The 109,382-nt window shown below is 65.0% G+C and carries 113 protein-coding genes and 1 pseudogene (2 of these 114 running past the window's edge); 53 read left to right on the forward strand and 61 right to left on the reverse strand.

Features of this window, described 5'->3' with window-relative positions; all coding sequences use genetic code 11:
- The 4 genes from ACETPF_RS05660 to ACETPF_RS05675 all read right to left on the reverse strand — a co-directional run.
- Window positions 1-317: the beginning of a YebC/PmpR family DNA-binding transcriptional regulator gene (locus ACETPF_RS05660; protein WP_373933348.1), read on the reverse strand. Its footprint begins 427 nt before the window's first position; 317 of the gene's 744 nt are visible here — the first part of the coding sequence; its start codon is at window positions 315-317; the stop codon falls past the left edge of the window.
- A gap of 70 nt (window positions 318-387) precedes the next feature.
- Complete coding sequence (locus ACETPF_RS05665) at window positions 388-714, reverse strand: heavy metal-binding domain-containing protein (RefSeq protein WP_373933349.1); 327 nt, start codon at window positions 712-714, stop codon at window positions 388-390.
- Between the two features lie 30 nt (window positions 715-744).
- Complete coding sequence (locus tag ACETPF_RS05670; RefSeq protein WP_328277403.1) at window positions 745-987, reverse strand: DUF2312 domain-containing protein; 243 nt, start codon at window positions 985-987, stop codon at window positions 745-747.
- 39 nt (window positions 988-1,026) lie between these two features.
- Window positions 1,027-1,326: a DUF1244 domain-containing protein gene (locus tag ACETPF_RS05675; RefSeq protein WP_373933350.1), complete on the reverse strand. Its 300-nt coding sequence runs from the start codon at window positions 1,324-1,326 to the stop codon at window positions 1,027-1,029.
- A gap of 104 nt (window positions 1,327-1,430) precedes the next feature.
- Here ACETPF_RS05675 and pyk point away from each other — a divergent pair, with 104 nt between their 5' ends.
- Window positions 1,431-2,897: a pyruvate kinase gene (pyk, locus tag ACETPF_RS05680; protein WP_373933351.1), complete on the forward strand. Its 1,467-nt coding sequence runs from the start codon at window positions 1,431-1,433 to the stop codon at window positions 2,895-2,897.
- 265 nt (window positions 2,898-3,162) lie between these two features.
- Here the strand turns inward: pyk and ykgO are convergent, their stop codons facing one another.
- Window positions 3,163-3,288, reverse strand: coding sequence for a type B 50S ribosomal protein L36 (gene ykgO, locus ACETPF_RS05685; protein ID WP_004210176.1), 126 nt, complete (start codon window positions 3,286-3,288; stop codon window positions 3,163-3,165).
- A 198-nt stretch (window positions 3,289-3,486) separates the two neighbouring features.
- On the opposite strand from ykgO, the gene ACETPF_RS05690 reads away from it, so the two are divergent.
- Together ACETPF_RS05690 and ACETPF_RS05695 are read left to right on the forward strand one after the other, a co-directional pair.
- Window positions 3,487-4,095 carry a hypothetical protein gene (locus ACETPF_RS05690; RefSeq protein WP_373933352.1) on the forward strand — a complete coding sequence of 203 codons (609 nt, stop codon included), beginning with the start codon at window positions 3,487-3,489 and terminating at the stop codon, window positions 4,093-4,095.
- Entirely contained in the window at window positions 4,092-5,225 is a 1,134-nt protein-coding gene (locus ACETPF_RS05695) for a M14 family metallopeptidase (RefSeq protein WP_373933353.1), read from the forward strand. The genes ACETPF_RS05690 and ACETPF_RS05695 overlap by 4 nt, the downstream gene beginning before the upstream one ends.
- A gap of 96 nt (window positions 5,226-5,321) precedes the next feature.
- Here the strand turns inward: ACETPF_RS05695 and ACETPF_RS05700 are convergent, their stop codons facing one another.
- From ACETPF_RS05700 to ACETPF_RS05735, 8 genes are all read right to left on the reverse strand, one after another.
- On the reverse strand, window positions 5,322-5,600 hold the full coding sequence (locus tag ACETPF_RS05700; protein WP_373933354.1) for a DUF2218 domain-containing protein: 279 nt from the start codon (window positions 5,598-5,600) through the stop codon (window positions 5,322-5,324).
- A 3-nt stretch (window positions 5,601-5,603) separates the two neighbouring features.
- The gene (locus ACETPF_RS05705; RefSeq protein WP_373933522.1) at window positions 5,604-6,203 is read right to left on the reverse strand and encodes a PadR family transcriptional regulator; all 600 of its coding nucleotides are present in this window, start codon (window positions 6,201-6,203) and stop codon (window positions 5,604-5,606) included.
- 100 nt (window positions 6,204-6,303) lie between these two features.
- On the reverse strand, window positions 6,304-8,298 hold the full coding sequence (locus tag ACETPF_RS05710; protein WP_373933356.1) for a glycoside hydrolase family 97 protein: 1,995 nt from the start codon (window positions 8,296-8,298) through the stop codon (window positions 6,304-6,306).
- 181 nt (window positions 8,299-8,479) lie between these two features.
- Window positions 8,480-11,476: a TonB-dependent receptor plug domain-containing protein gene (locus ACETPF_RS05715; RefSeq protein ID WP_373933357.1), complete on the reverse strand. Its 2,997-nt coding sequence runs from the start codon at window positions 11,474-11,476 to the stop codon at window positions 8,480-8,482.
- A gap of 339 nt (window positions 11,477-11,815) precedes the next feature.
- Window positions 11,816-12,307, reverse strand: a complete 492-nt coding sequence (locus tag ACETPF_RS05720; protein WP_373933358.1) for a hypothetical protein — start codon at window positions 12,305-12,307, stop codon at window positions 11,816-11,818.
- A gap of 94 nt (window positions 12,308-12,401) precedes the next feature.
- Complete coding sequence (locus ACETPF_RS05725) at window positions 12,402-12,953, reverse strand: DUF4142 domain-containing protein (protein ID WP_373933359.1); 552 nt, start codon at window positions 12,951-12,953, stop codon at window positions 12,402-12,404.
- Between the two features lie 138 nt (window positions 12,954-13,091).
- Complete coding sequence (locus ACETPF_RS05730) at window positions 13,092-14,057, reverse strand: cupin domain-containing protein (RefSeq protein ID WP_373933360.1); 966 nt, start codon at window positions 14,055-14,057, stop codon at window positions 13,092-13,094.
- A 45-nt stretch (window positions 14,058-14,102) separates the two neighbouring features.
- A complete protein-coding gene (locus ACETPF_RS05735) occupies window positions 14,103-15,422 on the reverse strand; it encodes an MFS transporter (RefSeq protein WP_373933361.1) in 1,320 nt (439 codons plus the stop codon).
- 105 nt (window positions 15,423-15,527) lie between these two features.
- On the opposite strand from ACETPF_RS05735, the gene ACETPF_RS05740 reads away from it, so the two are divergent.
- Window positions 15,528-16,439: a cupin domain-containing protein gene (locus tag ACETPF_RS05740; protein ID WP_373933362.1), complete on the forward strand. Its 912-nt coding sequence runs from the start codon at window positions 15,528-15,530 to the stop codon at window positions 16,437-16,439.
- Between the two features lie 35 nt (window positions 16,440-16,474).
- Entirely contained in the window at window positions 16,475-17,479 is a 1,005-nt protein-coding gene (locus ACETPF_RS05745; protein ID WP_373933364.1) for an SMP-30/gluconolactonase/LRE family protein, read from the forward strand.
- 36 nt (window positions 17,480-17,515) lie between these two features.
- On the opposite strand, the gene ACETPF_RS05750 is transcribed toward ACETPF_RS05745, so the two are convergent.
- Window positions 17,516-17,857 (reverse strand): hypothetical protein, encoded by a 342-nt coding sequence (locus tag ACETPF_RS05750; RefSeq protein WP_373933365.1) that lies wholly within the window; start codon window positions 17,855-17,857, stop codon window positions 17,516-17,518.
- Window positions 17,858-17,860: 3 nt separating this feature from the next.
- Window positions 17,861-19,777 carry a pyrroloquinoline quinone-dependent dehydrogenase gene (locus tag ACETPF_RS05755; protein ID WP_373933366.1) on the reverse strand — a complete coding sequence of 639 codons (1,917 nt, stop codon included), beginning with the start codon at window positions 19,775-19,777 and terminating at the stop codon, window positions 17,861-17,863.
- Between the two features lie 148 nt (window positions 19,778-19,925).
- Between ACETPF_RS05755 and ACETPF_RS05760 the strand changes: the two genes are divergently transcribed.
- Both ACETPF_RS05760 and ACETPF_RS05765 read left to right on the forward strand, forming a co-directional pair.
- The gene (locus tag ACETPF_RS05760; protein ID WP_373933367.1) at window positions 19,926-21,113 is read left to right on the forward strand and encodes a CaiB/BaiF CoA transferase family protein; all 1,188 of its coding nucleotides are present in this window, start codon (window positions 19,926-19,928) and stop codon (window positions 21,111-21,113) included.
- Window positions 21,110-21,892: an enoyl-CoA hydratase gene (locus ACETPF_RS05765; protein ID WP_373933368.1), complete on the forward strand. Its 783-nt coding sequence runs from the start codon at window positions 21,110-21,112 to the stop codon at window positions 21,890-21,892. Before ACETPF_RS05760 ends, ACETPF_RS05765 begins: the two co-directional genes overlap by 4 nt.
- 21 nt (window positions 21,893-21,913) lie before the next feature.
- Here ACETPF_RS05765 and ACETPF_RS05770 read toward each other — a convergent pair whose 3' ends face one another.
- From ACETPF_RS05770 to ACETPF_RS05820, 11 genes are all read right to left on the reverse strand, one after another.
- A complete protein-coding gene (locus ACETPF_RS05770; RefSeq protein WP_373933369.1) occupies window positions 21,914-22,384 on the reverse strand; it encodes a c-type cytochrome in 471 nt (156 codons plus the stop codon).
- Window positions 22,384-24,429 (reverse strand): outer membrane protein assembly factor BamB family protein, encoded by a 2,046-nt coding sequence (locus tag ACETPF_RS05775; RefSeq protein WP_373933370.1) that lies wholly within the window; start codon window positions 24,427-24,429, stop codon window positions 22,384-22,386. Before ACETPF_RS05775 ends, ACETPF_RS05770 begins: the two co-directional genes overlap by 1 nt.
- A gap of 76 nt (window positions 24,430-24,505) precedes the next feature.
- The gene (locus ACETPF_RS05780) at window positions 24,506-25,987 is read right to left on the reverse strand and encodes an NAD-dependent succinate-semialdehyde dehydrogenase (RefSeq protein WP_373933371.1); all 1,482 of its coding nucleotides are present in this window, start codon (window positions 25,985-25,987) and stop codon (window positions 24,506-24,508) included.
- Between the two features lie 20 nt (window positions 25,988-26,007).
- Window positions 26,008-27,243, reverse strand: coding sequence for an iron-containing alcohol dehydrogenase (locus tag ACETPF_RS05785; protein ID WP_373933372.1), 1,236 nt, complete (start codon window positions 27,241-27,243; stop codon window positions 26,008-26,010).
- On the reverse strand, window positions 27,240-27,638 hold the full coding sequence (locus tag ACETPF_RS05790; RefSeq protein ID WP_374909443.1) for a c-type cytochrome: 399 nt from the start codon (window positions 27,636-27,638) through the stop codon (window positions 27,240-27,242). The genes ACETPF_RS05785 and ACETPF_RS05790 overlap by 4 nt, the downstream gene beginning before the upstream one ends.
- A 59-nt stretch (window positions 27,639-27,697) precedes the next feature.
- Window positions 27,698-29,014, reverse strand: coding sequence for an MFS transporter (locus tag ACETPF_RS05795; RefSeq protein ID WP_373933374.1), 1,317 nt, complete (start codon window positions 29,012-29,014; stop codon window positions 27,698-27,700).
- Window positions 29,011-30,387, reverse strand: a complete 1,377-nt coding sequence (locus ACETPF_RS05800) for an amidohydrolase family protein (RefSeq protein WP_373933375.1) — start codon at window positions 30,385-30,387, stop codon at window positions 29,011-29,013. The genes ACETPF_RS05795 and ACETPF_RS05800 overlap by 4 nt, the downstream gene beginning before the upstream one ends.
- 122 nt (window positions 30,388-30,509) lie before the next feature.
- Window positions 30,510-31,232, reverse strand: coding sequence for a GntR family transcriptional regulator (locus ACETPF_RS05805; RefSeq protein WP_373933376.1), 723 nt, complete (start codon window positions 31,230-31,232; stop codon window positions 30,510-30,512).
- Window positions 31,233-31,300: 68 nt separating this feature from the next.
- Window positions 31,301-32,665 (reverse strand): sensor histidine kinase, encoded by a 1,365-nt coding sequence (locus ACETPF_RS05810; RefSeq protein WP_373933377.1) that lies wholly within the window; start codon window positions 32,663-32,665, stop codon window positions 31,301-31,303.
- Window positions 32,665-33,339, reverse strand: coding sequence for a response regulator transcription factor (locus tag ACETPF_RS05815; protein ID WP_373933378.1), 675 nt, complete (start codon window positions 33,337-33,339; stop codon window positions 32,665-32,667). Before ACETPF_RS05815 ends, ACETPF_RS05810 begins: the two co-directional genes overlap by 1 nt.
- 44 nt (window positions 33,340-33,383) lie before the next feature.
- Window positions 33,384-34,601, reverse strand: coding sequence for a CDP-glycerol glycerophosphotransferase family protein (locus tag ACETPF_RS05820; protein WP_373933380.1), 1,218 nt, complete (start codon window positions 34,599-34,601; stop codon window positions 33,384-33,386).
- A gap of 187 nt (window positions 34,602-34,788) precedes the next feature.
- On the opposite strand from ACETPF_RS05820, the gene ACETPF_RS05825 reads away from it, so the two are divergent.
- From ACETPF_RS05825 to ACETPF_RS05840, 4 genes are all read left to right on the forward strand, one after another.
- A complete protein-coding gene (locus ACETPF_RS05825) occupies window positions 34,789-35,511 on the forward strand; it encodes a DUF2490 domain-containing protein (protein ID WP_373933382.1) in 723 nt (240 codons plus the stop codon).
- A 76-nt stretch (window positions 35,512-35,587) separates the two neighbouring features.
- Complete coding sequence (locus ACETPF_RS05830) at window positions 35,588-36,652, forward strand: DUF47 family protein (RefSeq protein ID WP_373933383.1); 1,065 nt, start codon at window positions 35,588-35,590, stop codon at window positions 36,650-36,652.
- Entirely contained in the window at window positions 36,652-37,665 is a 1,014-nt protein-coding gene (locus ACETPF_RS05835) for an inorganic phosphate transporter (protein ID WP_373933384.1), read from the forward strand. The genes ACETPF_RS05830 and ACETPF_RS05835 overlap by 1 nt, the downstream gene beginning before the upstream one ends.
- A gap of 54 nt (window positions 37,666-37,719) precedes the next feature.
- Window positions 37,720-38,187: a vgr related protein gene (locus tag ACETPF_RS05840; RefSeq protein ID WP_373933386.1), complete on the forward strand. Its 468-nt coding sequence runs from the start codon at window positions 37,720-37,722 to the stop codon at window positions 38,185-38,187.
- Window positions 38,188-38,203: 16 nt separating this feature from the next.
- Here ACETPF_RS05840 and ACETPF_RS05845 read toward each other — a convergent pair whose 3' ends face one another.
- From ACETPF_RS05845 to ACETPF_RS05880, 8 genes are all read right to left on the reverse strand, one after another.
- Complete coding sequence (locus ACETPF_RS05845) at window positions 38,204-38,935, reverse strand: sigma-70 family RNA polymerase sigma factor (RefSeq protein WP_373933387.1); 732 nt, start codon at window positions 38,933-38,935, stop codon at window positions 38,204-38,206.
- A 14-nt stretch (window positions 38,936-38,949) separates the two neighbouring features.
- The gene (gene flhA / locus ACETPF_RS05850) at window positions 38,950-41,070 is read right to left on the reverse strand and encodes a flagellar biosynthesis protein FlhA (protein WP_373933388.1); all 2,121 of its coding nucleotides are present in this window, start codon (window positions 41,068-41,070) and stop codon (window positions 38,950-38,952) included.
- A 9-nt stretch (window positions 41,071-41,079) separates the two neighbouring features.
- Window positions 41,080-41,895, reverse strand: coding sequence for a lysozyme family protein (locus ACETPF_RS05855; RefSeq protein ID WP_373933389.1), 816 nt, complete (start codon window positions 41,893-41,895; stop codon window positions 41,080-41,082).
- Between the two features lie 275 nt (window positions 41,896-42,170).
- Complete coding sequence (locus ACETPF_RS05860) at window positions 42,171-42,479, reverse strand: hypothetical protein (RefSeq protein WP_373933391.1); 309 nt, start codon at window positions 42,477-42,479, stop codon at window positions 42,171-42,173.
- 22 nt (window positions 42,480-42,501) lie between these two features.
- Window positions 42,502-42,783: a flagellar biosynthesis anti-sigma factor FlgM gene (flgM, locus tag ACETPF_RS05865; protein WP_373933392.1), complete on the reverse strand. Its 282-nt coding sequence runs from the start codon at window positions 42,781-42,783 to the stop codon at window positions 42,502-42,504.
- 45 nt (window positions 42,784-42,828) lie between these two features.
- Window positions 42,829-43,350, reverse strand: coding sequence for a flagella basal body P-ring formation protein FlgA (locus tag ACETPF_RS05870; protein WP_373933523.1), 522 nt, complete (start codon window positions 43,348-43,350; stop codon window positions 42,829-42,831).
- Between the two features lie 108 nt (window positions 43,351-43,458).
- On the reverse strand, window positions 43,459-43,956 hold the full coding sequence (locus tag ACETPF_RS05875; RefSeq protein WP_373933393.1) for a flagellar motor protein MotB: 498 nt from the start codon (window positions 43,954-43,956) through the stop codon (window positions 43,459-43,461).
- Entirely contained in the window at window positions 43,953-44,621 is a 669-nt protein-coding gene (locus ACETPF_RS05880; protein ID WP_373933394.1) for a MotA/TolQ/ExbB proton channel family protein, read from the reverse strand. Before ACETPF_RS05880 ends, ACETPF_RS05875 begins: the two co-directional genes overlap by 4 nt.
- A 244-nt stretch (window positions 44,622-44,865) precedes the next feature.
- Between ACETPF_RS05880 and flgB the strand changes: the two genes are divergently transcribed.
- The 13 genes from flgB (at window position 44,866) to ACETPF_RS05945 (ending at window position 55,404) form a co-directional block, all read left to right on the forward strand.
- The gene (gene flgB / locus ACETPF_RS05885) at window positions 44,866-45,225 is read left to right on the forward strand and encodes a flagellar basal body rod protein FlgB (RefSeq protein WP_373933396.1); all 360 of its coding nucleotides are present in this window, start codon (window positions 44,866-44,868) and stop codon (window positions 45,223-45,225) included.
- A 17-nt stretch (window positions 45,226-45,242) separates the two neighbouring features.
- Window positions 45,243-45,635, forward strand: coding sequence for a flagellar basal body rod protein FlgC (gene flgC / locus ACETPF_RS05890; RefSeq protein ID WP_373933525.1), 393 nt, complete (start codon window positions 45,243-45,245; stop codon window positions 45,633-45,635).
- Window positions 45,632-46,288, forward strand: coding sequence for a flagellar hook assembly protein FlgD (locus ACETPF_RS05895; protein WP_373933397.1), 657 nt, complete (start codon window positions 45,632-45,634; stop codon window positions 46,286-46,288). The genes flgC and ACETPF_RS05895 overlap by 4 nt, the downstream gene beginning before the upstream one ends.
- Before the next feature lie 37 nt (window positions 46,289-46,325).
- On the forward strand, window positions 46,326-47,165 hold the full coding sequence (locus tag ACETPF_RS05900; RefSeq protein WP_373933398.1) for a flagellar hook-basal body complex protein: 840 nt from the start codon (window positions 46,326-46,328) through the stop codon (window positions 47,163-47,165).
- Window positions 47,166-47,326: 161 nt separating this feature from the next.
- Window positions 47,327-48,070: a flagellar basal body rod protein FlgF gene (locus ACETPF_RS05905; RefSeq protein WP_373933400.1), complete on the forward strand. Its 744-nt coding sequence runs from the start codon at window positions 47,327-47,329 to the stop codon at window positions 48,068-48,070.
- 64 nt (window positions 48,071-48,134) lie between these two features.
- Window positions 48,135-48,923, forward strand: coding sequence for a flagellar basal-body rod protein FlgG (gene flgG, locus ACETPF_RS05910; RefSeq protein WP_373933401.1), 789 nt, complete (start codon window positions 48,135-48,137; stop codon window positions 48,921-48,923).
- 5 nt (window positions 48,924-48,928) lie between these two features.
- The gene (locus ACETPF_RS05915) at window positions 48,929-49,609 is read left to right on the forward strand and encodes a flagellar basal body L-ring protein FlgH (protein WP_373933526.1); all 681 of its coding nucleotides are present in this window, start codon (window positions 48,929-48,931) and stop codon (window positions 49,607-49,609) included.
- Window positions 49,610-49,620: 11 nt separating this feature from the next.
- Complete coding sequence (locus ACETPF_RS05920; RefSeq protein WP_373933402.1) at window positions 49,621-50,856, forward strand: flagellar basal body P-ring protein FlgI; 1,236 nt, start codon at window positions 49,621-49,623, stop codon at window positions 50,854-50,856.
- A complete protein-coding gene (locus ACETPF_RS05925) occupies window positions 50,856-51,176 on the forward strand; it encodes a rod-binding protein (RefSeq protein WP_373933403.1) in 321 nt (106 codons plus the stop codon). The genes ACETPF_RS05920 and ACETPF_RS05925 overlap by 1 nt, the downstream gene beginning before the upstream one ends.
- Window positions 51,173-52,507, forward strand: coding sequence for a flagellar hook-associated protein FlgK (flgK, locus tag ACETPF_RS05930; RefSeq protein WP_373933404.1), 1,335 nt, complete (start codon window positions 51,173-51,175; stop codon window positions 52,505-52,507). The genes ACETPF_RS05925 and flgK overlap by 4 nt, the downstream gene beginning before the upstream one ends.
- 18 nt (window positions 52,508-52,525) lie before the next feature.
- Window positions 52,526-53,371 (forward strand): flagellin, encoded by an 846-nt coding sequence (locus ACETPF_RS05935; protein WP_373933405.1) that lies wholly within the window; start codon window positions 52,526-52,528, stop codon window positions 53,369-53,371.
- A gap of 122 nt (window positions 53,372-53,493) precedes the next feature.
- Window positions 53,494-54,357 carry a flagellar motor stator protein MotA gene (motA, locus tag ACETPF_RS05940; protein WP_373933406.1) on the forward strand — a complete coding sequence of 288 codons (864 nt, stop codon included), beginning with the start codon at window positions 53,494-53,496 and terminating at the stop codon, window positions 54,355-54,357.
- A 3-nt stretch (window positions 54,358-54,360) separates the two neighbouring features.
- The gene (locus ACETPF_RS05945) at window positions 54,361-55,404 is read left to right on the forward strand and encodes a flagellar motor protein MotB (protein WP_373933408.1); all 1,044 of its coding nucleotides are present in this window, start codon (window positions 54,361-54,363) and stop codon (window positions 55,402-55,404) included.
- A 252-nt stretch (window positions 55,405-55,656) separates the two neighbouring features.
- Here the strand turns inward: ACETPF_RS05945 and ACETPF_RS05950 are convergent, their stop codons facing one another.
- Both ACETPF_RS05950 and ACETPF_RS05955 read right to left on the reverse strand, forming a co-directional pair.
- Window positions 55,657-56,400, reverse strand: coding sequence for a metallophosphoesterase family protein (locus ACETPF_RS05950; protein ID WP_373933409.1), 744 nt, complete (start codon window positions 56,398-56,400; stop codon window positions 55,657-55,659).
- Window positions 56,384-57,172 carry a nucleotidyltransferase family protein gene (locus tag ACETPF_RS05955; protein WP_373933410.1) on the reverse strand — a complete coding sequence of 263 codons (789 nt, stop codon included), beginning with the start codon at window positions 57,170-57,172 and terminating at the stop codon, window positions 56,384-56,386. The genes ACETPF_RS05950 and ACETPF_RS05955 overlap by 17 nt, the downstream gene beginning before the upstream one ends.
- A 129-nt stretch (window positions 57,173-57,301) precedes the next feature.
- On the opposite strand from ACETPF_RS05955, the gene ACETPF_RS05960 reads away from it, so the two are divergent.
- Together ACETPF_RS05960 and ACETPF_RS05965 are read left to right on the forward strand one after the other, a co-directional pair.
- A complete protein-coding gene (locus tag ACETPF_RS05960) occupies window positions 57,302-59,350 on the forward strand; it encodes a carbon starvation CstA family protein (protein WP_373933411.1) in 2,049 nt (682 codons plus the stop codon).
- Window positions 59,347-59,532, forward strand: coding sequence for a YbdD/YjiX family protein (locus ACETPF_RS05965; RefSeq protein ID WP_373933413.1), 186 nt, complete (start codon window positions 59,347-59,349; stop codon window positions 59,530-59,532). Before ACETPF_RS05960 ends, ACETPF_RS05965 begins: the two co-directional genes overlap by 4 nt.
- Window positions 59,533-59,706: 174 nt before the next feature.
- Here the strand turns inward: ACETPF_RS05965 and ACETPF_RS05970 are convergent, their stop codons facing one another.
- Together ACETPF_RS05970 and ACETPF_RS05975 are read right to left on the reverse strand one after the other, a co-directional pair.
- Window positions 59,707-60,627 (reverse strand): XdhC family protein, encoded by a 921-nt coding sequence (locus ACETPF_RS05970; protein ID WP_373933414.1) that lies wholly within the window; start codon window positions 60,625-60,627, stop codon window positions 59,707-59,709.
- A gap of 46 nt (window positions 60,628-60,673) precedes the next feature.
- On the reverse strand, window positions 60,674-61,339 hold the full coding sequence (locus tag ACETPF_RS05975) for a LexA family transcriptional regulator (protein WP_373933415.1): 666 nt from the start codon (window positions 61,337-61,339) through the stop codon (window positions 60,674-60,676).
- A gap of 115 nt (window positions 61,340-61,454) precedes the next feature.
- Here ACETPF_RS05975 and ACETPF_RS05980 point away from each other — a divergent pair, with 115 nt between their 5' ends.
- Both ACETPF_RS05980 and ACETPF_RS05985 read left to right on the forward strand, forming a co-directional pair.
- On the forward strand, window positions 61,455-61,637 hold the full coding sequence (locus ACETPF_RS05980) for a hypothetical protein (RefSeq protein ID WP_373933416.1): 183 nt from the start codon (window positions 61,455-61,457) through the stop codon (window positions 61,635-61,637).
- Window positions 61,634-62,005 (forward strand): hypothetical protein, encoded by a 372-nt coding sequence (locus ACETPF_RS05985; protein ID WP_373933417.1) that lies wholly within the window; start codon window positions 61,634-61,636, stop codon window positions 62,003-62,005. The genes ACETPF_RS05980 and ACETPF_RS05985 overlap by 4 nt, the downstream gene beginning before the upstream one ends.
- Before the next feature lie 4 nt (window positions 62,006-62,009).
- Here the strand turns inward: ACETPF_RS05985 and ACETPF_RS05990 are convergent, their stop codons facing one another.
- A complete protein-coding gene (locus ACETPF_RS05990; protein ID WP_373933418.1) occupies window positions 62,010-62,948 on the reverse strand; it encodes a hypothetical protein in 939 nt (312 codons plus the stop codon).
- Window positions 62,949-62,968: 20 nt separating this feature from the next.
- Window positions 62,969-64,195, reverse strand: coding sequence for a TIGR04063 family PEP-CTERM/XrtA system glycosyltransferase (locus tag ACETPF_RS05995; RefSeq protein ID WP_373933420.1), 1,227 nt, complete (start codon window positions 64,193-64,195; stop codon window positions 62,969-62,971).
- A gap of 69 nt (window positions 64,196-64,264) precedes the next feature.
- Between ACETPF_RS05995 and ACETPF_RS06000 the strand changes: the two genes are divergently transcribed.
- Genes ACETPF_RS06000 through ACETPF_RS06010 form a run of 3 tightly spaced genes read left to right on the forward strand, consistent with a single transcriptional unit; the run spans window position 64,265 to window position 66,460 of the window.
- Window positions 64,265-64,387, forward strand: coding sequence for a hypothetical protein (locus tag ACETPF_RS06000; protein ID WP_373933421.1), 123 nt, complete (start codon window positions 64,265-64,267; stop codon window positions 64,385-64,387).
- Window positions 64,380-65,747: a putative O-glycosylation ligase, exosortase A system-associated gene (locus ACETPF_RS06005; protein ID WP_373933423.1), complete on the forward strand. Its 1,368-nt coding sequence runs from the start codon at window positions 64,380-64,382 to the stop codon at window positions 65,745-65,747. The genes ACETPF_RS06000 and ACETPF_RS06005 overlap by 8 nt, the downstream gene beginning before the upstream one ends.
- The gene (locus ACETPF_RS06010) at window positions 65,744-66,460 is read left to right on the forward strand and encodes a hypothetical protein (RefSeq protein ID WP_373933424.1); all 717 of its coding nucleotides are present in this window, start codon (window positions 65,744-65,746) and stop codon (window positions 66,458-66,460) included. Before ACETPF_RS06005 ends, ACETPF_RS06010 begins: the two co-directional genes overlap by 4 nt.
- Here ACETPF_RS06010 and ACETPF_RS06015 read toward each other — a convergent pair.
- Window positions 66,420-66,974: a type 1 glutamine amidotransferase domain-containing protein gene (locus tag ACETPF_RS06015; protein ID WP_373933425.1), complete on the reverse strand. Its 555-nt coding sequence runs from the start codon at window positions 66,972-66,974 to the stop codon at window positions 66,420-66,422. The genes ACETPF_RS06010 and ACETPF_RS06015 overlap by 41 nt on opposite strands.
- Window positions 66,975-67,079: 105 nt before the next feature.
- Here ACETPF_RS06015 and ACETPF_RS06020 point away from each other — a divergent pair, with 105 nt between their 5' ends.
- Together ACETPF_RS06020 and ACETPF_RS06025 are read left to right on the forward strand one after the other, a co-directional pair.
- The gene (locus ACETPF_RS06020) at window positions 67,080-68,087 is read left to right on the forward strand and encodes a DNA topoisomerase IB (protein WP_373933426.1); all 1,008 of its coding nucleotides are present in this window, start codon (window positions 67,080-67,082) and stop codon (window positions 68,085-68,087) included.
- A 19-nt stretch (window positions 68,088-68,106) separates the two neighbouring features.
- A complete protein-coding gene (locus ACETPF_RS06025) occupies window positions 68,107-69,273 on the forward strand; it encodes a mechanosensitive ion channel family protein (protein ID WP_373933427.1) in 1,167 nt (388 codons plus the stop codon).
- On the opposite strand, the gene rnhB is transcribed toward ACETPF_RS06025, so the two are convergent.
- The 11 genes from rnhB to ACETPF_RS06080 all read right to left on the reverse strand — a co-directional run bounded on the left by rnhB (window position 69,270) and on the right by ACETPF_RS06080 (window position 78,857).
- A complete protein-coding gene (gene rnhB, locus ACETPF_RS06030) occupies window positions 69,270-69,869 on the reverse strand; it encodes a ribonuclease HII (RefSeq protein ID WP_373933428.1) in 600 nt (199 codons plus the stop codon). The genes ACETPF_RS06025 and rnhB overlap by 4 nt on opposite strands.
- A complete protein-coding gene (gene thiD, locus ACETPF_RS06035; RefSeq protein ID WP_373933429.1) occupies window positions 69,862-70,620 on the reverse strand; it encodes a bifunctional hydroxymethylpyrimidine kinase/phosphomethylpyrimidine kinase in 759 nt (252 codons plus the stop codon). The genes rnhB and thiD overlap by 8 nt, the downstream gene beginning before the upstream one ends.
- Entirely contained in the window at window positions 70,617-70,841 is a 225-nt protein-coding gene (locus ACETPF_RS06040) for a DUF1272 domain-containing protein (RefSeq protein WP_373933430.1), read from the reverse strand. Before ACETPF_RS06040 ends, thiD begins: the two co-directional genes overlap by 4 nt.
- Window positions 70,842-70,934: 93 nt before the next feature.
- Entirely contained in the window at window positions 70,935-72,275 is a 1,341-nt protein-coding gene (gene glmM, locus ACETPF_RS06045; RefSeq protein ID WP_373933431.1) for a phosphoglucosamine mutase, read from the reverse strand.
- A 59-nt stretch (window positions 72,276-72,334) separates the two neighbouring features.
- A complete protein-coding gene (locus tag ACETPF_RS06050; protein WP_373933527.1) occupies window positions 72,335-73,696 on the reverse strand; it encodes a methyl-accepting chemotaxis protein in 1,362 nt (453 codons plus the stop codon).
- A gap of 100 nt (window positions 73,697-73,796) precedes the next feature.
- Window positions 73,797-74,852: a DUF3667 domain-containing protein gene (locus tag ACETPF_RS06055; protein WP_373933433.1), complete on the reverse strand. Its 1,056-nt coding sequence runs from the start codon at window positions 74,850-74,852 to the stop codon at window positions 73,797-73,799.
- A 51-nt stretch (window positions 74,853-74,903) separates the two neighbouring features.
- On the reverse strand, window positions 74,904-75,146 hold the full coding sequence (locus ACETPF_RS06060; protein ID WP_373933434.1) for a hypothetical protein: 243 nt from the start codon (window positions 75,144-75,146) through the stop codon (window positions 74,904-74,906).
- A 77-nt stretch (window positions 75,147-75,223) separates the two neighbouring features.
- Window positions 75,224-75,724, reverse strand: coding sequence for a DUF3617 domain-containing protein (locus tag ACETPF_RS06065; protein WP_373933435.1), 501 nt, complete (start codon window positions 75,722-75,724; stop codon window positions 75,224-75,226).
- A gap of 80 nt (window positions 75,725-75,804) precedes the next feature.
- A complete protein-coding gene (locus tag ACETPF_RS06070) occupies window positions 75,805-76,083 on the reverse strand; it encodes an HNH endonuclease (protein WP_373933436.1) in 279 nt (92 codons plus the stop codon).
- On the reverse strand, window positions 76,084-76,620 hold the full coding sequence (locus tag ACETPF_RS06075) for a DUF3617 domain-containing protein (protein WP_373933438.1): 537 nt from the start codon (window positions 76,618-76,620) through the stop codon (window positions 76,084-76,086).
- Window positions 76,621-76,736: 116 nt separating this feature from the next.
- Window positions 76,737-78,857, reverse strand: a complete 2,121-nt coding sequence (locus ACETPF_RS06080; RefSeq protein WP_373933439.1) for a calcium-binding protein — start codon at window positions 78,855-78,857, stop codon at window positions 76,737-76,739.
- Between the two features lie 190 nt (window positions 78,858-79,047).
- Here ACETPF_RS06080 and uvrB point away from each other — a divergent pair, with 190 nt between their 5' ends.
- From uvrB to ACETPF_RS06095, 3 genes are all read left to right on the forward strand, one after another.
- Window positions 79,048-81,231, forward strand: a complete 2,184-nt coding sequence (uvrB, locus tag ACETPF_RS06085) for an excinuclease ABC subunit UvrB (protein WP_373933440.1) — start codon at window positions 79,048-79,050, stop codon at window positions 81,229-81,231.
- 124 nt (window positions 81,232-81,355) lie between these two features.
- Window positions 81,356-81,640: a type II toxin-antitoxin system RelE/ParE family toxin gene (locus tag ACETPF_RS06090; RefSeq protein WP_373933441.1), complete on the forward strand. Its 285-nt coding sequence runs from the start codon at window positions 81,356-81,358 to the stop codon at window positions 81,638-81,640.
- Window positions 81,612-81,932, forward strand: a complete 321-nt coding sequence (locus tag ACETPF_RS06095; protein ID WP_373933442.1) for a HigA family addiction module antitoxin — start codon at window positions 81,612-81,614, stop codon at window positions 81,930-81,932. The genes ACETPF_RS06090 and ACETPF_RS06095 overlap by 29 nt, the downstream gene beginning before the upstream one ends.
- A gap of 4 nt (window positions 81,933-81,936) precedes the next feature.
- On the opposite strand, the gene ACETPF_RS06100 is transcribed toward ACETPF_RS06095, so the two are convergent.
- Entirely contained in the window at window positions 81,937-83,679 is a 1,743-nt protein-coding gene (locus ACETPF_RS06100; protein ID WP_373933528.1) for an AMP-dependent synthetase/ligase, read from the reverse strand.
- Between the two features lie 89 nt (window positions 83,680-83,768).
- Here ACETPF_RS06100 and ACETPF_RS06105 point away from each other — a divergent pair, with 89 nt between their 5' ends.
- The gene (locus ACETPF_RS06105) at window positions 83,769-83,894 is read left to right on the forward strand and encodes a hypothetical protein (RefSeq protein WP_373933443.1); all 126 of its coding nucleotides are present in this window, start codon (window positions 83,769-83,771) and stop codon (window positions 83,892-83,894) included.
- Here ACETPF_RS06105 and ACETPF_RS06110 read toward each other — a convergent pair.
- Window positions 83,847-84,050 (reverse strand): annotated as a pseudogene (locus ACETPF_RS06110) (helix-turn-helix domain-containing protein); the annotation flags it as partial. The gene ACETPF_RS06105 and the pseudogene ACETPF_RS06110 overlap by 48 nt on opposite strands.
- 155 nt (window positions 84,051-84,205) lie before the next feature.
- On the opposite strand from ACETPF_RS06110, the gene ACETPF_RS06115 reads away from it, so the two are divergent.
- The 8 genes from ACETPF_RS06115 (at window position 84,206) to ACETPF_RS06150 (ending at window position 92,033) form a co-directional block, all read left to right on the forward strand.
- Entirely contained in the window at window positions 84,206-84,904 is a 699-nt protein-coding gene (locus tag ACETPF_RS06115; protein WP_373933444.1) for a pirin family protein, read from the forward strand.
- Window positions 84,905-85,069: 165 nt separating this feature from the next.
- Window positions 85,070-85,720, forward strand: a complete 651-nt coding sequence (locus tag ACETPF_RS06120; RefSeq protein WP_373933445.1) for a Ros/MucR family transcriptional regulator — start codon at window positions 85,070-85,072, stop codon at window positions 85,718-85,720.
- Between the two features lie 119 nt (window positions 85,721-85,839).
- Window positions 85,840-86,244 carry a Zn-ribbon domain-containing OB-fold protein gene (locus ACETPF_RS06125; RefSeq protein ID WP_373933446.1) on the forward strand — a complete coding sequence of 135 codons (405 nt, stop codon included), beginning with the start codon at window positions 85,840-85,842 and terminating at the stop codon, window positions 86,242-86,244.
- Between the two features lie 6 nt (window positions 86,245-86,250).
- Window positions 86,251-87,396, forward strand: coding sequence for a thiolase family protein (locus ACETPF_RS06130; RefSeq protein ID WP_373933447.1), 1,146 nt, complete (start codon window positions 86,251-86,253; stop codon window positions 87,394-87,396).
- Window positions 87,397-88,605: an acyl-CoA dehydrogenase family protein gene (locus tag ACETPF_RS06135; protein ID WP_373933448.1), complete on the forward strand. Its 1,209-nt coding sequence runs from the start codon at window positions 87,397-87,399 to the stop codon at window positions 88,603-88,605.
- A 25-nt stretch (window positions 88,606-88,630) separates the two neighbouring features.
- Complete coding sequence (locus ACETPF_RS06140; RefSeq protein WP_373933449.1) at window positions 88,631-89,593, forward strand: thiamine pyrophosphate-dependent dehydrogenase E1 component subunit alpha; 963 nt, start codon at window positions 88,631-88,633, stop codon at window positions 89,591-89,593.
- A gap of 17 nt (window positions 89,594-89,610) precedes the next feature.
- Complete coding sequence (locus ACETPF_RS06145) at window positions 89,611-90,627, forward strand: alpha-ketoacid dehydrogenase subunit beta (RefSeq protein ID WP_373933450.1); 1,017 nt, start codon at window positions 89,611-89,613, stop codon at window positions 90,625-90,627.
- A 5-nt stretch (window positions 90,628-90,632) separates the two neighbouring features.
- On the forward strand, window positions 90,633-92,033 hold the full coding sequence (locus ACETPF_RS06150; RefSeq protein ID WP_373933451.1) for a dihydrolipoamide acetyltransferase family protein: 1,401 nt from the start codon (window positions 90,633-90,635) through the stop codon (window positions 92,031-92,033).
- A 6-nt stretch (window positions 92,034-92,039) separates the two neighbouring features.
- Here the strand turns inward: ACETPF_RS06150 and ACETPF_RS06155 are convergent, their stop codons facing one another.
- The 3 genes from ACETPF_RS06155 to ACETPF_RS06165 form a co-directional block, all read right to left on the reverse strand.
- On the reverse strand, window positions 92,040-92,840 hold the full coding sequence (locus ACETPF_RS06155) for an SDR family NAD(P)-dependent oxidoreductase (RefSeq protein WP_373933452.1): 801 nt from the start codon (window positions 92,838-92,840) through the stop codon (window positions 92,040-92,042).
- Window positions 92,840-93,604, reverse strand: coding sequence for an SDR family NAD(P)-dependent oxidoreductase (locus ACETPF_RS06160; RefSeq protein WP_373933454.1), 765 nt, complete (start codon window positions 93,602-93,604; stop codon window positions 92,840-92,842). Before ACETPF_RS06160 ends, ACETPF_RS06155 begins: the two co-directional genes overlap by 1 nt.
- 74 nt (window positions 93,605-93,678) lie before the next feature.
- Complete coding sequence (locus ACETPF_RS06165; RefSeq protein WP_373933455.1) at window positions 93,679-94,383, reverse strand: TetR/AcrR family transcriptional regulator; 705 nt, start codon at window positions 94,381-94,383, stop codon at window positions 93,679-93,681.
- A 92-nt stretch (window positions 94,384-94,475) separates the two neighbouring features.
- Between ACETPF_RS06165 and ACETPF_RS06170 the strand changes: the two genes are divergently transcribed.
- The gene (locus ACETPF_RS06170) at window positions 94,476-95,795 is read left to right on the forward strand and encodes an aromatic ring-hydroxylating oxygenase subunit alpha (RefSeq protein WP_373933457.1); all 1,320 of its coding nucleotides are present in this window, start codon (window positions 94,476-94,478) and stop codon (window positions 95,793-95,795) included.
- Here ACETPF_RS06170 and ACETPF_RS06175 read toward each other — a convergent pair.
- Window positions 95,786-96,589, reverse strand: a complete 804-nt coding sequence (locus ACETPF_RS06175) for a ThuA domain-containing protein (RefSeq protein WP_373933458.1) — start codon at window positions 96,587-96,589, stop codon at window positions 95,786-95,788. The two genes, ACETPF_RS06170 and ACETPF_RS06175, sit on opposite strands and share 10 nt — an antisense overlap.
- A gap of 74 nt (window positions 96,590-96,663) precedes the next feature.
- On the opposite strand from ACETPF_RS06175, the gene ACETPF_RS06180 reads away from it, so the two are divergent.
- From ACETPF_RS06180 to ACETPF_RS06190, 3 genes are all read left to right on the forward strand, one after another.
- A complete protein-coding gene (locus ACETPF_RS06180; protein WP_373933460.1) occupies window positions 96,664-97,674 on the forward strand; it encodes an NADP-dependent oxidoreductase in 1,011 nt (336 codons plus the stop codon).
- Window positions 97,675-97,901: 227 nt separating this feature from the next.
- Entirely contained in the window at window positions 97,902-100,172 is a 2,271-nt protein-coding gene (locus tag ACETPF_RS06185) for a TonB-dependent receptor (protein ID WP_373933461.1), read from the forward strand.
- 88 nt (window positions 100,173-100,260) lie between these two features.
- Complete coding sequence (locus ACETPF_RS06190; protein ID WP_373933462.1) at window positions 100,261-100,773, forward strand: nuclear transport factor 2 family protein; 513 nt, start codon at window positions 100,261-100,263, stop codon at window positions 100,771-100,773.
- 67 nt (window positions 100,774-100,840) lie between these two features.
- On the opposite strand, the gene ACETPF_RS06195 is transcribed toward ACETPF_RS06190, so the two are convergent.
- Window positions 100,841-103,303 carry a TonB-dependent receptor gene (locus ACETPF_RS06195; RefSeq protein ID WP_373933463.1) on the reverse strand — a complete coding sequence of 821 codons (2,463 nt, stop codon included), beginning with the start codon at window positions 103,301-103,303 and terminating at the stop codon, window positions 100,841-100,843.
- A 224-nt stretch (window positions 103,304-103,527) separates the two neighbouring features.
- Between ACETPF_RS06195 and ACETPF_RS06200 the strand changes: the two genes are divergently transcribed.
- Window positions 103,528-104,070 carry a nuclear transport factor 2 family protein gene (locus ACETPF_RS06200; protein WP_373933465.1) on the forward strand — a complete coding sequence of 181 codons (543 nt, stop codon included), beginning with the start codon at window positions 103,528-103,530 and terminating at the stop codon, window positions 104,068-104,070.
- Window positions 104,071-104,089: 19 nt separating this feature from the next.
- Here ACETPF_RS06200 and ACETPF_RS06205 read toward each other — a convergent pair whose 3' ends face one another.
- Complete coding sequence (locus ACETPF_RS06205; protein WP_373933466.1) at window positions 104,090-105,508, reverse strand: aromatic ring-hydroxylating oxygenase subunit alpha; 1,419 nt, start codon at window positions 105,506-105,508, stop codon at window positions 104,090-104,092.
- 86 nt (window positions 105,509-105,594) lie between these two features.
- Window positions 105,595-106,359 (reverse strand): SDR family NAD(P)-dependent oxidoreductase, encoded by a 765-nt coding sequence (locus ACETPF_RS06210; protein ID WP_373933467.1) that lies wholly within the window; start codon window positions 106,357-106,359, stop codon window positions 105,595-105,597.
- Between the two features lie 92 nt (window positions 106,360-106,451).
- Here ACETPF_RS06210 and ACETPF_RS06215 point away from each other — a divergent pair, with 92 nt between their 5' ends.
- The 3 genes in view from ACETPF_RS06215 to ACETPF_RS06225 are tightly spaced (at most 24 nt apart) and all read left to right on the forward strand, a layout consistent with a single transcriptional unit that may run on beyond the window.
- Window positions 106,452-107,705: an aromatic ring-hydroxylating oxygenase subunit alpha gene (locus ACETPF_RS06215; RefSeq protein ID WP_373933468.1), complete on the forward strand. Its 1,254-nt coding sequence runs from the start codon at window positions 106,452-106,454 to the stop codon at window positions 107,703-107,705.
- Between the two features lie 24 nt (window positions 107,706-107,729).
- Window positions 107,730-108,779 carry an NADP-dependent oxidoreductase gene (locus ACETPF_RS06220; protein ID WP_373933469.1) on the forward strand — a complete coding sequence of 350 codons (1,050 nt, stop codon included), beginning with the start codon at window positions 107,730-107,732 and terminating at the stop codon, window positions 108,777-108,779.
- Window positions 108,776-109,382, forward strand: partial view of an acyl-CoA dehydrogenase family protein gene (locus ACETPF_RS06225; RefSeq protein ID WP_373933470.1) — the 5' portion only. Its footprint extends 572 nt past the window's final position; 607 of the gene's 1,179 nt are visible here — the first part of the coding sequence; the start codon lies at window positions 108,776-108,778; its stop codon lies beyond the right edge, outside the window. Before ACETPF_RS06220 ends, ACETPF_RS06225 begins: the two co-directional genes overlap by 4 nt.

Genomic DNA, 109,382 nt, shown 5'->3' on the forward strand with positions numbered 1-109,382 from the left:
TTGCGGTTGTCGGTCAGCGCTTCCACGATGATGGCGACGCCGCCGGGGCCATAGCCCTCGTAGCGCACCTCTTCGTAATTCTCCATGTCGCCGCCCGACGCCTTGTCGATCGCGCGCTGGATATTGTCCTTGGGCATGGACTGCGCCTTGGCCGCGTTGACCGCCAGGCGCAGGCGCGGGTTCATGTCCGGGTCGGGCATCCCCATCTTCGCCGCGACGGTGATTTCGCGGCTCAGCTTGGAGAACATCGAGGAACGCTTCTTGTCCTGCGCGCCCTTGCGATGCATGATGTTCTTGAATTTGGAATGGCCGGCCACGGCCTTCTCCTGACATATCTGTGGGAACCGAAGCGCGCTCTCTAGCGAGCGCTTGCCGGTCCCGCAACGGTCAGTAGATAATAGCCGTCCCCGACGCCGAGACCATCAGCATCGAACCATTGGACCCGATCACCTCATAGTCCAGATCGACGCCCACGACGGCATTCGCGCCTAGCGTCGCGGCGCGCATCCGCATTTCGCCCAGCGCCTGATCGCGCGCCCTCTGCAGCACATCCTCATAGGCGCCCGACCGGCCGCCCACGATGTCGCGGACGCTGGCGAAGAGGTCGCGGAACAGGTTCGCGCCCACGATCACCTCGCCGGTGACGACGCCGAGATATTCCTTCGCCGGCCGCCCTTCCAGCCGGCTGGTGGTGCTGACGATCATCTCGGACATGGGCGCTCTCCTGCTGCTGCTCAGTGCCTCTTATTCCATACCCAGCGCGGCGAGGTAAGTCTGAAGGATCGCCTCCATCTCCTGCCGGTCGTGCGGCTGCATCTTCCGCAGGCGGATGATCTGGCGCATGATCTTCACGTCATAGCCGGTCGCCTTGGCTTCCAGATAGACGTCCTTGATGTCGTCGCCGATGCCCTTCTTCTCTTCCTCCAGCCGCTCGATGCGCTCGATCAGAAGCCGTAGCTGGTCGGCGGCGACGTTGCCCTCGCTCATGTGTCATTCTCCGTCTGTGAATCGGGTTGGCGGACGCCTCTAATGATTGTCGGCGTTCTTCGCCACACTCTCCTTCATGCGGGCGATCTGCTCGGGTGTCGCTTCCCCCTGATACTTGGCCTTCCACTCGGCAAAGGGCATTCCGTGAATGATCTCGCGCGCCTCGTCGCGGCTCAGCGCACCGTCGGCTTGGGCGATCCAGTCGGCCAGGCAATTGCGGCAGAAGCCCGCGGTCCCCATCAGGTCGATATTCTCCACATCGGTGCGATGCTGCAAATGCGCGACCAGACGGCGGAAGGCGGTTGCAGCCACCGCGTCTGTGAGTATGGTGTCGGCCATCGGCGATCCTTTCGCTGAAATACATCATCCTGTCGTGCAGCACGGATAACCCATAACGACGCCCTGACAAGGTTCAGGGACGATCATGACGGCCAGGAGCATCAATGTCGAAACTGCCACCCCGCTCCCGCAAGGTCCGCATCCTTGCGACGCTTGGTCCGGCGAGCGACAGCGCGGAGATGATCCGGGCGCTGTTCGTCGCCGGCGCGGACGCCTTCCGCATCAATATGAGCCATGGCGCGCATGAGGATCATGCCAAGCGCATCGCCACCATCCGCGAGCTGGAAAAGGAATTCCATCGCCCGACGACGATCTTGGGCGACCTGCAAGGGCCCAAGCTCCGCGTCGGCACGTTCGATAAGGGGCTGGCCATCCTGGAAACGGGTGCGCCCTTCATCCTTGACCGCGACGAGACCCCCGGCAATGCGCGGCGCGTCAACCTGCCCCACCCGGAAATCTACGCCGCTCTGGTGCCCGAGACCCGGCTGCTGCTCGACGACGGCAAGCTGGTGCTGCGGGTCAAGGCCGTGACGGACGACCGGATCGACACCATTGTCGAGGTCGGCGGCACCCTGTCCAACCGCAAGGGCGTGAACGTCCCCGACGTGGTCGTCCCCGTCCCCGCGCTCACCGACAAGGACCGGCGCGACCTCAGCTTTGCGATGCAACAAGGGTGCGACTGGATTGCGCTCAGCTTCGTGCAACGGCCCGAGGATCTGGCCGAGGCGCGCAAGCTGATGGGCGGCTATGGCGCGCTTATGGCGAAGATCGAGAAGCCGTCGGCCGTCCACCGGCTGGAGGAGATTGTCGAGCTGGCCGACGGCGTGATGGTGGCGCGCGGCGACCTCGGCGTCGAACTGCCGCCCCATGCCGTGCCGCCGCTTCAGAAGCAGATCGTCGCCACCGCGCGTCGGCTGGGGCGGCCGGTGGTGGTCGCGACCCAGATGCTCGAATCGATGATCAAGTCCCCCTCCCCCACCCGCGCCGAAGTGTCGGACGTGGCGACGGCGGTCTATGATGGCGCGGACGCGATCATGCTGTCGGCCGAGACGGCGGCGGGCGACTGGCCGGTCGAGGCGGTCGCCATGATGGACGCCATCGCGCATAGCGTCGAGCGCGATCCCGGCTATTTCGGCCGGCTGCACTATACCGAAACGCGGCCCGACCCGACCACCGCCGACGCGCTGGCCGAGGCGGCCGGCGGCATCGTGTCGGTGGTGGGGGCGAGCGCCATCACCTGCTTCACCTCCTCAGGCAGCACCGTGCGCCGCGTCGCGCGCGAGCGCCCCTCCGCCCCCATCCTGGCGCTGACCCCGCGCTCCGACACCGCGCGCAAGCTTGGCCTCACCTGGGGCGTCCATGCGGTGCGGACGAAGGATATCGGCACGTTCGAGGAGATGATCGGCAAGGCCCGCCGCATGGCGCTGCGCCACGCGATGGTCGAAAAGGGCGGCAAGATCGTCGTGCTGGCCGGCGTGCCGTTCGGAACGCCCGGCTCTACCAACGTGCTGCACGTCGCCGCGATCCGGGGTGACGAACTCAAGGGCCGGGACGACAATCCGACCTTTTAGAGCATCGAGCGTCAAATCCCAATCACTGCCGTTCGGTTCGAGTAGCTTTCGAGCGAAGTCGAGAAAGCGTATCGAGAACGTTTGCGAAGACTTCTCAACGGACGGTTCTCGACCTTGCTCGAACCTGCTCGAAGCGAACGGATCAGATTAAAGGCGCGATGATCTAAGCCGCGGCAGCGCAACGCGAAAAGCGCCCGATCACAAGACCGGGCGCTTGGCGCTTCTTCAACCAAGACCGCCGCCGCATCGGCGGCAGCGCGACGCTTCAGCCCTGGCGGGCCTTGAAGCGGCGGTTGGTCTTGTTGATGACATAAGTGCGGCCGCGACGGCGGATCACGCGGTTGTCCCGGTGGCGGCCCTTGAGCGACTTGAGCGAGTTGCGGATCTTCATGGCTATCGGCCTTTGATGAATCAGGTGTCGTCGGAAAATCGAAGCGCAGCCCCTATGGGCGGGGCGGGGCGAAGTCAAGGGCGACCGGCCGCTTTTCGCCGCCGTTCATCGCCGATGCAGCCAGTCCATGGCTTTGCGCGTTGTGCGGGATCATGCCCGCCGCGCCGTGTTAAGGCGGATGCCCGTTGGAGTGAAACCATGTCGAAGCGCCTGATCCTCGCCGCCGCCCTCGCCCTGCCGCTCGCCGCCTGCGCCACCACCGCGCCGCCGGTCGAGGTCACGCGCTTCCACATCGGCAATCCAGCCCGATCCGGCACCATCGCAGTCGAGGAAATGCCGGGCAATCCCGATGTCAGCCTGGAATTCCGCACCTATGCCGACGCCGTGGCGCAGGAATGGCAGCGCGCCGGCTTCACGCCGGTCGCCACCGGCACTCCCAGCGACTATGTCGCGCTGGTGAGCTTCCGGCGCGGTTTCCGCCCGTCTGGCGTCGACCGTAGCGGCAATCCGGTCAGCGTCGGCGTGGGCGGCGGCGTCGGCGGCGGCAGCCGGGGCGGCAGTTTCGGCGGGCTTGGCCTTGGCATCGGCATAAACCTGTCGGGGAAGCCCAAGGATATCGTGTCGACCGAGTTGCAGGTCCAGCTGCGACGCCGCGCCGATTCGCAAACGATCTGGGAAGGCCGCGCCATGACCGAGGCAAAGCAAGGCACGCCCGCTGCCCAGCCCGCCATGGCCGCGCAGAAACTCGCCGCCGCGTTGATCCGGGGCTATCCGGGCGAGTCGGGCCGCACTATGATCGTCAAATGAGCATTTCCATTTCGAGCGGCTTCGACAGCGGCAATATTCGCGTTCTTTCCATCACCGATATGAGCGACGGCGGTGTCCGGGCGGAACTGGAGATCGTCGCCGATCATCGGAGCGACTTCTATCAATGGTTCCACTTCCGCGTCGCCAATGCGGCCGGGCGGGAGGTCGAACTGGCGATCGTCAACTGCGCCGGCTCGGCTTATCCCGACGGCTGGAAAAACTATCGCGCGCGCGTCAGCGAGGATCGGGAGAACTGGTTCCTCGCCGACACCGACTATGCCGACGGCACGCTCACGATTCGGCTGGCGCCCGACAGCAATGTCGCCTGGGTCGCCTATTTCGCGCCCTATTCGATGGAGCGGCACCATGACCTCATCGCCTGGGCCGCAAGCCAGCCGGGCGTTGCCCACCGCGAACTGGGGCTGACGCTAGACGGCCAGCCGCTCGACCTGCTGACGATCGGCGACGGGCCGAAGCAGGTGTGGCTCTACGCCCGCCAGCATCCGGGCGAGACGATGGCGGAGTGGTGGATGGAGGGCGCGCTGGAGCGCCTGTGCGACGAAGAGGATGCCGTCGCCCGCCTGCTGCGGCAAAAGGCGACCTTCCATGTCGTTCCGAACATGAACCCGGATGGCAGCCGCCGCGGGCACCTCCGCACCAATGCGGCGGGCGTCAACCTCAATCGCGAATGGCATGACCCGACGCCGCAGCGCAGCCCCGAAGTGCTGCTGGTGCGCGATGCGATGGACGCGACCGGCGTCGATTTCGCGATGGACGTGCATGGCGACGAGGCGATTCCCGCGGTGTTCCTCGCCGGGTTCGAAGGCATCCCGTCGCTGACCGAGGAGCAGACCCGGCTCTACGCCCGCTATCGCGACACGCTTGCGGCGCGGACGCCCGATTTTCAGACGAAGCTCGGCTATCCGACCACGCCGGCGGGCAAGGCGAACCTGTCCATGTCGACCAACCAGATCGCCGAACGCTTCGGCGCGGTGGCGATGACGCTGGAAATGCCGTTCAAGGACAATGACGACCTGCCCGACGCCGACTATGGCTGGTCCCCTGCCCGCTCGATCCAGCTCGCCAAGGATTGCCTGGCGGTGCTGGCCGAGATGATCGACGAGGTTTGAGCGACAACGGGTTCATCCCACCCCCGTTCGTGCTGAGCCTGTCGAAGCACGCGCGCGCCCTTCGACAGGCTCAGGGCGAACGGGTGAAAGGCATTGTTACTTCCAATCAAACGCCAACGGCGCTTCCTTGAAGGCAAAGCGGTCGAGATGATCGGCGACCACTTGCTGGAACCGCCCGACATCGGCCTCCGGCGTCGGCTCCAGCGTTACGATCAGCGCATCGGGCGCCGCCTCCATGCGGAGCGTTCCCATCGGAAACGCGATCGCGCTTTTCTCCGCGTCGAAGCTGACCTCGAACTTGTGGCTCCAATGTTTTGAAAGCTGCTGGAGATAGCGGCTGGCATGGGCGGTGGGAACGGTTGCGGTAACGGCCATGGGTCAGAGCCTTTCGATCTTGGTGGCGGCTTCGTCGATCAGGGCGGCGACATCGAACAGGGTCTGTTCGTCCGCCCCTTCCTTTTCCAGCCGGTTCTGGAGCGCGAAGCGCAGATTGTGCATCGCCCGGCGCACCGGGCCGCCGTCCGTCCGCTCCGCTTTCTTCGCCAGCGCCGCGAGCCGGCCGAGCGCCGCCTCCAGCTCCGCCTTGCGCTCGGCAAGCTGCGCCATGCCCGCATCGGTGATGGCGAAGCGCTTGCGGCTGCCTTCCCCCGGCTGCTCGGCGATCAGTTCCATGTCCGCGAGCAGGGTCAGCGTCGGATAGACGACGCCGGGGCTCGGCGCGTAAGCCTCGCCCGACAGCGCCTCGATCGCGCGGATCAGCTCATAGCCGTGGCGCGGCTCGTCGGCGATCAGCTTCAGGAGGATGAGCCGCAGCGCATCATTGTCGAACATGCGGCGGCGTCCGCCGCCCGGCCCGCCCCGGCCCCCGCCGCGCGGCCCGTTCCGGCCGAAAGCATCGTCGCCCATCGGCCTCGAACCGAATCCATGGGGGAAAGCGAAATGGCCGCTATGGCCGCGAAAAGCGCGATGATGGCGCATCTGGATAAATCCTGTCTGTTTCATGATGCGTCTAGATATATCTTAAAAATTAGCCGCGTCAAGAATTACGATATATCTTTATCAATCTTGCGATAGTCCGCTAGTCGGCCGGCGTCAGCACCGCGACCGCCCCGCCCGATGGTGCGAGCGTCAGCGCCAGCGATCCCCGCGCCTCGACCGCGCCCGTCCGCAGGCTGTTCATGTCCGCCCCGTCCTGCCACAGCCGCGCGCGCCAGCGCTTTCCCGCCCCGAGTGCATCGAGCGGCACGCGCACCTTCCACCCGCTTTCATTGGTCATCGCGCCGATATACCAGGTCGCCCCTTTGCGCCGCGCGATCACGACATGCTCGCCGATCGCGCCGGAGAGGAACCGGGTCTCGTCCCAGTTCGCCGGAACGTCCTTCAGGAAATCCGAACCCGGCGTCAGCGCGCCATCCGCGCCGATATAGGAATCCGGGCTGTCCGCCAGCATCACGAAGGGGCTGTCGTAAACGACATACATGGCCAGCGCCTGCCCCCGCGTAGTCTGGACGAAGGGCCGCTTCAGCCGCACCTCGCCGGCGAACTCGGCCGGCGACACCGCATGAAAGCCGCCCGGCGTATAGTCCATCGGCCCCAACAGCCCGCGCGTGAAGGGCAAGGTGACATTGTGCGTCGCAGTGATGCGTGTGCCAAACTTGTTATATTCCGCGCCCAGCACCCCTTCCTGCGTCATATAATTGGGCCATGTCCGCGCGAGGCCGTCGGGCGGATAGGCGCCGTGCAGGTCGACCATCAGCCGGCTTTTCGCCGCCGTCGACAGGATGCGGTGATAGAAGGCGACCATCTCCTGGTCGTTGCGGTCCATGAAATCGACCTTGATCCCCTTGATCCCCCAGGCCGCATAGAGGGCGAGCGCGTCGTCCATCTGCCGCTCCAGCTGCTTCCATTGCAGCCAGACCCACAAGGACACACCCCGCTCCTGCGCGTAGCGGACGAGGCCGGGCAGATCGACCGCCGGGATCGGCACGGTCACGTCGGCGGGCGTGGGCGCTTCGCTGCTGCCCTTGTACCAGCCCTCGTCGATCAGGACATATTCAAGGCCCATCTTCTGCGCGAAGTCGATATAGGCCTTGTAGGTCGCGGTGTTGACGCCCGGCTGCGGCACATCGACCGCCCAGCCGTTCCACCAGTCCCAAGCCGCCTTGCCCGGCCTGATCCAGCTTGTGTCGGCGATCTTCGATGGCTCGGCGAGCAGGCTGATGAGGTTGGACGGGATGAGGTCGCCCGGCGTATCGCCCAGCATCATCACGCGCCACGGCGTCACCAGCGGCCCGTCGCTGAGCGACGCGCGCACCGCCGTCTTGAAGCCCGCGCCGTCCTGCGCATTGTCGGTGCGCGTCGTCAGGCTGATGTTGACGCCCAGGCCCCCGTCGCCGCGCCGCCGGAAATAGGCCCCGGCATAATCGCGCTTGTCGGCTTCCGCGAGCGCGAAGGTCGCCCCACCTTTCCCCGTGCTGCACAGCAGGGGCGCGTCATAGAGGTGGAAGCTCCGCATCCGCGACGCCTTGACCGGGTCATACTCGAACTCATGGCTGTTCGCATGGACGCCCGCATTGGCGCCCCAGCAATCATAGTCCGCCGGAAAGTAGAAGCCCGTGGTTTCCCAATAGACGTCGATCGCCTTGAACCGATCCTGCGGCGGCACGACGAAGCGATAGGCAACGCCATCGGCATAGGCGCGCGCGATCAGGTCGAACACCACCCCGTCGGCCCTGCGCTTAAGGTGCAGCGTCACCTGCTCATAGCGGTCGGGCACCTGCGCCGCCTTGCCGACGACCGGGCGATAGATGTCGTCCACGCTGGCGCGCTCGGTGCCGACGACCTCCAGGTCGCTTCCGCCCAGCGGCCCCTGGCTGGTGACCATGCCGATCGGCGAGGGCGAGAGCAAAGCCCGCCCGTCGCGTGACACGGTATAGCGGAGCTTCCCATCGGCAACGCTCAGGTCGATGCGGTTCCGCTGGTCGGGACTGGCGAGCCCAATATCGCTCGCCGGCTGCGCTATGGCCCCGGTCACGCCCGCGAAAGCGGCGGCGGCATAGAGGATGTTCCGCATCGTCTCTCCCATCTTGTTAGCGCTACCGTAGCGGCGGCGGCGCGGCTGACAAGAGGGACGAAAAAAGTGGCGGCGGCGCGCGGCAGGTCCAGTGTCGGCTGGACCTGGCGCGCACCACCGCCAGTCAAGGGGAAGGACGACCCCGCAAGGGAGGGCCGCCCTTCATCGTTATAGCGTGCGTTTAGAAGTCGATCTTCGCCCCCACCCGCATGAAGCGGCCCATGATGTTCGGACCGGCGAAAGCGGGGTTGTAGTTGAAGATGCCATAGGCCGCGTTCACGTCCACCGGCGCCTTGATGTCGAACACATTGAGGACGTTCGCATAGAGGGTGAAGTGGTCGTTGATCTTCTGGTTGATCGTCAGGTCGACGTTCCAGATATCCTTGGTCTTGCACTGCACCGGCGTCCCGTCCTCATAGGAAATAAGGCCGAGATCGACGTTGCCGGTGCAATCGCCCTTGGTCATGCCATAGTCGATCTGCGCCGTGTCCACGCCCTTGGTATAATAGGCGGTGACCGTAACCGACGTGTCCTTGTACGTCAGCGTGTTCTGCCAGTTCGCCCGCAGCTTGGGCGCGCCCGAGCAGCTGGTGATGTTGCAGGGGCTGAGCGTACCGTCATAGCGCAGCTTACTGCCGCCGTCGTTCAGCTTGTATTTCAGCAGGTAGGATGCATCCAGCGAGCTGGTCCAAGTGACGTCGGGCGACAGCGCATAGTTGGCGTTGATGCCGAAATCGATGCCGCTCACCGTCTGCGAATTGGCGTTCTGGTAGGACGTCTGGATGAACCCCAACAGCGGCAGCGCGCCTGGATTGTCGTTGCTGGGCGTGCCCGCAATGACGGTCGCGCCCGGAATGTCGACCACGCCATTGTTGAGATAGTAGGCGTTTTCATAAGGCGACGTATCGGTGATGCCGACGATCAGATCCTTGATCTTGATATGCCAGAAATCGACGTTGAACGCGACGTTGCGGATCGGTTCGAACACGAAACCGGCGGTGAAGGAGGTCGACTTTTCCGGGTCCAGCTGCGCGTTGCCCGACTGGGTCAGGCCGACGCTGTAATCGCCCGTGACATAAGGCGCATTGGGTCCGCCATGCGCGGCGCAGAAGGCCGCATAGGTTTCGCAATTGATCCGCCGCGTGACATAGCCGGTGGTCGGCAGCCCGAACGCTTCGTTGAAGCTCGGGATGCGGAAGCCCTTCGAGAAGGTGCCGCGCACGACCAGTTCGGGGATCGGCGTGAACTTGACCCCGATCTTGGGCGAGAAATTCTCTTGGCCCGTCGAATATTTGTCGTACCGGCCCGACGCCGTCAGCTCCAGCTGGTCCAGAACCGGGGCCTGAAGCTCGAAGAAGGCCGACTTGACGTTACGTGACCCTTCGGCACCCACCGCGTTGATCGAATAATAGCGATCATAGGGATTTTCGTCGTTCGCCGGGTTGGCCGACGGCGAATCGATCGATTCCTTGCGGTAGGCGATGCCGACCGCCGCCTGGAAAGGACCGCCGGGCAGCTGGAACAAGTCCTTCGCCAGCGTGCCCTGCACCTGCCACAGCTTCGACTTGGAGGTGGTCACGCTCTGCGGCGCGATATAGTCCCAGACTTCCTGCGAGTTCGACATCGGATCGAGGAAGTTGAACGCACCGGTCGCCGCCACGTCCATCACCCGCTGCGGGATGATATAATTGTCCTGGAACCGCTTCAGCCGCACTTCGGACGCGGTGAAGTTGACGCCGTAGCGCCAGTCGTCGGCGAAGCTGCCGTCGATCCCGGCAACCGCCCGCAGCGCGCGGGTGCGCGTCTCGTCGGTGCGGGCATAGGGCGATCGGATCAGAACCTGCGCGCGCTGCCCGGCGGCGGCATAGGGATTGTTGGGGTTGAGTACGCCGTTGGCCGCGGTGCAGCCGGTGCCCAGCGCATCGAAGGTTCCTTGCCCCGAAGCGCAGGTATAGACCGGCAGCAGCACATTATAGGCGGGCGGCGTCAGACCGCTCGGCGAAGCGGCCGGCGTTCCGTTGAAGCCAAGCGGCGTCAGCGTCGCCAGCGTGTTGGTCTGGTAATAGGTGCCCATCGCGTAGAATTGGGCATTGTCGCCCAGATTGGCGGTGATGCGTCCAGTCAGGCCATAGCGTTCGATGCGCGGCTGAAGCATCTGATAGTCGTTCTGGTAATCGACTTCGCACACGCCCTGCGCCGGCGCAGAGGGCGAGGTGCCGATATTGGGGTTGAGCGGATAGTCGCCGCAACCCAGCGATGGATTGAGGTAGGAGAAGCGGCCCGCCCCCACATTGGACCCGGTCGCGACCGGCCGCACCAGCCCGATACCGGGGATGGAAAACAGCCCGTTGAACGTCCCCGATTCCGCCGTGTAGCCGTTCCAGTTATGGTTCGCCATGCAGCTGCCGGACTCGTTGCAGATGCGCTGCAAGTCCGTCGAATTATAAGGATAGCCCCGCTCGCGCGCATAGAGCGCGTCCGACTTCTGATATTCGCCCGACAGATAGACGTTGAATCCCTGGTCGGCCAGGTCGCCATAGCCCACGGTCAGGTCGATGCGGCGCTCGCCCGCGTCGCCGCGATCGGAAATGCCGGCCGACGCATTGGCGTGGATGCCTTGGATCTGCTTCTTGGTGATGACGTTGATGACGCCCGCGATCGCGTCCGCGCCATAGGTGGACGACGCGCCGTCGCGCAGCACTTCGATCCGCTCGATGATCGCGTTGGGAATGCTGTTCAAGTCGACGAAATTGCGCTGTCCGTCGTCCGCCAGCGGATAGGGGGCAAGCCGCATCCCGTCGACGATCGACAGCGTGTTCTGCACCGTCAGGCCGCGCAGCGCCGGGGCGTTCGCGCCGGCCGCGAAGTTGCTGCCGGTGTTCCAGCCGCTCGAAATCGTGCCCGCGCCATTGGCGCTCAACCGCTGGAGCGCTTCGGACGCGGTGTTGAGCCCGCGCTGCTGGAGGCTTTCGGCCGACAGCACGGTGACGGGCGATGCCGTCTCGCGCGCCGTCTGACGCAGGATCGATCCGGTGACGACGATCGTGTCGCCTTCCTCGGCATCGGCCCCCTGCGGCGCCTGGTCCTGCGCGTATGCCGCGCCATGCGCCAACATGGCGCTCAAAATGACAGGCGCCACGCCCGCGCGCAGGCGCGCGCTGATCTTCGATTTTTTCAAGGTCCAGTCCCTTTTCTGGATGGGCGGATGATGCCCGTTTGCAACCCGTGCGACCGCGAAGAACCGCGGATAGGGACAGACTGCGCCGCCAGCGGGAACGGGTAAACTGATGTATGTTATCGATTTTACCGTGTAAATTCAGATGGTTGTAATTTTACAACAGTAAAATAAAGGGTTAACCCGCCGGTCATATTTTCCAATAGGGAAGCCATTTAGAAATGAACCAGCATCATATCCATGTGGCGGCCGACCTGCCGAAGCCGGCTGTCAAAGACCGCGCTTCGAACAGGGTAAGTGCATCGTGCCCCGGCACTTGCCGATTTCAGGCTACGCTAGTTTCTACCCGTCCTTCTCGGTCACGCCGTTGCAGTTTTCGTCATCATCCACAGCGCGTTCGCCAAGATGTCCGGGGCCGTGATAGGCGATCTCGGACTGCCCGCCATGGCCCATGAAGGTGCCGAACTGGCCGTCGCCTTTTTTGCCCCCATAGGGATTGGGATAGGCCGCTCCAGCGCTCTGCCCGCCGGGGGTCTCGCCGCCATCGACCAGACTTTCCACGCCATCGCCATGCTCGGCCTTTTTCACCGAAGGCGAAGCGGGTTCAGCCTCCGCATCCTGGTCCACGCCGCCCAGCCCCCGCGCCTCGGCAAAGGCGACACCGGACGCATATTCGACCTTAGCGCCGCTACCGGGCAAAGGCTGGCGCTGCGCCTCGCCTCCATCCGCCGGCTCGGTCGCGACCGCTTCGCCGCGCCAGCCCTGGGTCGGCGGCGGCGCATCATCCTTGATCGGCGATCCCTGTCCTTGCAGGAAGGCGTTGCGGTCGTTCATGCGGACACTCCTTTGCCCCCATGAACGCCCGCCCGCCGCCTGCGGTCCCCGCCGGTCACCAACCTGGGTTAGGCACGGGGTCCATTACCCCGGCTCACATGCCCTTATGCGCGCCATGGTCGCCCGCTTGGAGCGCCTGCGCAGCCTTCAGATGCTGCTCGACGATCGGCACAGCCGCCTTGGCCGACATGCGCAGCGGCGCCTGGTCGCCATTCGCCGCATAGCTGCGATGCAGGTCGAGCGCCGCCTGATGCGCCGGCACCTGCTGCGCCAGATAGAGGCGGTCGAAATCGGCCGCCGACGCGCTCTGCAATTCGGCGATCGAGGCGCTGTGCCCTGCGTCCAGCGCCGGCGGCGGCGGGTTCAGGCCGGCTTTTCCGGCCGCTTTGACCGTCGCTGCGGTCGTCTGCTGATGATGCCGGATCAGCATCTCCGCCAGCCTGCGGACAGCGGGCGACTTCGACTTCTGGACCGCGATCTTGCTCGAATCGATCTCGTACAGGTCGCTCATCCCGGCGGCCTTCACATAGGCGGAGGCGGTCGTTTTCGCCTCCGCCGGCGGGGGCGGCGGCGGGGTCTGGCCCCCGGCGGGAAGCGAAACGGCGCTAAGCGATCCAGCGAGCAGCAGCCCGGCGAGCATTTTCATGGCACATTCTCCTGACGATTGTCACGCTGCGCCCAACGCCAGGCCCCTGCCCCGCGTTCGCCGCCGCGCCCGTCAATGCGCCCGGATGCTCACCGGCTTTATCGCCGCCCCGCATAGGTTAGCGGGACGCGAATATCCTCAATGCGCCTCGAAACTATGCAGCCCGCGCGGATAGGGGTTGATCGCCACCCGCGTCGCCATAACCCCAGGCGTGCCGCCAAAGCTCGCCCGGTGCCACCGCCCCTGCGCGGCCGTCACCACGTCACCCGGCTCGGCGGTGAAGAAGGGCACGCCCTCGATCTGGTAATCGATCTTTCCCTCCATCACGAACCAGAATTCGTCATAGCCGAAGTGGAAATGGCCAAGGTTGCTGGCGGGCGGAGTCGGCGTGCCAGGGCCGCGAATATTGTTCACGAACAGATGGTCGCCCGCGATGAACGCGCCCGCGCGCTGCCCGCCGTTCACCACATCCTTGTAATAATCGAGATAGGGCCGATCCTCCGGCCGATAGACCCCGTCCCCGCCCATCAGCGCCGCCTTCACATAGGTAAAGCCCGGCGCATCCTTCGGCTTCTGCGGCATGGTCGCGGTGGGATAGAGCGGCAGGTCGCCCGCGCCATGCACCTCCAGCCACAGCGCAGGCTCCGGACCGACGCTCTCCAGCGTGAAGGGCAGGCGGAACGGGATGTGCACCTCCCCGCCTTTGACCGCGACGAAGGGTTCCTGCCCCTTGATGCTGACGCGCAACTGCCCGCCCCACACGATCAACGCCGTCGCATTGTCGGGATACATCAGCGGCTCGGTCCTGCCGCCCGGCGCCATCTGATGCCAGTCCGCCTCCAGATCGCGGTTGCGGACGATCGGGTGGACCCAATTCTTCTGCCCCTTGTGCCGCGCCACTATGTCCGCCAGCTTCCAGTGCGGCCTGTTGGGCGCGTCATAGGCGCGCACCGGGGTCCGCTTGGGCGACCAGCCGGTCTCCATCGGCGGGCGGCCGGGCGGCGGCCCTTTGGGGGGCGTGGCGGCCGGCTGGGTCTGCGCCGCCCCGCCCAGTGCCAGCAGCAACGGCGCGCCCAGGAACAAGGCGGCTTTGGCTGGGGTCATATGTCTCTCCTACGGATTTTCTTGTCCAACAAATTGTCGGCGGCGTCACACTGCTACCGCTGTTCCCGACACATCGCCATCGGCAGACCCGGGCTGCTCCAGCAGCCTGCCGGGATCGACGATCACCCAGGCCAGCACCCCTGTCAGCACTACCGCCGACCCGGCGATGAAGGCGGCGGTCCAGCCGAACTGGGCCGCGATCATCGGCGTCAGCGTGGACGTGAGCGCGCCGCCGATCTGGCACCCCATGTTCATGAAGCCCGACACCACCCCGCTGTGCGGCCCGGATATGTCGGCCGTCACCGACCAGAAGCTGCTCTGCGACAGGTAGATCGCACCCGCTCCACCCGCCAGGATCAACACCGCAAGCGGCGCATTGTCGACCATCGATCCGCTGGCCAGGAAGATGCCGGTCAGGATGAAGGACACGACGCCCAGCCCCGACCGCCCCCAATAAAGGCCATAGCGCGCCGACACCCGGTCGTTGATCACCCCGCCCAGCAGACAGCCGAACGTCATGCACAGGAAGGGCAGCATCGAGAAGATGGCGCTCGACTTGACGTCCAGCTGCCGCGCTTCGGCCAGATAGATGAAGAACCAGCTGAAGAAGATCCAGATGACATAGCCGAAGGCGAAGTAGCTGACGAACAGGCCCCAGACATTGCGGCTGGAAAAGATCGCGCCCCATGGGATCGGGGCGCTTGATGCGGCCTTAGCCGGCGGCAATCCCGCTTCGATATGCGCCAGTTCGCCGGCGTTCACGGATGGGTGATCCTGCGGTCGGTCGCGGGCCAGCAGGAACCAGATGGCGGCGGCGACCAGACCGATAGCCGCGCAGACATAGAAGGATGCGCGCCATCCGCCCCACAGGATGATCGCCGTGATCAGCGGCGGGGTGATGCCCGATCCCGCGCCCACGCCCGCGAAGATCCAGCCATTGGCCTTGCCCCGCTCCTGCGCCGGGATCCAGCGCGACAGGAACTGGTTGCCGCACGGATAGACCACCGATTCGCCGATGCCGAGCGCGAACCGGGTCAGCGCCAGCAGCAGCAGGCCGCCGCTCGCCTGCGGATGGATGAGCGCGGTCGCGGCGGTGAACAGCCCCCACCAGACCAGCGCGCCTGTCAGTACGAGGCGCGGGCCGTAGCGCGCCGCCAGCCACCCCGCCGGCACCTGGAACAGGGCATAGCCGATCAGGAAGGCGCTGAAGACCCAGCCCAGTTCGACTTGGTCGATGCCATATTCCTTCCGCATCTCGACACCTGCGACCGAGATGTTGGTGCGGTCGAGGAAGGCGATGGCGCTGATGACGAACAGCAGGAAGATCAGCCCCAGCCTGACCCTCGATCGCGAAGCTGCCGTCATCACCCGTCCCTCCACGCCGGCTTGCACGCCGGACAATATAGTATATGATTTTTTCTACGACGGATATTTGTCCGTGTAAACAGACAAGAAACGAGGGGATGATCCATGCGGACGGGTCGGGCGATTACCGCGATTCTGCTGTACAACTCGCTGTACAATACCGCGCTCGCCGCCCCGCCCCTCGCCCAGCGGATCGGCCATACCGACGTAGCGCAGATGCGCGACCTGACGGCCGTCCATGGCGGCGCGGGATCGATGCACTTCGGCCCGTTGCTGGGGAAGGAGGCCCTCAGCACCAATCTCATCTTCGTCCATCGCGGCGTGATCGCGCCCAAAAGCGGCATCGGCCAGCATTTCCACGACGATTGCGAGGAAATGTTCGTGATCCTGGATGGCGAGGCGGAATTCACCATCGACGGCCGCACCTCCCGCATCGCCGGCCCGGCCGGGGTGCCCGATCGCAAGGGACACGCCCACGCCATCTACAATCCGACCGACAAGCCGCTGCAATGGCTCAACATCAATGTCGGCATGACCAAGAGCTACGACAATGTCGACCTGGGCGACCCGCGCACCGATGTGGCGCTCGATCCCATCCCCCAATTCGTGACCATGCGCCTCGACCGCAGCCTGCTGAAGCCCGCCGGCCCGCTCCTGCCCGACGCGACCGGCGGCGCGCTCCATCGCCGCGCGCTCGGCCCCACCATCTTCTCGACCCCATGGTCCTATGTCGACCATATCCTGCTTCCGCCCGGATCGAGCCTTGCCGACCGCACCCAACCCGACATGAGCGAAGTCTATTATGTCATCGGCGGCGCTGGCGAGGCGAAGGTCGGGCAGGAACGCGCCGCAATCAAGGCGGGCGACGCCGTCCCGGTCGATCTCGGCGAAGCCCGCGCCATCCGCCAGACCGGCGACGCCCCATTGGAACTCATGGTCATCGGCGTCGCCCGCGACCTCGCCGCCAAGGCCCGCTACCGCGCCGAGGCCGAAGCGCGGATGCGCCCCGCCCGCTGACCGCTCCCTTATCCAACTACGGAGATATCAACCCAATGCCCTTCCCCCTTCGCGCCGCCCTGCTCGCAGCGACGCTCCTGACCGCAGCGCCTTTGGCGGCGCAGCCCCCCGCTCCCGCCCCGTCGATCGAGCGGATCGACCCGGCGCTCGACGCCATCATCGCGCCCGGCACCCCGATCGAGCGGGTAGCCACCGGCTTCGGCTTCACCGAAGGCCCGATGTGGCGCGACGGGCGGCTCTGGTTCTCGGACGTGACCGGCGACAAGATGCGCGCCGTCTCGCCGGACGGGACGGTTGAGGAACTGGTCGACAATTCCGGCGGCCTCCCCGGTGCGCCCCTCGGCAAGCCGATCGGCTCCAACGGCATGGTGCCTGCCCCCGACGGCACGGTCCTGATGGCGCAGATGTCCGGCCGCCGCGTCGCCAAGGTCGGCAAGGACATGAAGCCGGCGCCCTTCATCACCGACTATCAGGGCAAGCGCCTCAACAGCCCCAACGACCTCGTCTATGACCGGACCGGCGCGCTCTGGTTCACCGATCCGCCCTTCGGCCTCATCAACGGCATGGACAAGGATCCGGCCAAGGAACTGCCCTTCAACGGCGTGTTCCGCTATGCCGATGGCCAGCTCAGCGCCGTCATCACCGACATGACGCTGCCCAACGGTATCGGCTTCTCGCCCGATTTCCGGACGCTCTATGTCGGCAATTACGGCCCCGACAAATATGTCCGCGCCTATGATGTCGCAGCGGACGGCTCGCTTTTAGCCCCGCGCGTGCTGATCCGCTTTACCGAAGCCGGCGAGGGGCCGGACGGGCTGAAGGTCGACAGCGCCGGAAACATCTGGATGACCGGCCCCGGCGGCATCCGCATCGTGACACCCGAGGGCAAGATACTGGGCCAGATCAAGCTGCCCGAGGTCGCCGCCAACCTCGCCTTTGCGGGCGACGGCCGCACCGTCTATATCGCGGGCAGCAGCAGCATCTATCGGCTCCGCAGCAAGGTGAAGGGGATGCTGCCCCTCTACGCCAAGGCCAAATGAGGGACGGGCGGGCGGCCTTACTCGCCGCCCGCCGCCTCAGCGCCCGCCCGCAGGCGGGGTGGCGGCGCCAGGCCCGGCGGCATAGTGGGCCGCCAGATAGGCGGTGATCGTCTTGATCTCGTCGGGCGAGACTTCCGCCCCGCGATCCGCCATGCCCTGCACCGTCGCCGCCCAGTCGGTCTCGCTCCGCCGCGTCTGAAACACCTGCGCGGTGGTATGGCAGAAGCCGCACCGCTCGTTGATGAGGTCGAGGCCCGGCCCCGGCGGCGGAGTGACGGCGGCAGCGGTGGGGGCAGGCGCCTGCTGCGCCCATGCGCCCGCCGCGCCGAGGGGCAAAGCGAGCGCCATGATGATCCGTCCGAACTTATGCATGGTCATTCCTCAGGGCAGGGCATAGGCCACCACCGCATCGCTGGTGGCGGGCGTGAAAGCAAAGCCCCCGGTGGCGACCACAGCGACCATCTGCCGTTTCCCCGCGGCATAGGTCATGGGCGTGCCATAGCTGGAACCGGGCAGTTCCGCGGTCCACAGCAGCTTGCCGGTTTTCGTGTCGAACGCGCGGAAACGCTGGTCCTTGGTCGCGCCGATGAAGGTGAGGCCACCGGCGGTCGTGAACGGCCCGCCCGCGCTGGTGATGCCCGCGTCCTTGAGCAGCGGGTGCCCGGTGTCGCCGAGCGGCCGTCGCCAGGCGACCGTGCCCTTGACGACATCCACCGCGACCAGTTCGCCCCATGGCGGCTTGTGGCAGGGAAAGCCCGTCTCCATGTCCGCGAAATAGGCATAGCCGCCCTTCATCCCCCAACTGCCATCCGGTTGCTGTTCCAACTGCTGCGGGCTCGCCAGTTCATTGAGGTTGATGACATAGAGATTGAGGCTGGGGTCGAACGCCCCCCCGCCCCAGTCCGCGCCGCCCAGGCTGCCGGGGAAAAAATTGATCGCGCTGTCGGCCCGCAGCGGCTGAAAGGGCTTGCTCGGCGTGACGTTGAGCTTCTTGACCAGCGCCTCGCACCGTTCCTTCAGCTCGGGCGTAATGTCGAGTATATCCTTTTCGGTATAGGCCAGCCGCGTCAGCGGCGGCGGCGCGACCGGCATCGGCTGGGTCGGCCAGGGCTGCTCGCCCGGCACGTCGGTCTCGGTCGGCACCGGCACTTCCTTGACCTCGAACAGCGGCTTGCCGGTGACGCGGTCGAGGATGAACATGATCGCGGTCTTGTTCATCGCCACCAGCGCCGGCATCGTCCGCCCGCCGCGCTTGATGTCGATCAGCGTCAGCGTCGGCAGGTCGAGATCCCAGATGTCGTGATGGACGGTCTGGAAATGCCAGAGATACCTGCCCGTAGCCGCATCCACCGCGACGACCGAGTTGGAATAGAGGTTCGCGCCCTTGCGGTCCGCGCCCCACCGGTCGAAGGTCGGCGCGCCGATCGGCAGATAGGCGATGCCCCGCTTCTCATCGACCTGAACGAAGGTCCAGACATTGGTGCCCGACCGTCCCTTGGCGCTGCCCGGCTCCCACGTGTCCGCACCCGGCTCCCCATCACGCGGGATGCTGTGGAAGGTCCAGACCAGCTTGCCCGTCCGCGCGTCCCAGGCGCGCACGTCGCCCGCCGCGCCCCTGACCGGCATTTCCTGCACGCGCGAGCCCGTGATGATCAGATTCTTGTATATGGCCGGCGGGCTGCTCATGCCCAGCGGCGCGGCCTTGAGGCCGTTCATCACCTCGGGCGTCTTCATATTGACCATGCCCGCCTCGCCAAAATCGGCGACGAGTTGGCCCGTTGCGGCGTCGAGCGCGATCAGCTTGCCCGATCGCGTCCCGAAGAAGATGCGTGCGCCCTTCCCCTTGACCCCCGGCCAGTAGGCGACGCCGCGGGTCGATGCCTGATCCTTGTTGGCGAGCGTATAGGCCCAGCGCTCCTGCCCGGTCGCTGCATCGAGCGCGACGACGCGGTTATAGGGCGTCGAAAGATACATGACCCCATCGACCACCAGCGGTGTCGCCTCGGACGCGGAGAAGCCGGTGGCGAACCTGGCCCGCATCCCGTCGGGCATCGGCCCGGTATCGGCGGTGACGCCCGCCGGCCGCATATGATAGACCCACGCCTGGCGCAGCGTGCCGACGTTAGCCGGCGTGATCTGCTTGAGCGGCGAATGGCGCGCGCCGCCCGGATCGCGGCCATAGCTGGCCCAGTCCGATTCGGCCGAAGGCGCTGCGCCCGCCATCGGCGCGAGCGGCAGCGACAGGAGCGACGCCAGTGCGGCAGACCGGCGGAAGAGGGAGGAAAATTGCAACGACATGCCTCTCCGGTAAAATGCGGGTCCGACCTTCATCGACAAGCCCGGTTGTTCTTTTGTAGGAGCAATGCTAGCAAAGGGTCAAATCATATACAATATGATCTGACGGATTTTTGGCGTTGTACGTATCGGCGCCCAAGGGAGATGGAATATGGCTGATCTGCCCCTCGCCGGCATCAGGGTTCTCGACATTTCGCAGGTGATGGCAGGCCCCTTCTGCTGCATGTTGCTGGGCGACATGGGCGCGGACGTCATCAAGATCGAGCCGCCCAGAACGGGGGATTCGACCCGCCACTCGATGGGCTTCCGCCTCAAGGGAGACGACAGCCCCGGTTTCCTTGCGCTCAACCGCAACAAGCGCAGCATCGCTCTCAACCTCAAGGACGATGCCGACCGCGAGGTGCTCTATGCACTGGTGAAGAGCGCCGACGTGCTGGTCGAAAATGCCCGCCCCGGCGTCGCCGCGCGGCTCGGCATCGACTATGACACGCTCGCGAAGATCAACCCGCGCCTCGTTTATGCCAGCATCTCGGGCTTCGGCCAGACCGGCCCCTGGGCGCAGCGCCCCGGCTTCGACCTCATCGCGCAGGCGATGTCGGGCGTTCTCAGTTCCAACGGCTTCCCCGGCATGGAGCCGGCGAAGAACAGCATCGCCGTCGCGGACCTCGGCGCCGGCCTTTTCTCCGCCTACGCGATCCTGTCCGCCGTGATCGGCCGGGAAAAGAGCGGTGTGGGGCAGTATATCGATGCATCGCTGCTGGAGGCCGCGCTCGGTCTGTCGATCTGGGAGACGACCGAACTTTGGGGCACCGGCCAGTCGCCCACGCCGATCGGCTCCGCCAACCGCATGTCCGCTCCCTATCAGGCGGTGCAAGCGTCGGACGGCTGGTTCGTCATCGGCGCGGCCAATCAAGGGCTATGGCTCACCTTCATTGAGGTGCTGGGCCGCCCGGAGCTTCAGGAAGATGCGCGCTATTCGACCAATGCCGCGCGCGTAACCAATCGCATTGCCCTGATCGAGGAACTCGCACCCACTTTCCGCAGCCGCACGCGCGAGGAATGGATCGACGCGCTGCTGGCGGCCGGCGTGCCTGCCGCCCCGATCCTCGACTATGGCGAGGCGGTGACGAGCGAGCAGGCGGTCGCGCGCGACATGGTGCAAATGGTGCCGCACCCCGTTGAGGGCGAGTTCAAGGCGCTGGGCTTCCCGGTCAAGATGCGCGGGACGCCTCAGGAGGTCCGCCTTCCCCCGCCGCTGCTGAACGAACATAGCGACAGCATTCGGCAGGAATTGATCGAGAAAGGTCTGCTCGCCGCGCCGCAGGAAGCCGCACAATGACCGATGCCCGGCTGATCTACGAAAAGCGCGGCAATCAGGCGCATATCCGCTTCTCCAACCCCGCCGCGCACAACGCGCTGACCAGCGTCATGTGGCACGACCTGCGCGACGCCGCACGCGACATCGCCGCCGATCCCTCGATCCGCGTCGCGGTGTTTCGCGGCGTCGGCGGCAAGGCGTTCATCTCCGGCACCGACATCTCGAAATTCGCCGATTATGAGACCGGCCAGCAGGGCGTCGATTATGAGCGCGACATCGACGAATGCATGGGGGCGGTCGACGCCATCCCCTGTACCACCATTGCCGTTGTGGAGGGCTGGGCCGTGGGCGGCGGCATCAACATCTCGTCGGCCTGCGATTTCCGCATCGCGACGCGCGACGCCCGCTTCGGATCGCCGATCGGGCGCACCATCGGCAACTGCCTGTCCGCCGCCAGCCTGGCGCGGATCGGCGACGCGGTCGGCGTGCAGCGGGCCAAGCGCATGGTGCTGCTTGGCGAGATGCTGACGGCGGAGGAACTCTGCGCCAGCGGCTTCCTGCTGCGTATCGTCGAGCGCGAGGCGCTGGACGCGGAGGCCGAGGCGCTGGCCGTGCGCGCGGCGGAGAACGCCCCGCTTACCACCCGCGCGACCAAGGAGATGCTTCGCCGCATGAGCTTCGGCGCGCTGCCCGACGTCGAGGATCTGATCGGGCAGGTCTATGGCAGCGCCGACTTCCGGCGGGGCGTTGCCAATTTCCTGGCGCGCACCAAGAAGGTGCCGGAGTGGACGGGACGCTGAAACGGCATCCCGTCCCATCCATCAATTACATTTGCATGGCCCTTCGGCCTTCGCCGGCTCCGGCTTCTGCGCCACGATGCGGACATTGGGCATCAGCGCGGCGTTGGGCGGCAGCGGCAGGTTCCCCGCCGGGAAGCCGTTCGCCTCGAACATGAAGGCTTCGATGTCAGCGACCTTCCGCCCGCCCAGGCTCCCCGGCGCATTCAGCGGCATGGTCATCTGGATACGGGAAAACAGGTCGCCCGCCGACGTGTTGTTCCAGTTGTTGAGGAAGGCCGGCCCGACCAGCGCCGGCGCCACGTCGATGCCGGCCAGCGTCTCGCCATGGCAGGCGGCGCAATTTTCGGCATAAGCAGTCCTGCCCCGCTCCGCCTGATCCTTCGTATAGACGCCGGTCCACACGTTGCGATCGGGCGCCTGCGCGCGGGTCGCCACCGCACCGCCGAGAGCCAGCAAGGCCGCGCCCGCGATCCATCCAGACATCCGTTGCATCACGCCACTCCCGGAAGGCGGAACGCGATCAGTTCCGCACTGTAATTACCGCCGCCCACCGCCACGACGATATATTGGCGGTTACCCAGCATGTACGTCATGGGCGATCCGCTCTGCGGCGCGGGCATATAGACCGCGCCTTTCTCCTCGCCGGTCGCCTTGTCATATGCGCGCAGCATCGCGCCGCGTATGCCATATTCATTGGTGTAGAAGCCCGCCTCTCCGCAGATCACCAGCGTCTTGGTGCAGAGCGGCCCCAGATTGCCGGCACGCCCGGTGCGCGGAATCGTCAGCCCCTTGAGCGCGGGATGGTTGCGGACATTGTCCGGCGTCTCGCCATGCGCGACCTGCCATTTGAGGTCGCCCTTGCTAAGGTCGATCGCGGTGATGCGACCATAAGGGGGCTTGAGCAACGGCAGCCCGTCCACCACCAGGAAGCCGGGCGGCGGCCCGGAGCCCGGCCGCATGGCGGGTGGGCGGCGCATCTCGCCCGATCCTTCCGCCCCCATGGCGGTTTGCGGCTTCACGTCCCGGCCCGCAATGCCATGCACTTGCGGAAATTCCGACACGCTGCTGTCTTCATTGGGGATGATCCCGATGACCGACGGCTGGGTCTTGGAATAGACGAAGACGGTATGGCTTTCCGGGTCGTAGCAGCCACCCGGCCAATTGGTCCCGCCCTGGATGCCTGGCACGGAGATCGTGCCCCAGCGGCCCGGCTTGCTCACCACCGGCGGGGTGTAGAGCGGACCGATCTTATATTGCTTCACCATCTCCACCGCCTTGGCGCGCAGCGCCGGCGTGAAGTCGATGAGGTCGTCGATGCCGATGCCCTGCACATCATAGGCGGGCGGCTTGGTCGGGAAAGGCTGGGTTTTGGCATACCATTCGCCCGGCACGTCGCCCTTTTCGACCGGCCGCTCGACGATCGGCCAGATCGGCTGGCCGTTGGTGCGGTCGAGGACATAGAGGAAGCATTGCTTGGTCGGCTGCGCCAGCGCCTTGACCGTGCGGCCATCGACCGGGATGTCGCACAGGATCGGCGCGCAGGGAATGTCGCGGTCCCAGAGGCCATGATGGACCAGCTGATAGTGCCAGCGCCGCTGCCCGGTCTCGATATCCAGCGCAACGAGCGATTCGCCAAACAGCGCATTGCCCCGCCGGAACATGCCCATTTCGTCCCCGGTGGGCAGTTCGACGGGGACATAGACGAGGCCCAGTTCCTCGTCGGCGGACATTTCCGCCCAGACGCCGGCATTGCCGGCTTCGTCGGCATCCTTGTTCAGCCAGCTGTCATAGCCATACTCGCCCTTCTTCGGGATAGTGTGGAATATCCATTTGCGCTTGCCCGTCCGCACATCGAAGCCGCGGACATAGCCCTTCACATTCTTCCGCACCGCCGGCACGTCGCCCGCCGAATGGGCCGCGCCCACCACTACAGTGTCGCGCGCGACCAGCGGCGTGGCGTGCAGCCCGACATCGGCGGTCTCCGGATCGAGTTCCTGATCGAAATCCTGCTTGAGGTCGACCACGCCATTCACCCCGAAAGCGGGATCGGGCAGGCCGGTGTCGGCGTCCAGCGACACGAGTTGATAGCCGATCGTCACAAAGAGGATGCGCTCGGCCTTGCCATCGGTCCAGTAGGAGCAGCCGTGGCCCGACAGCTGGCGCGGGGAATTGAGCGCCCGCTGCCCTTCATCCTTGCGGAACATCCAGAGCAGTTCACCCGTCGCCGCGTCGATGCAGACGCAGTCGCGCCGCGACCCCGCCGTCAGGAACAGCCGCCCCTTGATGAGGAGCGGGGTCGGCTCGAACTGATATTCCTTGCGCGCGCCCAGAACGTCTGTCTTGAAGCTCCATGCCATCTGGAGGTCGCCGAAATTGTCGGCATTGATCTGGTCCAGCGGCGAATAGCGCGTATTGGCCTGATCGGCCGCATAATGGCGCCATTCAGTGTCGGGTCCGGCGGGCAGTTCGTCCTGCGCCATGGCTCGCCGCACAGGATTGGCTCCGATGGCGGCCGCCGCGGCGACGGATCCGCTCATGAGTTTGCGTCGGCTCAGTTTCATCATCGCGCTTCCGACCCTCTCCCTGCTCTGTTGCGCCCGATCGTCGTGCGGATCACCAACTGACCGCGATATATTTGGCCTCGCAATATTCGAGCAGGCCATGATGCGCGCCCTCGCGTCCCAAGCCGCTCTGCTTCACCCCGCCGAAGGGCGCGGCGGCGTCCGACACCAGGCCACGGTTGATCGCGACCATGCCGGCCTCGATCTTCTCCGCCATCTGAAGCCCGCGCTTGAGATTTTCGGTGTAAACATAGGCGGCCAGCCCATATTCGGTGGCGTTGGCGAGCGCGATCGCATCTTCGGGATTGTCGAAGGGGATCACCGCTGCGACCGGCCCGAACACTTCGGTGGTCAGGATTTCCGAATCCGGCTGGACATTGGCGATGACGGAGGGCGGATAGAAATAGCCCGCGCCCTCGGGCGTCCTGCCGCCCAGCTTCACCTCGGCGCCACGGCTGACCGCATCGGCGACCAGATGCTCGATCTTGTCTATCGCCGCCCGATTGATCATCGCGCCGCATTCAGTCCCACTCTCGAGTCCCGGCCCCATCTTCATCGCGCCCATGCGCTCGACCAGCCTGGCGACGAAGGCGTCGTGGATGCCGCGCTGGACATAGAATCGGTTGGCGGCGGTGCAGGCTTCGCCGGCGTTCCGCATCTTGGCGACCAGCGCGCCCTCGATCGCCGCGTCCAGAGCGGCATCGTCCAGGATCAGGAAGGGCGCGTTGCCGCCCAGTTCCATCGATGAGCTGATGACCTGATCCGCCGCCTGGCGCAGCAGGATACGGCCGACTTCGGTAGACCCGGTGAAGGACAATTTACGCACGCGCGGATCGTGCAATATGTCACCGCACAGCGGCCCCGGATCGCTGGTGTTGACGACATTGACGACGCCCGCCGGCACCCCGGCCCGTCGCATGATCTCCGCCACGGCCAGCGCCGTCAGCGGCGTTTCCTCGGCGGGTTTCAGGATGCAGGTGCAACCCGCCGCCAGCGCCGGGGCGATCTTGCGCGTCGCCATTGCCGCCGGGAAATTCCAGGGCGTGATCAGCAAAGCGATGCCGATCGGCTGATATTGCACCATGATCCGGTTGGCCCCGGACGGCGAGTGCGACAGTTCTCCGTTGATGCGCACCGCTTCCTCCGCATACCAGCGGAAGAATTCGGCGGCATAGGCCACCTCGCCCCGCGCGTCGGTCAGCGATTTGCCATTCTCCAGCGTGATGAGGTGCGCCAACCACTCCTGCTCCGCCATCATCGCGTGGAAGCAGGCGAGCAGAATGTCGGCGCGCTTGCGCGGCGGGGTCGCGGCCCAGCCGGCGGCGGCAGCGGCGGCGGCGTCGACGGCGGCAACGCCCTCGGCCGCGCTGGCGTCCGCGACCGATGTCAGGACCGTTTCCGTTGCCGGATTGACTATATCGATCCGCTTGCCGCTCGCCGCCGCCGTCCAGGCGTCACCGATCAGCAGGTCGGTGGGAATGGCGAAGGGCCCGTCATGGCCCTCGGTGGTGGTGCAAGTGTAGCTGTGCGTCATGGGAACCTTGTGCGAAAAAGTCAGGCGGTCCGCAGCGCCGCGCGCTCGCCGGAAAAGGCCGCGCGGGTGATGTGCTGCATTGCCACCAGATCGAGGGGACGGGGATTGTTCTTGACCAGCCGGGCGGCGTTCAGCGCATTCTCCGCCACGAAATCCTGTTGCTCGGCCTGAAGGCCCAGCGCCGCGAGTGTGCGAGGAATGTCGACCCGCCCGAGCAGGTCGGCGACCGCATCGATAAAGCCCTGCGACATCTGGTCCTGCGGCGCATCGGGCATGCCGATGGTGCGCGCCAGTTCGGCAAAGGCCGGCGTGCAATAGGGCTGATTATACTGCATGACGAAGGGCAGCAACGTCGCCACCCCGTCGCCATGGGCGGTGTGCGTGAGGTTGCCGACCGGATATTGGATGGCATGCGCCGCCGCCGTGCCCGCCGTGCCGAAAGCGCATCCCGCCGCCAGCGAAGCAAGCATCAGCCCTTCGCGCGCCTCGATATCGCTGCCGTCGCGATAGGCGCGTTCGAGGTAGAGGAACACGTTGGCGATCGCCAGCCGGGCGAAATGATCCGACAGCAAATTCTTGCCGACGAACACATGATCCTGCGTCAGCATCGGATCGGCCGGACGCGCGAGCGTCGTATAGGCTTCTACTGCGTGGGTCAGCGCGTCCGCGCCCGAACAGGCGGTCAGGCCGGGCGGGCAGGTGATGGTCAGGGCCGGGTCGCAGATCGCGACCAGGGGAATGAGGTGCGGGCTGGCGATGCCGACCTTCGCGCCACGCTGGTCGTCGGACACCACCGCGACCGGGGTGACTTCCGATCCCGTCCCGGCGGTGGTCGGCATGGCGATCAGCGGCATGACCGGGCCGGGCACGGCGAACTCGCCATAATAGGACCGTATATCGCCGCCATGGGTCAGCAGCACGGCGACCACCTTCGCCATGTCCATGGAGCTGCCGCCGCCGATGCCGATGACGACATCGGGCGCAAAGCCGCGCACTTCCGCGACGCACGCCTCGATGGGGCCGATCGGCAGGTCGGGGATGGTGCGGTCGAACACATGCACGTCCATCCCGTGCGCGCGTAGATCGGCGACCATGGCGTGGAATTCGGGCTGCGCGCCCTGGCGTTCGTCGGTGCAGAGCAGCGCGCGCTTGCCGAGCTTGCTGGCGGCTGCGCCCAGCGCATGGCGCTGGCCCCGGCCGAAGAGGACGGAGCGCGGCAGGCGCAACGCGCCGAAAGCGGGGGGAAGGTCGCTCATTTCTTGCCGCCCTTCGCGTCATATTGCTTGAGGAAGGCGATCACGTCGGCGCGATCCTGCGCCGCCGCCATGCCGGGGAAGGTCATCTTGGTGCCGGGCACCTTCTTGGCCGGGCCCAAGAGGAAGCTGTCGAGATTGGCCTCGTCCCATTTGATGCCCGAGCCCTTCATCGCCGGCGAATAGCGGAAGCCTCCGTCGCTGCCCGCCGCCCGGCCGACAACACCGTTCAGCGCCGGCCCCATCCCGCCCGCAGCGTTAGGCCCGACCTTGTGGCAGGCGGCGCAGCGGGCGAAGACCTGCTGCCCCTTGGCAGCGTTGCCCTTGGGCATGGCGGCGATGGCAGAGCCGGCCATGGCGGCCATGCCGACCCCGACAGCGAACATCCAATATTTCACGTTATGCATCTCCGTATCGGACGCGGTGCCGCGCCTCTTTTCATTCCGCCGCGAGGGGCTCATGCTGTCGCCTCCTGCCCGTCCCGCAACTTGCGCGAGGCGTCGATGCGAAGGAATAGCGCGGCCGCGATCAGGCAAAGCACCGACAGCACGGCGAAGGCGGCAAACCAGCCGCTCGCGCTGACGATATAGCCGGTGACGGCGGCAGCCACCGCCGCGCCGCTATTGCCCAGCGTGTTCATCACCGCCGAAACCGAGCCGGCATATTCGCCGCCAATGTCCAGCGTCACCGCCCAGGACACGCCAACCGTCAGTTCCAGCCCGAACAGCGCGATGCAAAAGAAGGCGATGCTCGCGACATGGCCGTCCGCTGCCGCTGCCAGCGGGATCATCACCGCCGCCGTCAGAAAGCCGACGACCGCAACGCTGCGCCGCGCCATCTTGAGCCCCGCGCCGCGCTTGACCAGAGTGTCGGAAAACCAGCCGCCCAGGAGGTCGCCGATGACGCCGGCCATCAGCGGCATGCTGGCGAACAGGCCCATCATCGCGATGTCGAACCCGCGCGCGTCGTGGAGATATTTGGGGAACCAGGTCAGGAAGATGTTGATGCAATAGGCGTAGCAGAAATACATCGCCGACAGCACCCAGAGCTGGCTGTTGCCCAGCAGATGCCGCCACGGCACGCTGACCCGCGCCCGGCCCGCGCCCAGCGCGCCCTCGATCATCTCCAGTTCCGCCGCGTTGACCGAGCCATGCTCGCGCGGCGTGTCGCGATAATACCAGAACCAGAGCGCCGCCCAGCCGATGCCGATCAGCGCGAAGGCGAGAAACGGCATCCGCCAGCCGAACTGCACGATCAGCAGCGCGACGAACACCGGGGTCACCGCCCCGCCCAGCCGCGCGCCCGCATGGGTGACGCCCTGCGCCCAGCCGCGTTCCGACGGCAGCATCCAGCGCGACAGCGACCGGGTCGCGATCGGGAACGCGCCAGCCTCTCCCATGCCGAACAGGAAGCGGCACAGCATCATCGATCCGGCCGACCAGGTCAGCGCCGTGGCCGCCGTGAAAGTCGACCACCAGAGCACCACCCCGGTCAACGCGCGACGCGGGCCGAAACGGTCGCCGAGCCAGCCGCCCGGTATCTGGAACAAGGCATAGGCGATCGAGAAGGAGGCGAAGATCCACCCCATCGTGACAGGCGTGAAGCCATATTCCTTTTCGATCACCGGCGCTGCCGTCGCAATGACGACGCGGTCCATATAGGTGATGAGATAGGCGAGCACCGTCAGCCACAGTACGGCATGGCGCGCACGCGTCGGCCGCTGCGCCGCGGCGCGGCGATCCGGCTGGTCGATCGCCGTCGCTTCGTTTCTCACTGGGGCGCCCCGCAGGCGTCGGCGGCGCGGCCGGCGCAGGTCTGCCAGATGGTCGGCACCTTCGTCCCGCTGATATAGACGGCATGAATAGCGCGCGTGTTGCGGATGTCGGCAGTGGGGTCGCGGTCCAGCACCAGCAGGTCGGCCCATTTGCCCGGCGTGATCGTGCCGATATCCTTCGCGCCCATGAACGCCGCGTTGGCGCTCGTCGCTGCGGTCAGCGCCTGCATCGGCGTGACCCCGGCCTTGACCATCAATTCCAGTTCCCAATGCGCGAAATAGCCCGGAAAGCGGGCCGTCGGTCCACTGTCGGTGCCCATGCCGTAGCGGATGCCGGCCTTCACCTCGCGCCCGAAATTGTCGAGCGCATATTGCAGGGTGGGCGCATATTTGGGGAAGTTGGGGGCGGCCGCCAGCTTGGCGGCGCGCTCGGGGCTTTTCAGCTCCGTTAGCACGGCCGGCGTCACGCCGCGCGCGAAGAAGGGATCGTCGAGGAATGGCAAGGTCGCATAGGTGAAGGACGCCTCCCGGCTCAGCGTCGCCGCCATCTGCCACACGCCCTTCGCCTTCATCGCGCCCAGCAGAGCGTCGTCCACGGCGCGATCGCGAACCGAATGGGCGAAGGCGTCCACGCCCTCGCGCGTCAGTTCGGCGGCATTGTCGTAGTAGAAGATATGCGCGACGGTCTTCTTGCCGTCCTTGCGCGCTTCATCGATCACTGCTTCACTGATCGGCGGGGGCATCCGCTCGTCCAGCATCCCGAACTCATCGTCGACCCACAGTTTGATGAGGTCCGCGCCCTTGGCGGCCTGGGCGTCCACCATCTTGCGCGCGTCTTCGGGCGTTGCGACCTGCTGGTCCAGGCCAGGTATGCCGCCATAGCTGCCCTTGAACACCACGCCCTGCCCTACCGTATAAACGCGCGTCGTCGCGCTGCGCTCGTTGCGGCGACGCTGGATTGGGAAGATCAGATCCTGCTCGGTGCCCAGCGTCTGCACCGTCGTCACGCCATAAGCGGCATAGGTCTTAAGCTGGCGCTCGATATTCTCGGGCGTCTGATATTTGAGATTCTGGGTGATGCCATCGACCAGGCCCAGATGGACATGGCTGTCGATCAGGCCGGGCATCAGATATTTGCCCTTCAGCCGCTTCACCGTCGCCCCGGCGGGGATCTTCACCCGCGCGGACTGTCCGACCCAGCGGATACGGCCGTCGGTGATGATAACAGCCTGGCGCGCAGCGGGCGCCCTGCCGGTGCCGTCGATCAGCGTGACGTCCCGTAGCACCACCGTCTCGGCGACGGCCGCGCCGGGGACACCCGCCGCCAGCGCGATCCCGAAGCTCAACAAGCCGGCGTTTATCATCGAATGCATCGCTGTCCTCTCCAGACCGTTTCATATCATATATGATCTGGCGAGATAGTCGTAATTGCTCCTACAAATGCCGTCAAGGCATTTCCAGCCGGTCCGAGCGGACGCGCGATCTGTGCTGGAGCTTATCGCAAAGTGGCGTTCGCGCGGTCCATGCGCTGCTGCGATCGAGTCAGATGCTCGCGCAAGGATTGCTCCGCGGCCACGGGATCGTGGGCCAGCAGCGCGGCGATGATCTGCTGATGCTCGCGCGCCGCTGTTTCCGGTGCGTCGGGCTGCGCGCTATTCTGATAGAGCGACCGGAAAATCTGAAGATGCGAATGCAGCCGCTCGATCGTCTCCTCAATCAGGCGATTGCCGCTGCCCTTTGCGATCAGCCGGTGCAGCTGCGCGTCGGCCTCGGCGAACCGGGCGAAGGCGCGCTCGTCGCGATCCACCACAGCGTTCATGTCGGCCTGGATCGACTGGAGGATGGCGAGCGCGGCATCATCCATATGCTTCGCCGCCTGCGCCGCCGCATAAGGCTCGATCAGCAGGCGCAGCGTATAGAGGTCGTGCACCTCTTCCGGCGTCATCTGCGGGCTGGCGCGGTAGCCGACATTGGTCGTTTTATAGACCAGCTTCTCCGCCTCAAGCTGGCTCAGCGCCTCGCGGATGGGCGTTTGCGATATGCCGAGCTGGCGCGCGACCGTATCGATCGGGATGCGCTCGCCCGGCGCGATCTGCACGCTCATCAGCATGGAAAGCAGATGCTGATAGGCGCGCTCGACCAACGTGGGGCCGGACGCCGGCCGCGCGGCGGCGCTGCTGCCGGAGCCGGATGGAACGATGCTGCGCAGTTCGGACATGATGAGGATCACTTACAAGGTCGCGGGCGAAACATATAGGATATTTTCATAAGCCCCTCGCAATTCGGTCAGCCTGCGAGAGGCGGCCCGCTGCCCGGCCGGAACAGCCATTCGACCCGGAAGCCGCCATCGCCATTGTGGAAGGATATTTCGGACCTGTGCAGCCGCGCCGTCGCCGCGACGAAAGCAAGGCCGAGGCCCAAGCCCTCCTGCCGCTTGTCGCATCGGTAGAAGCGTTCGGTCAGCCGGGGGAGCGCGTCCTCCGCGACGCCCGGCCCCGTATCCTGAACGCCGATGAGGACGCCGCGTCGGCCCGAACGCCCCCAAAGCACGATTTCACCGGGCGCAGGCGTATATTTCAGCGCGTTGTCGAGGAGATTGGCGACCGCCTGGAACAGCAGGTTCCTGTCGCCGCACAGTGACAATCCGGACTGGACGAAGGTGGACAGGACCAACCCCTTCGCTTCCGCTTCCGGCCGATAAAAATCGGCGACATCGTCGAGCAGTGCAGGAAGGTCCACCTGCACCATCGCCGCCTGCAAACTGCCGGTCTCAATCCGGGAGATGCGCATTACGGCATCGAATATCGCGCGGAGCCGATCGGCTTCGGCAAGCGCGTGCTCGACAGGCCCGGCCCCTCCGGCGCCTTCGCTGGCATCCTCCAGATTGGCCTGGAGCCGGGCGAGCGGGGTACGCAGTTCGTGCGCGACACTATCGGACACCCGCCGGACCGATTCGAAGCTGTCCTCGATCCGGTCCAGCATGGCGTTCAACGTCCGGGCCAGATGATCGAACTCGTCGCCACTGCCGTCGGTGGGTACGCGCTTTGCCATATCGCCGGCCATGACAGCACGCGCGGTGTCCGCAAACCGGTCGATACGCCGTCCGATCGCGCGGCTCATCAGCAGTCCGACGATCAGGCCGATGGCGAGAGCCCCGCCGATCACCGCCAGGCCCGAGGAGCGCATCATCAACTGGCGATCGCGCACCACATTGAGGTCGCGGCCGACCATCAACCGTGCGCCATCAGGGAAGCGGTGGTCCAGCGTCAGCGAATCGAAGTCGATCTCGTTGCCATCGGCAAATATGTCGGCTTCCAGCCAGAGCCAGCGCTGCTCCGACCGAGCAGGCCAGCTTGGTAAATTAGTGGTGACGACTTTACCTCGCGCATCGATGAAAGCCTGGAAAGGCTTGGGCGTTTCAGCCGATCTCGCCCGCGCCCGCAGGCGGGCGACAAGCGCAGCACTACCCTGCCGCTGGTAAAGCCCTGCCAACGCCACTGCTTCCCGTTCGACCGCCGCCTTGGTTGCTTCGATCGGCTGGCGAATAGCCACCAGATAATAGCCGGCGAACACCAGCAAGAGCGACCCGACGAAAAGGCCGGCATAGCTCAGTGCCAAACGGAAGGAGAGGCTGGAGAGCAGGCGCGGCATCAGCCCGGCCGCACGACATAGCCGGTGCCGCGCACGGTCTCGATCACCGACTGGTCGAAACCCCGGTCGAGCTTCTGGCGCAGGCGGCTGACATGCTGGTCGATGATATTGGTCTGCGGGTCGAAACTATAGTCCCAGACATGCTCCAGCAGCATCGACCGGGTGACGACCCGCCCGGCATTGCGGACGAGATATTCGAGGATGCGGAACTCGCGCTGGGTGATGTCGATCTTCCGCCCCGCGCGGGTGACGCTGTGGCCGAGCAGGTCGACAACGAGATCGCCACAGCACAGCTCCGTCGCCTCGCTGATCGTCGGCGCGCGGCGGCCCAGCACCTCGACCCGCGCCACCAGTTCGGACAGGGCGAAGGGCTTGGGCAGATAATCGTCCCCGCCCGCCTTCAAGCCCTTGATCCGCTCGTCCACGTCGCCCAGCGCGCTCAGGATCAGGACGGGCGTGGCGTCACCCGTCCCGCGCAGCACCTGAAGCAGTTTCAGCCCGTCCATCTCGGGCAACATGCGATCGAGGATCAGAAGGTCGAACCGCTCCGCCGCCGCGCGCAGCAGACCGGTTCGCCCGTCTTGGACGATCTCGACCATATGACCGCTCTCGCGGAGGCCCCTGGCGACATGATCGGCGACCCGCTTATCGTCTTCGACCACCAAGATGTGCATGGGACCGGCCCTATCATGCGGACAGGCCGGGTGGCAAACGGGGCTCAGCGTGGCGTCAACCGCAGGAAGTCGGCAATGGCGGCGGCGGCGCGGCGCGAGCTGTCGCCCCCCTCCAGATCGAACGTGTCGGCAAACGCCTGCCGCTGGGCCTCCGCATAGTCGGCATGATCGGCATCGGCCCGGTCCAGTCGCCGCATCAGATCGTCGACGCCGCGCGCCACCGGCCCCAGATGCCAGTGGGCATAATTGGGGTCGTCGCGCCAATCCACCCCATGACTGTTCACAAACAGAGCCGGTCGGGGCCGCCGCAGGAACTCGTAAATCTGGCTGCTGACATCGCCAATGTAGATGTCGGCCATGGCAGTGTAGCTCATATCGACGAGACGATGGCTGCCCAGATCGACATGGACATGCGACAGGTCGGCATAAGGCGCGAGCTGCCGCTCGACCGCCGCGCGGGTCGAGGGCCGATCGCACAGGCGGATATGCGGGGCAACGATCAGGTTGTGGCGCCCCGCTGTCGCGATCCGATCGACGATCGCCAACCCGTCCCTGCCCCAGCTGCCGAGCGTGTCCGAAAAATGAGGGTTGTAGAGGATCGTCGGCCGGCGTTCGGCAAACGGATACCAGTCCGTGTCGCGTAGCCGGTCGGCCGCGTCGAATTTGGGATAGCCGATAATGCGATAGGCGCCGGGGCGGATCAGCTGTTCGTCCAGCATCCGCCGCTCCTGCTTCCGTCCGGCGAGCAGAGCGAAATCGAACCGGGCGATACGGGGATCGAAACCGGCCGCGCGGTCGCCTGCGCCATGATCGATATGGATGAGCCTGGGCCGCCGCACGCCCATGGCGCGAATGATTGTGGAGGTGCGTTCCGGCAGGGCGATGGCGTCGTAGCGATCGAGCTGACGGCGGGCCGCGAGCAGGGTCAGCAATTTGGGCGGAACTGCGCTCTGCCCCCGCGCCGCCAGCCGGTTGAGCAGTGGCGCGCCCACCTGGCGGAAGTTCAGCCCCTCCCCGCCCGCCAGCGCGCGCGCGAAATCGAGGTGGGCGTCAGATGGCGAGAGGATGTCGACCTGCGCGCGCCATGCATCCGCCAGCGCCTGCGCGGTCGTGGCCCCGTGCAGGATATGATGCGCCTGCGCATTGAACAGGAAGGCGACGCGCGGCAGCGGCGTCGTGCGATCGGCCGGTCGTGCCAGCGCGCGGAGCGGCGCCGCGCCACCGTCCTTCGATTGGCGCGACAGAACAACGGGATGAGCCATGGACCTTCTCTCTCGATTAGGTCTCTAGCGGGCGCCCCTCTGCACCCGATGGCGGAAAGATTTGATTTCATCCATGTTGGCGGCCCGCGCGCCCCGAAAGGCTGCGCGCTGGCGCGTTCATGTCATCTGTGAAGTATCTGTGAAATATTTGTGACAATTTCGTGTCTGGGCATTATGGGGGCGCGCCATGCTCCGTTCTGCCCTTCCCCGACTCCACTGTTCGGCCCGGATGTTCCCGGTCGCGGCGGCGCTGTGCGCCACCCACCCGGCAGCGGCGCGACTGCGGGAGGACGAGCAACTCTGGCTGCAAGTCAACACCAATGTGAAGCTGACGAAGAAGGCGCGGATCACGCTGGAGCAGATCGCCCGCTTCGGCGATCGGCCAGACGGGCTCTACCAGACCGAATTCGGCGCGGTGCTCGGCTATCGGGTCGCGGACAATGTGGAACTGGGCCTGGGCTATCGGCGCGTCGGTTTCCACAACGGCAACAACGCCGCCGATGAGGACCGCGTGCGGCAGCAGGTCGTCGCGACCTTCGGCCGCGTGTTCACCCGGTTTCGGGTGGATGAGCGTTTCCATACCCAGCAGCCAGGCGTCGGCATCCGTATCCGTCCGCTGATCCGCTACAACCTGCCGATCGGCGCCCGCAAGGGTTTCGGCCTGTTCGCCAGCCATGAAAGCTTCTTCCTGCCCAACAGCACGCGCTGGGGCCAGCGCAGCGGCTATGAACGGATGCGCAACATCGTCGGCGTGACCGTCCCGATTGGCCGGGCGATCAGCGCGGATATAGGCTATCTCAACCAATATCGCTTGGCGCGGGGCGGCGCTTCGGCGCAAATGGACCATGCGCTGACGGTGCAGTTGACGCTCAATTTCAGCGACCTGATCGCGCCCCACGCAGACGATTGACAGCGGAGCCCGTAGCATTCGCCAGATAGCCGCCATCCCCTATCGCACCGAAGGCTCGGCGATCGACGCGCCGGTCATGGTGATGCTGGTCACTTCGCGCGGCACGGGCCGCTGGGTCGTCCCCAAGGGCAATATCCCCGTCGGCCTGCCGCCACATAGCGCGGCCGCCCGCGAGGCGATGGAGGAGGCCGGGGTCGAGGGCGCGATATGCCCGACGCCGATCGGCTCCTACCGCTACCGCAAACGGCGCAGCAACGGCGCGTCGCTGATGATCGACGTCGATGTCTTTCCGCTCGCGGTGACGCAGGAGCATAGCGCGTGGAAGGAACAGAATGAGCGCGAGCGCCGCTGGTTTTCCTTGACGCAGGCCGCCGAGGCGGTGGACGAACCCGACCTGCGCGAACTCATCCGATCGTTCGATCATGCCGAATTCAATGCCGCCGCGCGCCGCACGGGGATGCTTCAGACCGTCGCGCGAAAATCGAGGATAAGTGCCATGTTCGCCTGGTTCCAACGGCTGCTGCCCCGCACGGGCAACTTCTTCGACCTGTTCGAGGCGCACGCCGTCAGCATCGTCGCGGCCGCGGACGCGCTGGCGCGGCTGCTCCAGGGCGGGCCGGCGGCCGCCGACCATATCCGCGAAGTCACCGAGCGGGAAAATGATGCCGATGATGTCACGCGCGAAGTGCTCAAGACCGTTCGCAAGACCTTCCTGACGCCGTTCGACCGGGGCGCGATCACCAGCCTCATCAGCGCGATGGACAATGCGGTCGACGAGATGCAGGCCACCGCGACGGCCGTCAGCCTCTACGAAGTGCGCGAATTTGACCAGGAAATGCGCGACATGGCGGCGATCATCGTCGATGCAGCGCGCCTGACCGCCGCGGCTATGCCGCTGCTGCGCGACGTGGCGCGCAATGGCGGGCGGCTGCATGAATTGACCGAGCGGCTCATTCGCATGGAGGGGCATGCCGACGAAATCCACGACGCCGGGGTCAAGCGCGCGTTCAAGCGCGATGGCGCGGACAACACGCTCCAGTTCATCGTCGCACGGGAAATCTACAAGCATCTCGAACGCATCGTCGACGCGCTGGAGGATGTGGCGAACGAGATTGACGGCATCGTGATCGACCACGCCTGATGCACGACCTCGCATTGCCCCTGCTGATCGGCCTGATCGCCGTCGCACTGGCGTTCGACTTTCTGAACGGCCTTCATGACGCCGCAAACGCCATCGCGACCGTCGTCGCCACCCGGCTGCTCGCGCCGGTGCAGGCGGTGCTGTTCGCCGCCGCTTTCAACTTCGCGGCCTATTTCCTCAGCATTGTCTTTCCCAGCCTGCACAAGGTCGCCGAAACGATCGGCCAGGGGTTGATCGACCGAAACGTTGTGACGCCCGCCGTCATCTTCGGCGCGCTGGTCGGCGCGATGTTCTGGAACGTCGTGACCTGGATCAAGGGCATCCCCTCCTCCAGCAGCCATGCGCTGGTCGGCGGCCTGATCGGCGCGGGCACCGCCCATGCCGGGTTCGGCGGCATCCAGTGGTCGGGCCTCAACAAGACGCTGCTGGCGATCGTTCTCTCGCCCACGATCGGCATGATTCTGGCGATGCTCATCATGCTGGGCAGCAGCTGGGTGTTCCGCAACGCTACCTCGCGGTCGGCCGAAGGCGCCTTCCGTATCCTCCACCTCATTTCCTCTGCCGCCTATTCGCTGAGCCACGGCCTCAACGACGCGCAGAAGACGATGGGGATCATCACCGTGCTGCTCTATTCCACCGGCTACCTCAAAGGCGCGTTCGAGGTGCCGCATTGGGTGGCGTTCAGCTGCTACGCCGCGATCGGTCTCGGCACCCTGTCGGGCGGGTGGAAGATCATCGAGACTATGGGATCGCGCATCACCAAATTGTCGCAGCATCAGGGGTTCAGCGCGTCGGCGGGCGGATCGATCATGATCTTCGGCGCGTCATTGCTGGGCATCCCGGTATCGACAACCCACACCATAACCGGCAGCATCATCGGCGCGGGCACGGCGCGGCGCGCATCCGCCGTGCGCTGGGGCGTGGCGCAGAATGTCGTGCTCGCCTGGGTCATCACTATCCCGGCGTCCGCCATGGTGGGCGCGCTCTTCTACTGGCTGACGCGGCTGGTGTGATCGCGCGCAGATAGGGTCTGGCCGATTCAGCGTCACGCGCCCATATCATGCCTCATGGATCGCTCGATCGATAGCCGTTCGCTCACGCTGGCCGAGCGCGAGCTTGCCCGCAGCATGTTCGGCGATGCGATCGATCTGGACCGGGTGCGCCTGCATCACCGCGCATGGTGGCCCCTCCAGCCGCGCCATGTGACGATGGCGCCGCGCGGCGCGATCCATTTCCACCCGAAGGGCGATTCTTACTGCGACTGCTTCGCCAGCCGGAGCGTCGGCTGGCAGGGGCATCTGATCCATGAGCTGGTCCATGTCTGGCAGCATCAGCAGGGGATCAACCTTGTCCTGCGGCGGCATCCCTTCTGCCGCTACAGCTACACTATCAAACCGGGGTGGACGCTAGACCGCTATGGCATCGAGCAGCAGGCGGAGATCGTCCGCCATGTCTTCCTGATGCGCCGCGGCGTTACCGTCCCCGGCGCGCCGCCCTTGGCGACGCTGGAGACCATTCTCCCATTCAAACCCTAGCGGTTTGTCCGGCGGCTCAGTCGTCCCAGTCAGCCAGCTTGCCGCGCAGCTTGTCGAGCGCGGCCTTCTTGATCTGACACACGCGCGCCGCGCCGATGTCCAGCGTGCGGCCGATTTCCTCCAGGTTCAATTCCTCGACGAAATAGAGCTGGAGCACCAGCGCTTCGCGCTCGGGCAGTTCGCGGATGCAGGCGGCAAGTGCCTTCTTGAGCGACTCGCGCTCCAGCACCGCGTCGGCGCGATCCTCTACGTCGGCGAACCACATCGACTGGTCGGAATAAACCTCGTCCATGCTGGTATGCTGGACCATCTCGACGCTGTCGGCGACCTCGCGATAGGCGGAGGGCTCCATGCCCATCTCCGCCGACATCTCGGCTTCGGTCGGCAGGCGCCCCAGCCGCTGCTCCAGTCGGCCGCGCACGGCTGCCAGTTCCTTGCGCTTGCCCATGGCGGACCGACACAAGGTCGCCTGCCGCCGCAGATGATCGATCATCGCGCCGCGCACCCGCATCTGCGCGTAGGAGGCAAAGCCAAGCCCCCGATCCTCGAAGCTGTTGGCGGCCTCCACCAGCGCGACCATGCCGATCTGGAGCAGATCCTCCACCTCGATCGCGGTGGAGACGCGGCCATGGACATGCCAGGCGATCTTGCGGACCAGCGGCATATATTGGCGCGCCAACCGCTCCGGGCTCTGCTCGCCGGGACGGGTATAGGTATGAGCGCCAGCCGCGATCTTGTTCATATACATGGCTCAGCCTCTCCTCAGGCTACTCGCTCGCGCTGCGGCAACGGATCGTGCCTGGGCGTCGGGCGCGGCTCGTTTCCTACCACGGCAACTACTTCCACTCCCTTACCATCGGGAATTTCCAGAAAGGACAGCACCGGCGTCTCCGGCAGGTGCGGCTTGAACAGCCGGGCGAGCGCACGCCGCGCCGCAGGCGAGGTGACGATCGCGAAATTGCGCGCCTGCCCCAGCAGCGGGCGAGCCGCGTGAATCACCTGTTCGACGATGCGATTGGCAAGACTCGGCTCGATCGGATGCCGGGCGTCGCCCGCCACGCGCATCGCCTGCGCCAGCATCGCCTCCAGGTCGCCGTCGAGCGTGATGACCGGCAGCGGCATCTTTACGGGAACAAGCCCTTGAATGATGAGCGCACCGATTCGCTGGCGCACGGCTTCGACCAGCTGCTCGTGCGTCATGTCGGGCCGGGCGGCATCGACCATAGCCTCGCTGATGCGGCGGAAATCCTTGAGCGCGATCCCTTCGGACAGGAGCGCGCGGCACAGCGCGCTGATCTGCGTCAGGCTTAGCGTGCCGGGCGTCAGCCCATCGACCAGCTGGGGCGCTGCGTCCTTCAGATTGTCGAGCAGCTTGCGCGCCTCGTCCAGGCCGAACATCTCGGCGGCGTTCATCGCGATCAGCTGGTTGAGGTGGGTGGCGACGACCGTGGGCGGATCGACCACCGTATAGCCCGCGACCACTGCCTCGCTGCGCTTGGCCTGGGAAATCCAGACAGCGTCCAGCCCAAAGGTCGGGTCTTTCGCCACGCGGCCCTGCACCGTGCCTTCCAGCGCGCCGCTGTCGAGCGCCAGCAGATCGTCGGGCCAGATTTCATCTTCGCCGACGACGACGCCAGCAATGGTGATGCGATACTGGTTGGGTTCGAGCGCCAGATTGTCCTTCACGCGCACCATCGGCACGACGAAACCCAGTTCCTTGGATAGCTGGCGGCGGATGCCGGTGATGCGCGCCATCAGCGGCGCACCCTTGCGCTCGTCCACCAGGGAAATGAGGCCATAGCCGATTTCGAGGCCGAGGATCGCGCCGTCCGACACATCGTCCCACTCGATGAGCGCCGGGTTGGGCGCGGGCGGCAATGGCGCGGGTTCGGCGGCCTTCTTCTGGCTCGCCTTGCGAAGCTGCCAGGCGATGCCGCCGGCGACCGCAGCGGCGGGCAGAATGATCATGTGGGGCATCCCCGGCAGGATGCCAAGGAAGCCAAGGATGGCGGCGACGGGAATCCAAGCCTTGCCGGTGCCGAACTGCCCCGCGACCTGCGCCGAGAGATCCTGTTCGCTCTTGACGCGGGTGACGATGGACGCCGCCGCGATCGAGAGCAGGAGCGCGGGGATTTGCGCGACCAGCGCGTCGCCGATTGCAAGGATGACGTAGGTCTGGGCCGCCTCGCCGATCGGCAGCTTGTGGCTGACCACGCCCAGGATGATGCCGCCGACGATGTTGATGACCAAGATCAGGATGCCGGCGACCGCATCGCCCTTCACGAACTTGCTGGCGCCGTCCATCGAACCGTAAAAATCAGCTTCGGTCGCGACTTCGGCGCGGCGAATCTTGGCTTCTTCCGGCGTCAGCAGCCCGGCGTTCAAGTCCGCGTCGATCGCCATCTGCTTGCCCGGCAGGGCGTCGAGGGTGAAGCGCGCCGACACTTCGGACACGCGGCCCGCGCCCTTGGTGATGACGACCAGGTTTATGATCATCAGGATCGCGAAGACGAAGATGCCCACGACATAGTCGCCGCCGATCAGGAAATGCCCAAATGCCTCGATCACCTGCCCCGCGGCGTCCGCGCCTTCATGGCCCTGCACGAGCACCACGCGGGTGGACGCGACGTTGAGCGCCAGCCGCAGCAGCGTCGCGAACAGAAGCACTGTCGGGAAACTGGAGAAGTCGAGCGGCTTGGCCGCGTTCAATGCGACCATCAGCACCGCGAGCGAGATCATGATGTTTGTGATGAAACCGATGTCCAGCATGACCGCAGGCACCGGGACCATCATGAACAGCACGACCATCAGCGTCGCAAACGGCAGCACCGCGCCCTTGGCGGCGCTCATCCAGATCTTCGCTTTGACTTGGGCAGGGGACATTGCGGCCGATTACCTTCCGAGGGTGGCGAGCATGAGATAAGCGAGCCGCGCGGTTTGCGGCTGCGGCGTGACGGTCACGTCGGGCTGTTGGGCAAGGCGCTGAGTTTCGATCCGCACATAGTCGGCGGGCTGGACGGTCCTCGCGCCATTGGGCAGCGCGGCGTCGGCATATTGAACCGGACCGCCCAGCGTATCGCTGCCCTTTTGCAGCTTGGCGGCGAAGCGATCACGGATTTCCGCGAAGCTGCGGGCATTGCCCTGCTTGTCATAGAAGATCGAGCGATTGGCGCGCGCGGCCGCCGGGAACAGCGAAGCCGCCGTCGCACCGGGCGCGCGATCGTGGGTCGACAGAAATTTGCTCGCGCCGCCCACCCCAAGGAAATGAGCGAGATAAAGGTCGACCGGTTCCGCCTCACGGCCGAGGCGACTCTCCAGATAGGCCTTGTTGTCGGCGGCGTGCGCGGCCGCCATGACCGATGCGGTTTCGGGATGCTTGCGCAGGTCGAGTATCTGGCGGCGCAGATCGGGATCGGCGACATAATAGCGCCCGCCGCTCTGCTGGATCGCGTCCGACGCCCAGCCCAGGCCATATTCGCTGCCATGCTTGTCGATGACGGCGAGCCAGCTCTGGTCAATGAATTGATAGAGGCCAGTGGCGGAGGATGTGGTCGCGCGCGCCGAGGGATTGAGGCTCGACTCGATCTTCGCCTGCCCCAGCAGATAGCTGAAGTCGACGCCCGTGCGGCGGCTGGCCATGGCGATCGCGTTGGTCACGCGATTGCCGGCCGATCCCGCCGTTGCCGAAATGTCTGCGAAAAGCGACACGAAAGCCAAATTCCTCAACTGCTAGCGAGGACATTAGAGCAAGGCTTGTGCCAAGATTTGGTTAACGCGGGCGCAGGAAAATGCGGAGCAAGACGGAGAACGACGGGAAGGCGCTAAGGTTTAGGGGCGCACGACAAAAAATTCCTCCCTGCAAGGGGAAGAGGACCGCCAAGCGTAGCTGGTAGTGGAGGGGTATCCTGCTATCGAGATCATTACACCCCGCTGTCAGGCGCTGCGCGCCTGACACCTCCCCTCGCAGGGGAGGATCGAAAGGTTCAACGCCCGTAGGTGAGCGGAGCGGCGCGGGAGCCGTGGGCGGCGAGGATGGAGAGGCGCTGGCCCGCATGGTCGGCGAGCAGGTTGACGCGCACGCGGGCACTTTCCAGCAGGGGGAGCATCGCGCTAAGACGTTCGACCACTTGCGGATCGGAACGCCACGCGCCGATCGCCCGCACCGCGGCCGCGGCGTTGCTCACGCGATTGCTGGCGGCTTCGATAGCGAGCGCGTCGTGGCCATCGAGGACGTCGCGCAGATCCTCGAACGCATCGAACAGATCATCCAGCGCAGCGAGACCCAGCGGCATGGCACCCTCTCCTTATATATTCTTACCTGCCGTCGGGCAGGTCGAGCGCAATCATGCGCTCGGCAATCGCGTCGGGGTCGACCGGATAATTGCCCGAAGCGATGGCGGACTTGATCGCGGCGATGCGATCGAGATCAACCGGCACGCCTTCGGCCGCCATGCGGGCGGCCGGGCTGGCCGACGCGGCACCGGCGCCCGACGAAGACGTCGAGCCGCTGGTCGCGGATGCCCGCGCCTTGCCGCTTTCGCGCAGGCTTGTTCCGCCGATCGCGCTGCTGATGCTCTGGCCCACGGAGTTGATCATTCGGGTAAATCCTTCACTCGTCCCTACCGCTTATAACGGACAAGTTCAAAAATCCTTAAATCCGGGAATCTGCACAACCCCCATTTCCACGACCTGCGCGAAAATCGGCGTGCTTTTCTTGTCTTCGCGCACCCGGATGGTCTCGCCCACAGCGCCATCCTCATCGGCGACCATCATGCGCGAGACGCTGAAAATGGCGTTGCCGGCGGTCAGCTGAACCGGATCGCCTTTACGCACCACCGCCTGTTTCGGCGCGGCCGGGACCGGGCGGACGAAACGGCTGGCGGCAGGGCCGGGCAATGGGCCGGAGGCAGCGGCGGCAGCACCCGCGACCAGCGGCACGCGAATCCGCCAGCCCAGCGCATCGCACTTCACCATTGCAGCGCCGAATACCGGCCCTTCAACCGTTGGCGTCATGGGACAGGCGGCAAGGCGCAGGCGGCGATCGACCGGCGCGGCGGGACCGCCCGGTTCGCCCAGATTGGCCCCGACGGTCATCGCGACCAAGCTGTCGATGCGGTCGAGATTCTCGAACTTCTGCTGCGCCTGTCCGGGCGCGCCAACCATGGTCGCGGCGGCGGCGAGAAGGATCGAGAGGGTGCGGAACACGGCAGGTCTCCTGACAGGAAGAACGTCTTAGCCAGAATTGTTCAGCAAGAGCCGTGCCAATCGCAGTCAACGCGCCTTGTCCGGCGCCGGGGCGATGCGAATGATCTGGCCCTGCCCGACCTTGTCCTCTGCCTGATCCAGCCCCCGGATCGTCAGCCGGTCCTGCGCGATGCCGCCGGCGCGCAGCGCCCGCGCGACCGCGCCCAGCCGCGCGGCCGCCAGATCCCATTCGTCGAAGCGATGCAGCGCCTTGTCGGCGCCTTGGCTGCGCAAGTCGACGCCGGCCGTCTTACCGAACCGCCGCGCCAACTCCCCCAACCGGGCGCGCCCTGCCGGGGTCAGCATCGCCTCGCCCGGAGAGAAAAGATCGGCCGCGCGCAGTTCCACCCCCTGCGCCATCGGCCGCCCGCCGAACTGCTGGCTGACCTGCGAGAGCATCACGTCGCGCCGCCCGCCGCTCGCCTGGAGCAGCACGAAAAAGCCGAGCAGCAGCAGCAGCAGGTCGGCAAAGCTCACCGCCCAGCGGTTGCGCCGCGCCGCGGAGGCGGATGCGGCCATGGTCATGCGACTTCGCGGATGCTCGCCCGGCGCAGCGGCGCATTTTCACGCCGCGCGATCGCCATCATCCGGTTCGCCGTCTCGCGCTGCCAGGCGAGCTCCCGCTCAGACAGGTCGACGAGCCGCGCGGTGATCGGCGCCGCAATCATGTTGGCGATGACCACGCCGTAGAAGGTGGTGAGCAGGGCGAGCGCCATCGAGGGCCCAAGCGCGGCAGGATCGTCCATCGCCGCGAACATGCCGACAAGGCCGATGATTGTACCGGCCATGCCCAGCGCCGGCGCGGCGTCCGCGATCGACAGCCAGACCTTGTGCACCGCCCCATGGCGCTGGGCCCGGTCGGCCAGAGCCTGAGCGGCCCACAATTCGAATTGGTCGGATCGGTCGCAATTGGCGAGCTTGCGCGCGGCTTCGGCGAGGAAGGGGGTCGCCGTCTTGACCCGGTCGGTGCAGGACAGGCCGCGCAGTTGCGCCACCTGATCGATCTTCAGCATCGCCGCGCGCGCCGCGTCGCGGTCACGCGCCGGATCGGCGGTCAGGAGCGGCGCTAGCGCCGCGAAGGCGCGGCCGAAACTGTTCAAGCCATTTTGAAACACAGCCACGAGAGCAATCCCGCCCAGCATCAGAGCCAGCGTCAGCGGATCGAACAAATGGCTGAAAATCGCGGTCATGTCGCGTCCGTCCCCGTCACTCTCGCTGCCCTGCGGCAACGCCCTGCCGCCGGCCGGCAGAAATTTGCCGCCCTTGCCGCCTCACCCGCGCCGCGCCCGCTTTTCCGCCGTTTGCCGCCTTGCCGATGCGTCACCCACGCAAATTGGCACGGCTTTTGCTGCTTACAGGCAGGATCACCCGCACGGGACGCCATCAGGCTTCAGAACGGCGGGGGACTGGAAACTTTTAGAGCGAATTTTGAGCATGTCGGTCGAAGACAATCTGTTCGGGATCCATGGGAAGGCGCTGGCGCTCCGCTCGCAGCGCCTCTCCCTGCTCGCATCCAACATCGCCAACGCATCGACCCCTGGTTACAAGGCGCGCGACATCGATTTCGAGGCGGCGCTCAAAGAGGCCACCGCACGCACTGGCGGAGACGTATCGAAGGCCGCGGACGACTCGATGGGCTATCGCGTCCCGCTCCAGCCCAGTCTCGATGGCAACACCGTCGAACTCAGCACCGAACAGACGCTCTTCGCGGAGAATGCGGTCAAGTATCGCACGACCCTGTCCTTCCTCGAAGGGCGCATCAACACCATCAACCGCGCGCTCAAGGGAGAATGACCATGGGCAACCCGCCGATGAACCTGTTCGACATCGCCGGCCGCGCCATGAGTGCGCAGCTCGTGCGCTTGAACGCCACCGCCTCCAACATGGCGAACGCCGGCAACGTCACCGGCAGCGCGGGCGAAGCCTATCGCGCGATCAAGCCGGTGTTCGAAAGCGTCACCGATACGCCCGGCGTCGCCACGGTCAAGGTGAAGAATGTCGTCACCACCAGCGCGCAGCCGACCAAGCGGCACGACCCCAACCACCCGCTCGCTGACGCCAATGGCGACGTGTGGGAGGCGGCGGTGGATGAGAATGCCGAGCTGGTCGACATGGTCGAGACCGCCCGCATGTACCAGAACAACGTGCAGGTGCTGAATACGGCCAAATCCCTGATGCTCGAGACCATAAGGATCGGCAAATGACGACCACGACCGCCACCGACGGCGCGGGCCTCTCGGTCTATAATCCCAACAAGAATGTCGGCACCGGCAGCGGCAAGCTCGACCAGTCGAGCTTCCTCACCCTACTGACGGCGCAGATGCAGTTTCAGGATCCGTTCGAGCCGGTCAAAAACAGCGACATGGTGGCGCAGGTGGCGACCATCACCAATTCGAGCGGCATCGCGGAGATGAACCAGACGCTCAAGAACCTTGCCAACGAAATGAGCGGCACCCGCCTGGGCGATGCGGCGAGCTGGATCGGCAAGTCGATGCTGGTCGAAAGCAATGTCGCCGTGCCCGACGCCGCCGGCACCTATGCCGGGCAGGTCACCCTGCCCGCCGCCGTAAAAGGCGCGTCAATCGACCTGATCGACGGCGACGGCAACACCGTCAAAACCATCGATATGGGATCGCAGCAGGCGGGCGACGTTACCTTCTTCTGGGACGGCAAGGACGACACCGGCAAGACCGTCACGACCTCCGCCCTGCAAGTCAAGGTCAAGGGCGCGACCCCCACCAAGGTTGCGACCTGGGCCACCATCGCCGCCGTCCAGTCACCCGCCGACGGCTCCTCATCCAAACTTATCACCGCGCTCGGCAGCCACAGCCCGTCCGACGCGATCAGCCTGATGTAATCTCTCACCCAACTCCTCTCACCCACGGAGCAACGCCATGTCCTTCTACATCTCTCTGTCCGGCCTCAAGGGGGCGCAGACCGATCTCGCCACCATCTCGAACAATGTCGCCAACGTGAACTCGACCGCCTTCAAGAAGAGCAAGGCGATGTTCGGCGACATCTTCGCCGCCGCGCCGATGCAGAGCACCAACCAGATCGCAGGCCAGGGCGTGCGCGTTCAGGGCGTCGCGCAGCAATTCACTCAGGGCACGATCGAAACCACGGACAAGACGCTGGACCTCGCCATCACCGGCGAAGGCTTCTTCACCGTCAAGAACGAGGACGGCACGGTCAGCTACACCCGCAATGGCGCCTTCGCGGTGAATGACGACCGCTATGTGGTCGACACCACCGGATCGCGCATCCAGGTGTTTACTGTCGATCCCGACACCGGCGCGTCAACCGCGCCCGCCAACGCCACCCCGGCCGACCTTACCGATCTTCAGATCCCGACCACCTACAAAGGGCTGGACACCGGCGCGCAGCTCACCAGCGTAGGCGTGTCGAAGGAAGGCATGATTTCGGCCGTCTATGCCGACGGCAGCACTGTCTATCTGGGCCAGGCAGCGATGGCCGCGTTCAACAGCCAGGAAGGGCTGCGGCAGGAGGGCGACGCCCATTGGTCGGCCACCGTCGCCAGCGGCAACCCGATCCTGGGCACCGGCAATCAGGGGCTGTTCGGCGCGGTCAATTCCGGCACGCTGGAGCGCTCCAACGTCGACATCACCGACGAACTGGTCGCGCTCATCGCCGCCCAGCGCAATTTCCAGGCGAACAGCAAGGCGATCGAGGCGGCCAACACGCTGACCACCACCATCGTCAACCTGCGCACCTGATCCTGGATTTAATCGAACGGCACCAACCACCCCGTTCGTGCTGAGTAGAGGCTGAGCGAAGTCGAAGCCTCGTATCGAAGCACATATCCTTCGATACGCCATTTCGGCTTCGCTCAATGGCTACTCAGGACGAACGGCCGGGTTGAAGGGAAAAGGAAGCCATGGACCGGCTCGTCAACACGGCACTCACGGCAATGCGCGGCGCGATGGCGCGGCAGGCGTCGATAGCGAACAATCTCGCCAACGCCAACACCGTCGGCTTCCGCGCCGAAATCGCCAATGCCGAGACGCGCTGGATCAAGGGCGACACCTTCGACACCCGCGCCCAGGCGTCGGAGCAAGTGATCGCCGCCGACATGACGCAGGGCGCGGTCACCGAAACCGGCAATCCGCTCGACATCGCGATGAACGGCGACGCGCTGCTCGCGGTGCAGGCGGCGGACGGCAGCGAAGCCTATACCCGCCGCGGCGACCTCAAGGTCAGCGACAGCGGCCTCCTCACCACCGGCGACGGCCTGGCCGTGCTGGGTGAAGGCGGCCCAATCGTCCTGCCGCAGATGGACAGCGTGTCGATCGCACAGGACGGCAGCATCTGGGGCGTGCCGCAGGGCGGCGATCCGGCCAACCCACAGCAGGTCGATAAGCTCAAGCTCGTCAACGCCACCGGCTCCAGCATCATGAAGGGCAACGACGGCCTGTTCCGCGAAGCCAATGGCGGCGCGCTGCCCGGCGATCCGCTGGCGACCGTGACGTCGGGGTCGATCGAAGGATCGAACGTCAACGCGACCCAGGCGCTGATCGCCATGATCGAGGCGAGCCGGGCTTGGGAAACCCAGGTCAAGATGATCGATACCGCCAAGCAGCTGGATGACAGCGGCGCGTCGCTCATGCGGCTGGATGGTTAATTTGGCACGCAACTTGCTGCGAATGACGCATGAGGCGCGCCCGCGCCGCACGGAGAAGTGAGAGATGAGCAACGCCGCCCTTCATGTCGCCCGCACCGGCCTCGACGCGCAGAACACGAAGATGCGCGTCATCGCCAACAATCTGGCGAACGTGAACACAACCGGGTTCAAGAAGGACCGCGCCGATTTCGAGACGCTGGCCTATCAGCAGATCATCCAGGCGGGCGCCAACAGCGACAGCGAGAACAAGTTCGCCAACGGCCTGAACCTGGGCTCGGGCGTCGCACTTCAGGGCACCAGCAAGATCAACACCCAAGGCACGCTCAACCAGACGAGCAATGTGCTCGATATGGCGATCGAGGGTTCGGGCTATTTCCAGGTGCAGAAACCGGACGGCTCGATCGCCTACACCCGCGCCGGCAATTTCAGCGTCACCGCCGAAGGCACCGTCGTCACGGCGGACGGCCTGCCGCTCATCCCCCAGATCACCGTGCCGCAGGGCGCGACCTCGGTCGCGATCGGCAACGACGGCACCGTCTCCGCTACGCTTCAGGGCGAGGCGGAACCCAGCCAGCTTGGCCAGATCGAACTGGCGAGCTTCATGAACCCTTCGGGCCTCCAGTCGATCGGCGGCAACCTGCTGGTTGAAACCGCCGCCAGCGGTACGCCGCAGGTCGGCGTTGCGGGTCTGGAAGGACGCGGTGTCATCCGTTCGGGCTATGTCGAAACCTCGAATGTCAACATCGTGGAAGAGCTGGTCGACATGATCGAGACCCAGCGCGCCTATGAGGTCAACAGCAAGATGATCAAGGCCACCGACGAGATGCTCCAGTACGTTAACCAGAATATCTGATGACAATGCGCCTGACCCTCACCATCATCACCGCTGCGTCACTGATCGCACTCGCCGCCTCGCCCGCCGATGCCGGCCGCAAGAAGCGCGACATCGAACGCGATTTCTACGCGCCGACCGTCGTCGCGCAGCCGCCTGCACCGCCGGCCAACGGCTCGATCTTCCAGGCGTCGATGGGCTACACCCCGCTCACCAGCGGCGCGCGCGCGACCAGCGTGGGCGATATCATCACCATCGTGCTGGTCGAACGCACCCAGGCGACAAAGACGACCAGCGCGGACACCGCGCGCAATGGCTCGATCGGCCTGACCCCGCCCAGCACCGGCATCCTGTCCAAGCTGTTTTCCGCGAGTGACGTAGCAGCCGGCGGCACCAACAGTTTCACGGGCAAGGGCGGCGCCAGCCAGTCCAATGCGCTGTCGGGCGAAATTACCGTGACGATCGCGGCGGTCTATCCCAACGGCACGATGCTGGTGAAGGGTGAAAAGGCGCTGACGCTCAATCGCGGCGACGAGTATATCCAGCTAAGCGGCCTTGTCCGCCAGGCCGACATCGCGCCCGACAACCGCATCGCCTCGACCCGCGTGGCCGACGCCAAGATCATCTACAAGGGCAAGGGCGAGATCGCCAACGCCAGCCGCCAGGGTTGGCTCCAGCGCTTCTTCTCCGCGATCAGCCCATTCTGATGGAGACCCGCTTGACCCTCCTCGCCCGCCTTACCCGCATCCTCCCCTGCAAGGGGAGGTGGCAGCACGAAGTGCTGACGGAGGGGTGTCAACGTCTCGATAGGGCGACACCCCTCCACCACCGCCTTCGGCGGCGGTCCCCCTCCCCTGCAAGGGGAGGATGGGCGTTCGCACTCTTCGCTGCTTTCACCCTCGCCACCCCGGCCCATGCCGAGCGGGTCAAGGATCTCGGCACCTTCCAGGGCGTGCGTCCCAACCAGCTGACCGGCTATGGCATCGTCGTCGGCCTCGCCGGCACGGGCGACGACAGCATCCAATATACGACCGAAGGCATGAAGGGCGTCGTCTCGCGCTTCGGCCTCACCTTGCCGCAGGGCGTGAACCCCGCGCTCAAGAATGCCGCCGCCGTCCTGGTGACTGCCGACCTGCCCGCCTTTGCGAAGCCCGGCCAGCGGCTCGACGTCACCGTCTCCGCGCTGGGCAAGGCGAAGTCGCTGCGCGGCGGCACGCTGATCCTGACCCCCCTGCGCGGCGCGGATAACGAGATTTACGGCATGGCGCAGGGCAACCTCGCCGTCGGCGGCCTTGGCGTGTCCGGCGCGGACGGTAGCCAAGTGTCGGTCAACATCCCCTCGGCCGGGCGCATCCCTGGCGGCGCGACGGTCGAGCGTGCGGTCGCCACTGGCTTCGACACCGCGCCGACGCTGACCTTCAACCTTGCCGAAGCCGATCTCACCACCGCGCTGCGGGTTGCGGACGGGATCAACCGCACCTTCGGCGACCGGCGCGCCCGCGCCGTCGATGCCGTTTCGGTCGCGATCGACGCCCAGCCGGGCGCGGAAGAGCGCATCATGATGATGGGCATGATCGAGAATATCGAGATCGCGCCAGCCGACGCACCCGCCAAGGTGATCGTCAACGCGCGCACCGGCACCGTCGTCATCAACGGAGCGGTCCGCATCCATCCCGCCGCTGTCGCGCATGGCAAGCTGACCGTCAGCGTCAACGAAAGCCCGCGCGTCGTCCAGCCCGCGCCCTTCAGCCAGGGCCAGACCGCGCTGGAGCAATCGAGCGGCATCAGCGTCGACGAAGAAAAAAAACCTATGGTTAATTTTAAAGGTGGGGCGTCGCTGGCCGATATTGTGAAGGCGGTCAATGCGATCGGGGCTTCCCCGGCGGACATGGTCGCGATCCTCGAAGCCTTGAAACAGGCGGGCGCGATGAAGGCCGAACTGGTGGTGCTGTGATGCAGATAACGACAAACCTCGCCACCCAGGCCGCCCCGTCGCAGAAGGCGCAGCTCCAGAAGGTCGCGCAGCAGTTCGAGGCGGTGTTCCTGCGCCAGATGATCGGCGCGATGCGCTCGGCGAGCCTTACCGAGGGCATCACCGATTCGAGCGCCACCCAGCAGTTTCAAGACATGGCCGACGCCCGCACCGCCGACGCGATGGCGGGCAAGGGTGCGATGGGTATTGCAGAGCTTCTGATCCGCCAGTTCGGCGACCGGGTGAAGGACGACCCCGCGTCCGCCGTGCGAGGCGGCCCGCATCCGGCGGAAGGCGCATGAGCGACCTCTTCATCATCGGCGCTTCGGGGACGAAGGCGTATCGCACCGCGATGGCCGCCATCTCGGAGAATATCGCGAATGCCGCGACGTCCGGCTATGCGCGCCGATCGGTCCGCACGATCGAATCAGGCGCGTCCACGGCGACCATGGCGACCTATATCGCGCGTGCCAACTTCGGCGGCACGCAGGTCGCGGGCGTCGGCCGCGAGACCGACCCCTATCTCGACGCGACCATGCGCGCGACCGGCACCGCGCTCGGCAGCGCGGCGGCCCGGCTGCGCTGGCTCAGCGATTCGGAAAATGCGCTGAACGACACCGGCACCGGCATCGGTCAGCTGATGGCAGGCATGTATCAAAATATGGAGAAGCTGGCCGCCAGCCCGACCAACACGTCGCTGCGCGTCACCACGCTGGACAGTATCGGCCGCGTCGCTCAGGCGTTCAACCAGACCTCGACCGACCTTCAGAATGTGTCGAAGGGCATCGCCACCGAAGCGCAATCCTCGGTCGATACGATCAACCGCGCGCTGACCTCGCTCGCCGACATCAACAACAGCCTGCTACGCGCGCAGCCCGGCACGTCCGCTTACGCGCAGCTGCTCGACAGCCGTGACGCGGCGTTGCAGGATCTGTCCGAGAATCTGAGCGTCACGGTGAATTTCGGCGCGCATGACAGTGCGGAAGTCAGCTTCGGAGGTCAGACTCTCGTCACCGGCACCAGCGCAACCACCCTCTCCGCCACCGCCAATGCGGACGGCACGCTCGCGCTCGCCGCGTCGGACGGGACCGCGCTGACCGCCCCGGCTAGCGGCACGCTCGGGGGTCTCTTCGCGTCCGCCAATGTCGTCGCCAAGCAGCGGGTCGATCTCGATACGCTCGCCGCCCAGTTCGTCACCGACGTCAACGCCTGGCACAAGCAGGGCGTCACTGATGGCGGGGCGGCAGGCGGCGATCTCCTCTCCGGCACCACCGCCGCGACGATGGCGGCGCTCGTCACCGATCCCACGCTGCTGGCCGTCAAGTCGCCCGACGGCGTTGCCAACGGCAATCTGCTCAAGGTCACGTCGCTACTGCGCGGCAATGGCAGCGTCGAACATAATTGGACGACGCTCGTCACCAACCATGGCTCGCTTCTCGCTTCGACCAAGGCGGAATATGACACGGCAACCAGCCGCAACGACCAGGCGGTCGCCGCGCGCGAAGCGGTGAGCGGCGTCGATCTCGACATGGAGGCCGCCGATCTGCTGCGCATCCAGCAAGCCTATTCGGGCTGCGCCAAGGTGCTTCAGATTGCCAAGGAAACCATCGATTCCATCCTCAACATCATGTGACCGGCAAAGGGCTGACTTATGGTAGGCATCACCCACAAGATCATGCTCGCCGAAATGCGCCGGCAGCAGAAATTGTCGCAGGACATCATGAAGGGGCAAACGGCGATCTCGACCGGCGTCACCCTCAACAAGGCGTCGGACGACGTGCTCGCATGGGTGCAGGTGTCCGAAGTCGGCCGCGCGCAGGCGCAGCAAGCGGCATGGGCGGCGAATGTCAGCTATGGCACGGCCCGCGCCGGCAATGCGGAAGCGAACCTGTCGGAGATCGACAATCTCCTCACCCGCGCGCAGGAACTGGCGACCTCGGCCCGCAACGGATCGCTCAACGACACGAGCCGCGCCGCGATCGTCGAGGAAATGACGACGATCCGCACGACCATCAATGAGCTGCTCAATCAGAAGGACTATCAGGGCACGCCGGTATTCGACGATCAGCAAAGCACGCTGGTTCCCGTCAGCCGCGGCCTCAACCTCGCGGTCGTCGGCACGCGACAGGAAGTGTCGGAGGGGATCGACGTCAAAGGCACGCCGATGTCGCTCGACGCCATCATGGCACAGACCATCGCAGCCGTAGAGGCAAAGGACGACACGGCCATCGCCGCCTCGGTCGATGCGGTGAAGGCGGGCCAGTCGCATATCGTGGTGGAGCAGGCCAAGCAGGGCGTCCGCGGGGACCGGCTGGAAACGATCGGCAACCGGCTGGCGGAAATCGACACGGACCTTACCGAACGCCGCGCCGACCTCGAATCAACCAATCTTCAGGATGTCATCTCGCGTCTGCAGTCCAACCTGCTGCAACTCGACGCGGCCCAGTCGGCCTTTGCGCGGATCAACCAGAAGACCTTGTTCGACCTCATCCGTTGATCGCAAATCGGGTGGGCGGCCCTAAACCGGGCGCTGCCCAAGCCGTATTAACCATCTGACAGGCATACTCTGCGATGCTGACTGCACGGGGCGCCTTCGGGCTATAATTTTCGGGGATTTTCATGTTCGCAATCATCGGCCTGGTCGTCCTGCTCGGCATGGTGTTCGGCGGATTCATCTTCACCGGCGGCGACATCGGCCCGGTGCTCCATGCGCTCCCCCACGAGATGATCATCATCGGCGGCGCGGCCGTCGGCGCGCTCATCATCGGCAATTCGGGATCGGACCTCAAAGCGCTCGGCGGCGGCCTCGCCAAGGTGTTCAAGGGGCCGGCCTACAAGAAGCAGGACTTCCTCGACTGCATCTTCCTCGTCAGCAAGCTCATGAAGACGCTGCGGGTCGAAGGGCCGGTCGCGCTGGAGCCGCATATCGAAGACCCGGGCACCTCCCCCATCTTCGCCGAATATCCCAAGCTGATGAAGGACAAGACGCTGATCCACCTGATCAGCGACACACTGCGCCTCGTCGTCGTGTCCTCAGGCACGCTCGATCCGCATGCGGTGGAGGAGGTGATGGATAACAGCCTCAAGACCCACCATCACGAAGCCTTGAAGCCCGCCGACAATCTCCAGGGGCTGGCGGACGCCCTGCCCGCGCTCGGCATCGTCGCGGCGGTTCTGGGCGTCGTTAAGACCATGGGCTCGATCGACCAGCCGCCTTCGGTGCTGGGCGCGATGATCGGCTCGGCGCTGGTCGGCACCTTCCTCGGCGTGTTGCTGGCCTACGGCATGGTCAACCCCTTCGCCAATCGCTGCCGCGCGGTGATCGAGCAGGATGGCGCCATCTATCATGTGGTGAAGCAGATCATCATCGCCTCGCTCCACGGCCACCCGCAGCCGCTGGTGATCGAGGCCGCGCGCTCCAGCCTGATCCACGCCAACCAGCCCGGCTTCGCCGAGGTGTTCGACGGCATGCGGAACAAATAAGCCATGGCCGAGAAGAAGCGCGGCGCGAACGAGCCCGAACCCAGGCCGATCATCGTCAAGAAGATCATCGTCGACGGGCATGGCGGCCATCATGGCGGCGCGTGGAAGGTCGCCTATGCCGATTTCGTGACGGCGATGATGGCTTTCTTCCTGCTGATGTGGCTGCTTGGCGCGACTACCGAAAAACAGCGCAAGGCGCTGGCCGATTATTTCACCCCGACGCTGGTGGAACTCAAGATGGCCTCGGCCGGATCGACGGGGCTGATGGGCGGCGACAGCCTGACGGGGAAGGATAATTATCCGACCACCGGCGGCGTCGGCAACCTCTCCATCACCATTCCCCGCGACGCGACGGGCACCAAGGACCAGGGCGGCAAGGCGATGCGCGCCGCCGACCGCCAGAAGTTCGAGGCGATCAAGAAGAGCCTGGAAGAGCGGATGGCCAAAAAGGGGCTGGCCAAGCTCCGCAAGAATGTGCGCTTCACCGAAACCCGCGAGGGGCTGCGTATCGACCTCATTGACGAGGCGGACTTCGCGATGTTCCAATCGGGCACCGACCAGTTGGTGCCGCAAGCGCGCGCGCTCGTCGCCGAAGTGTCGCAGGCGCTCCAGACCATGCCCAACCCGCTGATCGTCCGGGGCCATACCGACGGCCTGCCCTATGCAGCGGGGCGGACGATGAACAATTGGATGCTCTCATCCGCCCGCGCCGAATCGACGCGCAAGGCCCTCGCTGAAACCGGCATCCCCAACATTCGCTTCGCCCGCATCGAGGGCGTCGCCGACCGCGAGCCTTTCATCAAGGCCGACGCCTACGACCCGCGCAACCGCCGAATGTCGATCATCCTTGGCTGGACGCGCGGTGGCGGCAATGACGACGACCTGGACGCGGAAACCCAGGCGGCGATCAAGGAACGCGACGATCCGGTCCGCCTGGCGCGCGCCGCCGCGCAGAAGATCGACATGGGCGGCACTGCCCTGCCCACTGGCGCGCAGCTGGTAAACCCGACCGCGCCGGGCACGTCGAGCAAACCGGGGAAGCATTGAACCGCTCCCTGCGCTGCGCGCGCAACAGGTGGAGACGAGTTAGGGCGGCGACCGCGCACCTGTTCATGCATATTATAGCCGAAGCACCCGACCGCAGCATCGGCGGCTCACCCTGCACTCTCGCCAGTGTCGTAGTGGGTCATGTTCACCGTTCATGCTCACTACAATAACCGCTCCACCGCATCTGTCAGCCAAAGGGGCAACACAAGGGGCGACCTTAACCGGAGCCATCATATGCCCCCAACGAAACGCCTACACCGCGATCAACGCATAGGGCCGGCCGAACCGCTCCGAAACAACGAATTGTGCGCAATTATAGACCGGCACCCCGCGCGGCGTCTTGCCCTCGAAACTGCCGCGATGCGCGTGGCCGTGAACCGCGAAGCGCACATTGTCGAAGCGGTCGATCGCGTCGGCCAACCGCGATGAACCAAGGAAGGGGAAAATTTCGGCCGGCTCGCCCTCTACCGTCTGCGCGATCGGCGCGTAGTGCAGAACGGCGACCACTCGCTCGGTGCGCAGCGACCGCAGCGCATTTTCCAGCTTGCGCGCCTCGTTGATCGATTCCTCGACGAACCCCTTGATCGCGCGCTCGCCGAACGCCCCCAGTTCGCCCCGCCCGAACCCGCCGACGAAGCCTTTGACCCCGGCAAAGCCGACGCCCCGTACCTCGACCGCTTGCTCATCCAACACGATCACGCCAGCGCCGGTCAGGATGCGCGTCACTTCCTCGGGCTGGCCGCATTCATGATCGTGATTGCCCAGCACTGCCACGATTGGGATGGAGCACGCGCGCAGATCGTCCGCCAATATCTCCGCCTCGCGCGTCTTGCCGAAATTGGTGAGATCGCCGCACAATGCCAGCACATCAGCCTTGTCGGAAATCTCGGCGAACAGGTCGCGATATTTATGGTCCTGCTGGTCGGTCACATGCAGGTCGCCGATGGCGGCGACGGTCAGGCTGCCAGGCGGCGCGGCGTCACTTGTTGCGATCATGGCTTTCCTCCAGTCCCTTGCCGACCACGTCGGCGAAGCGCCATTCGGTAATGTCGATCAGATAGTCGCGCGGCGACAGCAGCCGCCCCCGACAAACGCGGATATTGGGCACGGGCAGCTCGGCCCGTGTCTGCAACCGCCCGAGTAATTCCTCGAACAGCCAGAGCGGGATGCAATGCCGCTCGGTCGGGTAGATGAAACGGAAATTGAGCAGGTGAATGAGAAGCACCTCCCAATGCAGTTCCACCGCGTCGAGCAGCTTCTGCCAGTCGATCGCCTCATGCTGCTTCAGGATCATGTGGGCGACATCCGCCCCATCATAGCGATAGCGGTCCTGGATGAAGATTTTCGACAGGATGAATTCGGTCGGCGGGGTAATTCGCACGCGGATGCCATAGACATCGGCGTGGGACGCGTTGCGGAACCATTCCTCGGTCACCGGCAGGCTGGCCGAGGAGATGTTATAGATGACGTCGAAGAAATTGCCGTCCTTCCACACCTTGCCGATCCAGCGCTCGTCCTCGAATTCGACCTCATGGCCCAGATGCCGGAAATGGGCGAGGATGCGGGGCGCGTCGCCGGCTTTGCAGAACACGTCCAGATCCTTGGTCGGCCGCACGATCCCAGTGTGGCACCCGAGCGCATAGGTGCCCGACAGCATGAAGGGGATTTCCGACGCGACCAATTCCTTCAGGCTGTCAGCGTAGAATTGCTTCGCCTCGGGCGGCGGGTCGAAGGCGGTGGCGTCGCAGAGCATGAAACATCCTGTCATGACGGGAAGGCAAGCAACGGGCGGGGCGGGGCTTGCGTTCCGTTTCGGCGGCGCAAGCGGTTGTCTTTCGAGCCGAGCGGCTTAAGGGTGGCGTTCTCCCAAACCCGTTCCCGATTTCGGCGAGGCGACATGACGCGACACCTGCCATGGCTACTAACGGCGATAGTCGGCGCGATCGCGCTCTGGGTGGTGGCGGTGTCGCGCGGCGAGGCGGTCAACGCCCTCTGGATCGTGGTAGCGGCGGTGTGCTGCTTCCTCGTCGCCTATCGATACTACGCTCTGTTCATTGCCCGCCACGTAATGCGGCTCGATTCCATGCGGCCCACGCCCGCGATCCGCCGTGCCGACGGGCTTGACTATGTGGCGACCGACCGAACCGTCCTGTTCGGCCACCATTTCGCAGCGATCGCGGGAGCGGGGCCGCTTGTGGGGCCGGTGCTCGCGGCGCAGATGGGCTATCTGCCCGGCACGCTCTGGATCATAGTCGGCGTCGTGCTTGCGGGCGCAGTGCAGGACTTCATGGTCCTCTTCATTTCCATGCGGCGCGACGGCAAGTCGCTAGGCGAACTCATCCGCATGGAAATGGGCCAGGCGGCCGGCACCATCGCGCTCTTCGGCGCCTTCATGATCATGGTCATCATCTTGGCGGTGCTGGCGCTGATCGTGGTGAAGGCGCTCGCCGAAAGCCCCTGGGGCATGTTCACCGTCGCCGCCACCGTGCCACTCGCGATGCTGATGGGCGCCTACACCCGCTGGATCAGGCCAGGGCGGATCGGCGAAGTGTCGCTGCTCGGCCTTGTCGGCCTCCTCGCTGCAATCGTCTATGGTCAGGCGATCGCGGCCTCGCCGTTCTGGGGGCCGGCCTTCACCTTCACCCCGGTGGAGCTTTGCTGGATATTGATCGTTTATGGCGCGGTCGCTTCGGTGCTCCCGGTCTGGCTGCTGCTCGCGCCGCGCGACTATCTCTCGACCTTCCTCAAGATCGGGGCGATCGCCGCGCTCGCCATCGGCATCGTGATCATGGCCCCGCCCCTGCAGATGCCTGCCCTCACCCAGTTCGTCGGCGGCAACGGCCCGGTCTGGGCCGGCGGCCTTTTCCCTTTCCTGTTCATCACCATCGCTTGCGGGGCGGTGTCCGGCTTCCACGCGCTCATTTCCAGCGGCACCACGCCCAAGCTGATCGCCAGCGAGGCCCATGCACCGCTGATCGGCTATGGCGCGATGCTGATGGAGGCGTTCGTGGCGATCATGGCGCTGGTCGGCGCGTCGATCCTCGACCCCGGCATCTATTTCACGATGAACAGCCCCGCGGCGCTGATCGGCACCGACGCCGCCAGCGCCTCCGCCGCCGTCACCGCGATGGGCTTTCCCATCTCGCCCGATCTCATCGCCCAGACTGCAAAGGACGTTGGCGAACACACGATCATTTCCCGCGCGGGCGGCGCGCCGACTTTGGCGGTGGCAATGGCGGAAATCTTCAGCCATGTCGTCGGCGGCCCGGCGATGAAGGCCTTCTGGTATCATTTCGCGATATTGTTCGAGGCGCTCTTCATCCTGACCGCTGTCGACGCGGGCACCCGTGCCGGCCGCTTCATGTTGCAGGATCTGATCGGGCTGGCGGTGCCCGCATTCAAGGACGGTTCCCGTCAATGGCCGGGCTTTGTCGCGACGGCGCTCTGCGTCGCCGCCTGGGGCTTCTTCCTTTACCAAGGCGTCACCGATCCGCTGGGCGGGGTGAACACGCTCTGGCCGGTGTTCGGCATATCGAACCAGATGCTCGCCGCGATCGCGCTGATGCTCGGCACCGCCGTCCTCTTCCGCATGAAACGGGATAGCTACGCCTGGGTGACGATGGTGCCGGCGGGGTGGCTGCTCGTCTGCACCCTGTCGGCGGGCTGGCTCAAGCTCTTCTCGGCCGATCCCAAGGTCGGCTTCCTCGCCCATGCAAACCGCTTCAGCGAAGCTGCGGAGGCCGGCCAAATCCTCGCTCCCGCCAAATCGGCCGCGGACATGCAGCGCATCCTGTTCAACGACCGGATCGACGCTGCGCTGGTGACGCTATTCCTGGCGGTGGTGCTCTCGCTCCTCTTTTTCACGGTACGGACCTGCGTTGCCGCCCGCCGCTCGGCGCAGCCGATGGCGCGAGAAATTCCGGCCGAAATGGTTCCAGCCGAATGACGATTTCCTTGGACACGCTGCGCCGCATGGCGCGCCTGATGGTCGGCCTTCCCGACTATGACGCCTATCTGCGCCACATGGCCGATCGCCATCCCGATCGGCTGGTAATGGACCGCGTCCAGTTTTTCCGCGACCGTCAACAGGCCCGATATGGCGGGAAAAATGGTGGGCGATGCTGCTGAACTTGCAATTTTATTACAAAGAGCATTAGTTTTACGTTTGAAAAATTGGAAATAGGCCTGTTTTTGGTATTGCCGTTCCCGGGCAAATTGTTACCAGCCTCCCGTCCCTGGTGCCCGACAGCCTGGCGGATGCGCCCTTCGCCTTCCCTTTTAGACTAAGGCGGAGGGCCAACCTTATCCCCGACGCGCGTTGAAGCCCGCCACCATCCCTGCCGTGATCGACAGCGCGATCTCCGCTGCGCCCACCGCGCCGATGTCCAGCCCCGCAGGCCCATCGATCCGCATCAGATCTTCGGCCGCAAAGCCCATCTCTGCAAGCCGCTCCAGCCGCGCCGCGTGGCTCTTGCGCGATCCCAGCGCCGCGACATAGCCGGTCGGCGCGCGCAGCGCCGCGACTAGGGCGGGATCGTCGATCTTGATGTCGTGGCTCAGCGTCACGACCGCCGTCGCTTCGCCCGGCAACCGCGCCGCCACCGCCTCGTCGGGCCAGCGGTCGTCGAGCTCGACGCCGGGGAAGCGCTCGTCCGTCAGAAACCGGCCGCGCGGGTCGATCACCACCGGCGTCACGCCGATCGCCTGGGCGAGCGGCACCAGGCTCTGCGCGATCTGCACCGCACCCACGATCAGCAACCGTCGCGGCGGATCGTAGCGGTTGAGGAAATCGCCCGCCGCGGGCTCCTCGCGAGTCACCCCGTTCGTCAGGTCGGTCGCCAGCGTCAGCGCCCGCCCCTTCGCGCTTTCCGCCATGATCCGGTCGAACAAATGGGGCGGAAAGCCGCCCTCGCCGACCGGCTGCACCAGCACCGCGATCTCGCCGCCGCACGGCAGCCCGACTTCCCAGGCGTCGCCATCCGCCACGCCATAGGTCTGCACATGCGCGGGCCGCCCCGCGATCACCTCGGCGGCGCGCTGCAAAACGTCCGTCTCGACGCAGCCGCCCGAAATGCTGCCCTCGAACCGGCCGTCCCGATGCACGATCATATGACTGCCGCGGGGGCGCGGGGCGGATCCCCAGGTCGACACCACCGTCGCCAGCGCCATCGGCGCGCCCCGCCATTCGATCGCCTTGGCGATCACCGCGCCATTATCGTTCAAGCCACGCTCCTTGCCTGCATCACCCCTGAATGGGGACGAACGCGGATCAGTGCAAGCGCCGCCCGGTCCACACCACTCGCCCGACAATATCGACCAGCGCAGGGTCGATGTCGGTCCAGTCGGGGTAATGGACATTGTCGCTCAGCACACTGAACCGCCCGCGCAGCGGCCCCAGCGCGATCCTCTTGACCATCAGCACCCCGTCGAGCCGCAGCACATAGACGCCATCGCGCAGCCTTTCGGCCGCATCGTCATGATCGACCATGATATCGTCGCCGTCGCTGAGGGTCGGTGCCATCGATTCGCCATCCACGCGGATGATCGACACACGCTGCGGCCGCACCCCAAGATGGCGCAGCCAGCGCGCGTCGAACGCCATCACGCCGGCCGCCCGCTCATCCTCGTCCAGCGACCCGACGCCCGCCGAAGCGCCCAGCGCCAGCCGGGGAATAGCGACCACCGCCGGCGTCCCTCGCACGCGCGGCGGCGCGGCCTCTTCGGCCGCGCCGCCCAGCATCGCTTCGGGCACCCCGAAATAGCGTGCGAGCACGCGCCGGTCGGTCTCATCGAGCTTGCGTGGCGTCCCTCGCTTGATGAATTGTTGGATATAGGCGGAATTGCGCCCGATCAGCCTCGACAGATCGGCATAATTCTCGCCCCGTTCGGCGATCAGCCGATCCAGCGTAACGCGGGCGTGATGCGATTCATCCATAGCACATCCATAATGGTAGGAATTTTCCTAGACAAGTAGGAAATAGGCGCTGAGATAGGAATATGCCTATCGATTCGCATCGGGCGAGTCGGCCATTCAGGGGAGCGAGGCGTAGATGTTGATCGCCATCGAACGATTTTTGCGGGAATTCAGGATGTCGCCCACCCGTTTCGGGCGGGATTGCGCGCGCGACCCGCGCCTGGTCCATGACCTGCGCAGGGGCCGTCAGCCGGGCGACCGGGTGAAAAGACGCATAGAACATTTCATGAACATCTATCGCAGGAGCGTCGGCCAATGACAAGCGCCCATCACGAATTCGGCACTAGAAACCTCATCCGAAATCAATCGATAGGAAATCGGCGGGGTGATCCGCTGCCGCGCCTGCTCGATCAGATGCTGGCGCGTGCAGGCGAACCCACGGTGATCGAACGGGCGACCAGCCGCCCCTGGGCCAGCGCCCTGTTCGAAGGGCGGCGGCATATCATCCGCCTACGCTTCAGCGGCGCGGACTATCTTGCCCGCTGCGACGTTTTCCTGACCGACATCGACGCGAAGGAATGGCGGCTCGGCAGCCATTTCGTGGCAGATGTCAGCATCGACGATGGCGACGCCGACAACGAGAGTATCTGGGTCGAGTTGTCGGTGCTTACGATTCAGGACTGGTGAGCGATCAGCGCCGCCCGGCCATGGACCGCAACGCGCCCAGAGCGGCGCGCAACGCCTCGTCCGTGTCCTGCGCCACGGCTGCGCGCACGGGCACGGGCTGGGCGGCGGGCATGTCGGCGATCACGCCGCCCGCGGCGACCGGCGGGACGGTCACGCGGCTGCGCTGGGCAAGCCCGCGCTCCAGTCGCTCGGTCAGTTCAGAAACCGACAAATTCTGGGTCGGCGAACGCAGCGGCAGCGGCGCAGGTGCGGGCTCTGGTTCGACCTCAGGGGCCGTGACCGGCGCTTCAAATCGCGGCGGTTGGGCGAATTGCGGCACGGCGACCGGCGCACGAGCAAAAGCCGGCTGCGGCAGTTCGGCTTCGGTCAGCGGCGCGGGCGCGCTCGGCATCGCGAAGGGCGCTGGGGCAGGCGGAGAGGGCAGCACCGATTCGGGCTGCGGTTCGGGAATGGCGACCAGCGGCCGACGGCTCCCTTCGGGGCGGCCGAAAATCTCCAGCCCGTCGAAATCACGGCTGGCAAAGATGGGCGGGCGGGGCGGCGCGTCGGGATGGGCGTCGGCGCGGCGCAGCACCGGCGCGTCGGCTTCGGCGGTGGTAGCCCGTCCGCGCGCCAGCGCGGTCAGTTTGGAGAATGCGAAACCCATTTTCTTTGCTCCCTGGACGCGATCCTGGCGTCCCTCTTCTATCGTCTGCGGCTCGTCCCGCCCGCCGGGCCGGCGAGTCGTGCTCACCACACCCGCCGCCATCAGCGCGGCAAAGCCCGCCAGCATCAGCCGCGCCTTGAGGCCCAGCGGCGGCGCGGCCGCGGGCACCGCTTCGCTCAGCCCGCTTGAAGCCACAACCATCTCGACCAGGCCCACCGGCGCCCACAGGATGATGAGCGCCACGGCCAGCGCCGCCAGCCCTGTCATCACCGCCCCGTTGCGCGCCGCATTCGGCATCAGCGCTTGCTTCCTCCCATTCAAGCGGCCGCCCGGTCGGCCGTAGGCCGGCCCAGCAGCCGCTGATAAACAGGCTCGTAACGCAAAATGTTTGACGACCAGTTACGCTCGCGTTCCACGAAGGTCCGCGCGACCGCGCGCCGCGCCTCCCATCCGTCGCGGTTCGCGAACACCCCGGCCAGCGCCGCCGCGATCGCCGCCGGATCGTCCGGGGCGAACAGCGTGCCGGTCACGCCATCCTCGATCAGTTCGCGATGACCGCCGACATCCGACGCCGCGACCAGCCGGCCCTGCGCCATCGCCTCCAGCGGCTTCAGCGGGGTCACCAGTTCCGTCAGCCGCATCGCCTTGCGCGGATAAGCCAATATGTCGACCTGGGCATAATAATGTTCGACCTGATCGTGCGGCACGCGGCCGACAAAGACGATATGGTCAGCGAAGGGCGATGCCATCGCCTGCGCGCGGAGCGCCTGCTCCATTGGCCCGCCCCCGACCAGCAGCAGCTTCGCCTTGGGTCGCGCCCGCACCAGCTTGGGCATGGCCGCGATCAAATCATCCAACCCCTCGTAATCGTAAAAGCTGCCGATGAACCCCACGACATCGGCTCCCGCCAGCCCTAGCTTCTCCGTCAACGCCAGGTCGCGCGGCGCCGGATCGCCGAACTGCTCCAGATCGACGCCATTGGGCGACACGATGATCTTGGCCGGATCGATCCCGCGCGCGATCAGGTCGCCGCGCAGCCCCTCGCAGATTACCGCGACGGCATCGACATTGCGCACCGCATGGGTTTCGAGCTGCCGCGTCAACCAGTAGCGCGGGCTGCCCTCGGTCCCCGCTCCGTTGCCGACCGCTGCGTCCTCCCAGAAAGCGCGGATCTCGTACATCATCGGCAGGCCGTGCCGCTTCGCGACCTTCTGCGCCGCCAGCGCATTGAGCACCGGCGAATGGGCATGGATCACATCGGGGCGCCATTGCTGCACCAGCGCTTCGATTGCGTCGGCGTGGGCGGAAATGTCGCGCCATTCGCGAATCAGGGGATTGCCGCCCGACGCCTCGCCGGGCGTGCGATGGAAGCGCAGCCCATCGACCATTTCGTCGGCCGGCCCGTCTGCGACATGGCGGCGCCCGGTGATGCCGCGCACCTCCCATCCCTTGGCGATCTGTGCGCGCAGGATCGCGCGGGTGCGAAAAGTATAGCCGCTGTGGAGCGGCAGGCTGTGGTCCAGCACATGGAGGATCCGTGTCATAGCCCGCCTTATGTGCCGGAAAAGGTTTAACGGCCCGTCAACTCTGTCGCGCTAGGGACGGGAGCGAAGATGATCGACGCATTGTCCCTCCTGATCAGCCATGGCGTGATCCTGCTCGCGGCCTGGCGGCTGCTGCCGCGTACCGATCTGGACCGTGATCCCCCGCGCACGGAGCTTGGCGACGATGCGTGACCTCTTCTTCCTCGCCTTCCTCGGCGTGTTCGGCCTCATGGGCCTGCGCCGGCCGTTCCTTCTGGTCGCCCTCTATTGCTATATCGACATCGTTTCGCCCCAGCGTCTGTCTTACGTCCTCCTCAATTCCATCCCGATTTCGGCCATGGCCTTCGCCGCGATGGTCGGATCCTGGCTGCTGGTGGACGACAAGCGGGATTGCCGTTTCTCGGTGCGCCAGCTCCTGATGCTCGTGCTGGTCGGCTATTGCGGCTACACCACCCTTACCGCCGACTTCCCGGTCGAGGCGCTGACCAAATGGAACTGGGTGTGGAAGGCGATCATCGCCGGCATCTTCCTGCCGCTGGTGCTGCGGACGCGCTTGCGGATCGAGGCGCTGACCCTCTTCATGATCCTGTGCGCCAGCACCATCATCATCAATGGCGGCATGAAAACGGCGTTGTCGGGCGGCGGCTACGGCGTGCTGAACCTGATGGTCGAGAATAATAGCGGTCTTTATGAAGGCAGCATCATCAGCTGCGTCGCCATTTCGCTGATCCCGCTCATCCTTTGGTTCACGAATCACGGCACCATCTTTCCGCCCGACTGGCGCGTGAAGCTCTTCTGCTACTGCCTCTGCCTCGCCTGCATGTTGATGCCGATCGGCACAGAAGCGCGGACTGGCCTCGTCTGCCTCGTGATCCTCGCCGGCCTCATGCTGCTGCGCTCCAAGCGAAAGTTTGTCTACGGCCCGCTGCTCGCCTTCGCTGCGCTCGCCTCCATCCCCTTCCTGCCCGCCAGCTTCACGCAGCGGATGCAGACGATCGAGAATCACCAGGGCGACGAAAGTGCCGCCACCCGAGTCGCGGTATGGATGTGGACGCTCGACTATGTGAAGCAGCATCCGGGCGGCGGTGGCTTCGACAATTATCTCCAGAATAGCTTCACCTATTTCGCCACCAGCACGGTGGGCGAGGGCGACGCCAAGCGAATCGAGCGCCGGCTCGTCACCGACAAGGGCCGAGCCTATCACAGCGCCTATTTCGAGATGCTGGGCGAACAGGGCTATTTCGGCTTCGCTATCTGGGCGCTGATCCACCTCATCTGCTTCGTCCGCACCGAGGCGATCCGCCGCGCCTACCGCAGGCGCGAGGGCCCGGATGACGCCTGGGTCGCGCCCTTCGCCCTCGCCCTGCAACAAGGGCACATAGTTTACATGATCGGATCGCTGTTCGTGGGCATCGCCTACCAGCCCTTCATATTTATGATGCTCGCGCTCCAGATCGGGCTCGACACCTATCTGTCGCGGCTGAAAAAGGCTGAGGCGCAGCGCGGCCTCAACCTGGCGCTCGCCGCCCGCAGGCAGCAGGCGCCAGCATGAACGGCGATTTGCGGGCGCTGGGCCTCGCCCATGGATTGCTGCTGGGACTGCTGCTTGCAAGTCCCATCGTCGCGCCCGGCCTGCTGACTTATGGTGTGAGCGCGCTCTTCCTGCTGGGCGGCTTTCGGTTGCGCCTCGCCGATCGCCGCTGGGATTTGCGCGGCGGCCCGGCGGCCTGGATCAGCCACATCCGCATGGCCCCGCGCCGCCTCGTTCCCTGGGGCGCGGCGGCGGTCGCAATATTAGTCGCGGGCCAGCCCACCCGCGCGGTCGCAATCGGTGGCGCAGCGCTGCTCAGCGAACTGCTCGTCTATCCCATCTGTGCCCATCTGCTGGGTCGACTGAGCCGGCCGCTGGTCGCAGTCATCCTCATGGTGCTGATCGGCCTCGCCGGGGCGGCGGCGAGCGAGGCCATGGCATATGTCCTTGCCTTCATGACCGGTATCGCCGCCTGTCTGTCCTGGATGCGGGGGCCCGATGGCGACCCACGCGCACTTGCCTTCGCGCTGGGCGGAACTACGGCCGCGGCGGCAATGCCCGTCGTCCTGCCCGCCAGTCTGCCCTTCGCTCTCCCGACCGGCCTTGTCTGCGCCACACTGGCGCTCGCCCATCTCTCAGTACTGCGCCGCCGCCCAGTGCCATGGCAGCGGGTCGACGGCGCGCGGCCGAGCGTCAGGCGTCCGCTCTGGCTACAACCGCCACGGCTGTCTTGAACGCATCGATAAAGGCGGGAATATCATCGGGCTTGCGGCTGGTGATGAGGTTGCCGTCCACCACAACCTCCTGATCGACCACGCTCGCGCCCGCATTGGCAAGGTCGGTGCGGACCGAAGGCCAGGAAGTGACGGTGCGACCGTCCACGACATCGGCTTCGACCAGCAGCCACGGCCCGTGGCAGATCGCCGCCACCGGTTTGCCTGACAGTGTGAAGTTGCGGACGATCTCGACCGCCTTTTGGTCGGTCCGCAGCGTGTCGGGGTTGGCTACCCCGCCGGGCAGCAACAAGCCGTCATAATCCTCGATATTGACCTGATCGATCGTGATATCGGGCGTGATCGTGTCGCCCTTCTCGTCATGCTTCATGCCCTGAATCGGATCGGTCTTGGGCGACGCGAGCGTCACCGTCGCTCCAGCCTCGATCAGCGCATCGCGCGGGTCAAACAGTTCGGACTGCTCGAACCCGTCGGTGGCGACGATCAGGATGCGGCTTTCTTGGACGGACGGCATGGCAATTCTCCTGGGTTAAGCGGGATGCCGGTCAACGGACGGTGCCCCTAAGGGTTGCGGAACGAAGCGATGAACGACGGGTTTTGCGGCATGAGAAGGACAGACATGCCCGCAGACGCCGTCACCCACGCAGACCACAGCATCCCCGGCATCACGCGACGCGCCCTGAAGCGCGGCTGGGCTTATTATCATCCGGACGGCAGTCGCATCACCGACCGCGACGAGATCGACCGGCTGAACCGCATCGCCCTGCCCCCCGCCTATCGCGACTGCTGGTTCTGCCCTTCGCCCTGGGGCCATATCCAGGCGGTCGGTTACGACGACCGGGGGCGCAAGCAATATCGCTACCACACCGACTTCCGCGCCGCGCGGGAGGCAGAGAAATATGCCGGCTGCCCTGAATTCGGCCGCGCCTTGCCGAAACTCCGCGCGCGCCTCGAAAGCGACCTTTCCAAGCGCGGGCTGCGCAAGGACCGCACTATCGCCGCCGTGGTCCGCCTGCTCGACCTTGCCAAGCTGCGCGTCGGCAATGAACATTATGCCACCGTCAACAAGAGCTTCGGCGCTACCACGCTGCGCCGCCGCCATATCGATCTTTCGGGCAAATCGCTCACCCTTCGATTTCGCGCCAAATCGGGTAAAGAGCAGCAGCAGACCATCACCGACGCGCGCCTGCTGCGTTTCGTGCGGCAGGTGCAGGATCTGCCTGGCCAGCATCTGTTCCAATATCTGGACGAGGATGGCGATCCCCGCCCGATCAGCTCGGGCGACGTCAACGCCTATATTGCCGAAGCCATGGGCGGCCCCTTCACCGCCAAGCATTTCCGCACCTGGGGGGCGTCCACGATCGCCTTCGAGACGCTGGCGGAATGCCATGTCTCGCTGAAGCAGTTGCTGGAGCCGGTGGCGCAGGCGCTGGGCAACACGCCGGCGATCAGCCGCAAAAGCTATGTCCATCCAGCCCTCATCGCGCTCTGCCGCGAGGGGCAGGACGAATGGCGCACCAACCTGCGCCTGCCGCGCCGAACTCGCTATCTTTCGCGCGGCGAGCGCGGGCTGATCGCATTCCTCGACAGCATCGCCGACTGCGCGCCGCTTGCGGCGGCGGCCTGATCTGGGCCATTAGGGCCGCATGGCTGACAAGAAAGACTCCGCCCTTCCCGCCATTCAGGTGAAGGCACCCAATTTCGTCGAAATGTGGCACAGCACGATCGAATGGGTGCAGGTCCATTACGCGTCGATCGCGATCGGCATCGGCGCGGGCGTCGTCATCTATCTCGCGCTCGCGGCGCTGCGCGAGTTCGGCAAGCGAAATCGCGGCACGCGCGGCGATCCGCTCGGCTATGGCAATGTGCTGAGCCGTGCGGCCGCACGCACCACCCATTATTTCATGGTGCTGGTCGCCGCCCGCCTGGTCGTTGGCTATGCCGACGCGCCCGCCTCTCTCCACCGCACCGTCGCCTTCCTCTTTACCATCGCGACCGTGGTGCAGGCGGCGATCTGGGCGCGGGAGATCATCCTCGGCCTCATCGAGCGCAAGACGCTGGCCGAGGATGGTGGCGGCGAAACGCTCGCCAACGCCATGGGCCTCATTCGCGTCCTCGTCAGCTTCGCGCTGTTCGCGGTTGCCGCCATCGTCGTGCTCGACAATCTCGGCGTCAATGTCACCGGCCTCGTCGCGGGCCTGGGCATCGGCGGCATTGCGATCGGCCTCGCCGCGCAGGGCATCTTCTCTGACCTGTTCGCCGCCCTCTCGATCATCTTCGACAAGCCGTTCCGCCGGGGCGAGATCATCCAGTTCGACCAGACCACCGCCCGCGTCGAGCGGATTGGCCTCAAGAGCACGCGCCTGCGCGCCATGAGCGGCGAGAAGAAGGTCATCTCCAACGCGAATCTGCTGCAAAAGGAGATCACCAGCCTCCAGACACTCGCCCAGCGCCGCGTCACCTATGCGATCGGCATCATCTACCAGACGCCAGACGAGAAAGCGGAGGCGCTACCCCATATTCTCAAGGAGATCGTGGAAGCCCAAGGCATGATCTTCGTCAATGCCGGCATCGTCCAGTTCGGTGCCAGCAGCCTCGACTATCAGCTCAATTTCGACGTGCCTGACCCTGACCATCACGACTATTTCGTCATGCGCCACCGCATCGGCCTCGCAATCTGGAAGCGCTTTAACGCGGAAGGTATCGAGTTCGCCTATCCCACCCAGACCAGCTTCACCGCCGCGCCCGATGGCCGCGCGATCATGCCCTATGCCGAAGTGCAGCCGGTGCGGTCAGTGGGCGCGGCTCCCTAAAGCAGGCAGAGCTGCGCCACCGGCGCAAAGCTGCGACGGTGGAGCGGCGTCGGGCCATGTTCGCGCAGCGCCGCCAAGTGTCGCGCGCTGCCGTAGCCCTTGTTCGTCTCCCAGCCATAATGCGGATGGTCGGCCGCCGCCGCGACCATCATCCGGTCGCGCTCTTCCTTTGCGAGGATCGACGCGGCCGCGATCGACAGGCATTTGGCGTCGCCCTCCACCACCGCCGTCGACGCCCAGCGCCATTGCGGACAGCGGTTGCCGTCCACCAGGATATGCGCGCAGTCGTGCGAGAGCGCCTCGACCGCGCGGGTCATCGCCAGCATCGTCGCCCACAGGATGTTGATCGTGTCGATCTCCTCGACGCCGGCAATGCCGATGCCCCAGCATAAGGCGCGCGCCTTGATTTCCGTTTCCAAAGTCGCCCGGGTCTTCGCGCTCAGCTGCTTGCTGTCGTTGAGACCATCCGGGCAATCCTCGACGCGCAGGATGACGGCGGCCGCAACCACCGGCCCGGCCAGTGGTCCCCGCCCGGCTTCATCCACACCGGCGACGAGGCCTGGATGATGGCGCAGCTCATAGCCGAAATCAGGCATCTGCCAGCCATAGCGTGGGGATGCCCATTGGCCCGTGGCCACCGCCAAAACCCGGCGCAAGCATCAGCGCCTCACGGACAAAAGCGCGTGCCCGCTCGATCGAAAGGAGAAGGCCCAGACCTTCGCCAAGACCTAATGCAATAGCGCTGGCTAGGGTGCAGCCTGTGCCGTGCGTGTGCATGGTCTCGATACGATCATCTTCCCAATCAGCCACCGGGCCGAAGGGCCCGATCAAACGGTCGATCAGCGTAGTCCCGCCGCCATGCCCGCCCTTCGCAAGGATGTGCGTGTCGAATCGGGCCGCTATCTCATCGCCCCCCAGCGCTTCAAGCTCCGGAATGTTCGGGGTCACAAGCGTCGCGACCCGCATCAGCCGTTCGAACGCAACGATCGTCTCTGCGTCCGCCAGCATCGACCCGCTGGTCGCGACCATCACCGGATCAAAGACGATCGGCACACCCTCCAGCATCGCCAGCCGATCCGCCACCGCGTTCGCCGTCTCCGCGCTGCCGATCATGCCGATCTTCACCGCATCCACGCCGATGTCGCCGACCACGCTGTCGATCTGCGCCAGCACCATCTCGGTCGGCACCGGATGCACCGCCTGAACCCCCAGCGTATTCTGCGCCGTGATCGCGGTGATCGCGGTCATGGCGTGGCCGCCCAGCAGCGTCACCGTCTTGATGTCCGCCTGGATGCCCGCGCCGCCGCCGCTGTCCGAACCGGCGATGATGAGGATGCGCGCAGTCATCCCTTGAATTTGCGCTCCGTGGACGCCGGACTCCCTGCCAGCGCTTTGCCTACCCGCGTCGGCCGGTCCATCAGTTCACCGCCGCAATTGGGGCAACGATCGTCCAAGCCTTCCGCGCAGGGCGCACAGAATGTGCACTCGAACGAACAGATGAACGCGCCCGGCGCATCCGCCGGCAGGTCCGCGCCGCACCGCTCGCAATCGGGACGCATCTCAAGCATGGCGCGATATTCTCCGTTCAGTTCGAGCCTGTCGAGAACCCCGCGCCTCGTTCTCGACAAGCTCGAACCGAACGGAGGTGTGGGCGAGAACACTCACGCCGCCACCTTCTCGACCGCCGCGCAGATGCGTTCGACCACATCGCGCACCTGCTCCGCCCTGTCGCCTTCGGCCATCACCCGGATCACCGGCTCGGTGCCAGACGGGCGGATGACCAGCCGCCCCGCGCCATTCAGTTCCGCTTCCGCCTGCGCGATCACGCGCTTGACCTCATCATGCTCCAGCGGTTTGCCGCCGGCGAAGCGGACATTCTTGAGCAATTGCGGCACCGGATCGAACTGGTGCAGCACCTCGCTTGCAGGCTTGCCTGCCCGGACCAGCGCAGCCAGCACCTGCAACGCGGCCACCGTGCCGTCGCCGGTCGTGCCGTAATCGCTCAAGATCATATGCCCCGACTGTTCACCACCGACGTTGAAGCCGCCCTCGCGCATCCGCTCCAGCACATAACGGTCGCCGACCTTTGTGCGTTCCAGTCCGATCCCAAGCCCCGCCAGATAGCGCTCCAGCCCTAAATTGGACATGACCGTCGCCACCAGCCCACCGCCGCGCAGCGTCCCCGCCTCCGCAAAATTGCTGGCGATCAGCGCCATGATCTGGTCTCCGTCCACGATCTGCCCCTTTTCGTCCACCACGATCAGCCGGTCGGCGTCCCCATCCAGCGCGATTCCGATGTCCGCGCCCGACGACACCACCGTTTCCTGACACAGCAAGGGCGCGGTCGATCCGCAGCCGTCATTGACGTTGGTGCCGTTGGGGTTGACGCCGACCGCCACCACCGTAGCGCCCAATTCCCATAGCGCCGAGGGCGCGACCTGATAGGCGGCACCATTGGCGCAGTCGATCACGATCTTGAGGCCGTCGAGCCGCAGCTCGGCCGGGAAGCTCGACTTGACCGCATGGATATAGCGGCCGCGCGCATCCTCGACCCGGCGGGCGCGGCCGATATCCTTGGACGCGGCGAGCGGAATATCCTGCCCCAGCAGCGCCTCGATCTTCAGCTCGTCCTCGTCCGACAGCTTATATCCGTCCGGCCCGAACAGCTTGATGCCATTGTCGAAATAGGGATTGTGACTGGCGGAAATCATGACGCCCAGGTCGGCGCGCATGGAATGAGCGAGCAGCGCGACGGCGGGCGTCGGGATGGGGCCGAACTGCACCACGTCCATGCCGACAGCGGTGAAGCCGGCGACCAGCGCATTTTCGACCATATAGCCCGACAGGCGCGTATCCTTGCCGATGACGACACGATGCCGGTGGCTGCCGCGCTGAAAATGCGTGCCGGCCGCCATGCCGACCTTCATCGCCAGCTCGGCGGTCATCGGCCACTGGTTGGTCCGCCCGCGAATGCCGTCGGTGCCGAAAAATTGCCTGCTCATGGCGCTTCCATGCACCGAGCAGGGTTGCCGCTGCAACCCATTACCTCCGGAGCGTCGGCTCAGCCCTGATCGCGATAGGCCATTTGGAGGATGCCCCAGTGCCGGTCCTTGATATGGATGGAGGCGATAACCTGCTTAAGCAGGATCACCTCGCCATCGGCGGTCAGCCGGCGATAGGCCTTTATGCAGAAGGGCTGGGTGACCTTCGCCTGCTCCCGCGTGTCGGGAAAATCGAATATCACGCCCTGACGCGAATATTCGAGGTTCCAATTGTGGTCGCCCGGCCGCTGCTGCTGAGCGCGCTCGGGCATGGCGATCGCGCCGAAGGCATTGCGATCGGTGAAGGTCATGCCAAACAGGCCGGCATAGCCGCGCGCCATTTCCTGCCGCTCGCGAGCGGCGGGCAGCATCGCGGCTTGCACCGGATGGGTGAATAGCGGCGGATTGGTGCCGGCAATCGGCGTGTAATGATCGGTGAAGATGTCCGCTTCGCGCACGTTGCCCAGGTCAATCGCCTGCTCGACCGCAGCGGCGACCGCTTCCGCACTCTCCAGGCAGAAGCGGATATAGGGCGAGTCTGGGATTTCGACACCGCTCTCGGCCAGATGCTGAAGCAGCGCATTGGCTTCCTCGCTGGTGCCCGACACGCGGCCCGACAGCCGTTGCAGGCCATCGGCATTGTCGCTCGACGTGCTGGCCAGCGCGGCGAGGCCGGTACGGATCTCGCCCGCCGAATCCACCATCGATCCGATCCGCGCGGCCACCGCCTCGCTGTTGCTCGACAGGCCGTGCATCAATGTGCTGAGCCGTTCGACCAACGCTTCGATATTCTTGGTGTCGCTAAGCGCCGTACGCGCGGTCTGGACACCATGGGTGATGCTGTCCAGCATCCCGCCCGCCTCGCCGGTCAGCGCCCCGATCGACTGTTCGATCGTGTGCGTGGCGGCGGCGGTTTCCTGCGCCAGCTTCTTGACTTCCGACGCGACGACGGCAAAGCCCCGGCCGGCGTCGCCGGCGCGCGCCGCCTCGATCGTGGCGTTGAGCGCCAGCAAGTTGGTCTGGCTGGCGATACCGCTGATCACGCTGGTCACATGGGCGACGGTCTTGAGCGCTTCGCCGAACCCGTCAAGCCGCGCATGCACGCGGTTCACCTGTTCGATCAGGTTGACGAAATTGCTGTTGGCAGCGGACAGCTGCCGCCCTGAATCATCGATGATGGCGCGCGCGGCGATCGCCTTTTCACGCGCATCCTGCCCCGCATAGGACACGCTGTCGCCATCGCGCGACAGTTGCGCCGCCGCGCCGCTGATCGCCTCGATCGTGCGCGCCTGCTGCGTCACCCGATCGGCCAGCTCACTGATGTCGGCCTGAAGATCGAGCGTGCGAATGCCAAGGTCGCCCGACAATCTGGCGACCTTCATCACGGCCCGTGCGACGGTATCGGATTGCGCTTCTTTTCCCACGACAGAATGCCTAATCGGCCGTGGTAAAGGAAAAGTTAGCGCTGCGCCCGATCCTGCATCATCCTATCAGCACCAGCAATGTGAAGAACAGCGACAGCGATACACAGGCAAAGCCGTAGAGCAAAGGCAACCGCACCAGCGTGCCGCCACGTGACAGGCTATAGGCATCCTTGAATTGGCGGTACATGTGCCAGGCGGCAAACAACAGCAGCGCGAATGTCACGAGCCCGCTCGTGACATGCATCGCCGTCAGCAGCATCGACAGGGAGAAGAGCAGCGACATGAACGCGATCGAGTAAGTGACGTAGATCGCATGGTCGTACATCTTGAAGCGGCGGCTAAACGGGAAAAGCAGCCAGACGAAGGGCAGGGAAATCAGGATCAACGCCCAGGAGAATTTATAGGCGTTCGCCTTGAGCTTGTAATAAGCGAAGTCCGGGTTTTCCGCGGCGGCGTTCATCACCCGGCCCACGGTCTTGGCGACCCCGCCGTTCAATCCTTCCCCTTCCAGCGACTGACTGATGTTGCTTGCCAAGGCGATGCCTTGGCGGTCCTCCTGCGCATCCTCCAGGCGTTCGGTCAGACGGGCGCGGCGCGCATCGGTCAGTCCCGGCGCGGCCAGATCCGCTTCGATCTTGCGGATGCGCGCATCGATCTTCGCCTCTTCCTGGCGCAGTTCGGCCACCGCGCCCTTATCCATCACCGCGCCCTTCGGCTTCTCCCCGCCGTGATGGCTGGTGAGCGAAAAGATCGCGTACATGAGGAAGGCTGAAAACAGGAACAGGGCGAAGGGCGAGACGAACTTCGCCCGCTCGCCCTGAATATAGCGCCGCGTCAGCTTGCCTGGGCGCAACGCCAGTTCGGGCAGCGTCGTCCAAATCTTGCCCTCGAAATGCAACACGCCATGCGCCAGGTCATGCCCGATCGCCCCGAAGCTGCGGTGCAGATGCGCGGCCTGCCCGCACTGGGCGCAATAATGGCCGTCCACATGCGCCCCGCAATTGAGGCAGGCACCATGCCCCGCCGCCTGCGCTTCGCCATGCGCCGGCTCCACCACCCGCGCCAGCATCGCCCCGGTGACCGCGTCACCCGCTGCCTCGATTCCCCCTGTCATGCCTTGATTGTATCAAAGCCGTATGGCAGGCGCCAGACACGCTCCTGCGCGTCAACTCGGCTTGATCGCGGTTACGCTGCCGCCGCCGGGTCGGCGTAGGTCGCGGCCCATGGTCCAGTTGGTCTGTAGCCGCACGAGCGGATTGGGCGCGCACCAGATTTCGCCAGAATCGGACAGGCCCGTCACCCAGATCAGGTTGTGCTCCTGCCCATAATCGATGACGGCGAAGGCATAGCCGCTCCCCTTCCCTTCGATATGAACGGGAAGGGGCGGATCAAGCTGGGTGAAGGACATGGGGAAGGCTCCGGTCGGGGAATGGCGGACAAAGCGCCAACCCTCACCGGAGTTCCCTGGGATTTTTGTGCCGGAAGTCAGCCCGCTGCGCAGTCGCCGGTTCGCCTGCCGGTCACGTCATGGGTCGTCCGCAGCACCGGCTGGCCGCCTTCCGTCTTGGTCATGGTGGTACCGAGCGTCAGCGTGTCGACGGTATAATTGCCTTCCACCGTGATCTCGGACGTGCCCGCCCCTGCCTTGCAAGTCAGCGTCGCGATAAGGCGTCCTTTCCGCAACAGCTTGTCCTTGTAGCTGCAATCCGTGCCTTCCTTGCCTGCAAGAGCGTCGGGATCGGGCACGCCGTCCTTATCGACGGCAATGCAGACCTTGTCTTCGCCGATTTCCTTCAGAGCTTGTTGATACTGGGCTGGCGTCACCGTGGGCGTATTATAGCCGGTGGTCTTGCGGGTGATTTGCCACTCGCCGCCCTTCAACACGATCGGCGCTTCCTCCTGCTGCTGCTGCGGCGCCGGCTCGCTGCATCCCGCAAGAATCCATACCGCGCCCAGCGCCAGCCCGACCTCTATCCTTAGTCGCATATCCTCTCCCCTGTTCTCTTGACGGAACGGCAGGAGGCTCTACCCGACGCAGCCAAAGCGCAAGCGGAAATACGGCCAGATCAGACGCGCCGACGCGTGGGCGCATGGAAATCAGGCGGCTTGCCCGCGATCCAGGCCAGGAAGCGCGCAATGGCGGGATGCCCCCGCAGCGTTCCCGGTTCGGCATAGCCACGCGCCAGTTCGGCGTTGGTCAGCGTCGCGTGGATGGTGCGATGGCAGATCGGATGGACCGGCACGACGATCCGTCCGCCCCGACTCTTGGGCACCGGATGATGCCATTCCACCCTGCGCCCCAACTGCCGTTCGCACAGCCAGCAGGGAGCCGGCAGTTCAGCCATTCACTGGCCAGCACTACATTCAGGCCCAACCCATTTCCCTTCCGATCGGGCGGTCATCGCCATCGCATGGGGGCCCCCCGCCATCTTCATCTCCATGCCGATGGCATAGCTTTCGGGCGCATAACGGCCCGTCATCACGGCGTTCATCGTGCCGCCTTCCGCCTTGCACGACACCTGCCCCTTGACCGTCCCGCCCTTCGCCTCGAACCCCGCATAGGTACAGTTCTTGTCTTCCTGCCCCGCGAACATGCCGCCGCTGGGGTTGGCGGCTTCCTCGGGCGTGACGCAGTAGCGCAGCGATGCCTGGCTCATCATGCTCTTCATCTGATCCTTCGCCGCTTCAGGCGCTTCGGGCATGTCGATATCTTGGACGGTAAACCGCCCCTCCCATTGGCCGGGCTTCAGCTGCACCTTGTCGACCTCAGCCTTCACCTCCGCCTCGCTCATCGCGTCAGTAGCGGCGATGTCGCGCGCTTTATCGCCGGGATTGTCGGAACAGGCGGCGAGGCCCGCTGAAAGGACAGTCAGCAGAAGCATCCCGTGGCGCATCGTCTTTCCCTTCCGCGTTTCACGTTTTCAGCATAACAGGCGCCAAGGCGCGAGCAATCACGGATGTTTGGCAGGCAGGCAAAATGCCTGCCCGCCAGCATTCGTCAAAGCAGCAGGTCGGTCACCATGAGAGGGCCTGCGCTGGTGACGTTCACCACCAGCTCGGATGTCGCGAAATTGGCGTCGAGATTGACCTGAACCTGGAAAGCCGACCCAATCTGCGCGATCCGTACCTGGCCCACGTCGGTGAACGCACCAGTGACGAACGACAGAGCCTGATCGCCGGCTTCTTCGGACGGGTCGATTCTGCGGAGATCGATCTTGTCCCCGTCACTGGCGGAAAAATCGAGGATTCTGTCGACCTGCGACCCGCCACTGTCGCCGGTGCGGAACAGGAATCGGTCCGCACCTGCCCCGCCGCGCAGTAAGTCGGCCCCCGTTCCGCCGATCAACACGTCATTGCCGGCTCCGCCGCTCAGGCTGTCGCTCCCCGAATGACCGTAAATATGGTCATTGCCGCGCCCGCCGAACAACGTGTCGGCACTTCCCGTTCCCTCCACCAGCAACGGATCGGCTGCGCTGTTGAACAGGAATTTGCTGGCCGTCAGGTCGGCGACCAGCGCGTTCTTGACGATGATCGCTTCGGTACGCCCTGACCATTGGAATGCGATGCGCACATCCGACCCTGCCTGGGTCATGAACGGCGCGAGTTGCGCCAGGTCGGAAATATTGAGCGCGCGCAGGTCGATCCGGTCGCCGGACCCGAAATCGGCGATCGTGTCGGTGCCAAAGCCCCTCCCGCTGTACAGAAAGCGGTCACTCCCCGCTCCGCCGACGAGAAAATCATCGCCCTCTCCGCCGACCAGCAGGTCGTTTCCGCTGCCGCCCGACAGCGTGTCGTCACCCGAATAACCGAAAAGCTGGTCCGGGCCGAGGCCGCCGAATAACGTATCGCCACTCCCGGTTCCGTCCACGATGCTGCCGACACGATCGGTGTTGAACAGGAAATCGGCGGCGGTCAAATCCGCCAGTTGCACCCCGGCAATGGTGATGCGTTCGGCCCGTCCGGACCATTGGAAGTCGATCTGAACGTCGGCTCCCACCTGCTGCATGAACGGACTGAGCTGGCTCATCGCGCCGATGTTGAGGGGGCGCAGGTCGATGCGGTCGCCGCTGGCGAAATCCACGATCCGATCCAGACCAAAGCCCCGTTCGGAGAACAGGAAGCGATCGCTACCCTCCCCGCCGATCAGCATGTCGTCGCCCGATCCGCCCACAAGCACGTCATTGCCTGCGCCGCCGCTCAGCGCGTCGTCGCCGCTGTCGCCCGTCAGTACATCGTCGGCCGCGCCGCCGAACAGCGTATCCGCACTGCCGGTTCCAGCCGCGCGAATGGGTTCCAACGATTTGTCGAAGATGAAGCTTGCGGCGCTCAGGCTTGCCAGTTGCACATTTTCAAGAATGATGGCTTCCGACCGGCCGCCCCAATTGAAACGGATTTCGACATTCGAGTCCGCCTGCGTCATGAAGGGGGAGAGCTGGGACATATCGGCCATGCCCAGGCCGCGCATGTCAATCCGGTCGCCGCTCGTGAAATCGGCGATCGTGTCGATGCCGAACTCGCGCGAAGAAAACAGGAAGCGGTCACTGTTCGCGCCGCCGAACAGCCGGTCATCGCCTTCGCCACCGATCAGCGTATCAATTCCCGCACCGCCAACCAATGTGTCATCGCCGCTGCCGCCGGACAACATGTCATTGCCCTTGCCGCCGAACAGCGTGTCGGCACTGCCGGTGCCCAGCACGGAAAGCGGATCGGTATCGCCGTTGAGCACCAGTTTCGATGCGGTGATGCTCGCCACCTGGGTATTCGACAGGATGATGCGTTCGGTTCGTCCGGACCACAGAAAGCTGATATGTACGTCAGCGCCGACCTGGGTCATGAATGGCGTCAACTGGCTGAGGTCGCTTATATTGAGCGCGCGCAGGTCCAGCCGGTCGCCCGTTGCAAAATCAGTGATGGTGTCGATGCCAAAACCTCGGTCGTCGATCACGAACCGATCGCTGCCTGCGCCGCCCGTCAGCTGGTCATCGCCCTCGCCCCCGACCAGAGCGTCGTTTCCGTCGAGCCCGAACAATATGTCGTTTCCGCCCAAACCCAATATCGTGTCGGTGCCCGCGGTGCCGTTGATGGTCTGCGATGCGCTGGTGCCCTTGATTATTGCCATATCCCTTGCGTCTCCATGCTGTTGATTCGGAAAGATGGCGACCCGTGACCGTCATGCTTCAGTTTTTTGCGCACTAACATAGGTTTATTGCAGTATATCTCGGACACAATGGCCATAAGCGCTGAAGCCAAACGCTAGGACGGACCTCAAAGATGTTGCGGCTGAGGTGGCACCTCCCATATTCTCCCCCATGGCCATTCAGATCCGCACCGACCTGTCCGAACCGGAAACCGGGCAAAGCTTCGTCCCCCACCGTCCCGCGCGCCCGGAGAAGAGCGAGGGCGGGCGCGCTTTCAAACTAGTGAGCGATTATGAGCCGTCGGGCGACCAGCCGACCGCCATCGCCGAATTGGTGGCGGCGGCGCGGGCGGGCGAGCGGGACCAGGTGCTGCTGGGCGTCACGGGCTCCGGCAAGACCTTCACCATGGCCAAGACGATCGAGGCGATGCAGCGACCGGCGCTGATCCTTGCCCCGAACAAGATCCTTGCGGCGCAGCTCTATGGCGAATTCAAGAGCTTCTTTCCCGAGAACGCCGTCGAATATTTCGTCAGCTACTACGACTATTATCAGCCCGAAGCCTATGTCCCGCGGTCCGACACCTATATCGAGAAGGAAAGCTCGGTAAACGAGAGCATCGACCGGATGCGCCATTCCGCGACCCGCGCGCTGCTGGAGCGGGACGACGTCATCATCGTGGCGTCGGTCTCCTGCCTTTACGGCATCGGGTCGGTCGAGACCTATTCGGCCATGACCTTTTCGATGAAGAAAGGCGGGATCGAGGATCAACGGGAGATCATCCGCAAACTGGTCGCGCTCCAGTACAAGCGCAACGACGCGGGCTTCGCGCGCGGCAATTTTCGCGTGAAGGGCGACAATCTGGAGATTTTCCCGTCCCACTATGAGGACACCGCCTGGCGCGTCAGCTTCTTCGGCAACGAGATCGAGGACATCGTCGAGTTCGATCCGCTGACCGGCAAGAAGATCGCCAGCCTCGACTATGTGAAGGTGTTTCCCAACAGCCACCACGTCACCCCCGGCCCGACGCTGAAACAAGCGATGGAGGCGATCCGCTTTGAACTGGCCGAGCGCCTCAAGGAACTGGTCGCGGAGGGTAAGCTGCTGGAGGCGCAGCGGCTGGAGCAGCGCACCAATTTCGACCTGGAGATGATCGCGGCGACCGGTTCATGCGCGGGCATCGAGAATTACAGCCGCTTCCTGACCGGCCGCCTGCCCGGCGAGCCGCCGCCGACCCTGTTCGAATATCTGCCCGAAAACGCCCTGCTGTTCGTGGACGAAAGCCACCAGACCGTGCCGCAGATCGGCGCGATGGCGCGTGGCGACCATCGGCGCAAGATCACGCTCGCTGAATATGGATTTCGCCTGCCCAGTTGCATCGACAACCGTCCGCTGCGCTTCAACGAGTGGGACGCGATGCGACCGCAGACGGTGAGCGTTTCCGCCACCCCCGGCCCGTGGGAAATGGAGCAGACCGGCGGCGTCTTCAGCGAACAGGTGATCCGCCCCACCGGCCTCATCGACCCTCCGGTCGAGATCAAGCCGGTCGAGGACCAAGTCGACGACCTGATCAACGAATGCCGCAAGGTGGCGGCACAGGGCTATCGCACACTCGTCACCACGCTGACTAAGCGGATGGCGGAAGACCTGACCGAGTTCATGCACGAGGCTGGGATCAAGGTCCGCTACATGCACAGCGACGTGGAGACGCTGGAGCGCATCGAGCTGATCCGCGACCTCAGGCTCGGCGTCTATGACGTGCTGATCGGCATCAATTTGCTGCGCGAGGGGCTGGACATTCCCGAGTGCGGGCTGGTCGCGATATTGGACGCGGACAAGGAGGGCTTTTTGCGCTCCGAAACCTCGCTCATCCAGACGATCGGCCGCGCGGCGCGCAACGTGGAAGGGCGCGTGATCCTCTATGCCGACCGCATCACCGGTTCGATGGAACGCGCGCTCAACGAAACGTCGCGGCGGCGCGAGAAGCAGCAAGAATATAACGCTCTTCACGGAATCACTCCGACCACGATCAAGCGCAATATCGGCGACATCATCGCTCATGTGGCGTCTAAGGATCAGGTCACGGTCGACACGGGGCTGGACGATCGCCCCCACATGGTCGGCCACAATCTGCGCGCCTATATTGAGGATCTGGAAAAGAAGATGCGCGCCGCCGCCGCCGACCTGGAGTTCGAGGAGGCGGGACGGATCAGGGACGAAATTCGCAAATTGGAGGCGGAAGAGCTGGGCTTGCCAGTGGAGCAGCAAGTCGCGGCGCCGAGGGGTCGGGCGACGGAGGGGAAGCCGGGCACGCGGAAGCTGCGATACGGGAAGGTGCAGAAGAAGTTCGGGCGGTAATTTTGATGGCGTCCGTGAGTCGGGTGTCATCACGGATGCGAGTGATAAAAGGCCCGCAAATTACTGTTGCAGTAGGATTCAATTAGCGATTCATAAGGGGCTGCCCACTTTTAGGAACGCAGCCATGATCCGCTCCTTCGCCGATACCGAAGCCGAGAAAATATGGAACGGTGAACGGAGCCGGAAACGTCCGGCCGATATGCAGGATCGCGCGCTCCAAAAGCTCAAGTTACTCAATCGCGCCCGCACGCTCGACGATCTGCGCGTACCGCCCAGCAATCGGCTTCATGCGCTGAGCGACGACCGCGCGGGACAACATTCGATTTCCATCAACATGCAATGGCGTATATGCTTCGTCTGGAATGACGGACACGCGCACAATGTCGAAATCACCAACCACTACCGATAATCCTGATTGGCTGCATAACGCCCATGCCGGTGAAATGTTGTGGCTCGAATTCATGGAACCGCTGGGCCTGTCGGCAACAGAGTTGGCAAGAGCGATCGGCTTACCGACCGATCGAGTCGAAACCGTGATAGACGGCGAGCGGCCGATGGATGGCGACCTCGACCTCCGGCTGGCGCGCTACTTCGGCATGTCCGAAGGCTTTTTCCTCGGCCTGCAGATCGACTACGAATTGCTTGAGGCCAAGCGCGCGCTGAAGGACGATCTCAACCGCATCGTTCCCCGCGCCGCCTGATCCCTCACCCCTTATACAGCGCATCCAGCCGCTCGGCATACACCTTGCGGATCACGTGCCGCCGAATCTTCATTGAGGGCGTCATCTGCTCATTCTCGATCGTGAACCCCTCATCCGCCAGGATGAAGCGGCGGACGCGCTCGATCACCGACAGGTCGTCGTTCACCCGGTCCACCGCCGCGCGCAGCGCCGCCATATAGGCGGGGTCGGCCACCGCCTGCTCAGGGTTCACGCCCTGCGCCGCCGCCCATTCGCGGGTCCATTCGGCGTCGGGCACGATCAGCCCCACCAGATGCGGCCGCCGGTCGCCATATACCATCGCCTGCCCGATCTCGGGCTGAAGCGTCAGCATCCCTTCGACCTTCTGGGGTGAGACATTGTCGCCCTTGTCGTTGACGATCAGGTCTTTCTTGCGGTCGGTGATGCGGATGCGTCCCTTGGCGTCGAACTCGCCAATGTCGCCGGTGTGCAGCCAGCCATCCTTGAGCGCCTTCTCCGTTTCCGCCGGGTTGCGCCAATAGCCGTGCATGACCAGCTCGCCGCGCACGAGGATCTCGCCATCGTCGGCGATCCGCACCTCCACCCCGTCGAGCGGCGGGCCGACCGTTTCCATTGCAATGCCGGCCCTCGGGCGATTGCAGCTGATGACCGGCCCCGCCTCGGTCTGCCCGTAACCCTGGAGCAGGGTCAGGCCCATCGCGTCGAAGAACAGGCCCACGTCCGGGTTGAGCGGTGCGCCGCCCGACACCAGCGCCTTCATCCGCCCGCCGAAGCGCGCCCTGATCTTCGGCACCAGCGTTCGCGACAGCAGCAGCTTCATCGGCTTGTCCAAAATGCTGCCTTTGCCAGCCTGTTCCTTCGCCGCGATCCGCATCGCCTGGCCCAGCAGATAGGCGGGCAACTTGCCCTGTTTCTCGATCGCCTTGATGATGCGCGCGCGCAGCACCTCGAACAGGCGCGGCACGACGACCATGATGGTAGGCCGCGTCTCCTCGATATTGGAAGCGAGCTTCTCCAGCCCTTCAGCATAGTAGATTTGTCCGCCCAGCAGCATAGGCAGGAACTGGCCTCCGCTATGCTCATAGGCGTGGCTGAGCGGCAGGAAGGAAAGGAACACCTCGTCCCCCACACCGAAATCCTCGTTAACAATGGCGGCCGCGCCCTCGCAGTTGAGCAGGATGGCGCCGTGATGCTGCATCACCCCGCGCGGTGCCCCGCCAGTGCCGCTGGTGTAGATAATGCACGCAAGGTCGCCCCGCTGCGCCGTCTGTGCGGCGGCGGAGGCGTCCACATCTGCCGGATGTGCGGCAATGAGTTCGCTCCAGAGATGGCAGGCGCATGTGCCCTGCGCGCCCCGTAGCGGCTCCATGCCGATGACGAAGCTCGCCTGCGAACGCACCACAGCGGGCATCAGCTGCTGCGCCAGCTTGGCGGTCGAAACGATTACCGCCCGCGCGCCGCTGTCGGTCAGGATATGCTGGTGATCGCGCGTGGTGTTGGTGGTGTAGGTCGGTACGGTGACACAGCCCGCCGCCATGATCGCAAGATCGGCGATGCAGAATTCGGGCCGGTTCTCGCTCACCAGCATGACCGGATCGCCGGGCCGCAGCCCTTTCGCCTTCAGCGCCGCAGCCAGCGACGCCACCTGCCCCGCGACCTCGGCCCAACTCAGCGGCTGCCATTCTCCCGCCACCTTGCGCCACAGGAACGGCGCGCCGCGCTTTTCAGCGGCCCGCGCGAAGAACATGGTGACGAGATTGGGAAACTGCTCGATCGCCTGCAAAGCTCGACTCCTATAACCGTCCGGCGCGTCTTTCGCGCATGCCATGAATAGCGATGGCTATAACTGCGCCCCGGCGTATCGGCCATGACTTTCGGGGCGATCAGGACGATGGGGACACGACGCTATACGTCCCCCAGTCCGATGCCGTGCGCATCGGCCAGCAGGGCGAGGCCGGCTAAGGTAAGGACGGCCTCCCGCGTCCCCTTCCGATCAAACAGGGTAAGGCCGGTTTGCGCCTCGAGATTTGCGATGCCGTAACTAATCATCGAAACCGCGCCGTTGAGCTTACGTCCGGCACCGGCGAAGCTGCCGGTGTCGACGATGCCGTGAACGATGCGAAGCCGATCGCAGGTCGAGGAGGCGGAATTGTCCGCTGTTCAATTTTATAGAACATTTTCACCAATTTTATCCCCCTGAACAGGAAAGCGCGCGATCTCTAAATGGGTCGTCAAGCGGGCGGCCTTCGCCGCTCCATCTGAGGAGACCTATGATGATCGAACTTCGTCCCTTCGACAGCCTGGGCGGCGAGAACCATGGCTGGCTCGATGCCAAGCATCATTTTTCCTTCGCCGGCTATCATGACCCCGCCCGGATGCACTGGGGCAATCTGCGCGTTTGGAACGACGACACGATCGCGCCCCAGACCGGCTTTCCGCCGCACCCGCATCGCGACATGGAGATCATCACCTATGTTCGCGAAGGCGCCATCACACATCAGGACAGCCTGGGCAACAAGGGCCGCACCGAAGCCGGCGACGTGCAGGTGATGAGCGCGGGCACCGGCATCCGCCACTCTGAATATAATCTGGAGGATGTGACGACGAAAATCTTCCAAATCTGGATCATTCCTACCCGCGACGGCGAAGCACCGAACTGGGGCGCGCGGCCGTTTCCCAAGGATGATCGCTCCGGCCATTTCGTCACGCTGGCGTCGGGCTATGACAATGACAATGACGCGCTGCCTATCCGCACCGATGCGCGAGTGGTGGCGGCGACGCTGAAGGCCGGGGAAACGGCCGACTATCCGATCGGGCGCGACCGCAAAGCCTATCTGGTGCCCGCGACCGGCGCGATCGAGATCGAGGATGTGCGGATCAATGCGCGTGACGGCGCGGCGATCAGTGACATGGAGGTCATTCGCGTGACCGCTATCGAGGATAGCGAGATCGTTCTGGTTGATGCTGCGTAATTTGCCAAAGAAGACCCGTCCTGCAAGACGGGTCTTCGACATTGTAAGGCCAAATAAGCATTGCGCTTGAACATATGCACCTGTTGGCGGCACCCTAAAAGCAATTTACAAATATGCCATAACAGTCCAGACCGTGCGTCTCTTCCATATGAGGGGTCGTAAGACATGGCAGATAATGAGACCGCTGACGTCACCGCGTTGACCGTTCAGCTTCTAAGCGCCTTTGTTTCCAACAATACGGTATCCAGCGAATCACTGGCAGACCTTATCAAGTCGACGCGAGCGGCCCTGACCGACGACGTCAGTCCCCCCGCGCCGCCGGCAGAGCCCGAGCATGTTCCTGCCGTGTCGATTCGCAAAAGCCTGGCGTCGGACGAGCATATTATCAGCCTGATCGACGGCAAACCGTACAAGACATTGAAGCGGCATCTTGCGTCTCACGGCTTGAATGAGAAGGAATATCGGGAGCGTTACGGCCTTCCCGCTTCCTATCCAATGGTCGCACCTGCCTATTCGGCGACACGACGCGCCGTGGCCGAACGGCTGGGCCTCGGCCGCAAGCGGACGGCTGCGACGAGCGAGGAGGCTGCACCGGTTGCAAAGACGCCGGCGAAGCGCGGTCGCAAACCTGCCGCCGCAGCGGATCAGCAAGCCGCAGCCGCCAAGCCGACGCGGGGTCGCCCCAAGGTCGATGCCGCGCAAAAGAGCGCGCGCAAGAAGCTGTCGATCGCCGCGCCTCAGGGCGAGGCCGAGAAGCCGAAGCGCGGACGGCGCAAGGCCGCGGCAGAGCCGAGCGAGGCCGAACCGGGCGCCTGATATGTTTGCCGGGCGGGGGCGGCAAACCGCTCCCGCCCGGCGAACCTATGCTTTCTTACAGAAGCCATGAGGCCCACGTCTTCCCATAGTCAAAACCGACGAAAGGGAGAGCGCCGCCCATGGGGCAAGTTGTCGACATCGCCGAAGGATTGTTCGTCGCCGAGCCGCGCCCGGCGCTGATCGGCGGGCGGCATCGCGACACGGGCGAGATCCGCTTCCCCCGCCCCGCCGGCAATGCCGCCTATGAATCCATCCTGCTGCCGCACCGAGGCCGGCTCTGGTCCTGGACGGTGCAGCGCTTCCGCCCCAAGACCCCGCCCTATGCCGGGCCGGCAGACTTTACCCCCTTTGCGCTCGGCTATGTCGAACTGCCCGACGCGGTGATCGTGGAAGCGCCGTTCGTCGATGTCGATTTCGACGCGCTGCATATCGGGATGGAGATGGAGACGGTGCTGGTGCCACTCACCACCGATGATGCAGGACGCAGCGTGCGCAGCTTCGCCTTCCGTCCGGTGGAGGGCTAAGGCGCGATGGCCGCCGTATTCATCGTGGGCATCGGCATCCATCCTTTCGGGCGGACCGATGGGCTTTCGGGGTTGCAGCAGGGGGCGTTCGCGATTTCCCAGGCGCTGGCCGAGATCGGGCTGGAATGGCGCGACCTGCAATTCGGCTTCGGCGGATCGGACAGCGCGGGCGGGGCGGATACGATCGTCAACGAGATGGGGCTGACCGGCATCCCGATCATCAATGTCCGCAACGGCTGTGCGACCGGGGGATCGTCGCTGATCGGAGCATGGCAGGGGATCGCTTCGGGCCAGTACGATCTTGGCGTCGCCTTTGGCTATGACAAGCATCCGCGTGGCGCGTTCAATGCGATGCCGGCCGAATATAGCCTGCCCGACTGGTATGGCGAAGTCGGCATGATGGTGACGACGCAATTCTTCGCGATGAAGCTGCAACGCTATATGGCGCAGCATGGCATCACCCCGATGGCGCTGGGGCGGGTGGCGCAGAAGGCGTTCGACAATGGCGTCCATGCGCCCCACGCCTGGCGGCGCAATCCGGTCGATCTGGAGACGATCCTGTCGAGCCAGATGATTTCCGACCCGCTGACCAAATATATGTTTTGTTCGCCGGCCGAGGGTGGCGTGGCGCTGATCCTGGCGTCCGAGAGGAAGGCGCGCGAACTGGGCCGCGCCGACATCCGCATCAAGGCGGCGGTGACGCGCACGCGCCCGCCCGGGTCGTTCGAGGTGTTTTCGCCCAGCCTGTCGATCGAGCGTGGCGGCGCGCCCACTTTGCTGGCGTCGGCGGCGGTGTTCGAGATGGCGGGGATCGGCCCCGAGGATATCGACGTCGCGCAGTTGCAGGACACCGAATCCGGCGCGGAGATCATGCACATGGCCGAAAACGGCTTCTGCAAGGATGGCGAGCAGGAGGAGTGGCTGGCGCAGGGCTGGACCCGGATCGACGGGCGGCTGCCGATCAACACCGACGGCGGCTGCCTCGCCTGCGGGGAGCCGATCGGCGCGTCGGGCCTCAGGCAAGTCTATGAGAATGTCGTGCAACTGCGCGGAACCGGGAATGGCCGGCAAGTGCCGGGCAATCCGCGCGTCGGATATACCCATGTCTATGGTGCGCCCGGCATTTCCGGCGTCACCATATTGGAACGATAGATGGACCTGCATTTCACTCCCGAGGACGAAGCCTTCCGACAGGAAGTGCGTGCTTTCCTCGACGCTCATCTGCCCGATCCTCTGCGCGAAGGGATGGCCGCGACGCCCGGCGTGTTCGTGGAACCCGATATCGGGCAGGAGTGGCAGCGTATCCTGCACGAGAAGGGCTGGCTCGCCTATAACTGGCCGGTCGAATGCGGCGGGACGGGATGGACGCCGGTGCAGCGGTACATCTTCGAGAAGGAATGCGCGCTCGCCAATGCGCCGAGCCTGCCGGTGCTGAGCCTCAAACTGCTCGGCCCGGTACTTTGCCGCTTCGGGACGGCGGAACAGAAGGCGCGCCTGCTGCCCCGCATTCTCGACGGCAGCGACTATTGGTGTCAGGGCTTTTCCGAACCGGGATCGGGATCGGACCTCGCCAGCCTCAAGAGCCGGGCGGAACGGCGCGGCGACCATTATGTCATCAACGGGCGCAAGCTGTGGACGACCCACGCGCACCACGCCAATAAGATATTCTGTCTTGTTCGCACCGATCCGCAGGCCAAGGCGCAGGCCGGGATCAGCTTCATCCTGGTCGACATGGACCAGCCGGGCGTCGAGGTGCGGCCGATCCGGGGTCTGGCCGGCGACCATGAGGTCAACGAAGTCTATCTGGACGAGGTGATCGCGCCGCTCGACAATCTGGTGGGCGAGGAAGGCATGGGATGGACCATCGCCAAATTCCTGCTGGAAAACGAACGCGGCGGGGCGTGCCATGCGCCCAAGCTGCTGTCTGATATCGCCAAGCTGCGCGCATGCGCGGGGGACGAGCCGGATGGGCATGGCGGGACGATGGCCGACGATATCGGCTTCATGACCGACCTGGCCCGCATTGAACTGACCGCGCAGGCACTGGAAATGACCGAATTGCGGGTGCTGGCCGAGATGGCCAAGGGCTTGCCGCCGGGACCGCAGACATCGCTGTCGAAGATGATCGCCTCCACGCTGCGCCAGCAGGTCGATGCGATGGCGATGCGGCTCTACGGCTATGCGGGTCTTGAGCTGGAGCCGCGCCGGCCACTGTACGGCAACGACGCGCCGCCGCCGCGCCATAGCAAAGGCGCGCAGATCGCCGCGCCGCGCTACCTCAACAGTCTCGCCTGGACCATTTTCGGTGGTACGAACGAAGTCCAGCGCACCATCATCGCCAAGACCGTGCTGGGCCTCTGACGCGCCGGCCAGACAGGAGAGAGAGATGCAACTCAGCCGAGAAGCCCTGATCCGGGCCTATCGCCAGATGAAGACGATCCGCCTGTTCGAGGAACGTCTGCACGACGAGATCGCGCTGGGCGAGATTGCCGGCTTCACCCATCTTTATGCCGGGCAGGAAGCCTGCGCCGTCGGGGTGTGCGAGCATCTGGGGCCGACCGACTATATCATCTCCACCCATCGCGGCCATGGCCACTGCATCGCCAAGGGGTGCGACGTGGTGGCGATGATGAAGGAAATCTATGGATCGCGCGACGGCCTGTGCAAGGGCAAGGGCGGCTCCATGCATATCGCAGACGTGGGCGTGGGGATGCTGGGCGCGAACGGGATCGTCGGCGCGGGCGCGCCGATCGCGGTTGGCGCAGGGATCAGCGCCAAGAGCAACGGCACCGTCTCGATCGCCTTTTCGGGCGACGGGGCGTGCAATCAGGGCACGACGTTCGAGGCGATGAACATGGCGGTGGTGCTGAAGCTGCCAGTGATCTTCGTGTTCGAAAACAACCATTATTCCGAACATACCGGCGAAGCCTATGCGGTGGGCGCGGAGAGCATGACAGCGCGATCGGCTGCGTTCGGCATGAAGGCGGTGAAGGCCAACGGCATTGATTTCTTCGACGTGCATCAGGCGATCGGCGAGCTGATCGACTATTGCAAGGCGGGCAATGGCCCAGCCTCGATCGAACTGGATTGCGAACGCTTCTACGGCCATTTCGAAGGCGATCCGCAGCGCTATCGCGGCGAGGGCGAACTGGACCGCATCCGCGAGGAGCGCGACTGCCTCAAGACGTTCCGCACCAAGGTGACCGAAGCGAAGCTGCTCGATGGGGCGGCGCTGGATGCGGTGGACGCCGAGGTGGCGGCGCTGATCGACCGGGCGGTGGCGGAATCGAAGACGGCGCCCAAACCGACAGCGCAGGACGTCCTGGAAGACGTCTATATCAGCTATTGACGCCGGGAGGATCGGACATGGCAGTTAAAATGATCCGCGACGTCATTCGCGACACGATCGATGAAGAAATGGCGCGCGACGAGAATGTCATCATGCTGGGCGAGGACATCGTCGGCGGCAATGGCGCGCCGGGCGGGCCGGAGGCGATCGGCGGCATATGGGGCACGTCGGGAGGCCTCTGGGCCAAATATGGTCCCGACCGTGTGATCGACACGCCGATCAGCGAAAGTGCGATCATCGGCGCGGCGGCGGGCGCTGCACTGACCGGCAAGCGTGCCATCGCCGAGATCATGTTCGCCGACTTCATTGGCGTGTGCATGGACCAAATCTGGAACCAGGTCGCCAAGTTCCGTTACATGTTCGGCGGCAAGTCCAAATGCCCGGTGGTGATCCGCATGCCCTATGGCGGCGGATACAACGCCGCGCCCCAGCACAGCCAGTCGATCCACCAGTTCGTGACCGCCATGCCGGGCCTGAAGGTCGTGATGCCTTCCACCCCGGCGGACACAAAGGGGCTGCTGACGCAGGCGATCCGCGACGATGATCCGGTGATCTTCCTCGAACATAAATTCCTTTACGCGGTGAGCGGCGAAGTGCCCGATGGCGAGTATCTCATCCCCTTCGGCCATGCGCGACAGGTGACGCAGGGCGACGATGTGACGATCCTGGCGACCGGCATGATGGTCGCGCGGGCCGAGCAGGCGGCGCGCGCACTGGCGCAGGATGGGATTGGCTGCGACCTCATCGACCTGCGCACCACCAGCCCGCTGGACGAGGAGGCGATCCTGGATAGTGTCGAGCGGACCGGGCGGCTGCTGATCGTCGATGAAGCGCCGCCGCGCTGCTCGTTCGCGACCGACTTGTCGGCGCTGGTGGCGCAAAAGGCATTCGCTTCGCTCAAGGCGCCGATCGAGATGGTGACCGCGCCGCACAGCCCGGTGCCCTTCGCGCGCGAGCTGGAGGCGGCCTATCTGCCTTCGCCCGAGAAGATCATGGCCGGCGCGGTCAAGCTCATGTCATGGCGGCGGGGGTAAGCGCGATGAGCAATTTGCGCGCATTCGCCATGCCCAAATGGGGCATCGAGATGACCGAGGGCGTAGTCGCCGAATGGAAGGTGCGCGAGGGCGCACCGTTCAGGAAGGGCGACCTGCTGGCGCTCATCGAGACCGCCAAGATCACCAACGAGGTGGAGGCGGAAGCGGACGGCCAGTTCGCGCGGCTGATCGCGAAGGAAGGCGAGACCTATGCGGTCGGCGACCTGATCGCAGTGCTGGCCGGGCCGGAGGACAAGCCGGTGAACAGCGAGTTGGACAGCTTTATCGCAGGGTACAAGCCGGGCGCGGCGAAGCCAGTGACGGCTCCCGCGCCGGATGCCGCGGCAGCAGCGCCCAAGGTGACGGTGGCGCAGGACGCGCTGATCAGCCCGGCGGCGCGCGCCTTTGCCGAGGCGAATGGCATGGATGTGAACGCTATTGCCGGATCGGGGCCGGGCGGGCGCATCACCTTCCAGGATGTGCAGCAGGCGAGCCTGCCGCCGGTGTCCGTCGGCGGGCCGGCGGTGGACATCGCGCCCGTCGGCGGGGCGTTGGGCGAGCTGTTCGCCAGCCCGCTCGCCAAGCGGCTGGCGGTGCAGCATGGCGTCGACCTGAGCGGGGTTAGCGGCACCGGCCCCAAGGGGCGCATCTGCAAGGCGGATGTGCTGGCGCTCGTTAACGCGCCGGCACCAGAGCCGGCCGTCTCCTTTGCCGCGCCGGTGGCGGGGGCAGCGGAGATCGTCCGTATGTCCCCGATGCGCAAGGCCATTGCCAAGGCGTTGAGCCACAGCAAGGCGACGATCCCGCATTTCTATCTACGCTCCAAGGTGCGGATCGACGCGATCCTCGGGCTGCGGGCGCAGGCCAAGGCGGCGACTGGCGAAGCGCCTAGCATCAACGACTATATTGTGCGGGCCTGCGCGCTGGCGCTGGCGCGGCATCCCGATGTCAATGTGCAGGTGCATGGCGATGAGATCCATCGCTTCGCCAGCGCCGACATCGCGGTGGCGGTGGCGACCGACAAGGGACTGATCACGCCGATCGTCAAAGGGGCGGACCGTCTGTCGGTGGCGGCTATCTCGCGCGAGGTGAAGGCGCTGGCCGACAAGGCGCGGACCGGGAAATTGCAGCCCGAGGAGTTTCAGGGCGGGAGCTTTTCGGTCAGCAACCTTGGCATGTATGGCATCGACCAGTTCGACGCGATCATCAATCCGCCGCAGGGCGCGATATTGGCGGTTGGCGCTGGGATGCGCGGGCCGGTGGAGATCGGCAACGCGCTCGCATTCGCGACGATCGTCAAACTGTCGCTGTCCTGCGACCATCGCGCGATCGACGGCGCGGTCGGCGCGGACTTCATGCGGACGCTGAAGGGGTTGATCGAGGAACCGGCGCTGCTGACGGGGTAGGCCCCGTCAGCCCTGCCGCGCCACGGCGGCGGCGACGGAGGCTTCGATATCGGCCTTGGTCGGGTTGCCGCGCAAGGTGAGGCCGCCGTTCACCTGGAGATTTTCGCCGGTCATGAAACATTCGTCGCTCGCCAGCCAGACGCAGGCGGCGGCGACATCCTGCGGCGTGCCGTAGCGGCCGAGCGGATAGCCCTTGACGAAGGCGTCCATGACGCCCGGAACGGCAGCAGCTTCGGCGGTCATCGGCGTTTCGGTGACGCCGGGCGAGATGCTGTTGATGCGGATGCCCCGTTCGCCAAACTGGTTGGCGACGCTGCGGACAAGATGATCGGTGCCCGCTTTGGTCGCCATATAGGCGTCGTGGTCGTGGAACATGATGGTCGATGTGGCCGAGCTGATCTGGATGATCGACCCACCGCCCTGCCCGCCCATGACCGGGATCAGCGCCTGGAGGAAATGGAAGGGACCGCGCAGTTGCAGCGCGACCATCGCGTCCAATTCCTCGGGCGTCGTGTCGAGGAAGGGTTTGAGCAGGCCCCAGCCGGTCGCGTTGACGGCGATGTCGATGCCGCCTAAGTGTTGCGCGGTGTCGGCGACCATCGCGTCGATCGACGCCTTATGGGTGAAGTCGCAATCGACGGCGATGCCGCCTGCTTCCGCGACGAAGGCGTCGAGCGCGTCGCGCCTGCGCCCGGCGACGGCAACCTGCGCCCCTTCGGCAAGGAAGCGGCGGGCGATCGCCTGCCCCATATTGTCCCTGCCCGCCGCGCCGACGATGAGGGCGCGTTTGCCCGCCAGCCGGGCCATCAAACGAACTCCTCCGCGCGGGGGGTTCGGCGGAGCGACTGGCCAGCGGTGATGTCGATGACCTGCCCGGTGATGAAAGCCTCGTCGCTGGCGAGCCAGAGCGCGGCGTTGGCGATATCCTCGACCGTGGAGAAGCGGCCGAGCGGGATTTCCTTGAGGAAGGCGCGCTTGACCGCGTCCATCGCGAACCAGCCGGCGGTCATGGCGCTTTCGGTGAAGCCTGGCGCGATGCTGTTGACGCGGATGTTGCGCTCGCCAAGCTCGTTGGCGGCGATACGGACGAGGGTGTCAGCCCCAGCCTTGGACGCGGCATAGGCGGAAAGGCCGGGCGATTGCACCAGCGCGGTGAGGGATGAGGCGGTGATGATCGAACCGCCCTGCCCCATGGCGAGCGCCATCTGCTTGATGAAGAGGGCGGTGCCGACGAAATGCACCTCAGATGCCTGACGGAAGGTGTCGGCGGTGGTTTCAAGGAGGGGGCCGCCGGATTCGACGCCTGCATAGTTGACCGCGATGTCGAGCCGGCCGTGGCGGTCGATCGCCGTTCGCGCGAGGGCGGCGAGTTGATCCTCCTGGACGATGTCGCAGGCTTGGGCGCTTGCGCCAAGCGCAGCGGCAACCTCCGCCACCGCCTCCGCGCGCCGGGCGGCGAGGATCAGGTGCGCGCCCTCTGCGGCGAAGCGGCGCGCGGTCGCCGCGCCCATGCTCTGCGGGTTGGATGCGCCCAATATCACCGCTACCTTGCCGTCCAGCCGCCCTGCCATTGCCGTCCTCTCGCTTTTGTCGGGCGGTAGGGTAAGGCAGCGGGCGGCTGCGCCAAACTCGGCTTTCTGTCAGGTCAGTCGGCCGCGCCCAGCCCCAGGAAACCGGCGGCAAAAAAGGGCACCATGCGATCAGCCATCGCATCGAGGTCCGACGAGTGAAGCGCGCCGCCCGATTGCCGGTCGAGCATTCCGCTTTCGACCAATATATGCGTGGTCGCGGCCTGAAAAAAGAAGAAGCCCCATTGCACGTCGAGCCGCGCCATTTCGGGGTGGAGGCGGGCGAGCGCTTCCACGAAATCCTGGATCACATGGTCATAATGAGTGCGGAAGGGGGAGACATAGTCCTCCTCCTGCGGATGGTTGGCGACGAAGGCGAGCAGGCGGACATAGTTTTTCCAGCCCGGCCCGCCGCGCAGCGCGCGATCGACGATGGTGGCGATGAGCGCGCGCAAGATCGCTTCGCGCCGATCGCGGCGGCTGCCCTCGACCGTCTTGGCATCGACAAGCGCCGCTTCGATGCGGGCGGCGTGATCGGCGGCGCGGCGTTCGATGACGGCGCTGAACAGGCTTTCCTTCGACCCGAAATGATAATGGGTGAGCGCGAGTTGCACCCCCGCCTCCGCCGCGATCTCGCGCAGCGACACGCCATAGAAGCCGCGCCAGGAAAAGAGCATTTCGGCGGCATCGAGGATGCGCGCTCCGGTCTCCGGCGCGCGGCGGCGATCGGCCTTGGGGCGCTTGGACCGGCCACCTGCAACTTCTGATAGGTTGGTTTCCATCGGCGTTCCGATTGTGTCCGACTTGTTGACTCCCCGCAAGCACATGATAGTTTTTGGTCGATCGTTCAAACAAAATTCTGTCGGAGAGGGCTATGAGCGTCGAGACTTTCATGAGCCGCCATATCGCGGACTATGACCCGCCGGTGCGGGGCGATCCGATCACGGGCGAGCGCTATTATTCCAAGCGCTGGGCTGATGCCGAATGGGACAATGTGTGGACGAAAGTCTGGCATGTGGGCGGCATGGCCGTCGACCTCATCGATGCCGGCGACTTCCTGACGCATAATCTGGGGCGCGAATCAGTCGTGATGCTGAAGCAGGCGGACGGATCGGTCCGCGCCTTCTACAATGCGTGCCTGCATCGCGGATACCGCCTCGCCTGGACGGAAGTGGGCGGCGCGCCGCAATTGGTATGCGGCTATCATGGGTGGCGCTACGACCCGGACGGCGCGCTGGCGCAGGTGCAGGATCCCGAGGATTTCCCCGGCGGCAATCCGTGCGGAAAGCACCGGCTGACCGAGATTCGCTGCGAAGTGTGGGGCGGGTTCGTGTGGTTCAATATGGATCGGGATGCGCCGCCGCTGCGCGACTGGCTGGGTGCTGCGGTGCACGACCGGCTGGCGCAATGGCAGATGGAGAAGATGACCCGCGTCTATGCGGTGACGTCGGACGTGCCGTGCAACTGGAAGATCGTGCGCGACAATTTCAACGAGAGCTATCATCTGCCGACGCTCCACCCGGAGATCAAAACGGTCATCAACGACCAACTTGCCGATTGCGACTTCGCGATCTTCGCCGAGACCGGGCACAACATGATGCGGATGCCGGGATTGCAGCCGTCCGCACGCTATCCCACGCATCAGGTGCTGGACCTGCCGCTGGCGCAGGCGCTGGAATATTGGGAGTTGGACCCCAAAGCCTATGAAGGCAATGCGATGGCGGCGCGTGCGGCGATCGCGGCGCAGAAGCGCAAGCTCGGCGCGCAGAAGGGCTACGCCCATTATGCGGGGATGGGCGACACCGAGATCGTCGATTATTTCCACTTCACCCTGTGGCCCAACATCACCTTCACCATGTGGCCGGACGGGGTGCAGCTATTGCGGTCAGAGCCGCATCCGACCGACCCGGAGCGCTGCATCTTCGACCACTGGTTCATGGCGCATCCGATCGGCGATACGGGCGTGGTGATCGGTCCCAATGGCCCGACGCCATTGGAGCCGGTCGATCGCGAGCATATCGTCTTTGGCGAAAAGTCGCTGGGCGTCGTCGCCGACCAGGATCTTTCGGTGGCGACGGGGCAACAACTGGGGCTGCATTCGCGCGGCTTTCGCGGGGGCATCCTGTCCAATCAGGAGAAGCGCGTGCAGTTCTTCCACGAGAAACTGAACGACGTCTGCGGCATTCACGACTGACGCGCGACCCAGAAGAGCGCGTTGCGGACGAGGCGGCGATAGTCGGGCTGATCATAGGCCGCAGGACCGTCGCCGGGCTGGAGATAGACGAGGCGGGCGCTGAGCGCCTGCTTAGCCCAGCCGATGAGGTCGTTGCCGGGCGGATGATCCCAGCCGTCATTGCAGTGCATCCGCCCGGCCAGCGCATGCTGCGGGCTGAAGAAACGGTCGGCGGTGAAGGGCGCAGCGGCGCGCAGCAGCGGGGTCACGTGGTCGGCGAATATTTCTGCGAGATAGAGTTCGTCGCGCATGGGCAAGCGGGCGGGAATGCCGGCCATGACCGGATGATCGGGCGCGACATTGATGGCGTCATAGGCGATGTCGTGCGCATAGCCGCTGTCAGGGCAAGGGCGTCCGCGCACCTGCGCCGGCATGTAGAGGAAGCGGCCGCCGAGCCATTCGGCATATTCGGGCCAGTCCGGCCAGCCGGCGAGCGCATGGTGAAGCGCGACGACGCCGGTCCCCTGCTCCAACAGCGCGCGCAGCCCCTCTTTCAGCTCCGGCGGTGGCGAGACGATGCCGGGACGGTCGGTGGGATGTTCGAAATCCAGGCCGGGCATGTCGTAGAGCAGCAGCGCGTCGAACCCGCGCATCCCGTCCGGGTTCATGAGCCGGGCAGCGGCGGGCTGATCCACCATGGTGGCGCTGACGCCCTCCATCGCCTCAAACATGGCGTCGAAGGCGGTACGGTCGAACGGATGGCCGCGCACCGACACAAGGACATTGAGGCGGGCATGGTGGTGGATAACGGGCATGAGCCTCTCCTTTCCACCAGTGTGCAGCGGCGGCGTTTCGCGGCCAACTGTAAAAAATGAAAGGACGAGGCCCCATGACCATGAACCGCCGCTTCATCCTGGCCGCGCGGCCGCAGGGTTTGCCCAAAAAGAGCGACTTCCGGCTGGTGGACGAGCCGCTGCCGGCGATCGGCGAGGGCGAATTTCTGGTGCGCAACCATTATGCTTCGATCGACCCGGCGATCCGGGGCTGGCTGGAGCCGGGGGGCAACTACATGCCACCGGTGCCCATCGGCGATGCGGTGCGGGCGTCGACCATCGGCGTGGTCGAGGAGAGCCGCAATCCGCGCTTCGCGCCGGGCCAATGGGTGATGGGATTGAACAAGATAGAGCAGGTTTCGGTCGGGCGCGGCGACGGGTTCACCCATCCCATCGACGTGAGCGCTGTCCCCTTCCCCACCGCCTATCTGTCGGTCGCGGGCGCAGTCGGGCTGACCGCCTGGTTCGGGGTCGAGGATGTGATGCAGCCGCGCGCCGGGCAGACATTGCTGGTGAGCGGGGCGGCGGGCGCGGTGGGATCGCTGGTGGGGCAGCTCGCCAAGCGGCGCGGCGTGCGGACGGTGGGCATTGCCGGCGGGCCAGACAAATGCGCGAAGCTGACCCAGCGCTACGGCTATGATGCGGCGATCGACTATCGCGGCAAGGATGCCGACGCGCTGGCCGAGGCGATCGGGCAGGCGGCGCCGGATGGGGTGGATTTCGTCTATGAGAATGTCGGCGGCATGTGCCTCGACGCGGCGCTGATGCGGATCAATCCGGGCGCACTGGTGGTGATATGCGGCCTGATTTCCGAATATAACAGCGCGCCTTATGGCACGCGCAACGTGTGGCAGCTGCTGGTCAAGACGGCGACGATGCGGGGCTATCTCATCAGCCAATATGTCGATCGCTTTCCTGAAGGCACGCGCGCCATGGCGGCGCTCGCAGGCGAAGGCGCGATCCTCTATGACGAGCATATCGAGGAAGGGATCGACCGGGCGTTGCCGGCGATGTTGCGGCTGTTCGACGGCAGCAACGAAGGGAAGATGATCCTGAAGCTGGCGTGAGGGGGCTGGACGGCGATTAGCTGCTTGCCCGGTTGGCGGCAAGCGAGGTCCGCCGATCGCCACACCGGATGTCGGGCTCCCCCTGTGTCCTGTTTTCCATAGTCCGTGCCGGAATCGAACCGACCTGTCTAAAGTCACAGGCAAATAAAGGACGCGTTTCGCGCAGACTGGCGCAGTCATGCAACGGCGCCACGGGAAGAGCGCCAAGCGTTGAGGGGAGTGCTGTCATGAACAGGAGCATCGCGTTCGCCACCACCATACTGTCGTCGGGCTTCGCGCTGATCGGCGCGGTACCGGCACACGCACAGGAAAGCGCGCCGCAGGCCGCCGCCGAGCCGGTGGGCGCGGGCGAGATCATCGTCACCGCCCGCCGCCGCGAGGAACGGTTGCAGGATACGCCGGTCGCGGTGACCGCGGTCAATGCCGCGATGCTGGAAAACAAGGCGGCGGTGAATATCGGCGACCTGACCGGCTCCGCGCCCAACCTGCTGATCACCAACCAGAATTCCGGCGCCGCCGCCGCCAACCTCGCCATTCGCGGCCTCACCTATGCCGACGTCGAGAAATCGGCCGAGCCGACCGTGGGCGTGGTGGTGGACGGCGTGTTCATCGGCACCAGCACGGGGCAATTCTTCGACTTTTTCGACATCGAGCAGATCGAAGTGCTGCGCGGGCCGCAGGGCACTTTGTTCGGGCGCAACACGATCGGCGGCGTCATCAACATCCGACGGTCGAAGCCGACCGGCGAATTCGGCGGCAAGGTCGAGGTTTCCTACGGCCGGTTCAACACGCTGGCGACCCGCGCCGTCGTCAACGCTCCGCTGTCGAGCGACGGCAGCATCGGCGTCAAGGGCTTCTATTTCCACAATGAGAGCGACGGCTGGTACAGGCAGGCGCAGGATGGCAGCCGGCGCGGCTTTTCCAACAATGAGAATTTCGGCGGCGCGCTGCGCGTCGCGCCGGAGGGTAGCGGCTTCGAGGGCATTTTGACGGTCGAGAAGCAGGTGCAGAAATATGATCCGGTCGTGTCCAACCTGACCCGCACCGGCGAAGTGTTCTGCGGCCTTATCCCGGCGGAACAGTGCAACCGGAACAGCACGACCGACCTCTACACGGTGTTCGGCCAGGCCAATGTCGGTCGTTACTCCGCCCCGTCCGCGACGCTGGAGCTGAATTATGATGCTGGCGACATCACGCTGACGTCGATCACCGGCTGGCGCAAGTCCAAAGAAAATCAGACTCAGGACTTCGACGCCTCATCCACCGACCTCTATTATGTCCGCCGCTTGCAGAATTATGAGCAGTGGAGCCAGGAATTCCGCGCCGCTGGCAAGATCGGCGACGCCCTCGACTATGTGGTCGGGCTCTACTATTTCAAGTCCGACTATTATCTGGCGCAATATAGCCGGGTCTTCGCTTTCTCGCCGACGATCGACCCGCTTGATTTCGACACCAACCCGCAGGAAGTGAATGGCCGCACCCGGTCGATCGCGGCCTTCGGCGATTTCAACTGGGCTTTCGCGGACCGCTGGCGCCTGTCCTTCGGCGGTCGCTTCACGCGCGACAAAAAGTCGCTCGATAACAGCTTCGGCGGCAATCTGATCGGCGCGGGATCGGACTCGTTCAAGAAATTCACGCCCAAGGTCGGGGTCGATTTCCGTCCCAACAACCAGACGATGATCTATGCTAGCTGGTCGCAGGGTTTCCGCTCGGGCGGCTTCTCGCCGCGCGCGGGCACGGCGGCGAGCGCCAGCCAGTCCTATCGTCCGGAAGTGGTCGACAGTTTCGAGGTCGGCAGCAAGCTGGAACTGTTTGACCGCAAGTTGCAGTTCAACGTCGCGGCCTTCTACTCCAAATATAAGAACCTTCAGCAGAACAACACGCTCAATTGCCCAAGCTGCGCTACCGGCAACGAGACGATCACCTCCAACGTCGGTTCGGCCAAGATCAAAGGCCTGGAATTCGACTTCACCGCCCGGCCGACGACGCAGCTCACCATAACAGGGTCGATGGGTCTGCTCGATTCCAAGTTCAAGGGCTTCATCGTCGGCGGCGTCTCGCCGGTGTCGGGCGCGGTCGTTCCCTACGACTATTCGCGCAACGACCTGATCTACAATCCCAAGATGACGGCGTCGCTGGCAGCGGATTACACTGTTCCCACCAGCTTTGGCGAGGTCATCGCCAATGTGACTTACCGCTATATCGGTCGGTACGACCAGCAGATTTCGCTGGGGCCGATCACCGGCGACCTGACGAACGGGCCGATCATCGTCAACGGCAACGATCCGCGCGTGCGGACCGACAAGCAGGGGCTGATCGATGCGAGCCTGTCGACCAACTTCACCCTGGGTGGCGCGGAAGCGAAGCTAACGCTGTTCGGCCGCAATCTCGCCAACGATCGGGGGCCGACGCATGGCTTTACGGTCGGCGGCCTGTGGTCCTTCGGCACCGCCCGCGAGCCGCGCACCTATGGCGCGACCCTTGGGGTCAAATTCTGACCGCTCCTCCCCTGTTGGAGACTCTTCACCTGCGGCCGGGGCATGGCATGCCCCGGCCTCCTTGTTTCTGTGCCATCGGAGATCAGCCATGACCGATAATGCCGACTTGCTGGAGACGCTTGCCGCGCGTGCGGCAATCCACGACCTGGCGATGGCCTATTGCCGGGGGGTCGACCGGGCGGACGCCGCGCTGCTCGCCTCTGTCTTCTGGGAGGATGGGGTGATGGACACGGGGATGGGGCCCACCGACGCGGCCGACTTTGCCGAGACGATCACCGCTTATTGCCGGACGTCCATGACGCATTGCTTCCACGCCGTCGCCAATGAATGGATCGAGGTGAAGGGCGACCGGGCGGTGGGGGAGCTTTACGTCATTGCGCAGGTCCGCGCCGGCGGGCAGGACATGCTGACCGGCGGGCGCTACCTCGACCGCTATGAAAAACGCGGGGGCGTGTGGAAGATCGCCGCGCGGACCTTCGTTGCCGACTGGACGATGGCGCAGCCGGCCGGCGCGCCGCTGGACGCCATGTACGAGGCCGGGCGGAACCGGGGTGGGTGGGGCGCGGCCGATCCGGTTCATGCCCATTGGGCGAGCCTGTAGATAAGAAAGGCGCCGTTCCGGGGAGAGACCGGAACGGCGCCTTTCGCGGCGACCCGACGGGCGGGGATCAGAAGCGCGTCGTGACCTGCGCCATGACGGTGCGCGGCAGCGTGCCGAAGCCGAGCTGATCGGCGTGGGCGGGCACCGCGCCGCCCGATGCGCCGCCGGTCGACGGACCATCGACCACGCCGGTCACATAAAAGCGGTTGGTAAGATTCTTGCCGATCACCGCGAATTCCCAGCGATCATCGTCCGACCCGATGCGGATGCCCGCATCGAGCGTCGCATAGCGGCTTTGGCGCGAATCCGGGTTGCCGAAGCCCGAGGCGAGATAGGAGGAGGAATAGCGCAGGTCGGCGTTGAGACCGATCTTGAGGCCATTGCCCATGCTGCTGTCATAGGATGCGCCGATCGTGCCGGTCCAGCGCGGCGCGACCGAAAGCGGCTTGCCACCCAGATCCTGGCGGACGCCGCCGCCCGGCAGCACGATGCTGCACCCTTCGGCGACGCTCTGCCCGGCATAGCAGGGCGCCTGCGGGAAATCGGTGTAGCGCGCCCGGTTATAGTTGATCGAGCCATGGAGGTTCAGCCCGTCCATATTGCGCGGGGCATATTCAAACTCCAGCTCCACACCCTTCGTCCGCGCGTCGGCGGTCAGCGTCTGGAAGGCGAAGATGGGCGAGTTGAAGAAATCGACCTGGAGATCCTTGTAGAGATAGGAATAGATGCCGAGGTTGAGGCGAAGCTGGTTGTCGGCGAGCGTCGTCTTGACGCCGCCCTCGAAGCCCGCCGCCCGTTCAGGATCGAAGGTCAGATCGGCGAAGGGATTGGTCGAGAATTTGGAGTTGATGCCGCCGTTAGAGAAGCCGCCCGACTTGTAGGCGGTTTTGTAGGCGCCATAGACGAGAATGCCGCTGGTCGGCTTCCAGGTGAGCGACACTTCGGGCGACCAGTTGTTGAAGGTCTGGTCGGCGGTCACGACGCCCAGGCCATCAGGATCATCCTGCGGCCGGAAGATCGCGGTGACGCCCGGATTATTATAGGGCTGGGTGAAATAGCTGTCCTTGGTCTCATGGGTGTAGCGCACGCCGGCCGCCAGTTCGAGCGTCGGGACGATCTTCCAGGTCGCCTGGCCGAACAGCGCGATCGTCTCGCCATCGGTGAAGCTGGTCTTGCGCGTGGCGAGATACTGATCCTCGCGCGCGGCGGCGCTGTTCAGCAATCCGCCCAATATGATATATTGGTCGAAGTCGCGTTTCGTCTTCTGGTAAAGGCCGCCGACCATCAGGTTGATCGAGCTGTCGAAGGTGGTGAGAGCCCGGAATTCCGACGAGAAAGCATGGTAGGTGGAATTTTCCGAAGCCCAGTTGGACGCCGGGCTGGACTGAAAGTCGCAGGCGCAGGCCCACTGGTTGTTGTTCCAGTTATAGTTGGTGACCGATGTCAGGGTGACATCGTCCAGCTCATAGTTGACGTTCGCGGTGACGGCCCAGCTCTTGTAGCGGTTATAAAGGTCGCCATCATCGTTCACATAAGGGGTCGGCCCGGCGAAGGCGGCGGGTATCCGGTTCTGGTGCGTCACGAAATCGCGTTCGCAGCGATAGCCGGTGAGCTGGCTGACGCCGCCATTGGGGCAATTATAGGCGACATAGTTCCAGCTGTTGTTGTTGGTCTTGTTGTAGGTGCCCGACGCCTTTAATGTCGCGGTCAGCCGATCGGTCGGTTCCCATTTGAGGGTGATGCGGCCGAGGAGTTCGCGTTCGCCCGGCTGCTTCGTCGGCGCGGGACTGGCGACGACCGATCCGACCGCGCCGGTGGCGACGTCGAACGTGCCATAGTTGAAGGGCGCGGCGACGTTGCGATAATAGCCGCCCCACATCTTGGAGGCGCGCACGGCGACGCGGACGCCGAGCGTATCGGTAAGCGGGCCGGAGCCGACCAGTTCGAGCTGCGCCTGCTCCGCCTTGAACTCATAACCGGCTCGCGCCTTGAATTCGGGGGTGGAAGTCGGTTCGGCGCTGGTCAGCGAAATGACCCCGGCGGTCGCATTCTTGCCGAAGAAGAGCGCCTGCGGGCCTTTCAATATCTCGACGCGGGCGAGGTCGAAAAAGCCTTCGTTGATGATGCGGCCCTGCCCGTAATAGACGCCGTCCACGACTACCGCGACCGATTGCTCGATGCCGATCGAGGTGGAGGAGGAACCGATGCCGCGCAGCGTGAGCTGAGCGCCCGAACCGTTCGAGGCGCGGCCCACATTAAGGTTGGGGGTGCGCGCGGCGATTTTTTCGATCGAGGTCAGATCCTGCCGCTGGACCAGCTCGGCGGAGATGGCGGTGACGGCGACCGGCACGTCCTGCACGCTTTCCTGCCGCTTGCGCGCGGTGACGACGATGTCCTGAAGCCCACCGGCGCTCGCTTGATCGGCGGCGGCCCGCGGCGCGGCCTCCTGCGCGAGCGCGGGCATGGCCCAGGCGGCCGCGCCCGCGGCGACGCCGATGAGCAGATGATGCTTGGCTGTGTTCCGGGTCATCCGTTGTCTCCCTTCGGCGCGTGGCCGGTTCATGGGTTATGGGGCGCGCTCTTCCTGTCGCCCGGTTGCGCCGACCGACATGCCGTTGCGGCAGGGCCGGGGCCTACTGGCAAAAGGCGCAGGTCGGGCGGGGGGGGGGGTAGCCTGCCTGTCATTTGTCATAGTGGGTCGGGCGCGCCGGGCGCGGGACAAAAGGCGTGATCGATCGACGGGAGAGAATGGCCATGGATCTGGAACGGGAAGTGCGCGACCTGGTGGCGCGGCGGGAGATCGTGAAGGCGGTCCACGCCTATATGCGCGGGCAGGACCGGCTTGACCGCGACCTGCAACTCTGCGCCTTCCACCCCGACGCCGATGTCGATTGCGGGCTGATGCGCGGGGGACCGGAAGCCTATACCGACTTCGCGCAGGGGTTCCTGGCCGACCTGCATGGCAGCCAGCATGTCATCGGCCAGATCGACCTGGAGGTGGATATCGATGCAGGGACGGCGAAGGGCGAGGTCTATTTCTTCGCCTGGCATCGCACGAGGGACGCGGACGGGGCGGAAAAAGACCTGATGATGGCGGGCCGCTATGTCGATGACTATGCGTGCCGCGACGGGCGCTGGGCGATCCAGCGGCGGCGCGAGCTGATCGACTGGGCGCGGCACGATCCGGCGACCGACGGAATCCTGCGCGAGCAGGTGACGATCCATCTGGCCGGGCCGCGCGGGGCGGATTTTTCGCAGACGCGAGACTGGGCGGCGGGCACATCGGGGAGGGGATGACCCCTCCCCTCAGCGCCCCTCAAAGCTGGCCGTTTACATATTTCATCAGCGTGTTCTGAAACTGGCGGATCTGGATTTCCTGATAATTGGCGAGTTCCACGCGGTTGTTAGGGCTGGATTTGAGGCCCACCTGAACGAAGGGCAGATTTTCCATATCCTGTTCGAAGACATCGCCCAAAATGCCGAGTTCGGGCGCTTCGGTCCATTTCTGATCGACCGACAGAAATTTCATTTTCGGCGCGCGTGGCGGCGTCTCGCCCGGCGGCACGCGGGTGATGATGCGCACTTCCATCAGGCAATGGTCGACATCGTGCCAGGGCCGCCAGCGATAGACGATATTGGGCTGGAACCCGCCCCAAGGCGACCAGTTGGGAAAGACATTGTAGAGGATGGCGTCCATCATCTCCGCGTCGGAGGCGAAGCTGACATCATGGCCGAACATCTTGGTCGTGGTGGCGCGCAGGCTTTCGCCCAGCGCCTCGCGCGCGGTTTTGCCCTCCGGCACCTTGACATTATATCCGCCTTCGGGCGCTGCATCGCCCTCATAATTGTCGGACGAGCGGCCATTATATTTGACGAATTCGTCGACGATCCACTGCTGCGACTTGCCGGCGGGGTCGATGTGCGGCGACATGGTGCCAAAGGGTGTGACCGTCAAATTCACATGGTCGCCATAGATGTTGTACATCGAATTGGCGTCGCCGGTGAAGGGCAAGAGCTGCGGATGGGTGACGACGGTGTGCCAGCTTTCCATGAAAGCCTCCATCACCACCTTCCAGTTCGCCTTGCAGACCTTACCCACCCAGATGGCGGTCGCGCACTCCTCATGTTTCCAGCGCTTGAAATGCTCCGGCATGGGGGCAAGGAACTCTTCGAGCGTCGGGCCGTCCTTCGCCTCGCGCAGGAAGACATAGCCGCCCCAGCGGCCGACGCTCACCTCAGCTAGGTGCATCGCCTGGTCCTTGAGATGGGCGAAGTCCCAGCGGCAGGGGATGGTCTTGACGCTGCCGTCATTGTTCCAGGTGAAGCCGTGGAACGGGCATTGCAACTGCGCCGACCAGCCGCCTTCCGTCTTCAATTGCCGGCCGCGATGCAGGCAGACATTGTAGAAGCCCTTGATCGACCCGTCCTCCTGCCGGACAAGCAGGAAGCTCTTGCCGGCATTGTCATAGACGACATGGTCGCCGGGCTCGGGCAGTTCCTCCTCGCGCGCGGCGAACTGCCAGATGCGCGGCCACATCTTCTCCTGCTCCAGCGCGAAGAAGGCGGGATCGGTGTAGCGGCTGGCCGGGATCGGTTCCGACCCCAGATTCTCATATTCGTCCTGATAGAGGAATTCGGGCACCGGATTGGTGTCCGCCGCCATGAGATCGCGCACCGACGGGCCGGGGCAACGGGCCAGGGGTTCGCCTTTGATGCGCGGATCGCTCTCGGCCATGTCTTCCTCTCTCCTGTGACGCGCCATGCTAGGCGCGTTCCTTGGTCGAGTGACCTATATATTGCATCAGGTCTGCCGTCAGCGCCTCATTGCGCGACCATGCCGCCATCCACGGTGAATTCCGCGCCAGTGATGTAGCGCGCTTCGTCCGAGGCGAGGAAGGCGACCATGTTGCCGATATCCTCCGGTTCGCCCAGCCGGCCCATCGGGATGACGGAGACCAGATGGTCATAGACGTCCTTGTTGTCGGCGATCGCGACCTTCTGCATGTCGGTCATGATCATGCCGGGATGGATTGAGTTGATGCGGATATTCTCCGCCGCCACTTCCAGCGCAACGCTCTTGGTGAAGAGGCGCACCCCGCCCTTCGACGCGCCATAGGCCCCGCAGCCGGGCAGGCCGATGAGCCCGGCAACCGAAGAGAGATTGATGATCGATCCGCCCCCGCCCTGCGCGCGCATCTGCGCCATGGCCATCCGAGTGCCCAGGAACACGCTGTCGAGATTGACCGATATCTGGCGGTGCCATTCGGCGGCGCTGATCTCGCTCATGTGGCGCAGCACGGCGATGCCGGCATTGTTGACGAGGATGTCGATGCGGCCGAATTCGGCGAGTACCGCGTCGCGCACCGTGTCCCACTGCGCTTCGTCCGTGACGTCCTGCGCCATGGCGGCGGCCTTGTGACCGGCGGCGCGCAGATCGGCGGCGCGCGCTTCGACCGCCGCGCCGTCGAGGTCGGTGAGAAAGACGCTGGCCCCCTGCGCCGCCATGATGCTGGCACCGGCAAAGCCGAGGCCGCCGGCCGACGCCGCCCCCGTCACCAGCGCCACCTTGCCCGATAGGTCGATCATTGCTGCCTCTCCGTCCGTTCGTTCAGGCGCGAGGCTAGGCGCGGGTGCGGCCGGGGCAAACTAGCCATATTCACAGAAAAATCGGCGCACCTATGACTGTCCAGAGTTCCGCCGGCCCGCGCGGGGCGATAGCCTGCCCGTCAAAGCAGGTCAGGGCAGAGGTGCATATGGGCTATCATGAGACGATCGGCGAGGAAGCCGCCAAGATGCTCGACTATGTCGAGACGGGCACGACCGACAGCGCCGACGCACCCATGGAGGTGCCGGCGTCCGCCTACACCGATCCTGTCCATTTCGAGCGCGAGATGGCGACGATCTTCCACCGCCTGCCGCTGCTCGCCGCGCTGACCGCCGAGATGCCTGACCCCGGCGACTATAAGTCGATGGACCTGATGGGGAAGCCCGTGCTGATCACGCGGCGCAGCGACGGCAGCGTGGCGGCGATGCTGAACGTCTGCACCCATCGCGGCATGATCCTGACGCCCGAGGGGCACGGCAACAAGAAGCGCTTTTCCTGCCCCTACCATGCCTGGACCTTCGCCAATGACGGCAAGCTGATCGGAGTCGCCGAGCCGGGCAAGTTCGGCCCGGTGTGCAAGGAAGAACGGGGTCTCACTACCCTGCCCTGTGTCGAGGCGGGCGGGATCATCTGGGTCAGCCTGTCGCAGGAGGCGGACATGGACATCGGAAAGCATCTGGGCGGGATGCTGGACGACCTCAACGCCTATGACCTCGCGAACTGGCATTATTGCGGATCGCGCCGCATCCATGGCGCGAACTGGAAGATCGCCTATGACGGCTATCTTGAGGGCTATCATTTCGCTGCCGCGCACCCGGAGACGATCCACCCGCGCACATTCTCCAACATCATGCATTTCACGGCGTTCGGGCCGCATATGCGGGTCGGATATCCGCAGGTGTCGATCAAGGAGAAGCTGGGGGCAGAGCCGCGCGAGCGCTGGGGGCATATCGAAAATAGCGGCTATGATTTCGTGCGGACGATCTTTCCCAACGTGTCGATCTTCTTCGCGCCGGAAATCACGCAGGTCGCGCAGCTGATTCCCGGCCCGACGCCCGACCGCAACACCACCAACCTGATGTTCATCCGGCGGCAGCCGCCGCGCGACGCGGAGGATGCCGCGGCGATCGAGGGGATGATGGACTGGCTGAGCGATGTCGTCGACCGGGAAGATTATGGCGTCGGGCTTCAGGTGCAGAAGGGGCTGGCGTCCGGCGCGCTCAAATCGGTGATTTTCGGCCGCAACGAGCGCGGCAACCAATATTTCCACAAATATGTCGATTATCTGATCGCCGGCGACCGCGACGCGCAGCCGCCCGTCCTCTGACCCCTATTCGCGCAGGAAAACCGCATGAAGAACCGCCGCATCGTTCTGGCCTCGCGCCCCTGTGGGGTGCCGGTGCCGGATAATTTCACCCTGGTCGAGGAACAGGTCCGGCCGCTGGCCGAGGGGGAGGTGCGGACACGCAACCTCGTCTTCGCGATCGATCCGGCCATCCGCGGCCTGCTGGACGAAGGCGACGGCACCTATCTGCCGAGCGTGCCGCTGGGCGGCCTCATCCCGACCATGGTGCTGGGCGAAGTGACCGAATCGCGCAACCCCGCCTTCAGGGTCGGCGATTATGCGCGTGGCTTCATCGGCTGGGAGGAGCAGAGCATCATCGCGGCCGACAATTTCGCCTGCGAGAATGTGAAGATCGACCCTGCCGTACCGCTCACCGCCTATATGGGGGCGCTCGGCTGGTCGGGGATCACGGCCTATGTTGGGCTCAAGCGCATCGGCGAGATGAAGGCAGGCGACACGGTGGTGGTGAGCGCCGCCGCCGGCGCGGTGGGCAGCGTCGCGGGCCAGGTCGCGCGCCTGTCCGGATGCCGGGCGGTGGGCATCGCCTCGACCGACAAGATCGCCGAGGTGACGGGCGAGCTTCGCTACGACGCGGCGGTCGACTACAGGACCGCCGATGACCTGAGCGCAGCGGTGCGCGCGGCTTGCGGCGGCAAGGGGGCGGACATTTATTTCGACAATGTCGGCGGGCGCATCCTTGACACGATGCTGATGAGCATGGCCGATTTCGGGCGCATCGTGGTGTGCGGTATGGTCGCCAACTATAATAATCAGAACGACCCCTATCCCATCCGCAACCTGTGGCAGGTGCTGGTCAACCGCATCACCATGCGCGGCTTCCTGGCCTATGAGCATCTCGACCTGCTGGAGGAGGCGCAGGGGCAACTCGGCGACTGGATCAAGTCGGGCGCGCTGAAGGCCACGGAGAATGTCGCAACGGGGATCGAGAGCACGCCCGACGCCTTCATCCGCCTGATGGCGGGGCAGACGCGCGGCAAGACGGTGGTGCGGCTGCATGAGGACATTTCGACCCTCGCGGCGCTGGAGGTCGCATGAGCGGGATCGGCATGGCGCAGGCGCTGGAGATTGCGGACAAGGTGGAAACCTTCGTCCGCGAGGTCGTCATTCCCTATGAGAAAGACCCGCGCATCGCGGTGCACGGACATGGTCCGCCGGAGGCGCTGGTGATGGAGATGCGCGAGCAAGCTCGCGCGGCCGGCGTGCTGACGCCCCACATCCTGCCCGACGGCAGCCATTTGTCGCAGCGCGAAACGGCGGTGGTGCTGATCCGGTCGGGCCTGTCGCCGCTGGGGCCGCTCGCCTGCAACACCATGGCCCCGGACGAGGGCAATATGTATCTGCTGGGCAAGGTCGGATCGCCCGAGCAGAAGGCGCGTTTCCTTGCGCCGCTGGTCGCCGGCGAAGCGCGGTCGGCCTTCTTCATGACCGAACCGGCAGCCGAGGGCGGCGCGGGGTCCGACCCGTCAATGATGCAGACGAGCTGCGTTCAGGACGGCAATCATTGGGTCATCAACGGGCGCAAGGCGTTCATCACCGGCGCGCAGGGGGCGACGGTGGGGATCGTCATGGCAAAGTCCACGGACGGCGCCTGCATGTTCCTGGTCGACCTGCCCGATCCCGCCATCCGCATCGAGCGGG

The organism is Sphingobium agrisoli (genome assembly GCF_041877245.1).
Classification (GTDB): Bacteria; Pseudomonadota; Alphaproteobacteria; order Sphingomonadales; family Sphingomonadaceae; genus Sphingobium.

What these genes read in the sequence shown, in the direction of transcription:
- ACETPF_RS05815 (WP_373933378.1), bottom strand. Translation starts at nt 33,339, where the DNA reads ATGCACATCTTGGTGGTCGAAGACGATAAGCGGGTCGCCGATCATGTC.
- ACETPF_RS06000 (WP_373933421.1), top strand. Translation starts at nt 64,265, where the DNA reads ATGATCGACGCATTGTCCCTCCTGATCAGCCATGGCGTGATCCTGCTC.
- ACETPF_RS05870 (WP_373933523.1), bottom strand. Translation starts at nt 43,350, where the DNA reads ATGGTTGGCGCGCCCGGACAGGCGCAGCAGAAGTTCGAGAATCTCGAC.
- ACETPF_RS05810 (WP_373933377.1), bottom strand. Translation starts at nt 32,665, where the DNA reads ATGCCGCGCCTGCTCTCCAGCCTCTCCTTCCGTTTGGCACTGAGCTAT.
- ACETPF_RS05825 (WP_373933382.1), top strand. Translation starts at nt 34,789, where the DNA reads ATGCTCCGTTCTGCCCTTCCCCGACTCCACTGTTCGGCCCGGATGTTC.
- ACETPF_RS06195 (WP_373933463.1), bottom strand. Translation starts at nt 103,303, where the DNA reads ATGACCCGGAACACAGCCAAGCATCATCTGCTCATCGGCGTCGCCGCG.
- flgG (WP_373933401.1), top strand. Translation starts at nt 48,135, where the DNA reads ATGAGCAACGCCGCCCTTCATGTCGCCCGCACCGGCCTCGACGCGCAG.
- motA (WP_373933406.1), top strand. Translation starts at nt 53,494, where the DNA reads ATGTTCGCAATCATCGGCCTGGTCGTCCTGCTCGGCATGGTGTTCGGC.
- ACETPF_RS05730 (WP_373933360.1), bottom strand. Translation starts at nt 14,057, where the DNA reads ATGACCCCAGCCAAAGCCGCCTTGTTCCTGGGCGCGCCGTTGCTGCTG.
- ACETPF_RS05915 (WP_373933526.1), top strand. Translation starts at nt 48,929, where the DNA reads ATGCGCCTGACCCTCACCATCATCACCGCTGCGTCACTGATCGCACTC.
- ACETPF_RS06090 (WP_373933441.1), top strand. Translation starts at nt 81,356, where the DNA reads ATGATCCGCTCCTTCGCCGATACCGAAGCCGAGAAAATATGGAACGGT.
- ACETPF_RS05705 (WP_373933522.1), bottom strand. Translation starts at nt 6,203, where the DNA reads ATGCGCCATCATCGCGCTTTTCGCGGCCATAGCGGCCATTTCGCTTTC.
- ACETPF_RS05800 (WP_373933375.1), bottom strand. Translation starts at nt 30,387, where the DNA reads ATGCATTCGATGATAAACGCCGGCTTGTTGAGCTTCGGGATCGCGCTG.
- ykgO (WP_004210176.1), bottom strand. Translation starts at nt 3,288, where the DNA reads ATGAAGATCCGCAACTCGCTCAAGTCGCTCAAGGGCCGCCACCGGGAC.
- ACETPF_RS05835 (WP_373933384.1), top strand. Translation starts at nt 36,652, where the DNA reads ATGCACGACCTCGCATTGCCCCTGCTGATCGGCCTGATCGCCGTCGCA.
- ACETPF_RS06190 (WP_373933462.1), top strand. Translation starts at nt 100,261, where the DNA reads ATGACCGATAATGCCGACTTGCTGGAGACGCTTGCCGCGCGTGCGGCA.
- ACETPF_RS05960 (WP_373933411.1), top strand. Translation starts at nt 57,302, where the DNA reads ATGACGCGACACCTGCCATGGCTACTAACGGCGATAGTCGGCGCGATC.
- ACETPF_RS06005 (WP_373933423.1), top strand. Translation starts at nt 64,380, where the DNA reads ATGCGTGACCTCTTCTTCCTCGCCTTCCTCGGCGTGTTCGGCCTCATG.
- ACETPF_RS06010 (WP_373933424.1), top strand. Translation starts at nt 65,744, where the DNA reads ATGAACGGCGATTTGCGGGCGCTGGGCCTCGCCCATGGATTGCTGCTG.
- ACETPF_RS05765 (WP_373933368.1), top strand. Translation starts at nt 21,110, where the DNA reads ATGACCGATGCCCGGCTGATCTACGAAAAGCGCGGCAATCAGGCGCAT.
- ACETPF_RS05895 (WP_373933397.1), top strand. Translation starts at nt 45,632, where the DNA reads ATGACGACCACGACCGCCACCGACGGCGCGGGCCTCTCGGTCTATAAT.
- ACETPF_RS05985 (WP_373933417.1), top strand. Translation starts at nt 61,634, where the DNA reads ATGACAAGCGCCCATCACGAATTCGGCACTAGAAACCTCATCCGAAAT.
- thiD (WP_373933429.1), bottom strand. Translation starts at nt 70,620, where the DNA reads ATGACTGCGCGCATCCTCATCATCGCCGGTTCGGACAGCGGCGGCGGC.
- ACETPF_RS05830 (WP_373933383.1), top strand. Translation starts at nt 35,588, where the DNA reads ATGGTGATGCTGGTCACTTCGCGCGGCACGGGCCGCTGGGTCGTCCCC.
- ACETPF_RS05995 (WP_373933420.1), bottom strand. Translation starts at nt 64,195, where the DNA reads ATGACACGGATCCTCCATGTGCTGGACCACAGCCTGCCGCTCCACAGC.
- ACETPF_RS06160 (WP_373933454.1), bottom strand. Translation starts at nt 93,604, where the DNA reads ATGGCAGGGCGGCTGGACGGCAAGGTAGCGGTGATATTGGGCGCATCC.
- ACETPF_RS05980 (WP_373933416.1), top strand. Translation starts at nt 61,455, where the DNA reads ATGTTGATCGCCATCGAACGATTTTTGCGGGAATTCAGGATGTCGCCC.
- ACETPF_RS05745 (WP_373933364.1), top strand. Translation starts at nt 16,475, where the DNA reads ATGCCCTTCCCCCTTCGCGCCGCCCTGCTCGCAGCGACGCTCCTGACC.
- pyk (WP_373933351.1), top strand. Translation starts at nt 1,431, where the DNA reads ATGTCGAAACTGCCACCCCGCTCCCGCAAGGTCCGCATCCTTGCGACG.
- ACETPF_RS05700 (WP_373933354.1), bottom strand. Translation starts at nt 5,600, where the DNA reads ATGGCCGTTACCGCAACCGTTCCCACCGCCCATGCCAGCCGCTATCTC.
- ACETPF_RS06120 (WP_373933445.1), top strand. Translation starts at nt 85,070, where the DNA reads ATGGCAGATAATGAGACCGCTGACGTCACCGCGTTGACCGTTCAGCTT.
- ACETPF_RS06140 (WP_373933449.1), top strand. Translation starts at nt 88,631, where the DNA reads ATGCAACTCAGCCGAGAAGCCCTGATCCGGGCCTATCGCCAGATGAAG.
- ACETPF_RS05725 (WP_373933359.1), bottom strand. Translation starts at nt 12,953, where the DNA reads ATGAAAATGCTCGCCGGGCTGCTGCTCGCTGGATCGCTTAGCGCCGTT.
- ACETPF_RS06130 (WP_373933447.1), top strand. Translation starts at nt 86,251, where the DNA reads ATGGCCGCCGTATTCATCGTGGGCATCGGCATCCATCCTTTCGGGCGG.
- flgK (WP_373933404.1), top strand. Translation starts at nt 51,173, where the DNA reads ATGAGCGACCTCTTCATCATCGGCGCTTCGGGGACGAAGGCGTATCGC.
- ACETPF_RS05975 (WP_373933415.1), bottom strand. Translation starts at nt 61,339, where the DNA reads ATGGATGAATCGCATCACGCCCGCGTTACGCTGGATCGGCTGATCGCC.
- ACETPF_RS06070 (WP_373933436.1), bottom strand. Translation starts at nt 76,083, where the DNA reads ATGGCTGAACTGCCGGCTCCCTGCTGGCTGTGCGAACGGCAGTTGGGG.
- ACETPF_RS05945 (WP_373933408.1), top strand. Translation starts at nt 54,361, where the DNA reads ATGGCCGAGAAGAAGCGCGGCGCGAACGAGCCCGAACCCAGGCCGATC.
- ACETPF_RS05760 (WP_373933367.1), top strand. Translation starts at nt 19,926, where the DNA reads ATGGCTGATCTGCCCCTCGCCGGCATCAGGGTTCTCGACATTTCGCAG.
- ACETPF_RS06125 (WP_373933446.1), top strand. Translation starts at nt 85,840, where the DNA reads ATGGGGCAAGTTGTCGACATCGCCGAAGGATTGTTCGTCGCCGAGCCG.
- ACETPF_RS05675 (WP_373933350.1), bottom strand. Translation starts at nt 1,326, where the DNA reads ATGGCCGACACCATACTCACAGACGCGGTGGCTGCAACCGCCTTCCGC.
- ACETPF_RS06170 (WP_373933457.1), top strand. Translation starts at nt 94,476, where the DNA reads ATGAGCGTCGAGACTTTCATGAGCCGCCATATCGCGGACTATGACCCG.
- ACETPF_RS06145 (WP_373933450.1), top strand. Translation starts at nt 89,611, where the DNA reads ATGGCAGTTAAAATGATCCGCGACGTCATTCGCGACACGATCGATGAA.
- ACETPF_RS05780 (WP_373933371.1), bottom strand. Translation starts at nt 25,987, where the DNA reads ATGACGCACAGCTACACTTGCACCACCACCGAGGGCCATGACGGGCCC.
- ACETPF_RS05990 (WP_373933418.1), bottom strand. Translation starts at nt 62,948, where the DNA reads ATGCCGAATGCGGCGCGCAACGGGGCGGTGATGACAGGGCTGGCGGCG.
- ACETPF_RS05820 (WP_373933380.1), bottom strand. Translation starts at nt 34,601, where the DNA reads ATGGCTCATCCCGTTGTTCTGTCGCGCCAATCGAAGGACGGTGGCGCG.
- ACETPF_RS06155 (WP_373933452.1), bottom strand. Translation starts at nt 92,840, where the DNA reads ATGGCCCGGCTGGCGGGCAAACGCGCCCTCATCGTCGGCGCGGCGGGC.
- ACETPF_RS05805 (WP_373933376.1), bottom strand. Translation starts at nt 31,232, where the DNA reads ATGTCCGAACTGCGCAGCATCGTTCCATCCGGCTCCGGCAGCAGCGCC.
- ACETPF_RS06175 (WP_373933458.1), bottom strand. Translation starts at nt 96,589, where the DNA reads ATGCCCGTTATCCACCACCATGCCCGCCTCAATGTCCTTGTGTCGGTG.
- flgC (WP_373933525.1), top strand. Translation starts at nt 45,243, where the DNA reads ATGAACCTGTTCGACATCGCCGGCCGCGCCATGAGTGCGCAGCTCGTG.
- ACETPF_RS05770 (WP_373933369.1), bottom strand. Translation starts at nt 22,384, where the DNA reads ATGCAACGGATGTCTGGATGGATCGCGGGCGCGGCCTTGCTGGCTCTC.
- ACETPF_RS06100 (WP_373933528.1), bottom strand. Translation starts at nt 83,679, where the DNA reads ATGTTCTTCGCGCGGGCCGCTGAAAAGCGCGGCGCGCCGTTCCTGTGG.
- ACETPF_RS05720 (WP_373933358.1), bottom strand. Translation starts at nt 12,307, where the DNA reads ATGAACGACCGCAACGCCTTCCTGCAAGGACAGGGATCGCCGATCAAG.
- ACETPF_RS05900 (WP_373933398.1), top strand. Translation starts at nt 46,326, where the DNA reads ATGTCCTTCTACATCTCTCTGTCCGGCCTCAAGGGGGCGCAGACCGAT.
- ACETPF_RS06080 (WP_373933439.1), bottom strand. Translation starts at nt 78,857, where the DNA reads ATGGCAATAATCAAGGGCACCAGCGCATCGCAGACCATCAACGGCACC.
- ACETPF_RS06040 (WP_373933430.1), bottom strand. Translation starts at nt 70,841, where the DNA reads ATGCTTGAGATGCGTCCCGATTGCGAGCGGTGCGGCGCGGACCTGCCG.
- ACETPF_RS05785 (WP_373933372.1), bottom strand. Translation starts at nt 27,243, where the DNA reads ATGAGCGACCTTCCCCCCGCTTTCGGCGCGTTGCGCCTGCCGCGCTCC.
- ACETPF_RS05775 (WP_373933370.1), bottom strand. Translation starts at nt 24,429, where the DNA reads ATGAGCGGATCCGTCGCCGCGGCGGCCGCCATCGGAGCCAATCCTGTG.
- ACETPF_RS05755 (WP_373933366.1), bottom strand. Translation starts at nt 19,777, where the DNA reads ATGTCGTTGCAATTTTCCTCCCTCTTCCGCCGGTCTGCCGCACTGGCG.
- ACETPF_RS06165 (WP_373933455.1), bottom strand. Translation starts at nt 94,383, where the DNA reads ATGGAAACCAACCTATCAGAAGTTGCAGGTGGCCGGTCCAAGCGCCCC.
- flgM (WP_373933392.1), bottom strand. Translation starts at nt 42,783, where the DNA reads ATGATCAACTCCGTGGGCCAGAGCATCAGCAGCGCGATCGGCGGAACA.
- uvrB (WP_373933440.1), top strand. Translation starts at nt 79,048, where the DNA reads ATGGCCATTCAGATCCGCACCGACCTGTCCGAACCGGAAACCGGGCAA.
- ACETPF_RS05845 (WP_373933387.1), bottom strand. Translation starts at nt 38,935, where the DNA reads ATGTATATGAACAAGATCGCGGCTGGCGCTCATACCTATACCCGTCCC.
- ACETPF_RS05880 (WP_373933394.1), bottom strand. Translation starts at nt 44,621, where the DNA reads ATGACCGCGATTTTCAGCCATTTGTTCGATCCGCTGACGCTGGCTCTG.
- ACETPF_RS06020 (WP_373933426.1), top strand. Translation starts at nt 67,080, where the DNA reads ATGCCCGCAGACGCCGTCACCCACGCAGACCACAGCATCCCCGGCATC.
- ACETPF_RS05670 (WP_328277403.1), bottom strand. Translation starts at nt 987, where the DNA reads ATGAGCGAGGGCAACGTCGCCGCCGACCAGCTACGGCTTCTGATCGAG.
- ACETPF_RS06210 (WP_373933467.1), bottom strand. Translation starts at nt 106,359, where the DNA reads ATGATCGACCTATCGGGCAAGGTGGCGCTGGTGACGGGGGCGGCGTCG.
- ACETPF_RS06075 (WP_373933438.1), bottom strand. Translation starts at nt 76,620, where the DNA reads ATGCTTCTGCTGACTGTCCTTTCAGCGGGCCTCGCCGCCTGTTCCGAC.
- ACETPF_RS05875 (WP_373933393.1), bottom strand. Translation starts at nt 43,956, where the DNA reads ATGACCATGGCCGCATCCGCCTCCGCGGCGCGGCGCAACCGCTGGGCG.
- ACETPF_RS05665 (WP_373933349.1), bottom strand. Translation starts at nt 714, where the DNA reads ATGTCCGAGATGATCGTCAGCACCACCAGCCGGCTGGAAGGGCGGCCG.
- ACETPF_RS05955 (WP_373933410.1), bottom strand. Translation starts at nt 57,172, where the DNA reads ATGACAGGATGTTTCATGCTCTGCGACGCCACCGCCTTCGACCCGCCG.
- ACETPF_RS06205 (WP_373933466.1), bottom strand. Translation starts at nt 105,508, where the DNA reads ATGGCCGAGAGCGATCCGCGCATCAAAGGCGAACCCCTGGCCCGTTGC.
- ACETPF_RS06060 (WP_373933434.1), bottom strand. Translation starts at nt 75,146, where the DNA reads ATGTCCTTCACCCAGCTTGATCCGCCCCTTCCCGTTCATATCGAAGGG.
- ACETPF_RS06200 (WP_373933465.1), top strand. Translation starts at nt 103,528, where the DNA reads ATGGATCTGGAACGGGAAGTGCGCGACCTGGTGGCGCGGCGGGAGATC.
- ACETPF_RS06150 (WP_373933451.1), top strand. Translation starts at nt 90,633, where the DNA reads ATGAGCAATTTGCGCGCATTCGCCATGCCCAAATGGGGCATCGAGATG.
- ACETPF_RS06065 (WP_373933435.1), bottom strand. Translation starts at nt 75,724, where the DNA reads ATGCGACTAAGGATAGAGGTCGGGCTGGCGCTGGGCGCGGTATGGATT.
- ACETPF_RS06095 (WP_373933442.1), top strand. Translation starts at nt 81,612, where the DNA reads ATGTCGAAATCACCAACCACTACCGATAATCCTGATTGGCTGCATAAC.
- ACETPF_RS06025 (WP_373933427.1), top strand. Translation starts at nt 68,107, where the DNA reads ATGGCTGACAAGAAAGACTCCGCCCTTCCCGCCATTCAGGTGAAGGCA.
- ACETPF_RS06105 (WP_373933443.1), top strand. Translation starts at nt 83,769, where the DNA reads ATGGCTATAACTGCGCCCCGGCGTATCGGCCATGACTTTCGGGGCGAT.
- flhA (WP_373933388.1), bottom strand. Translation starts at nt 41,070, where the DNA reads ATGTCCCCTGCCCAAGTCAAAGCGAAGATCTGGATGAGCGCCGCCAAG.
- ACETPF_RS06115 (WP_373933444.1), top strand. Translation starts at nt 84,206, where the DNA reads ATGATCGAACTTCGTCCCTTCGACAGCCTGGGCGGCGAGAACCATGGC.
- ACETPF_RS06185 (WP_373933461.1), top strand. Translation starts at nt 97,902, where the DNA reads ATGAACAGGAGCATCGCGTTCGCCACCACCATACTGTCGTCGGGCTTC.
- ACETPF_RS05690 (WP_373933352.1), top strand. Translation starts at nt 3,487, where the DNA reads ATGTCGAAGCGCCTGATCCTCGCCGCCGCCCTCGCCCTGCCGCTCGCC.
- glmM (WP_373933431.1), bottom strand. Translation starts at nt 72,275, where the DNA reads ATGAGCAGGCAATTTTTCGGCACCGACGGCATTCGCGGGCGGACCAAC.
- ACETPF_RS05695 (WP_373933353.1), top strand. Translation starts at nt 4,092, where the DNA reads ATGAGCATTTCCATTTCGAGCGGCTTCGACAGCGGCAATATTCGCGTT.
- rnhB (WP_373933428.1), bottom strand. Translation starts at nt 69,869, where the DNA reads ATGCCTGATTTCGGCTATGAGCTGCGCCATCATCCAGGCCTCGTCGCC.
- ACETPF_RS05735 (WP_373933361.1), bottom strand. Translation starts at nt 15,422, where the DNA reads ATGACGGCAGCTTCGCGATCGAGGGTCAGGCTGGGGCTGATCTTCCTG.
- ACETPF_RS06055 (WP_373933433.1), bottom strand. Translation starts at nt 74,852, where the DNA reads ATGACAGGGGGAATCGAGGCAGCGGGTGACGCGGTCACCGGGGCGATG.
- ACETPF_RS06180 (WP_373933460.1), top strand. Translation starts at nt 96,664, where the DNA reads ATGACCATGAACCGCCGCTTCATCCTGGCCGCGCGGCCGCAGGGTTTG.
- ACETPF_RS05840 (WP_373933386.1), top strand. Translation starts at nt 37,720, where the DNA reads ATGGATCGCTCGATCGATAGCCGTTCGCTCACGCTGGCCGAGCGCGAG.
- ACETPF_RS05935 (WP_373933405.1), top strand. Translation starts at nt 52,526, where the DNA reads ATGGTAGGCATCACCCACAAGATCATGCTCGCCGAAATGCGCCGGCAG.
- ACETPF_RS05965 (WP_373933413.1), top strand. Translation starts at nt 59,347, where the DNA reads ATGACGATTTCCTTGGACACGCTGCGCCGCATGGCGCGCCTGATGGTC.
- ACETPF_RS06215 (WP_373933468.1), top strand. Translation starts at nt 106,452, where the DNA reads ATGACTGTCCAGAGTTCCGCCGGCCCGCGCGGGGCGATAGCCTGCCCG.
- ACETPF_RS05740 (WP_373933362.1), top strand. Translation starts at nt 15,528, where the DNA reads ATGCGGACGGGTCGGGCGATTACCGCGATTCTGCTGTACAACTCGCTG.
- ACETPF_RS05750 (WP_373933365.1), bottom strand. Translation starts at nt 17,857, where the DNA reads ATGACCATGCATAAGTTCGGACGGATCATCATGGCGCTCGCTTTGCCC.
- flgB (WP_373933396.1), top strand. Translation starts at nt 44,866, where the DNA reads ATGTCGGTCGAAGACAATCTGTTCGGGATCCATGGGAAGGCGCTGGCG.
- ACETPF_RS05925 (WP_373933403.1), top strand. Translation starts at nt 50,856, where the DNA reads ATGCAGATAACGACAAACCTCGCCACCCAGGCCGCCCCGTCGCAGAAG.
- ACETPF_RS06050 (WP_373933527.1), bottom strand. Translation starts at nt 73,696, where the DNA reads ATGAAGGTCGCCAGATTGTCGGGCGACCTTGGCATTCGCACGCTCGAT.
- ACETPF_RS06015 (WP_373933425.1), bottom strand. Translation starts at nt 66,974, where the DNA reads ATGCCGTCCGTCCAAGAAAGCCGCATCCTGATCGTCGCCACCGACGGG.
- ACETPF_RS06135 (WP_373933448.1), top strand. Translation starts at nt 87,397, where the DNA reads ATGGACCTGCATTTCACTCCCGAGGACGAAGCCTTCCGACAGGAAGTG.
- ACETPF_RS05950 (WP_373933409.1), bottom strand. Translation starts at nt 56,400, where the DNA reads ATGATCGCAACAAGTGACGCCGCGCCGCCTGGCAGCCTGACCGTCGCC.
- ACETPF_RS06220 (WP_373933469.1), top strand. Translation starts at nt 107,730, where the DNA reads ATGAAGAACCGCCGCATCGTTCTGGCCTCGCGCCCCTGTGGGGTGCCG.
- ACETPF_RS05710 (WP_373933356.1), bottom strand. Translation starts at nt 8,298, where the DNA reads ATGCGGAACATCCTCTATGCCGCCGCCGCTTTCGCGGGCGTGACCGGG.
- ACETPF_RS05905 (WP_373933400.1), top strand. Translation starts at nt 47,327, where the DNA reads ATGGACCGGCTCGTCAACACGGCACTCACGGCAATGCGCGGCGCGATG.
- ACETPF_RS05860 (WP_373933391.1), bottom strand. Translation starts at nt 42,479, where the DNA reads ATGCCGCTGGGTCTCGCTGCGCTGGATGATCTGTTCGATGCGTTCGAG.